This window comes from Azospirillum agricola, from assembly GCF_017876095.1.
Taxonomy (GTDB): Bacteria; Pseudomonadota; Alphaproteobacteria; order Azospirillales; family Azospirillaceae; genus Azospirillum; species Azospirillum agricola.
This window is the reverse complement of sequence record NZ_JAGINM010000013.1, coordinates 109638-206256: the sequence shown is the minus strand read 5'-3', so window position 1 is coordinate 206256 and position 96619 is coordinate 109638. Positions and strand designations below refer to the sequence as shown.

Annotated in this window: 80 protein-coding genes (1 of these 80 running past the window's edge); 36 read left to right on the top strand and 44 right to left on the bottom strand. The window is 69.9% G+C overall.

What is annotated here, in order from left to right:
• Positions 1–5549 (bottom strand): GLUG motif-containing protein (locus tag J2847_RS20260; RefSeq protein ID WP_209780639.1); only part of this gene is annotated, 5549 nt, incomplete at its 3' end.
• Between the two features lie 583 nt (positions 5550–6132).
• Here J2847_RS20260 and J2847_RS20255 point away from each other — a divergent pair.
• Together J2847_RS20255 and J2847_RS20250 are read left to right on the top strand one after the other, a co-directional pair.
• Positions 6133–6825 carry a response regulator gene (locus J2847_RS20255; protein WP_209780638.1) on the top strand — a complete coding sequence of 231 codons (693 nt, stop codon included), beginning with the start codon at positions 6133–6135 and terminating at the stop codon, positions 6823–6825.
• A gap of 4 nt (positions 6826–6829) precedes the next feature.
• Positions 6830–8722, top strand: a complete 1893-nt coding sequence (locus J2847_RS20250) for a sensor histidine kinase (RefSeq protein ID WP_209780637.1) — start codon at positions 6830–6832, stop codon at positions 8720–8722.
• Positions 8723–8946: 224 nt separating this feature from the next.
• On the opposite strand, the gene J2847_RS20245 is transcribed toward J2847_RS20250, so the two are convergent.
• The 4 genes from J2847_RS20245 to J2847_RS20230 all read right to left on the bottom strand — a co-directional run bounded on the left by J2847_RS20245 (position 8947) and on the right by J2847_RS20230 (position 12354).
• Positions 8947–9333 (bottom strand): GcrA family cell cycle regulator, encoded by a 387-nt coding sequence (locus J2847_RS20245; protein WP_209780636.1) that lies wholly within the window; start codon positions 9331–9333, stop codon positions 8947–8949.
• A 166-nt stretch (positions 9334–9499) separates the two neighbouring features.
• The gene (locus J2847_RS20240; RefSeq protein WP_209780635.1) at positions 9500–10315 is read right to left on the bottom strand and encodes an anti-sigma factor family protein; all 816 of its coding nucleotides are present in this window, start codon (positions 10313–10315) and stop codon (positions 9500–9502) included.
• Positions 10315–10866 carry an RNA polymerase sigma factor gene (locus J2847_RS20235; protein ID WP_085557393.1) on the bottom strand — a complete coding sequence of 184 codons (552 nt, stop codon included), beginning with the start codon at positions 10864–10866 and terminating at the stop codon, positions 10315–10317. The genes J2847_RS20240 and J2847_RS20235 overlap by 1 nt, the downstream gene beginning before the upstream one ends.
• A gap of 45 nt (positions 10867–10911) precedes the next feature.
• Entirely contained in the window at positions 10912–12354 is a 1443-nt protein-coding gene (locus J2847_RS20230; protein ID WP_209780634.1) for an NADP-dependent isocitrate dehydrogenase, read from the bottom strand.
• Positions 12355–12657: 303 nt separating this feature from the next.
• Here J2847_RS20230 and J2847_RS20225 point away from each other — a divergent pair, with 303 nt between their 5' ends.
• The 3 genes from J2847_RS20225 to J2847_RS20215 all read left to right on the top strand — a co-directional run bounded on the left by J2847_RS20225 (position 12658) and on the right by J2847_RS20215 (position 18011).
• The gene (locus tag J2847_RS20225) at positions 12658–14883 is read left to right on the top strand and encodes an SLC26A/SulP transporter family protein (protein ID WP_209780633.1); all 2226 of its coding nucleotides are present in this window, start codon (positions 12658–12660) and stop codon (positions 14881–14883) included.
• Positions 14884–14984: 101 nt separating this feature from the next.
• Positions 14985–16922, top strand: coding sequence for an O-linked N-acetylglucosamine transferase, SPINDLY family protein (locus J2847_RS20220; RefSeq protein ID WP_209780632.1), 1938 nt, complete (start codon positions 14985–14987; stop codon positions 16920–16922).
• Between the two features lie 291 nt (positions 16923–17213).
• Positions 17214–18011 carry a DUF2189 domain-containing protein gene (locus J2847_RS20215; protein ID WP_233474653.1) on the top strand — a complete coding sequence of 266 codons (798 nt, stop codon included), beginning with the start codon at positions 17214–17216 and terminating at the stop codon, positions 18009–18011.
• A gap of 40 nt (positions 18012–18051) precedes the next feature.
• Here the strand turns inward: J2847_RS20215 and ntrX are convergent, their stop codons facing one another.
• From ntrX to J2847_RS20185, 6 genes are all read right to left on the bottom strand, one after another.
• On the bottom strand, positions 18052–19452 hold the full coding sequence (ntrX, locus tag J2847_RS20210) for a nitrogen assimilation response regulator NtrX (protein WP_209780631.1): 1401 nt from the start codon (positions 19450–19452) through the stop codon (positions 18052–18054).
• On the bottom strand, positions 19442–21760 hold the full coding sequence (locus J2847_RS20205) for a sensor histidine kinase NtrY-like (RefSeq protein ID WP_209780630.1): 2319 nt from the start codon (positions 21758–21760) through the stop codon (positions 19442–19444). The genes ntrX and J2847_RS20205 overlap by 11 nt, the downstream gene beginning before the upstream one ends.
• Before the next feature lie 227 nt (positions 21761–21987).
• The gene (gene ntrC, locus J2847_RS20200; protein WP_209780629.1) at positions 21988–23433 is read right to left on the bottom strand and encodes a nitrogen regulation protein NR(I); all 1446 of its coding nucleotides are present in this window, start codon (positions 23431–23433) and stop codon (positions 21988–21990) included.
• Positions 23433–24614 (bottom strand): two-component system sensor histidine kinase NtrB, encoded by a 1182-nt coding sequence (locus J2847_RS20195; RefSeq protein ID WP_209780628.1) that lies wholly within the window; start codon positions 24612–24614, stop codon positions 23433–23435. The genes ntrC and J2847_RS20195 overlap by 1 nt, the downstream gene beginning before the upstream one ends.
• The gene (gene dusB, locus J2847_RS20190) at positions 24614–25600 is read right to left on the bottom strand and encodes a tRNA dihydrouridine synthase DusB (protein ID WP_209780627.1); all 987 of its coding nucleotides are present in this window, start codon (positions 25598–25600) and stop codon (positions 24614–24616) included. Before dusB ends, J2847_RS20195 begins: the two co-directional genes overlap by 1 nt.
• A gap of 162 nt (positions 25601–25762) precedes the next feature.
• Positions 25763–26593, bottom strand: coding sequence for a cytochrome C assembly family protein (locus tag J2847_RS20185; protein ID WP_085557395.1), 831 nt, complete (start codon positions 26591–26593; stop codon positions 25763–25765).
• A gap of 198 nt (positions 26594–26791) precedes the next feature.
• Here J2847_RS20185 and J2847_RS20180 point away from each other — a divergent pair, with 198 nt between their 5' ends.
• The 8 genes from J2847_RS20180 (at position 26792) to J2847_RS20145 (ending at position 36044) form a co-directional block, all read left to right on the top strand.
• Positions 26792–27964, top strand: a complete 1173-nt coding sequence (locus J2847_RS20180; protein WP_209780626.1) for a bifunctional 2-C-methyl-D-erythritol 4-phosphate cytidylyltransferase/2-C-methyl-D-erythritol 2,4-cyclodiphosphate synthase — start codon at positions 26792–26794, stop codon at positions 27962–27964.
• 58 nt (positions 27965–28022) lie between these two features.
• The gene (locus J2847_RS20175) at positions 28023–28526 is read left to right on the top strand and encodes a CinA family protein (protein WP_209780625.1); all 504 of its coding nucleotides are present in this window, start codon (positions 28023–28025) and stop codon (positions 28524–28526) included.
• Between the two features lie 35 nt (positions 28527–28561).
• On the top strand, positions 28562–28750 hold the full coding sequence (locus J2847_RS20170) for a 4-oxalocrotonate tautomerase (protein ID WP_209780624.1): 189 nt from the start codon (positions 28562–28564) through the stop codon (positions 28748–28750).
• 282 nt (positions 28751–29032) lie between these two features.
• Positions 29033–31873 (top strand): isoleucine--tRNA ligase, encoded by a 2841-nt coding sequence (gene ileS, locus J2847_RS20165; RefSeq protein ID WP_209780623.1) that lies wholly within the window; start codon positions 29033–29035, stop codon positions 31871–31873.
• Between the two features lie 148 nt (positions 31874–32021).
• Entirely contained in the window at positions 32022–32525 is a 504-nt protein-coding gene (gene lspA, locus J2847_RS20160; RefSeq protein ID WP_209780622.1) for a signal peptidase II, read from the top strand.
• A gap of 80 nt (positions 32526–32605) precedes the next feature.
• The gene (locus tag J2847_RS20155) at positions 32606–33202 is read left to right on the top strand and encodes a DUF3035 domain-containing protein (RefSeq protein WP_209780621.1); all 597 of its coding nucleotides are present in this window, start codon (positions 32606–32608) and stop codon (positions 33200–33202) included.
• Positions 33203–33303: 101 nt separating this feature from the next.
• Positions 33304–34686, top strand: coding sequence for a M16 family metallopeptidase (locus J2847_RS20150; protein WP_209780620.1), 1383 nt, complete (start codon positions 33304–33306; stop codon positions 34684–34686).
• Between the two features lie 2 nt (positions 34687–34688).
• Positions 34689–36044, top strand: coding sequence for a M16 family metallopeptidase (locus J2847_RS20145; RefSeq protein WP_209780619.1), 1356 nt, complete (start codon positions 34689–34691; stop codon positions 36042–36044).
• A 24-nt stretch (positions 36045–36068) separates the two neighbouring features.
• Here the strand turns inward: J2847_RS20145 and J2847_RS20140 are convergent, their stop codons facing one another.
• Positions 36069–36254: a hypothetical protein gene (locus J2847_RS20140; protein ID WP_209780618.1), complete on the bottom strand. Its 186-nt coding sequence runs from the start codon at positions 36252–36254 to the stop codon at positions 36069–36071.
• 170 nt (positions 36255–36424) lie between these two features.
• Between J2847_RS20140 and pgi the strand changes: the two genes are divergently transcribed.
• Positions 36425–38077 (top strand): glucose-6-phosphate isomerase, encoded by a 1653-nt coding sequence (gene pgi, locus J2847_RS20135; protein ID WP_209780617.1) that lies wholly within the window; start codon positions 36425–36427, stop codon positions 38075–38077.
• A 153-nt stretch (positions 38078–38230) separates the two neighbouring features.
• Positions 38231–38506 carry a hypothetical protein gene (locus tag J2847_RS20130; RefSeq protein WP_233474652.1) on the top strand — a complete coding sequence of 92 codons (276 nt, stop codon included), beginning with the start codon at positions 38231–38233 and terminating at the stop codon, positions 38504–38506.
• Between the two features lie 131 nt (positions 38507–38637).
• On the opposite strand, the gene J2847_RS20125 is transcribed toward J2847_RS20130, so the two are convergent.
• From J2847_RS20125 to J2847_RS20110, 4 genes are all read right to left on the bottom strand, one after another.
• Positions 38638–39834 (bottom strand): acetate/propionate family kinase, encoded by a 1197-nt coding sequence (locus tag J2847_RS20125; protein ID WP_209780616.1) that lies wholly within the window; start codon positions 39832–39834, stop codon positions 38638–38640.
• Positions 39835–39848: 14 nt separating this feature from the next.
• Positions 39849–41237, bottom strand: a complete 1389-nt coding sequence (locus tag J2847_RS20120) for a bifunctional enoyl-CoA hydratase/phosphate acetyltransferase (protein ID WP_209780657.1) — start codon at positions 41235–41237, stop codon at positions 39849–39851.
• A gap of 499 nt (positions 41238–41736) precedes the next feature.
• The gene (locus J2847_RS20115) at positions 41737–43893 is read right to left on the bottom strand and encodes a sensor histidine kinase (protein WP_325169451.1); all 2157 of its coding nucleotides are present in this window, start codon (positions 43891–43893) and stop codon (positions 41737–41739) included.
• A 306-nt stretch (positions 43894–44199) separates the two neighbouring features.
• Positions 44200–45606 (bottom strand): hybrid sensor histidine kinase/response regulator, encoded by a 1407-nt coding sequence (locus tag J2847_RS20110; RefSeq protein WP_325169450.1) that lies wholly within the window; start codon positions 45604–45606, stop codon positions 44200–44202.
• Between the two features lie 227 nt (positions 45607–45833).
• Between J2847_RS20110 and J2847_RS20105 the strand changes: the two genes are divergently transcribed.
• The 3 genes from J2847_RS20105 (at position 45834) to J2847_RS20095 (ending at position 49103) form a co-directional block, all read left to right on the top strand.
• Positions 45834–47552, top strand: a complete 1719-nt coding sequence (locus J2847_RS20105) for a sensor histidine kinase (protein ID WP_233474651.1) — start codon at positions 45834–45836, stop codon at positions 47550–47552.
• A gap of 101 nt (positions 47553–47653) precedes the next feature.
• A complete protein-coding gene (locus tag J2847_RS20100) occupies positions 47654–48169 on the top strand; it encodes an MmcB family DNA repair protein (protein ID WP_209780613.1) in 516 nt (171 codons plus the stop codon).
• A gap of 163 nt (positions 48170–48332) precedes the next feature.
• Positions 48333–49103, top strand: coding sequence for a response regulator (locus J2847_RS20095; RefSeq protein WP_233474650.1), 771 nt, complete (start codon positions 48333–48335; stop codon positions 49101–49103).
• Positions 49104–49116: 13 nt separating this feature from the next.
• Here the strand turns inward: J2847_RS20095 and J2847_RS20090 are convergent, their stop codons facing one another.
• A complete protein-coding gene (locus tag J2847_RS20090) occupies positions 49117–50376 on the bottom strand; it encodes a D-alanyl-D-alanine carboxypeptidase (protein ID WP_233474649.1) in 1260 nt (419 codons plus the stop codon).
• A gap of 339 nt (positions 50377–50715) precedes the next feature.
• Between J2847_RS20090 and J2847_RS20085 the strand changes: the two genes are divergently transcribed.
• The gene (locus J2847_RS20085) at positions 50716–51531 is read left to right on the top strand and encodes a hypothetical protein (protein ID WP_233474648.1); all 816 of its coding nucleotides are present in this window, start codon (positions 50716–50718) and stop codon (positions 51529–51531) included.
• Between the two features lie 9 nt (positions 51532–51540).
• On the opposite strand, the gene J2847_RS20080 is transcribed toward J2847_RS20085, so the two are convergent.
• Positions 51541–52296 carry a peptidase gene (locus J2847_RS20080; protein ID WP_209780611.1) on the bottom strand — a complete coding sequence of 252 codons (756 nt, stop codon included), beginning with the start codon at positions 52294–52296 and terminating at the stop codon, positions 51541–51543.
• 400 nt (positions 52297–52696) lie between these two features.
• Here J2847_RS20080 and J2847_RS20075 point away from each other — a divergent pair, with 400 nt between their 5' ends.
• The 5 genes from J2847_RS20075 to J2847_RS20055 all read left to right on the top strand — a co-directional run bounded on the left by J2847_RS20075 (position 52697) and on the right by J2847_RS20055 (position 57965).
• Positions 52697–53209, top strand: a complete 513-nt coding sequence (locus J2847_RS20075) for a phasin family protein (protein WP_209780610.1) — start codon at positions 52697–52699, stop codon at positions 53207–53209.
• 334 nt (positions 53210–53543) lie between these two features.
• Entirely contained in the window at positions 53544–54020 is a 477-nt protein-coding gene (locus J2847_RS20070; RefSeq protein ID WP_085554720.1) for a phasin family protein, read from the top strand.
• Between the two features lie 300 nt (positions 54021–54320).
• Complete coding sequence (gene clpS, locus J2847_RS20065; RefSeq protein WP_085554721.1) at positions 54321–54647, top strand: ATP-dependent Clp protease adapter ClpS; 327 nt, start codon at positions 54321–54323, stop codon at positions 54645–54647.
• 8 nt (positions 54648–54655) lie between these two features.
• On the top strand, positions 54656–56974 hold the full coding sequence (clpA, locus tag J2847_RS20060) for an ATP-dependent Clp protease ATP-binding subunit ClpA (RefSeq protein ID WP_209780609.1): 2319 nt from the start codon (positions 54656–54658) through the stop codon (positions 56972–56974).
• Between the two features lie 148 nt (positions 56975–57122).
• Positions 57123–57965, top strand: a complete 843-nt coding sequence (locus tag J2847_RS20055) for an NAD kinase (RefSeq protein WP_209780608.1) — start codon at positions 57123–57125, stop codon at positions 57963–57965.
• 45 nt (positions 57966–58010) lie between these two features.
• Here the strand turns inward: J2847_RS20055 and J2847_RS20050 are convergent, their stop codons facing one another.
• A complete protein-coding gene (locus tag J2847_RS20050) occupies positions 58011–59168 on the bottom strand; it encodes a pyridoxal phosphate-dependent aminotransferase (protein ID WP_209780607.1) in 1158 nt (385 codons plus the stop codon).
• 44 nt (positions 59169–59212) lie between these two features.
• A complete protein-coding gene (locus J2847_RS20045) occupies positions 59213–60616 on the bottom strand; it encodes a gamma-glutamyltransferase (RefSeq protein WP_233474647.1) in 1404 nt (467 codons plus the stop codon).
• Between J2847_RS20045 and J2847_RS20040 the strand changes: the two genes are divergently transcribed.
• The 4 genes from J2847_RS20040 to J2847_RS20025 all read left to right on the top strand — a co-directional run bounded on the left by J2847_RS20040 (position 60579) and on the right by J2847_RS20025 (position 65097).
• Positions 60579–61952: a M48 family metalloprotease gene (locus J2847_RS20040; RefSeq protein ID WP_325169449.1), complete on the top strand. Its 1374-nt coding sequence runs from the start codon at positions 60579–60581 to the stop codon at positions 61950–61952. The two genes, J2847_RS20045 and J2847_RS20040, sit on opposite strands and share 38 nt — an antisense overlap.
• A 105-nt stretch (positions 61953–62057) precedes the next feature.
• The gene (locus J2847_RS20035; RefSeq protein WP_209780605.1) at positions 62058–62813 is read left to right on the top strand and encodes a DsbA family protein; all 756 of its coding nucleotides are present in this window, start codon (positions 62058–62060) and stop codon (positions 62811–62813) included.
• Between the two features lie 15 nt (positions 62814–62828).
• Positions 62829–63455 carry an HAD family hydrolase gene (locus J2847_RS20030; RefSeq protein ID WP_209780604.1) on the top strand — a complete coding sequence of 209 codons (627 nt, stop codon included), beginning with the start codon at positions 62829–62831 and terminating at the stop codon, positions 63453–63455.
• A gap of 106 nt (positions 63456–63561) precedes the next feature.
• Positions 63562–65097: an MDR family MFS transporter gene (locus J2847_RS20025; RefSeq protein ID WP_209780603.1), complete on the top strand. Its 1536-nt coding sequence runs from the start codon at positions 63562–63564 to the stop codon at positions 65095–65097.
• Positions 65098–65109: 12 nt separating this feature from the next.
• On the opposite strand, the gene J2847_RS20020 is transcribed toward J2847_RS20025, so the two are convergent.
• Together J2847_RS20020 and J2847_RS20015 are read right to left on the bottom strand one after the other, a co-directional pair.
• The gene (locus J2847_RS20020; protein WP_209780602.1) at positions 65110–66138 is read right to left on the bottom strand and encodes an AI-2E family transporter; all 1029 of its coding nucleotides are present in this window, start codon (positions 66136–66138) and stop codon (positions 65110–65112) included.
• Between the two features lie 214 nt (positions 66139–66352).
• On the bottom strand, positions 66353–66715 hold the full coding sequence (locus J2847_RS20015; protein WP_085554729.1) for a hypothetical protein: 363 nt from the start codon (positions 66713–66715) through the stop codon (positions 66353–66355).
• Between the two features lie 129 nt (positions 66716–66844).
• Between J2847_RS20015 and J2847_RS20010 the strand changes: the two genes are divergently transcribed.
• A complete protein-coding gene (locus J2847_RS20010) occupies positions 66845–67105 on the top strand; it encodes a hypothetical protein (RefSeq protein ID WP_143268333.1) in 261 nt (86 codons plus the stop codon).
• Positions 67106–67138: 33 nt separating this feature from the next.
• On the opposite strand, the gene J2847_RS20005 is transcribed toward J2847_RS20010, so the two are convergent.
• From J2847_RS20005 to rpsM, 5 genes are all read right to left on the bottom strand, one after another.
• A complete protein-coding gene (locus J2847_RS20005) occupies positions 67139–67717 on the bottom strand; it encodes a YqaA family protein (protein WP_209780601.1) in 579 nt (192 codons plus the stop codon).
• Between the two features lie 132 nt (positions 67718–67849).
• Positions 67850–68284: a 50S ribosomal protein L17 gene (rplQ, locus tag J2847_RS20000; protein WP_085554732.1), complete on the bottom strand. Its 435-nt coding sequence runs from the start codon at positions 68282–68284 to the stop codon at positions 67850–67852.
• Between the two features lie 157 nt (positions 68285–68441).
• Entirely contained in the window at positions 68442–69458 is a 1017-nt protein-coding gene (locus J2847_RS19995; protein WP_085554733.1) for a DNA-directed RNA polymerase subunit alpha, read from the bottom strand.
• Positions 69459–69597: 139 nt separating this feature from the next.
• On the bottom strand, positions 69598–69996 hold the full coding sequence (gene rpsK / locus J2847_RS19990; protein WP_012974490.1) for a 30S ribosomal protein S11: 399 nt from the start codon (positions 69994–69996) through the stop codon (positions 69598–69600).
• An 18-nt stretch (positions 69997–70014) separates the two neighbouring features.
• On the bottom strand, positions 70015–70383 hold the full coding sequence (gene rpsM, locus J2847_RS19985) for a 30S ribosomal protein S13 (protein ID WP_085554734.1): 369 nt from the start codon (positions 70381–70383) through the stop codon (positions 70015–70017).
• Positions 70384–70785: 402 nt separating this feature from the next.
• On the opposite strand from rpsM, the gene pyk reads away from it, so the two are divergent.
• Positions 70786–72282: a pyruvate kinase gene (gene pyk / locus J2847_RS19980; protein ID WP_209780600.1), complete on the top strand. Its 1497-nt coding sequence runs from the start codon at positions 70786–70788 to the stop codon at positions 72280–72282.
• A 73-nt stretch (positions 72283–72355) separates the two neighbouring features.
• On the opposite strand, the gene J2847_RS19975 is transcribed toward pyk, so the two are convergent.
• From J2847_RS19975 to J2847_RS19955, 5 genes are all read right to left on the bottom strand, one after another.
• Positions 72356–73771, bottom strand: coding sequence for a hypothetical protein (locus tag J2847_RS19975; protein ID WP_209780599.1), 1416 nt, complete (start codon positions 73769–73771; stop codon positions 72356–72358).
• Between the two features lie 88 nt (positions 73772–73859).
• A complete protein-coding gene (locus J2847_RS19970; protein ID WP_325169452.1) occupies positions 73860–74387 on the bottom strand; it encodes a tetratricopeptide repeat protein in 528 nt (175 codons plus the stop codon).
• 266 nt (positions 74388–74653) lie between these two features.
• The gene (gene fusA, locus J2847_RS19965; RefSeq protein ID WP_209780597.1) at positions 74654–76795 is read right to left on the bottom strand and encodes an elongation factor G; all 2142 of its coding nucleotides are present in this window, start codon (positions 76793–76795) and stop codon (positions 74654–74656) included.
• A 230-nt stretch (positions 76796–77025) separates the two neighbouring features.
• A complete protein-coding gene (locus J2847_RS19960) occupies positions 77026–77373 on the bottom strand; it encodes a RidA family protein (protein WP_209780596.1) in 348 nt (115 codons plus the stop codon).
• A 90-nt stretch (positions 77374–77463) separates the two neighbouring features.
• Positions 77464–78204, bottom strand: a complete 741-nt coding sequence (locus J2847_RS19955; RefSeq protein ID WP_233474645.1) for a trypsin-like serine peptidase — start codon at positions 78202–78204, stop codon at positions 77464–77466.
• Positions 78205–78277: 73 nt separating this feature from the next.
• On the opposite strand from J2847_RS19955, the gene J2847_RS19950 reads away from it, so the two are divergent.
• Positions 78278–80539 carry a DNA topoisomerase gene (locus tag J2847_RS19950; protein WP_209780595.1) on the top strand — a complete coding sequence of 754 codons (2262 nt, stop codon included), beginning with the start codon at positions 78278–78280 and terminating at the stop codon, positions 80537–80539.
• Positions 80540–80666: 127 nt separating this feature from the next.
• Here the strand turns inward: J2847_RS19950 and J2847_RS19945 are convergent, their stop codons facing one another.
• Positions 80667–81560, bottom strand: coding sequence for a branched-chain amino acid aminotransferase (locus J2847_RS19945; RefSeq protein ID WP_209780594.1), 894 nt, complete (start codon positions 81558–81560; stop codon positions 80667–80669).
• A gap of 202 nt (positions 81561–81762) precedes the next feature.
• On the opposite strand from J2847_RS19945, the gene J2847_RS19940 reads away from it, so the two are divergent.
• Positions 81763–82272 carry a MarR family winged helix-turn-helix transcriptional regulator gene (locus tag J2847_RS19940; RefSeq protein WP_085554743.1) on the top strand — a complete coding sequence of 170 codons (510 nt, stop codon included), beginning with the start codon at positions 81763–81765 and terminating at the stop codon, positions 82270–82272.
• A gap of 24 nt (positions 82273–82296) precedes the next feature.
• Here J2847_RS19940 and J2847_RS19935 read toward each other — a convergent pair whose 3' ends face one another.
• A complete protein-coding gene (locus J2847_RS19935) occupies positions 82297–82548 on the bottom strand; it encodes a hypothetical protein (protein ID WP_209780593.1) in 252 nt (83 codons plus the stop codon).
• A gap of 118 nt (positions 82549–82666) precedes the next feature.
• Between J2847_RS19935 and J2847_RS19930 the strand changes: the two genes are divergently transcribed.
• Positions 82667–83368: a response regulator gene (locus tag J2847_RS19930; RefSeq protein WP_085554744.1), complete on the top strand. Its 702-nt coding sequence runs from the start codon at positions 82667–82669 to the stop codon at positions 83366–83368.
• Positions 83365–84759 carry an ATP-binding protein gene (locus J2847_RS19925; RefSeq protein WP_209780592.1) on the top strand — a complete coding sequence of 465 codons (1395 nt, stop codon included), beginning with the start codon at positions 83365–83367 and terminating at the stop codon, positions 84757–84759. Before J2847_RS19930 ends, J2847_RS19925 begins: the two co-directional genes overlap by 4 nt.
• A gap of 13 nt (positions 84760–84772) precedes the next feature.
• Here J2847_RS19925 and J2847_RS19920 read toward each other — a convergent pair whose 3' ends face one another.
• The 10 genes from J2847_RS19920 to J2847_RS19875 form a co-directional block, all read right to left on the bottom strand.
• Positions 84773–85450, bottom strand: a complete 678-nt coding sequence (locus J2847_RS19920) for a class I SAM-dependent methyltransferase (RefSeq protein WP_325169448.1) — start codon at positions 85448–85450, stop codon at positions 84773–84775.
• 60 nt (positions 85451–85510) lie between these two features.
• Entirely contained in the window at positions 85511–87460 is a 1950-nt protein-coding gene (locus J2847_RS19915) for a methyl-accepting chemotaxis protein (protein WP_325169447.1), read from the bottom strand.
• Between the two features lie 234 nt (positions 87461–87694).
• On the bottom strand, positions 87695–88030 hold the full coding sequence (locus J2847_RS19910; RefSeq protein ID WP_209780589.1) for a tRNA-binding protein: 336 nt from the start codon (positions 88028–88030) through the stop codon (positions 87695–87697).
• Between the two features lie 122 nt (positions 88031–88152).
• On the bottom strand, positions 88153–88590 hold the full coding sequence (locus J2847_RS19905) for a phasin family protein (protein WP_085554748.1): 438 nt from the start codon (positions 88588–88590) through the stop codon (positions 88153–88155).
• Positions 88591–88732: 142 nt separating this feature from the next.
• Entirely contained in the window at positions 88733–89407 is a 675-nt protein-coding gene (locus J2847_RS19900; RefSeq protein ID WP_209780588.1) for a TetR/AcrR family transcriptional regulator, read from the bottom strand.
• A 61-nt stretch (positions 89408–89468) separates the two neighbouring features.
• Entirely contained in the window at positions 89469–89987 is a 519-nt protein-coding gene (locus J2847_RS19895) for a YbaK/EbsC family protein (RefSeq protein WP_209780587.1), read from the bottom strand.
• Complete coding sequence (gene proC, locus J2847_RS19890) at positions 89984–90826, bottom strand: pyrroline-5-carboxylate reductase (RefSeq protein ID WP_209780586.1); 843 nt, start codon at positions 90824–90826, stop codon at positions 89984–89986. The genes J2847_RS19895 and proC overlap by 4 nt, the downstream gene beginning before the upstream one ends.
• A gap of 5 nt (positions 90827–90831) precedes the next feature.
• Positions 90832–91335: a type III secretion system chaperone family protein gene (locus J2847_RS19885; RefSeq protein WP_209780585.1), complete on the bottom strand. Its 504-nt coding sequence runs from the start codon at positions 91333–91335 to the stop codon at positions 90832–90834.
• A gap of 225 nt (positions 91336–91560) precedes the next feature.
• Complete coding sequence (locus J2847_RS19880) at positions 91561–91911, bottom strand: accessory factor UbiK family protein (RefSeq protein ID WP_085554753.1); 351 nt, start codon at positions 91909–91911, stop codon at positions 91561–91563.
• Between the two features lie 131 nt (positions 91912–92042).
• On the bottom strand, positions 92043–95330 hold the full coding sequence (locus tag J2847_RS19875) for an AsmA family protein (protein ID WP_209780584.1): 3288 nt from the start codon (positions 95328–95330) through the stop codon (positions 92043–92045).
• A 277-nt stretch (positions 95331–95607) separates the two neighbouring features.
• Between J2847_RS19875 and J2847_RS19870 the strand changes: the two genes are divergently transcribed.
• Both J2847_RS19870 and J2847_RS19865 read left to right on the top strand, forming a co-directional pair.
• The gene (locus J2847_RS19870; protein WP_085554754.1) at positions 95608–95790 is read left to right on the top strand and encodes a DUF4169 family protein; all 183 of its coding nucleotides are present in this window, start codon (positions 95608–95610) and stop codon (positions 95788–95790) included.
• Between the two features lie 201 nt (positions 95791–95991).
• A protein-coding gene (locus J2847_RS19865; protein WP_209780583.1) for a DUF2189 domain-containing protein crosses the window boundary here: on the top strand, positions 95992–96619 show its 5' portion. 179 nt of this gene lie beyond the right edge of the window; the window shows 628 of its 807 coding nt (coding positions 1–628); the start codon lies at positions 95992–95994; its stop codon lies off the right edge, out of view.

Below are 96619 nucleotides of genomic sequence, written 5' to 3'. Positions count from 1 at the left end.
AGCGCGGCGGGATCGACCGTCAGCGTGCCGCCCGCATAGGTGATGGTGTAGTTCGACAGCCCGCTGCCCTGGGCCGAGGAAGCCGCGATGGCGTAACTGCCGACCCCGGCGGTTGCCTCCATGCCGCTGCCGGTCAGCGTCACCCCGGTCACGCTGTCGCCGTTTTTCAGGCCGGTCGCGGTGAAGCCGCCCAGCGTGGCGGTGTCGCCATAGGTCTTGCGGACCGCGTCGGCGGCGACGGTCAGCGCGGCGGGATCGACCGTCAGCGTGCCGCCCGCATAGGTGATGGTGTAGTTCGACAGCCCGCTGCCCTGGGCCGAGGAAGCCGCGATGGCGTAGCTGCCGACCTCGGCGGTTGCCGCCGTGCCGGTGCTGGCCAGCGTCACCCCGGTCACGCTGTCGCCGTTCTTCAGGCCGGACGCGGTGAAGCCGCCCAGCGTGGCGCTGTCGCCGTAGGTCTTGCGCGCGGCGTCGGCGCTGACGGTCAGCGCCGCCGGGGTCACGGTCTGCGCGACGTTGCCGTAATAGAACACCCGGTAGTCGGTTCCTTTGGCGCTGGTGACCGTGGTGTTCGCCGTGGCCAGGCCGGTGGTGGCCGGTGTCGCCGAAACGGCGGCCGCCGGATCGACCGCGACCGTCCCGCCGGTCAATGACACGCTGTCGCCAGCCTTGCCGAAGACATAGGTGGTGGGGCTGATTTGCCCGGACACTCCCGTAACCGTGCCCGAGTTGCTGCCGTAGACCGACGTCACCGACAGTTCCTTGACTCGAAGGACCGGCGCCATGGAGTAGAGGACCGGGTAATAGCCGCTGCTCGACGGCGCCCAGGTCGTTTCGAAGTCCCAGTCGCTCGCCCCCGTCATGAAGGAGGCCGTGTTCTGGAACTCCGCCGTCGTCAGGCCGGTCACCCCTGTGAGCGTGGCTTGGGAGCCGGCGTGCGCACCCATCCCGGCCGTCGTGCTGTCGAAGTAGGACGAGGAGATGGTGCCGCCGGCGAAAAAGCCGGCGAACCCGCCCACCATCGACGATCCCGACACGGCTTTCGTCGTGTAGGACTGGGTGATGAGGCCGGTGTTCAGGCCGACGAGGCCGCCGACCGACATGTTGCCGGATACGGCGCCGCCTGTTGCGTAGGAGAAGGCGATCGCGCCCGAGTTGTCGGCGACGAGGCCGCCGGTGTCCGTGCCGATGCTTCCCGACACGGCTCCCGTCGCGTAGGACAGGTTGATGGCGCCGGAATTCTTGCCGACGAGGCCGCCGACCGTGCTTCGTCCCGTCACGTCTCCCGTCGCGTAGGACAGGGTGATGGTGCCGGTGTTTTCGCCGACCAGACCACCGATCTGGTCGCCGCCGACCGTGGGTTGCGACACCGTCGCCGTAACGTAGGATCGGGTGATGGTGCCGGTGTTCTTGCCGACGAGACCGCCCAGGGAAGACCCCTGGACGCTCCCGGTGACGTGGGCGTTGGTGATGGAACCGCCGTTCTCGCCGGCAAGGCCACCGACGATATAGCCGGCCCCGGTGAGGGCGATGTCGGTCAGGCCGAGGTTGCTGACGCTGCCGGCGGCACCGATGACGCCGAACAGCCCCTGGTTCGTCCCGGAATAATCTTCCGGCTTGATCGCCAGCCCCCGGACGACATGGCCCTGGCCGTCCAGCGAGCCGGTGAACGGCGTCGAACTGTTCCCGACCGGCACGAACCCGTGCTTGACCCCGCTGCCGCTCCACAAACCGGCGGCGGTGCCGCCCGCGGTCTCGCCGGCATCGACGTCGACGGCCAGCGTGTAGGCGGCGGCCAGATCGAGCTGCATCAATTGAAGCTGATGGGCGTTGTGGATGCTGGTGGCGTGCTCCGAGCGCAGGAAGGGCCGGGTCTGACCGTCGACGAGATACCAGCGGTTGCTCAGGTCGAAATTGCCGTACGTCGCCGCGCTGAACGCGTCGGCCGTGTCGATGCCGGTGACGTTGTTGCTGGCGCCGTTGCCGGTCCCGCTTCCATCGGCCTGCCCCGTGGTGCCCTTGTCCCAATAGCTGGCGTTGATGCTGCCCTCGGCGTTCCGCCCGGCCAGGCCACCCGCCTTGCAGTCGCTGGCGGTGCAGGTGCCGGCCAGGGTGACCTGTCCCGTCGCGTAGGCGTTGGTGATGGTGCCGTAGTAATTGTCGCCGACCAGACCGCCGACGAAATGCTCGCCGTCGCTGGCGTCGATGGCGCCGGTGACCGATCCGGTCGCGTAGACGCTGGTGACGGTGGCGTCCTCGACCCCGCCGAGCAGACCGCCGGCCTTGTTGTCCGTCGCCGTGACGGCGCCGGTGGCATAGCTCTCCGAAAGCGCTCCCGATCCGCCCCGCAGGGCGCCGATCAGCCCCCCGACGGTCGCCGTCCCGCTCACCGATCCGGTCGCGTAGGCTTTGGTCACCCTGTCGTTTTCGGTGTCGCCGATCAGGCCGCCGACGCCGCTGGCGCCACTGACCGCCCCGGTGGCGTGAACGGTTTCGAAGGTTCCGTTCTGGGACTTGCCGACAAGACCGCCGACATTGTCGCCGGCGCCGGTCACGCTTCCCGTGGCATGGGATTCCGTGACGGTGCCGTAGTTGGCGCCGGCCAGCCCCCCGACGTTGCTGCCGGCGCCGGTCACGCTTCCCGTGGCGTAGGACTGCGAGACGGTGATGGTGGTGTGGCCGACGAGGCCGCCGATGTCATCGCCGGATCCCGACACGCCGCCGGTGGCGTGGGATTGGCTGACCGTCTCCTGGTTCCAGCCGACGAGGCCGCCGACATAGCGGCTTCCCGACACCGTCCCGGTGGCGTAGGACTGGGTGACGGTGGCCGAGTTGAAGCCGACGAGGCCGCCGACATTGTCGGTTCCGGTCACGCCTCCCGTGGCGTGGGACTCCGTCACGGTGCCGCTCTGGTGCCAGCCGACCAGGCCGCCGACATGCTCGGTTCCCGTCACGGCTCCCGTGGCGTAGGACTGCGAGACGTTGGAGGTGAGGTAATTGTCGCCGACGAGGCCGCCGACCTTGGTGGTTCCGCTCACGCTTCCCGTGGCGTAGGAGTCCGTGATGTTGGAGACGTTCCAGCCGACGAGGCCGCCGACGCTCTCGCCGGTTCCGGTCACGCTTCCCGTGGCATGGGACTGCGTGACGGTGCCCTCGTTCCAGCCGGAGAGGCCGCCGACATGCACGGCTCCCGACACGGTTCCCGTGGCGTAGGAGCCAGAAACGGTGCCGTTATGGTAGCCGAGCAGGCCGCCGATGCGCTCGTCGGTTCCCGTGATGCTTCCCGTGGCATGGGACTGGGTGACGGTGCCCTGGCTCCAGCCGACGAGGCCGCCCACGCCCTTCACTCCCGACACGCTTGACGTGGCGCGGGACTGGGCGATGGCGGAGACCGCGGCGGCGGAGCCGATCAGGCCGCCGACCCGCTCGGTTCCCGTGACGCTTCCCCCCGTGGCGGAGGCGTTCGTCACGGTGCCGACGGTGGCACCGGCAACCGCGCCGACCCTGGTCTTGCCGGTCACCGCAGGGTTGACCACGCCGAAATCGCGCAGGAGGCTGCCGGTGCCCAGCGTGCCGAACAGGCCGACGTAATCGGTGGTGGGGGCGGTGATCGTCAGGTTGGAGACGCTGTTGCCCAGGCCGGCGAAGATTCCGGTGAAGGTGCCGGACACCAGGGCCGCGCTGTAGGTGGTTCCCGCCGCATCCAGGCTTCTCGCCAGCGCGTAGCGCCCGGAAAGCCCGGTGGTCTCGATGGCGTCGAGCGCCGCCATGTCCTGGATGAGCGTGTAGCTGTCGAGCGCTCCCGCCTCGCCGATCCGCAGCGTGGCGTTGGCTCCCGCCAGCGTGACCGAGCCGGCGCTGCCGATGTTGTACCCCTTGCCGGCGCCGTGCTGGAGGACCAGACCCGCCGCCGCCCCGGTGGCGGCGAGCGGGGCGTTGACGGCGATGTCGCCGTCGGCGGCCAGCGTCAGCACGGTGTCGGCCGACCACGACACCGGCGCCGCCACGGTGATGTCGCCGGCCTGGCTGCCGCCCGCCCCGGTGGACACCGTGACGTTGGCCGACGCCAGGGCGGCCGTCAGGGTGGAGGCGTTCAGCACGCTGTCGTTGCCGCCGGCGGACAGGCCCGAGAGGTTGCTGTCCGTCCCGGCCGAGATCGTCAGGTTGTAGGGGTCGAGCAGCAGCGTCCCGGTCCGTCCCGCCGCCGCGGTCAGGTCCGCGCTGCCGTGGTAGGACAGCGTCGCCTTGCCCGACACCTCGGCGTTGCCGCCGTTGCCGGTCCCCCGCGCCGTGATCGCGCCGAGAAACTCCGTGCGCTCGTCCGACCACACCACCACGCTGCCGCCGTCGCCGGCCGTGCCGGTGGCGGCGGTCCCGCTGGCGTCGAGCCGCGCCCCGGCGGCGACGGTGGTCGTTCTGGCGTTCGCGACCGTCTCCTTCAGCGTCTTGCGGGCCGCGTCCCTGCCGCCCTGGTAGTCGCCGCCGACCACGATCGCCCCGCCACGGCTGCCGGAGACGTCCACCGTGGCCGTGCCGGTCAGCGTCACCGCCGTGCCGGTCACAGCCACCGTGCCGCCCTTGCCCGCCGCCCTCTTTCCGCCCGCGCTTCCTCCTCCGGCGCTTTTCCGTCCGGCGCCCTGGTTCCCGACGCCCAGATTCCCGGCGCCGCTGGCCGACAGCGTGCCGGTGACCGTGGCCTTGCCGCCGGAGACCCGGATGTCGCCGCCCTCGACCGTGCCGTTGTCCCCCTTCCGGGTCGCGGCGATGGTGCCACCCGCTTCGACGGTGCCGCCGTCGCCGGCGGTCAGGAAGATGCGCCCCCCCGTGCTGGCGGTGCCGGTGGCGGCGATCACGCCGCCGGTGTTCCCGGCCAGCGCGTAGACGTTGCCGCCATTGGCGCGGATCTCCGCCGCGGCCGCGGCGATCCGACCGGAGGTCCTGGCCGCGGTGTCGGCCCCGCCGACCTTGACCTGGAACTTGCCGCCCTCGACCGCGCCGTCCCTCACCAGCACCTCGTACCCGGCGGCAAGGCCCACCGTGCCGTTGGGAGCGGTGAGGGTGCCGCTGTTGGAGACCTCCCGCGCGATCAGCGCCACGTCGCCGCCCAGCGAACCGATCGACCCGGCGTTGGTCACCGCCGCCTTGGAGGTGCCGGAGAAGCTCTTGTCCCCGCCCTTCAGGAACGCCGCGTCGGGAACGTCGAGGGTGGAGGCGGTGAAGGAGCCGCCGGTGAGCACCTTCCCGCCCGGCCCCACCGCCACACCGGCCGGGTTGACCAGATAGACCGACCCGGTGGCGGTCAGCGAGCCGTCGATGCGCGAGGGGATGTTGCCGGTGACGCGGTTCAACGTCGCGCCGCCGCCGTTGTTGATGGAGACGCTGTTCCCCGCCCCAATGGAGAAGCTGTTCCAGTTGATGACCGCGTTCCGGGAGGCCTGGTCGATGATGACGCTGGTGCCCGACGGAGTGGCGATGGACACCGCCCCGGCGGCGACCGACGGGCCGGCCGGCAGCGTCTGCGCCGCCGCCGGGGCAATGGCGCTCTCCATCAGGGCGACGCTGGTGATCAGCGCAAGCGACAGTCGGGCCAGGGATCGGGCGGCCGGGGATGATCCGGCCAGGAATGATCCGGCCAGGAGCGAGCCGGAAGGCCGGGACGCCGGGTGGCAGGAAACCCGCGGCGGAGTTCGCCAGGGAGTCCCTCCGGGGACGGCGTCACGAGGCGCCGCCTTCGGGACACCGGCAGTCTTGGCAAGACCCGTCATCGCGCTCACAACGCCCCCTGTCGTTCCGCCTTGCGGCGCTCCGGCGACGCCTGCATGTCCGGCTCGGCTGTCCCACCGATGCAGGCGGCCAGGAAGGATTGCGGCGCGTCGCTTTGGAATACCTGTGTATCACCGGACGATACGGGGCCCCCCGATGGGGTGGCACCCCATGTTCATGGGGGACGGGGTATCCCAGGGTCGCCGCCCCGGCCCTCCCATGAATATGGGAGAGGGCCGGGACGGCCCCCGATAAGGGGTTGTTGGTCCGCAACGCGCCCATTATCGTCGGCTGGCACCTTCACTCCACGCATGAGGGCGGCGGCGGCGGCCGGTCCGCGCCATGCCGTTCGAGGATCGCAGGGAATCCATGTCATCGCGCCCGGCCGACGAACCGCTTTCCGGTTCACGCCACGTCACGGTCGTCCTGGTGGAGGACGACCCGCCGACGCGCGATCACCTCGCGGAGACCCTGGCCGCCTGCGACGGCATCCGGCTCCTGGCCTCCGCCGGCACGCTGCAAGCCGCGCGTGACGCCTGCGAACGCTTCCTTCCCACGGTCCTGATCACCGACCTGCAATTGCCGGACGGCCACGGCGCCGACCTGATCCGCGAGGTCCGCCACCGGTATCCGGCCACCGAGATCATGGTGATCTCGGTTCTGGGCGACGAGAGCAGCGTGGTGACGGCGATCCGCGCCGGGGCGTCGGGCTACATCCTCAAGGATTCCGAGCCGGTGGACATGGTGGAGGCGGTCCATGGCCTGATCGAGGGGCGCTCCCCCATCTCGGCCTCCATCGCCCGCTACATCATCAGGCGGGTGCAGGACGGCTCGTTCGGCGAGGACCGCAAGCCGGCGCCGCTGCTGACCCCGCGCGAGACCGACATCCTGTGGGGCATCGCCAAGGGCTTCACCTACAACGACATCGCCGACCGGCTGGGCCTGTCGCGGCAGACCGTGCCCTCCTACATCAAGAACATCTACCGCAAGCTGGAGGTGAATTCGCGCTCGGAGGCGGTCTTCGAGGCGATCGAGCGCAAGCTGATCCGGCTTGGAGAGTGAAAGCGTGGCCGCCGGCTTCATCGAGGCCACCGGGGGCGGTGGACGACCGCTCCTGCTCCGCCGCCTGCTCATCGGCCTGTTCTATCTGACCATTCTCGTGGTGGGTGTCGGCTCGCCGCAGCTCACCCTGTCGCCGCCCGAGGGCGGCATCGACATCGACCGCGCCATGTTCCGGCCGCTGGAAGCCCTCGACCGTCCGGCCGATGTCGCGGAAACCGCCGTGTCCCTGCCCCACAGCTTCCGGGTGCCCGGCGCCGGCCGGTTCGGCGGGGGACTCTACCGGCTGGAGTTCGATCATTCCCCGGACAGCGCCGAACCATGGTCCGTGCTGATTCCGAACTATTCCGGCCGCATTCTGGTGCGGGTCAACGGCGCCCTGCTGTACGACAGCGATTGGACGCATTCGGGGAAGATCGCCACCCTGATATGGCCGGACATCATCGCGATCCCGGCGCCGCTGTTGCGGGCCGGCGCCAACAGCGTAGAAATCCGCGCGGTGATGCTGTTCGGCCGGAAGAACTATCTCGGCGGCATCCATGCCGGACCTGACAGCCTGCTGCGGCCGGTCTACCAGCAGCATCGCTTTCTTCTGGTCATGCTGCCGCAACTGCTGTTCGCCTGGCAGTTCGCCTTCAGCGTGATGCTCCTGATCGTCTGGGGGGTCCGCCGCTCCGAACGGTCCTACATTCTGTATGCCGGCATCCTGTTCTTCAACTCGATGAGCAATCTCGTCGTCATCGTGCCGGAGTCTCTGGTCTCTCCGCTGGTCATGCCGCTTTCGAACCTGACCTTCTCCTGGGTGACGGCGCTGCTGGTGCCGTTCGCCTTCTGCTTCGTCAACCACCGGCCGCCACGGGCCAGCATCCTGTTCGCGGCGCTGCCGATTGGAGTCACCGCCGCCTTTCTGCTCCTGCCTCCCGGAATCTTCCACGTTCTGAACTGGTACGTCGCCGTGCCGGTAGCCGTGACCTTGTCCTGCTGCGCCCTTGGCGTGCTCTTCTACGCGGCTTTCCGGCAGGGCAACGACGGCGCCCACATCATCCTGGGCGCCACGCTGCTGACTTTGCTGATGATCCTCCATGAGGTGCCGATCCTCTACGGCGCCGAGGGCAAGCGGCTGTTCATCAACCCGTTCTCCATCCCCGTGTTCATGCTTCTGAGCGTGGTCAGCACCATCCTGATGTGGCGCTTCGCGGCGGCGCTGAACGCGGTGGACCAGTTCAACGGCAAGCTGCGCCGGGAGATCGCCGACGCGGAGAGGGCGCTGCGCACCAGCCTGGCCCGCGAGCAGGCCCAGGAAAGGGCCATCGCGCTCGAAGCCGAACGCTCGCGCCTGACCCGCGACCTCCACGACGGCCTCGCCGGCCAGCTGGTGTCGATGGTGGCGCTCAGCCGCCGCGCGGACGCCGAGGTCGGCGACTTCGGCACCGCGGCCCGCAAGGCGCTGGTCGACCTGCGTCTGGTCATCGCCTCGATGGCCGAGGTCGGCGACGATCCCGGCATGATGCTGGCGAACTTCCGGGACCACATCCAACCCCAGCTCCGCGCGCTCGGCATCGCCCTGGACTGGCAGATGCACACCCTGCCGGAGGGGGCCGGATGGTCGTCCTCGACCGCGCTGGAGCTGTTCCGCCTGCTCCAGGAGGCGACGATGAACGCCGCCAGGCATTCGGGGGCCGATCAGGTGAGGATCGAGATCCGGCCGACCGACGACGGGGTGCGCGTGGTGGTCTCCGACGAGGGATGCGGCGGCGCGTCCGACCGCCCCGGCGGCTACGGCCTTGCCAACATGCGGCGGCGGGCGCGGACCATCGGCGCCCGGCTTGCCATCGTCTCCGGTCCGGACGGCACCCGCATCGTTCTGGAGCTGTCCAGACAGACAGCCGGGCAGCCATAGAGCGGCAGGAAAGCGGCAGGCCATCCTCTCCGCCGAAGCCTGTCGTCGCGCGACAGCCGCAAGGCCGCACAAGCCCGGGCGAAGTCGATCCGTTCACCAGGGCGATCGGGGCGATCCGGCCGTGGCCCGACAACGGGTTCCCGTGCCACGCCCAGGAAACGAAAAGGCCCGCCTCTCCCCCGAGAGGCGGGCCATTTGCCCGTGAACCTGACAGGAAAGCCGAATCAGGCGGCGCCGACGTTGCGGTCGCGCTCGCGCTCGCGCTCGTCCTCGCGCTTCTTGCTGCTGCCGGTCGGCTGGTAGGCCAGGGCGGCGTGCTCCGCGCAATAGGGCAGCCCGGCCAGCGAGGGCTTGCCGCAGAAATGGAAATCCTGGTGCTTGGGGTCGCCCACCGGCCATTTGCACATGCGCTCGGTCAGCGCCAGGATGGTGGCGCCCCGGGTCGGCTTCTTCTTGATCGGCGAAGGCCGGCCCGACAGGCCAAGGCGGTGCGCCTTGCCGATCACGGCGTTGCGGCTGATGTCCCCCAGACTGTCGGCAATCTCGCTCGCGCTCAACCCCTGGGACCACAAATCCTTGAGACGCTGGATACGCTCGTCCGTCCAACTCATCCCCGAGTACTCCCGATCCGGTAGTGCCTGCCGTTGGGTCACGGTCTGACGCCGTTTTCCATAAGCCGCAACATTTTGTGCCAGCCGGGGAGGAACCTACCAGATGAATGCCGCAAACGATAGGGGGTCGCGGCAACATTCCTGTGCATAAGTCGGGGGGTGCCCCCTAGGAGTTCAGGGCACCATACACTTCCTCGGCGATGCCGGAAAGGGTAGCCCGATCGATATCGCCCGTTATCGCCAGCGCCAGACCGTTGTCACGCCAGTAGAGCGCCTGCAACCCGCCATCCTTGGCGAAGCGGAAGGCGGTGCCCCCGGCGTTGGGGGTCGGGCGGATGTAGAGGGTGATGCGGCGACCGGCCGCATCCTCGTACATGAAGAGCGCGACCGGCCCGTCGGAATCCGCCAGCAGGCGCCCGCCCATCAGCTCGTAGCCGCCCTGCGTCACTTTCGGGCAACGCATGGTCCTGCCGATCCGCTTGGACAGCCAGTTGATCAGATGCGCCTCCTGGTCGACGCCGACCTCGACCGGGTGGCGGACCTCGACGGTGAAGACGCGATGGGCGGCGACGGCGTCGGTGACGAAGGCGGCGCCCAGCGGATCGCCGCCGCGCCCGCCGGCACGGTCGCGCACCACCCAGCCGGTGGCCCCGCCGGCGACGAAGACCAGCAGCGAGGCCGCCAGCGCCGCCGCCCACATCCGGCCCCGCCCGGCGGAACCCCATCCGGCAAAGCGGGACGCCGCCTTCCCGCGCGCCGCGAAGGGCGGGCGCAGCGTGTCCGGCACCGGCTGGTCGATCAGCGGGCCGAAGCTCCGCATCATCAGGGTGCGCTGGTCACGATAGCGCTCGACGCGCCGCGCTTCCTCCGGATGGTCGGCGAGATGGCGTTCGACGGCGGCGTGGCGCTCCTCCGGCAGTTCGCCGTCGAGCCAGGCGTGCAGATCGGCCTCGGTCACGGGATTGATGGGGCCGCTCGTCATCACTTGATCCTCCTCACCGTCTGCTCGATTCCACCGTCGAGCAGCACCCTCAAACGCTCGCGGGCCCGCGCCAGCCGGGACATCACCGTGCCGATGGGCAGTTCCAGCACCTCGGCCACCTCGCGGTAGGACAGCCCCTCCATCCCGGTCAGCAGCAGGACCGTGCGGTGCTCGTCGGTCAACTGTCCGAAGGCGCGAACGAAGTCGCGCACCGCCCCGCGGTCGGCCGGCGGGGCGCTGAGGGCGAGGTCGTCGGCCAGATCCTCGACCGGCACCTCCGGCCCGCGCCGGCGCCGGCCGCGCAGCCCCGAAATGTGCAGGTTGTGCAGGATCGTCATCAGCCAGCCGCCGAGCCGCGACGGGTCGCGCAGCGCGTGGCGGTTGGCCAGCGCCTTCTCCACGCAATCCTGCACGAGGTCGTCGGCGTCGTGCCGGTTGCCGACGAGGGCGGTGGCGTATCGCCGCAGCCGGGGCACATGCGCGGCGATGGCGCGGTCGTCGATCTCGGGGGGGCTCATGTCCGGTCCATCGGGGGCGGTCTCACCGTTCATGACGCCCTCCCCCATCCGGTTATTCCCTCGGCCCCCGGCCCGGACTCAGCCGGGCGTCGAGAAACCGGCCTTGCCGTCGAAATTGCAGAGATTCTCGGTCTGGGTGAAGTCGATGCCGGCGTCGGCCAGCCGGCCGAGCAGCTCGACGATGGCGGCGTGCTTGACCGGCCCATGGGTTGCCTGGAAGCGGCAGCGCCAATGGTCGGTGCAGAAGACGTCGAGGTTGCCGTCCGGCCACACCCGCTGCGAGCGGTTGGAGATGCTGACCAGCGTCAGCGCCTCGGTCGAGAGCGGCCCGACCAGATCGGCCAGATCGTTCGGCACCCCGCCCGACCATTGCAGGAAGACGTCGACTCCGACCAGCTCCTTGACCGCGACGCGGCGCGGCGACAGGCGGTTGACGCCGTCATAGGCCGGTCGCGCCGTGGTGTAGCCGACGGTCGGCATGGTGACCGGCATCTGGCCCAGCCGCTCGACCACCGCGTCGGCGAAGGCGCGGGTGCCGACGCGCACCCGGCCGATGCCGCGGGCGAAGATGTCGGCGGTGTGGATGCCGTCCTCGATCGTCTTCAGCCACGCGTTGTGGATGCGCGCGGCGATGTCGCCCTGCCCGATGTGGACCAGCATCATCACCCCCGCCATCAGCAGGCCCGACGGGTTGGCGATGCCCTGCCCGGCGATCATCGGGGCCGAGCCGTGGATCGCCTCGAACATGGCGCAGGTCTCGCCGATGTTGGCGGAGCCGGCCAGCCCGACCGAGCCGGTGATCTGCGCCGCGATGTCCGAGACGATGTCGCCGTAGAGGTTGAGCGTGACGATGACGTCGAAGCGCTCCGGCTGGTCGGCGAGGCGGGCGGCGCCGATGTCGACGATCAGATGGTCGGCCTTGATCTCCGGATATTCGGCGGCGAGCTCGTAGAAGATCTTCAGGAACAGCCCGTCCGTCATCTTCATGACGTTGTCCTTGACGAAGGCCGTCACCTTCTGCCGGTGGTTGGAACGGGCGTAGTCGAAGGCGTAGCGGACGATGCGCTCGGACCCCGGCCGGGAGATCAGCTTGACCGACTGGATCACGTCGTCGGTCTGGCGGTGCTCGATGCCGGCGTAAAGGTCCTCCTCGTTCTCGCGGATGATCACCACGTCCATGCGCGGGTGGCGCGTGCGGACATAGGGGTGGTAGGCGACGCAGGGCCGGACGTTGGCGAACAGCCCCAGCGTGGTGCGCGCGGTGACGTTCAGCGACTTGTTGCCATGGCCCTGCGGCGTGGTGATCGGCCCCTTCAGGAAGACGCGGGTGCGGCGGATCGACCCCCAGCCGGCGGCGTCCAGCCCGCCGGCATGGCCGCGCCGGTAGACGGCCTCGCCGGCCGGCACCTCCTCCACCTTCAGCCGCGCGCCGGCCGCGTTCATCACATGGAGCACCGCGTCCGTGATCTCGGGGCCGATGCCGTCGCCGCGTGCGACCGTGATGGGGGTGATATCGCGCATGCACTCGCTCCGAAGGGACGCGCGACCGTAGACGGAAAACGGGGTGATTTTCAATGGGGGGAGGTGGCGCACCCCTGCCCCGGTCCGGCCCGGCCCCACGGCCCCGGTCCCGCCGCCCGGCCCGATCCGGGCATGACGGCCCCGCGACGCCGCGGCAACCGTGCAAGCCGCTGTTTTGGCTTGCGCCCGGAACCGTGCTTGCGGTCATTGTGACGCATGGGGCAACCACCAGCGGCTGTCCTGGGAACAACCATTGGGAACGGCCGCCGCCATCCGGCGGAACGCCGCACGACACCGGACAGCATGCCCGACACCAGCACGACAGAACAGCAACGGCGCGGCGGCCGCGCCATCCTGGCCTCCGGAATGATCGGCCTGGTCGCGGGCATCGACAATCTCGGGAACGGGCTGGCGATCGCGGCCCTGCTGTTTTCCGGCCCGCTCGCCTCCGGCCTGGGCATGGGCGTCGGCGCCGTGCTGCTCAGCGCCGCCATCCTGGCGCTGCTGGTCGGCCTGCGCAGCACGCAGCCCGACACCGTCGCCCTGGTCCAGGAAACCAGCGTCGCCGTTCTGGCCGCGACCATCGCGGCGATGGCCGCCGACATGCCGGACGCCCCCGCCGACGTCCGGGTGGCGACCGCCCTGGCGATCCTGGGAACCAGCACCCTGGTCACCGGCGCCCTGTTCTGGCTGGTCGGCCGGCTGCGGCTGGGCACGCTCGTCCGCTTCTTCCCCTACCCGGTCGTCGCCGGCTTCCTCGCCGGGTCGGGCTGGCTGCTGGTGGAGGGCGCGCTCGCCATGCTGACGAGGGTCCACGCGCCGCTCGCCACCCCGCGACTTCTGGCCGATCCGACGATCCTGGCCAAGCTGGTTCCGGCGGCGCTTCTCGCCGTCCTGCTGGTCGCCGCCCTGCGCCGCAGCGCCTCGCCCTTCATCCTGCCGGGCGTGCTGGTGGGGGCGGCGCTGGCCTTCCACGCGCTGACCGCCCTGCTGGGCATCACCCCCGACCAGGCTCGCGCCTGGGAATGGCTGCCGGCCGTCCCCGACGGCGCGGTGAGCCTGCCGCTGCCCACCGACATCGTCGCGGCGGCCGACTGGTCGCGGGTGCTGTCGGCCACCCCGGCGATCCTGTCGGTGGCGGTCCTCGGCCTCGTCGGCCTGCTCCTCAACAGCAGCGGCATCGAACTGGCGAGCGGCCGCGACATCGACGCCAACGCCGAACTCCGCGTCACCGGCGGCGCCAACCTGATCGCCGGGCTGTTCGCCGGCCCGTCCGGCTTCGTCGGGCTCGGCATGACGCTGCTCGCCGGCCGGCTCGGGGCCGCCGACCGCTGGGCCGGCGTCGCGACGGCCGCCGTCATCGGGCTCGGCCTGTTCTTCGCCGGCTGGCTGGTGGCGAACACCCCGGTCTTCCTCACGGCCGGGCTGATCCTGTTCCTCGGCGTCGAACTGCTTCTGGAATGGGCGGTCGCCGCGCGCAAGCGGCTGCCGCGCGGCGACTGGCTGATCGTTCTGGCGGTGCTGGCCGCCATCGCCGGGATCGGCTTCATCGAGGGCCTCCTCCTCGGGCTGGCGGTGTCGCTGGCGACCTTCGTCTACACCTACGCCCGCCTGCCGGTGGTCCGGCTGAGCACGACGGGCCGCGCGCTGCGCAGCCGGGTCGACCGTTCCCCGGCGGCGACGCACCATCTGGCCGAGGCCGGCGGAGCCGTCGAAATCCTGCAACTGCAAGGTTTCCTCTTCTTCGGCACCGCCGAGCAGATCGTCCATCGGGTCCGCCGCCGCCTGTCCGACACGGACGCGCCGCCGCTCCGCTTCCTGATCGTCGATTTCGCCCACATCAAGGGCATGGATTCGGCGGCGGCGACCGGCTTCGCCCGCATCCGCAACCTGACCGCCGGCGCGGGCGTCCGCCTCGTCCTCAGCGGCCTTCCGCCCAAGGTGGCCGCCATGCTGGCGATGGCCGCGCCGGATCTGGAGGGCGATCCGGCGCTGACCCAGGCCATCGACATCGACCACGCCCTGGAAGCCTGCGAGAACAGCCTTCTCGCGACGGCCCCCCTGCCCGCGCCCGCCCTGCCCTCGGCGAACGGCGAGCTGATCCACCATCTGGAGGAGGCCATCGGTCCGCACCCTCGGCTGACCGACGCCGCCGCGGCGCTGGACGAGCTGCGGCTGAGGCCGGAGGCGGTGCTGATCCGGGCCGGCGAGACGGCCAGCGACGTCTACATCGTCGGCCGGGGCCGCGTGAAGGTCCAGACCACCCGGCCCGATGGCCAGCGCCTGCGGCTGCGCACGATGACCGGCGGCGCCGTGGTCGGCGAGATCGCGCTGCTGCTCGGCCAGCGGCGCACCGCCGACGTGGTGGTGGACGAACCCTCGGTCATCTACCGCCTGACGGCCGCGACCCTTGCCCGGCTGGAGCGCGAGGACGCCGAGTTGGCCTTCGTCTTCCACCGCCTGCTGGCGACGACGCTGGCCGAGAAGCTGACGCGGGCCAATCTGGTGATCGAGCAGGCCCACCGCTAGGATCTCTCCTCGCTGCCGGATGGCGCCGCCCGCGAACGGCTTGCCGCCGGCCGGACGTCCTGCTACGCAGCGTCCGGTGACGATGTCGGAGCGGTCGAACCATGCACACCCCGAAGCGCCCAGCCGGGAAGCAGCCCACGCCCGCCGACCTGCGGGACGCCCAGCAGAAGCTCGACGGCGCCGTCGCCGCCGCCCAGCAGGGCCGGTTCGCCCAGGCCGCCAAGCTGTTCGATCAGGCCGCGCGGCGCGTGCCGCTGACGCCGTCGATGGCCGGTTTCGGTCGCGACCTCCAGGTCGCGATCGGCAACCAGGCCTTTGCCGAACAGCGCTTCCGCGACGCGCTCGCCGGCTTCGAGGCCGCGCGCCGCTACGACCCCGCCCATCCCGGCGTGCTGCTGAACATCGGCAACAGCCTGATGAGGATGGGCGCCTTCGAGCGCGCGGCGGCGGCCCTGGCCGACACGCTGGCCGTCCAGCCCGGCAACCCGGAGGCGCTGCGCAGCCTGTCCGCGGCCCTCTTCCAGCTCGGCGCGCTGGACCGGGCGGAACGGGCCGGCCGGATCGCCGCCGCCGTCTCTCCCGAGGCGCCGGCCGTCTGGTTCAACCAGGGCACCATCCTGAAGGGCCGGAAGCGGCTCGACGACGCCATCGCCGCCTACCGCCGGACGCTCGCGCTGGCCCCCGGCCACGCGGCGGCCGAGGTCGCGCTGATCCAGGCGAAGCAGCAGGCCTGCGACTGGTCGGGCTTCGACGACGACGCGGCATCCCTGGAGGCGATCGCCACGCGCGGCCTTCCGGTGCAGGCGGCGATGCTGCTCTCCCACAAGGTCCGGCCCCCGGCGCTGCTGGCGGCGGCGCGCGCCCACGCCGCGACGATCCCTTCCGCCCCCCCGCGCCGCAAGGCGGCCAAGCGGGCCGCCACCATCACGGTCGGCTATCTCTCCGACGATTTCCGCCAGCATCCGGTGGCCCATCTGCTGGCCGAGGTGCTGGCCCTGCACGACCGGACGCGGTTCCGGATCGTCGCCTACAGCTACGGCCCGGACGACCAGGGCGAGGAGCGGCGGCGCATCCGCGAGGGGGTGGACCGTTTCGTCGACATCGACGCCCTGCCCAGCGAGGCCGCCGCCGAGGCGATCCGCCGCGACGGCGTGGACATCCTGGTCGACCTGAAAGGCTACACCGGCCGCGCCCGGCCGGAGATCCTCGCCCTGCGCCCGGCCCCGGTGCAGGTCGGCTATCTGGGCTATCCGGGAACCATGGGGGCGGCCTGGATCGACGGCATCCTCGCCGATTCCGTGGTGCTGCCGCCCGAGCTGGAAGCCGGATTCAGCGAGGCGGTCGCCCGCCTGCCCGGCTGCTTCCTGCCGCGCGACCGGCGCAACCATGCCGGAGCCCCGCCGCCCCGCTCGGCCTGCGGCCTGCCGGACGACGCCTTCGTGCTGGCCTGCTTCAACGCCGCGCACAAGATCACCCCGGACATCTGGGGGGTGTGGATGACGCTGCTGCGCGACATTCCAGACGCGGTGCTGTGGTTGCCCCGCCCGGTCCCCGAGGCCGAGCGGAACCTGCGCGGCGCAGCGCTGGCCCATGGCGTCGCGGCGGAACGCCTGATCCTCGCCCCCTGGGTCGAACGGCTCGACGACCATCTGGCGCGGCTGCAACAGGCCGATCTGGTGCTCGACACCCTGCATTACGGGGCCCACACCACGGCCAGCGACGCGCTGTGGGTCGGCGTGCCGATGGTGAGCTGCCCGGGCGAGACCTTCCAGTCGCGGGTGGGCGCCAGCCTGCTGCACGCGGCCGGGCTGTCCGGTTTCGTCGCGGGATCGCTCGACGGCTACGCGGAGACGGTGCGCTCCTGGGCCGGACGGCGCTCCGAACTTCGCGCGCTGCGGGAGGATTTGCGGAGCCGGCGCGACGGCAACCCCGCCTTCGACATGCCGGCCTACACGCGGGCGCTGGAGGCGGCCTATCTCAGGATGCTGGAAGACTGGCAGCGCGGAGACCGGCCGACCTCCTTCACGCTTCCCGCCTGAACGGAGCCGCCGGCGGCATTCCTCGCCATGCTCGCGGTTCGTCATGCGCATTGGTCGTATACGAACGTTGTCGGATGCGGGCCGCCATCGGCGGGAGTAGGCTGGCCGGTGATCGTGGTTCGGTCCACCCCGCACCAAGCCCCGTGCCAAGGCAGCCGGCCGGACGTCACGCCGCCCCGCATCGACCGCCGGACCGAACCCTCCGCGACATCGCGTTCACTCCCCGCCGCGCCGCAGGCCGTTGCGGTGCTACGGGATGAAGGAGGTCGGACGATGACACAACGATGGTCCATGCCCCACATGCCCGGCCGGCGGCTGGCCGACATGGTGATGGTCCCCACCAACCCCGTTGTGCGCCGCATCCGCGCCCGCGACCTGCGGGACGCGCTGGCGCTGGGCTGGCGGGATTTCCTGGCGTCCCCGACGCAGCTTCTCTTCCTCGGCGTCATCTACCCGCTGGTCGGTCTGGTCGCCGGGCGGGCGGCCTTCGGCGGCGACCTGCTGCCGCTGTTCTATCCGCTGGTCGCCGGACTGGCCTTCGTCGGTCCGCTCGCCGCGGTCGGCCTCTACGAGCTGAGCCGGCGGCGCGAGCGCGGACAGCCGGTGTCCTGGCTCAACACGCTGGACGTCTTCCGCTCCCCGGCGATCTGGTCGATCGCGGCGATGGGGCTGATGATGCTGACCCTGTTCGTGCTGTGGCTGGGCGCGGCGCAGATCGTCTACGACCGGACGCTGGGCACGCTGCACCCGGCCTCGGCCGGCGATTTCGTCCGCCTGATGCTCGAAACGCCGGAAGGCTGGCGGATGATCCTGCTCGGCAACCTCGTCGGGCTGGCCTTCGCCATCGTCGCGCTGGCGCTGAGCGTCGTGTCCTTCCCGATGATGCTGGACCGTCAGGTCGACTGGATCATCGCCACGCAGACCTCGATCCGCGCGGTGATGGCCAACCCGCTGATGATGATGCTGTGGGGCGCCATCGTCGGCGCGGCGCTGGTCGTCGGCTGCCTGCCGGCCTTCGTCGGGCTCGCCGTGGTCATGCCGGTTCTGGGGCACGCGACCTGGCACCTCTACCGGCGCACGGTCGGCTAGACCGGAGGTCCGGCCGGCTTCCGGTGAGCCGGCCGCTCTCTCACTCGATGAACAGCTTGCCCTTCTCGCTGCCGTGGACGCCGAGCGACTTCAGCTTGCGGTGCAGGGCCGAGCGCTCCATGCCGACGAAGGAGGCGGTGCGCGAGATGTTGCCGCCGAAGCGGGTGACCTGCGCCAGCAGATACTCGCGCTCGAAGACCTCTCTCGCCTCGCGCAGCGGCAGCCCCATGATCTCGCCGCCCTTGTCCCACTTCAGGACGGTCGGCGTGATGGCGCCGATCTCCGGCGGCAGGGTGTCGGCGCGGATCGGCTCCTTGGGGTCGCCCTGCGCCATGATCAGCAGCCAGTCGACCACGTTGCGGAGCTGGCGCACGTTGCCCGGCCAGTCGTAGGCCTGGAGCGCCGCCATGGCGTCCTCGCCGAACTCGCGGACCGGCAGGCCCGACGCCTCGGCGGAGCGCTGCATGAAGTGGCGGGCCAGCAGCGGGATGTCCTCGCGCCGCTCGGCCAGCGACGGCACGCGGATCGGCACCACCGACAGGCGGTAGAAGAGGTCCTGGCGGAAGCGCCCCTGCTCGATCTCGGCCTGGAGGTCGCGGTTGGAGGTGGCGATGACGCGGACGTCGACCTCGACCCGCGTGCCGCCGCCGACCCGCTCGAACACCTGCTCCTGGAGGGCGCGGACGATCTTGCCCTGGGTTTCCAGCGGCATGTCGGCGACCTCGTCGAGCAGCAGCGTGCCGCCGTGGGCCTGCTCGAAGGTGCCGATCTTGCGGCCCATGCCGTCGACCCCGGCCTCGGTGCCGAACAGCTCCATCTCCAGCCGCTCCGGCCGCATGGTGGCGCAGTTCAGCCCGACGAAGGGGCCGGTGTTGCGGCGCGAACGGGCGTGGATCAGCCGGGCCACGACCTCCTTGCCGGAGCCGGCCGGGCCGGTGATCAGCACGCGGCTGCCGGTGGGGGCGACCTTCTCGATGCTCTGGCGCACCTGGTTGATCGGCGAGGAGCGGCCGACCAGCTCGACGTCGCCGCCGGCGCGCAGCCGCAGCTCCTGGTTCTCGCGCTTCAGCCGTGACGCCTCGATGGCGCGCTCGACCATCAGCAGCAGCCGGTCGGCCTTGAAGGGCTTCTCGATGAAGTCGTAGGCGCCGACCTTGATCGCCTGGACGGCGGTCTCGATGTTGCCGTGGCCGGAGATCATGATGACCGGCAGGTTGGCGTGGTCGCGCATGAGCTGTTCCAGGATCTGCAAGCCGTCGAGCCGGCTGCCCTGGAGCCAGATGTCGAGCACGACCAGGCTGGGCCGCCGCGCCGCGACCTGGGCGAACGCCTGGTCGGCGTCGGCCGCCTCGCGGGTCTTGATGCCTTCGTCGTTCAGGATGCCGGTGATCAGCATCCGGATGTCGGCTTCGTCGTCGACGACCAGAATGTCATGCGCCATGGGCTGCGTGCCTCGTCTCTTCGCCGGTCTCCGCCGGCCTGTCGTCGCGTCCGCCGGGCTCCGCCACGGCCGCAACAGGGTGCGGAATCACCAGGGTGACGCGGGCCCCGGCCGCACCGACGCGGTCCTCCAGGGTCAGCACGCCGCCATGGTCCTCCATGATCTTCTTCACGATGGCGAGCCCCAGGCCGGTGCCCTTGGCCCGCGTCGTCACGTAGGGCTCGGTCAGCCGGTCGCGCTGCTCGTCGGTCGGCAGGCCCCGGCCGTTGTCCTCGACCACCACCGTCACCTTCTCCGCGTCGCCCTCGACGGCGATGGAGACCTCGCCGGGCGGCAGGGGCGAGCCGTCGGGGGACGGGCCGCGCCCCTCGATGGCGTCGGCCGCGTTCTGCAACAGGTTGGTCAGCGCCTGCGAGATCTGCCGGCTGTCGCAGGCGACGGTCAGCGGCCCCGACGGCAGATGCGGGTCGAAGCGGATCTTCCCGGCGTGGGCGCTCGATTGCAGGAACACCGCCTGCCGGACCAGATCGTTGAGGTTGCAGGGCTTCATCACCGGCTGCGGCATGCGCGCGAAGGCCGAGAACTCGTCCACCATGCGCCGGATGTCGTCCACCTGGCGGACGATGGTGTCCGTGCACATGGTGAAGACCTCGGTGTCGCTGGTGATCTCCTTCAGGTACTTGCGGCGCAGACGCTCGGCGGAGAGCTGGATCGGCGTCAGCGGGTTCTTGATCTCGTGGGCGATGCGCCGCGCCACGTCGGCCCAGGCCGCCTTGCGCTGGGCCGAGGCCAGCTCGGTGATGTCGTCGAAGGTCACGACGTAGCCGCGCACCTCGCCGCCCCGCCCCTCGGCCGCGATGCGGACCAGCAGGGTCAGCGTCGTCTTGCCGGCGCGGCGGATCTGGATCTGGTCCTGCAACACCCGGCCCGGCCGCTTCGGCGCGTTCTCCAGCAGTTCCGCCATCTCCGGCGACAGGTCGGCCAGCGAGCGGCCGACCAGCGTGTCGGGATCCTCCACACCCAGCAGGCGGGCGGCCGACAGGTTCGGCAGGTTGATGAAGCCGTCGGCGTCGAGCCCGAGCACGCCGGCCGACACGCCCGACAGCACCGTCTCGGTGAAGCGGCGCCGCTCGTCGAGCAGCCGGTTGGTGGAGAGCAGCTCGCGCCGCTGGCCCTCGATCTCGGTGGTCATGCGGTTGAAGGCGCGCGACAGCAGGACGAACTCGTCCTCGCCCGGCGGCTCCGACACGCGGACGGTGAGGTCGCCGGCCCGCACCCGCTCGGCGGCGCCGATCAGCGCGCTGATCGGCTTGGCCAGCCGGGTGGCGAAGTTCAGACCGGCCCACACCGCCGCCAGCAGCAGCAGCATCGCCACCACCAGGAAGAGCAGCGTGAAGGTGATCTGGAGGCTGCCGCGCTGGCTTTCCAGCGCCGCGTATTCCCTCACCGCCCCCTCGGCGGACGCCATGTGCGACAGCACGCGCGGCTCGACCATGCGGCCGACATAGAGGAAGGTGTCGGTCATCCGGTCGAGGCTGACCAGGGCGCGCACGCGGTCGTCGTTCTCGCTGATGATGAGGGCGACCTCGCCGCGGCGGGCGAGGTTCACCTTCTCCTCGGGGATCGGGTCGAATTCGAGGGTGAAGGTGTAGCCGGACCGCGCCAGGATGGCCCCGGTCGTGCCGTTGAAGACGATCGCCTCCGACAGCGCGCGCAGCATCGCCTGGGTGGTGACGATCTGCTCGAAGCGCTGCGGATCGCTCGACAGGCGGGTTTCCTGCGACAGGTCGTTGGCCATCGCCAGCGCGTCGGCGCGGATGTTCTGCTGGTGCTCGTGCAGGTAGGCGCTGGCGACGGCCAGCGATTCATTGACCGCCGTGCGGACCCGGTCGCTGAACCAGCTCTGGACCCCGACATAGAAGAACAGGGTGGAGAAGACGGCCATGATGATGGCCGGCGCCACCGCCAGCAGGCTGAACACCAGGACCAGCCGGGAATGCAGCCGCGATCCCGCCAGACCGCGCCGCCGCCCGATCCAGATCATCACGATCCGCCGCGAGATCAGCACGCCCAGCGTCAGCAGCAGCGCCAGATCCAGCGTCAGCAGCAGCGTCACCGTGCGCGGGTTGGACTGGACGAAGGGGCCGCTCTCGGTCATCGCGGCGTAGGTCGCGAAGCCGGCGGCCAGCGCCGCCAGCGACAGCGCGAAGGCCAGCCGCTTCCCGAGGCCGACCCGCGACGACCAGCGGAGGAACTGCTGCCACAACGGCGTGGAGGGCGGCGTGGGGGTTTCGGTGGTTGACGACATGGTCCGGCGCAAATCTGTTGCCGGAAAGATACACTTCTGTTGCTGCACTGCCAAGCGACAACCGCTCTGCCTTTCGGACAGGCCAGCCGTCATGCCCCAAAGGGTTGGGCCTGGACGACCGGCCTGTCACAAAAATGGCACGCCTGGGGCGAGGAGTGCTCAAGCACTGACGTTGCCCCCACCCCAACCCTCCCCCGCCCAGCGGGGGAGGGTTGGGGGCCGGCGTCTCACTTGATGCCGCGCATCACCTGGATGTCGAGGTCGCGGATCTTCTTGCGCAGGGTGTTGCGGTTCAGCCCGAGGAGCTGCGCCGCCTTGATCTGGTTGCCGCGGGTCGCCGACAGGCTGAGCGAGATCAGCGGCCGCTCGATCTCGCGCAGCACGCGGTCGTAGAGGCCGTTGGAGGGCATGCCGTCCTTGTGGGCGGCGAAATAGTCCTTCAGGTGCCGCTCGACGGCCGAGGACAGGCCCTCGCTCTGCGGTTCCTCGACCGGCTGGACGGCCGGGGTGGCGTCGGCCAGCTCGGCCTCCACCACGTCGAGGCTGATGACCTCCTGCGAATAGAGCGCGGCCAGCCGGCGGACGAGATTCTCCAGCTCGCGCACGTTGCCCGGCCAGCGGTAGCGCTTGAGCCGGTCCATGGCGCCCTGGTCGATGCTCTTGGCCGGCAGTCCCTGGCTGATGCCGATGTTCAGGAAATGCCGGACCAGCAGCGGGATGTCCTCGGTCCGCTCGCGCAGCGGCGGCAGGCGGATCGGCACGACGCACAGGCGGTAGAACAGATCCTCGCGGAACAGCCCCTGGCGGATCAGCGTGCGCAGGTCGCGGTGGGTCGCCGCGATGATGCGGACGTCGGTCTTGATCGGGGTGCGGCCGCCGACCGTGGTGTACTCGCCCTCCTGCAACACGCGCAGCAGGCGGGTCTGCGCGTCGAGCGGCATGTCGCCGATCTCGTCGAGGAACAGGGTGCCGCCCTGCGCCTGCTCGAAACGGCCGGTCGAACGGTTGGTGGCGCCGGTGAAGGCGCCCTTCTCGTGACCGAACAGCTCGGACTCGATCAGCTCGCGCGGGATGGCCGCCATGTTGATGGCGACGAAGCCGCCGTTGCGGCGCTTGCCGTAATCGTGCAGCGCGCGGGCCACCAGCTCCTTGCCGGTGCCCGACTCGCCGGTGATCATCACCGTCAGGTCGGTGCCCATCAGGCGGGCGAGCACGCGGTAGATTTCCTGCATCGCCGGCGAGCGGCCGATCAAGGGAAGCTGCTCGTCCCCGTCGGCGTCGCCGTTCGCCACCGGGGCCGGCGGCGTGTTCGAGTTCAGCGCCCGTTCGACGACCGACACCAGCTCCTTCAGGTCGAAGGGCTTGGGCAGATACTCGAAGGCGCCGCGCTCGGCCGCCTTGACGGCGGTGATCAGCGTGTTCTGCGCGCTCATCACGATGACGCGCATCTCGGGGCGCAGCTTCTTGATGCGCGGGATCAGGTCCAACCCGTTCTCGTCGGGCATCACCACGTCGGTGATGACCAGATCGCCCTGCCCGTCCGCCACCCAGCGCCACAGCGTGGCGGCGTTGCCGGTGGTGCGGACCTCGTGGCCGAGGCGGGCGAGCGCCTGGGTAAGCACGGTGCGGATGGCGCGGTCGTCATCCGCGATCAGAATGGTCGCCGCAGTCATCAACGCCCCCCCCGAACGCCCCGAACCCGCGAGACGGCCTGGGAAATCTGCGATTCATCATACATGGGCAGCGACACCTTGAAGACGGTCCGGCGCGGCTGGCTGTCGAACTCGATGGTTCCGCCATGATCGCCGATGAGTTTCGCCACCAATGCAAGACCAAGGCCAGTCCCGTTGACTTTGCTGGTCACGAAAGGATCGAACAGGTTCGACTGCAAGTCTTCCGGAATCCCGTCGCCGTTATCCTGAACCGAGACCTGGAGCGGCAGATGCAGCCGGGTGTCGCCACCCGGAAGCGCCATGCGGACACCGTGCTGGTAGGCGGTGGTCAGCGTGATCTCGCCGCCCGTTTCCGGGGCAGCCTCTGCCGCATTTTTAATCAGATTCAGAAAAACCTGCACAAGTTGGTCGCGATTGCCGTAAACCGGAGGCAGGGACGGGTCGTAACGCTCGACAAAGCGTATTTTTCGGGCAAAACCGCTCTGGGCGATGGTGCGCACATGCTCCAGCACCGTGTGGATGTTGACGGCGGTCCGTTCCAGCGGGCGCTCGTCGGAGAACACCTCCATCCGGTTGACCAGCGCCACGATGCGGTCGGCCTCGTCGCAGATCAGCCGGGTCAGCACGCGGTCCTGGTCGTGGGCGTTCTCCTCCAGGAGCTGGGCGGCGCCACGGATGCCCGACAGCGGATTCTTCACCTCGTGCGCCAGCATCGCCGCCATCGCGGTGACCGAGCGGGCGGCGTGGCGGTGGGTCAGCGAGTTGTCGATCTTCCGCGCGATGGAACGCTCGTGCACCGTCACCAGCACATGGTCCGGCGGGTCGCCCATCGCCGCCACCTGCACCGTCACGTGATGCGGGCCGATGCGGGGCGTGTCGATGACGACGCCTTCCTGCGAGACCCGGCGGCTGCCGCGCCGCACCTGCTCGATCAGCCCCATGACCGGGCTGTCGGGCGGCAGCAGCTCCGCCAGGGCCATGCCCTCCAGGACGCTGGCCGACAGGTCGAAGAACTCCTGCGCCTCCAGATTGACGAAGCGGACCTCGCCCTCCCCGTCCACCACCAGGACCGGATCGGGCAGCCCGTTCAGCACGACGGACGCGTCGATCTTCCCCGGACGCGCCCCGCCGGCGCGGGGACGGCGGCGCGGCGCGGATGCTGCGGTCGGCACGGAATCCATCAAGCGGCCATCCTTTCGATTGCCGGGTCGTAGAAAGCGCGGATGTGGCGGCGCACCGCCTCGGGGTCCGACAGGCGGTTGACCTCCTGGCGGAACTCGTTCGAGCCGCGCAGGCCGGTCGAATACCAGGAGACGTGCTTGCGGGCGACGCGCAGGCCGCCCTCGGCGCCGTAATGGACCAGCATCGCCTCGAAATGCTCCAGCAGCGTATCGCGCTGCTCCTCCAGCGACGGGTCGGGCAGCCGCTCGCCGGTGGCGAGGTGGCGCATGACCTGCGCCGGGAACCAGGGGCGTCCATAGGCGCCGCGCCCGATCATCACGCCGTCGGCGCCGGATTCGGCCAGCGCGCGGTCGACGTCCTCCAGCGTCGTGATGTCGCCGTTGACGACCAGCGGGATCGACACGGCCTCCTTCACCTTGCGGACGAAGCTCCAGTCGGCGGAACCGGTGTAGAACTGCTCGCGGGTGCGGCCGTGGACCGTCACCATCCTGATGCCGCACTCCTGCGCGATGCGCGCCAGCGCCGGGGCGTTGCGGTTGGTTTCGTCCCAGCCGGTGCGCATCTTCAGCGTCACCGGGATGGACACCGCCTTGACGGTGGCCTCCAGGATGCGCGCGGCGTGGATCTCGTCGCGCATCAGGGCGGAGCCGGCGTGGCCGTTCACCACCTTCTTGACCGGGCAGCCGAAATTGATGTCGACCAGGGCGGCGCCGCGGTCCTCGTTCAGCTTGGCGGCCTCGGCCATCACCTCGGGCTCGCAGCCGGCGAGCTGGACGGCCATCGGGAACTCCTCCGGCTCCGTCTGGACCATGCGCAGGGTCTGCCGGTTCTCGCGGACCATCGCGGTGCTGGCGACCATCTCCGACACGACGAGGCCGCAGCCGGCGCGCTTGACCAGACGGCGGAAGGGAAGATCGGTGACGCCCGACATCGGCGCCAGGATCACGGGACCGGCGAGCGCAATCGGGCCGATGTGTATGGTCATTCGTACCTGCCGCACCTGCCCGCGGGATGGGCAAACAATCGAATTGCCGAGATTTTGTGCAGACTAGCACAAGGACGCGCCAGTGTGCAAGCGCGAAGGCCCGATCGCCCCTCCGCCGGCCCCTTCCGCACCCTTCCGCGTTCTTGCCCGCCCGGCAGGCGATCAGGTCCAGGCCGGTTGCCCGACCAGGATGTTGGAAACGAACTTCACGCCCGGATAGGCGAGCGTGAGCAGAAGATAGGCAATCAGAACCATGCGCGCGGCGGTGCGCCCGCGCATGCCGGTGCGGAACTGGGCGATCAGCAGCGCGCCGACCACCGCGAAGGTCGCCAGCGACAGCATGGTCTTGTGGTCGATGCGGAGCGCCGTCCCCTGCTCGAAATACAGCACGGCCATGCCGGTCGCCAGACCGGCGCCCAGCACCACCTCCGACGCCACCAGCAGCCCGACCTGGAGCCGCTCGCTCTCCGCCACCGGCGGCAGGAAGCGGGTCAGCGGCGTCGGGCGCTTGGCCTTCAGCGACCGTTCCTGGAGGAAGGCGGCGAGCGAGGCGACGGCGCTGAGCGTCAGCAGGGCGTAGGTGAAGACCGAGATGGCGATGTGCAGATCGATCCAGATGCCCGGCGCGCCGCCGCGCAGGACCGGCGCCGGCTTGTCCTCGGTCAGCGTCGCCAGCGCGCCGACCGCCAGCAGATAGGGAAAGAGCAGCGGCGACAGCCGCCACGCGCTGCGGTGCAGGGCGCTGAAGCCGACGAACAGCGCCATGCTGGCGGCGACCGTCACCCACAGCGCCGTCGAGAAGCCGGTCTGCCACTGCCCGGCCACCTGCGTCACCGCCCACAGGCCGGGACCGGCGGCGGCCAGCAGCAGCGCCCCCCAGAAGGCCGGCGTCCGCCCCTCGCCCCCCTGCCCGCCGGCGCGGCGGTAGGGATAGACCGAGGCCGGCACCAGCGTGAGCAGCGCCGTGAGGCTCAAGAGAAGATTCTGCGACATGAGGGCGATCATACTCCCGTTGTCCGCCGCCACCGACCGGCTTGCCCGACCCTGCGCGTCACGCTGGCTCATCCACGGCGCCGCCCGGCCACGGGGCGTGGCGGGCGGGTCGCGGGTCTTGGCGGAACCACGGCGACAGGCTAGGCTCCGCCGCGTTCCCGTCAAGTGTCCTCGACGCATGGATATACGGTTCTCACCATGACCCTCTGCATCGCCCTGATCGTCGCCGGCGGCACCGGCCAGCGTTTCGGGGCCGAACGCCCCAAGCAATATCTCGACCTCGCCGGGAAACCCATCCTGCGCCGCACGGTGGAGGCCTTTCTGTCGCACCCGCGGGTGTCCTCGGTCCAGGTCGTCATCGATCCGGCCCGGCGCGACCTGTACGACGCGGCCGTCGCCGGGCTCGGCCTGCCGGAACCGGTGTCCGGCGGCGCCACGCGGCAGGACTCGGTGCGCAACGGTCTGGAGGCGCTGGCGGCGGCGCAAGGCGGCTGCTACGCCGTGCTGATCCACGACGCCGCCCGCCCGCTGGTCGACGCCGACACCATCGCGGCGGTGATCGCGGCGCTGGAGCACGCCCCCGGCGCCATCGCCGCCGTTCCGCTGGCCGACACGCTGAAGCGCGGCGCCGACGGAACGGTGGCCGGAACGGTGGACCGCGACGGGCTGTGGCGGGCGCAGACCCCGCAGGGCTTCCGCTTCGCCGACATCCTGGCCGCCCACCGGGACGCCGCCGGCCTGTCGCTGACGGACGACGCGGCGGTGGCCGAGCGGGCCGGGCTGGCGGTGGCGCTGGTGCCCGCCAAGGAGGAGAATTTCAAGGTGACGACCCCCGACGACCTGACCCGCGCCGCGCGAGTCCTGACGGCTTCCCAGGGCGCCCCCTTGGGCGACGTCCGCACCGGGACCGGCTTCGACGTCCACCGCTTCACCGACGGCGACTTCGTCACGCTGTGCGGGCTGCGGGTGCCGCACACGCAGGGCTTGGAGGGGCATTCGGACGCCGACGTCGGGCTGCACGCCCTGACCGACGCCATCCTCGGCGCGCTCGCCGCCGGCGACATCGGCAGCCATTTCCCGCCGAGCGACCCGCAATGGCGCGGCGCCGACAGCGCCAAGTTCCTGCGCCACGCCGCCGACCTCGTGGCGGCGCGCGGCGGCGTCATCGCCCACACCGACATCACCATCATCTGCGAGCGCCCGAAGGTCGGCCCGCACCGCGCGGCGATGGCCGCCCGCGTCGCCGAAATCCTGGGGATCGCGCCCGACCGGGTCAGCGTCAAGGCGACGACGACGGAACGGCTCGGCTTCACCGGCCGGGGCGAGGGCATCGCCGCCCAGGCGGCCGCCACCATCCGCCTTCCGGGCTGAGCCAAGTCCAGGCTACAGTGCGGGGGCGCACACGAGACGTTCCGGGAGTGCCTTGCCGATGTTTCCCGACACCATCCGCGACCTCGCCGCCCAGACGCTGGCCGAGTACGGGCTTGCCGGCTACCTGCTGGCGACGGCGGAATCCTGCACCGGCGGCCTGATCGCCGGGGCGCTGACCGAAATCGCCGGCTCCTCCAAGGTCGTCGACCGCGGCTTCGTCACCTACAGCAACATCGCCAAGACCGAGATGCTGCGGGTGCCGGCCAGCCTGCTGCACGCCCACGGCGCGGTCAGCCCGGAAGTGGCGGTGGCGATGGCGGTCGGCGCGCTCGCCATGTCGCGGGCCGACGTGACGGTCGCCGTCACCGGCGTCGCCGGGCCGGGCGGCGGGTCGGCCGAAAAGCCGGTCGGCCGCGTCTACATCGCCACCGCCGTGCGCGGCGGCGACGCCCGCGCCAAGGAATACACCTTCCCCGGCGACCGCGAGGCGGTGCGCCTGGCCACCGTCCAGGCGGCGCTGGAACGGCTGCGCGTCGCCCGCCCGGTCCACAGCCTGCGCTGACCGTCCCAACCGCCAACGAATCCGGAGGAAACCCGATGCCGACCATCAACATCCAGCTCTTCGAGGGGCGGACGCCCGAACAGAAGCGCGAATACGCCAAGGCGCTGACCGAGGCCACCGTGAAGGTGCTCGGCTGCCCGCCCTCGGCGGTGGACATCATCTTTCAGGACGTGAAGAAGAGCGACTGGGCCAGCGGCGGCGTGCTGTGGTCCGACGCCACCTGACCAAGCGCATGGCGCCGACCGGCGGGGCCGCCCGCCGAGCGCCGGCAGGCGCTCCGCCCTTTCCGGGAACGGGAAGGGGTTGAGACTGCGTGAGCCCGTCTTGACCGCACCGCACACGCCGCTAATATCCCGCGCCATGGACGTCTCTCTGCGGATCCTTGCGCTTCGCGCGCGAATTACCGGCCCGGCTCTCTGAGGAGGGCCGGGATCGAGACCCTATCGTGCGTCGGGGGGCCGGTTGCGCCGCCCGATGGTGACGCCTTTTCCCCCCAGGGATCCGACATGACCCGCGACTACAAATCGACCGTCTTCCTGCCCCGCACCGACTTCCCCATGCGCGGCGGCCTGCCGACCAGGGAGCCCGAGCTGCTGAAGCGCTGGGCCGAGATGGACCTGTTCGGCAAGCTGCGCGCCGGCGCCAAGGGCCGCAGGAAGTTCGTCCTGCACGACGGCCCGCCCTACGCCAACGGCAACATCCACATCGGTCACGCGGTCAACAAGATCCTCAAGGACGTCATCGTCCGCACCCGCCAGATGCAGGGCTTCGACGCCGACTACGTCCCCGGCTGGGACTGCCACGGCCTGCCCATCGAGTGGAAGATCGAGGAGAAGTACCGCAAGGCCGGCAAGAACAAGGATGACGTGCCGATCATCCAGTTCCGCGCCGAATGCCGCCAGTTCGCCGAGGAGTGGGTCGGCATCCAGGCCGGCGAGTTCCGCCGGCTCGGCGTCGAGGGCGACTGGAAACAGCCCTACGCCACCATGACCTTCCCGGCGGAAGCCCAGATCGTCCGCGAGATCCACAAGTTCGCGGCCAACGGCGGCCTCTACAAGGGCGCCAAGCCGGTGATGTGGTCGGTGGTCGAGAAGACCGCGCTGGCCGACGCCGAGATCGAGTACCACGACCACACCTCGACCACCGTCTTCGCCCGCTTCGCGGTGTGGGGCTCGTCGGCGCCGGAGATCGACGAGGCCAGCATCGTCATCTGGACGACCACCCCCTGGACCCTGCCGGCCAACCGGGCCATCGCCTATGGCGAGGAGATCGAGTACGCCACCTACAAGGTCCTGGCCGTCGCCGAGGGCAGCAAGGGCGTGGTCGGCGAGCGGCTCGTGATGGCGACCGCGCTGGCCGAATCGGTCTTCACGGAGGCCGGCATCACCGAGTGGCGCCAGTTGCACCGCTTCCCCGGTTCGCGGCTGGCCGGCACCTTCTGCCACCATCCGCTGACCCGCAAGGGCTACGACTTCAAGGTGCCGATGCTGCCCGGCGGCTTCGTCACCACCGACGCCGGCACCGGCTTCGTCCACATCGCCCCCAGCCACGGCGAGGACGACTTCCATCTCGGCCAGGCCCACGGCATCGAGGTGCCGCAGACGGTCGGCGAGGACGGGCGCTACTACGCCCACGTCCCGCTCTTCGCCGGTCTGGCGGTCTACACCGACCAGGGCAAGCCCGGCCCGGCCAACAAGGCGGTGATCGCCGAGTTCGAGGAAAGCGGCTCGCTGCTCGCCAGCAACCGCATCAAGCACAGCTACCCGCATTCCTGGCGCTCCAAGGCGCCGCTGATCTTCCGCACCACGCCGCAATGGTTCATCTCGATGGAGACGAACGACCTGCGCAAGACGGCGTTGCAGGCGATCTCCGACACCCGCTGGGTGCCCGAGCAGGGCGAGAACCGCATCCGCTCGATGATCGAGACCCGGCCCGACTGGTGCATCAGCCGCCAGCGCGCCTGGGGCGTGCCGATCGCGCTGTTCGTCCGCAAGGAGGACGGTGCCATCCTGCGCGACCCGGACGTCTTCGCCCGCATCGCCGACATCTTCGAGCGCGAGGGCGCCGACGCCTGGTTCGCCCGCGATCCCCAGGACTTCCTCGGCAACGGCTACCGCGCCGACGAGTTCGAGCAGGTCAAGGACATCGTCGACGTCTGGTTCGAGTCCGGCTCCTCCCACGCCTTCGTGCTGGAGCAGCGGCTGGAGGAGCTGGCCTGGCCGGCCGACCTCTATCTGGAGGGCTCCGACCAGCACCGCGGCTGGTTCCACTCATCGCTGCTGGAAAGCTGCGGCACGCGCGGCCGGGCGCCCTACAACGCGGTGCTGACCCACGGCTTCGTGCTCGACGAGCAGGGCCGCAAGATGTCGAAGTCGCTGGGCAACGTCGTCGCCCCGCAGGAGATCTGCGACCAGTACGGCGCCGACATCCTGCGCCTGTGGATCATCAACTCCGACTATTCGGAGGATCTGCGGATCGGCAAGGAGATCATCAAGACCCAGGCCGACCTCTACCGCCGCCTGCGCAACACGCTGCGCTACCTGCTGGGCGCGCTCGCCGACTACAGCCCGGCCGAGCGGATCGAGGCGGCGCGGATGCCGGAACTGGAGCGCTGGGTCCTGCACCGGCTGGCCGAGCTGGACGCCACGGTCCGCGAGAAGATCGAGGCCTACGACTTCCACGCCCTGTTCGTGGCGCTGCACAATTTCTGCGCGGTGGAGCTGTCGGCCTTCTACTTCGACGTCCGCAAGGACAGCCTCTACTGCGACGCGCCCGATTCGGTGCGCCGCCGGTCGGTGCGGACGGTGATGGAGCACCTGTTCTCGGCGCTGACCGCGTGGCTGGCCCCCATCCTCTGCTTCACGGCGGAAGAGGCGTGGCTGGCCCGTCCGGAAGGGCTGACGGGCTCGGGCTGGGACGAGGAAAGCGTGCATCTGCGCGGCTTCCCGGCCATCCCGGCCGAATGGCGCGACGACGATCTCGCCGCCAAGTGGGAGGCGGTGCGCAACGTCCGCCGCGTCGTCACCGGTGCCTTGGAGCTGGAACGGGCCAACAAGAAGATCGGCTCGTCCCTGCAAGCCAACCCGGCGGTGTATGTCGACGCGGCGACCAGGGCGCTGCTGGCCGACGTCGATTTCCAGGACGTCTGCATCACCTCGGCGATCACCGTCGTCGAGGGGAGGGCGCCGGACGGGGCCTTCACCCTGCCCGACGTGGCGAACATCGCGGTCGCCCCGGCGCTGGCCGAGGGCGAGAAGTGCGAGCGCTGCTGGAAGGTCCTGCCGGAGGTCTCCACCGTCGCCGCCCACCCGACGCTGTGCGTCCGCTGCTCCGACGCGGTGGAATGATCCGGTCCTCCGCATCCGCGCGTCTATCCCCTCTCCCCCCCGGGGAGAGGGTTAGGGTGAGGGGGTTCGGCTTGCCGGACGCCTCTCGCCGCGCATCCCCCTCACCCCGCCCCTCTCCCCGGGGGGGAGAGGGAGGAGGAGACGCGCCATGAACGCCTTCACGACCGCCACCCCCCGTTCCTACACCCTGTTCGGGCTGATCGTCGCCATCGCCGTGGTGGCGCTCGACCAGTTGACGAAATGGTGGATCCTCGACGTGGTGATGCAGCCCGTGCCGCACGTCATCGAGGTGACCTCCTTCTTCAACCTCGTGCTGGTGTGGAACTACGGCGTCAGCTTCGGCACCTTCGCCAGCGGGGCGTCCTACATGCCCTATGTGCTGAGCGGGATCGCCGCCGTCATCACCGTCAGCCTCGTGATCTGGCTGCGGCAGGCGGAACGGCGGCTGGTGGCGCTGGGCATCGGCTTCATCATCGGCGGCGCCGTCGGCAACGTGGTGGACCGGCTGCGCTTCGGCGCGGTGGCGGATTTCCTCGATTTCCACGTCGGCTCGTGGCATTTCTGGGCCTTCAACGTCGCCGACAGCGGCATCAGCGTCGGCGTCGTCCTGCTGCTGATCGACAGTCTGGTCGCCGGCCGCGAAAAGTCGTAAGAAATCCCCGACCGAAAGCGCTATAAGGGGGCGGGCTCTCTCCCCGGCCGCGGCCAGTTGACTGACGACGGAATCCGAACGTGACCAGCATCTCTTCCGCCTTCTCCCCTTCCCGGACCCTGCGCCCCCTGCTCGGGCTGGCGCTCGCGGCGCTGGCGCTCGCCGGCTGCTCGGATGTCCGCCGGTCCATCGGGCTCGACCGGCAGAGCCCGGACGAGTTCTCCGTCGTCTCCCGCGCGCCGCTGACGCTGCCGCCCAGCATGCAGGCCAACCTGCCCAAGCCGCGCCCCGGCGCGGCGCGGCCGCAGGACTCCACCCCGACCCAGGTCGCCGCCGGCGCCGTCTTCGGCGGCTCCTCGCGCGGCCGTGGAACCCCGGCCACGGGCGGTTCGGCCGGCGAGAGCGCGCTGGTCGCCCAGGCCAGCGCGCGGGACGGCATCGACCCGAACATCCGCAACAAGGTCGACCAGGAGACCACCCAGCTCATCGTCGCCGACAAGAGCTGGATCGACAGCCTGCTGTTCTGGCAGAGCCAGGAGCAGCCCTTCTCCATCGTCGACCCGAAGCAGGAGCAGCAGCGCCTGCGCGAGGCCCAGGCCCAGGGCCGCTCGGTGGACGGCACCACCACCCCGACCATCGAGCGCAAGCGCAAGGCGCCGCTGGAAGGCTTGTTCTAAGCCGGCCGCCACACCAGTTTCCGGGGGCGCCTTCCAGATGGAAGGCGCCCCTTTCGATTCGGGCCCTTCCTTCCGGCCCGTCCTTCATTCGGGGAGCCTCCATGCCCGCCGCCCTGTCCGCCCGCCGCGTCCTCGCGTCGGGTCTGCTCGCCCTGACGGTCACGCTGCTGCCGCCGGCCTTCGCCCCCCCGGCCCAGGCCGCCGAGAAGGGGGTGTTCTTCCCGGAAAGCTTCACGCTGGCCAACGGCATGCAGGTGGTGGTCATCCCCAACCGCCGCGTGCCGGTCGTGACCCACATGGTCTGGTACAAGGTGGGGGCCGCCGACGAGGATCGCGGCGTCTCGGGCATCGCCCATTTCCTCGAACACCTGATGTTCAAGGGCACCGACGAGGTTCCGGCCGGCGCCTTCAGCCGCATCGTCGCCAAGAATGGCGGGCGCGACAACGCCTTCACCTCCTACGACTACACGGCCTACCACCAGAACGTCGCGCGCGACCGGCTGGAGCTGGTGATGCGGATGGAGGCCGACCGCATGTCGAACCTCAAGCTGACCGACGCGGTGGTCTATCCCGAGCGCGACGTCATCATCGAGGAGCGCCGCCAGCGGGTGGAGAACGAGCCGGCCGACCGCATCGGCGAGCAGATCAACGCCACCCTGTTCGTCCACCACCCCTACGGCACCCCGGTGATCGGCTGGCCGCAGGAGATGGCGAACCTGACCCGCGAGGAGGCCGAGCGCTTCTACAAGACGTGGTACGCGCCCAACAACGCCATCCTCGTGGTGTCGGGCGACGTCTCGGCCGAGGAGCTGAAGCCGCTGGCCGAGAAGTATTACGGCGCCATCCCCGCCCGCCCGGTGCCGGAACGCCACCGCGTCACCGAGCCGCCGATCTCCGCCGAGCGCCGCGTCACGCTGCGCGACGCCGAGGTGCGGCAGCCGTCGGTGCGGCGGATCTGGATCGCCCCCTCCTACCGGCTCGACCCCGAGCAGCAGGCCTACCCGCTCCAGGTGCTGAGCGAGATCATGAGCGGCGGCCCGACATCGCGCCTCTACCGCAGCCTCGTGGTGGAGCAGAAGATCGCGACCTCGGCCTGGCTCGGCTACAACCCGGACGCCTGGGACATGGGCACGCTGAGCGCCGGCGCCACCCCGGCCGCCGGGGTCGAGATGGACAAGCTGGAAGCCGCGCTGTGGGCGGAGCTGCGCAAGGCCGCCGAGGGCGGGGTGACGGAGGAGGAGGTCGCCACCGCCCGCAAGCGGATGCTGGCCGAGGCGGCCTATGCCCGCGACAGCCTGACCGGCCCGGCGCAGACGCTGGGCGCGGCGCTCGCCACCGGCCAGAGCCTGGACGACGTGGAGAGCTGGCCGGTGCGCATCGACGCCGTGACCGCCGCCCAGGTGAACGCCGCCGCGAAGGCGGTGCTGGGCAAGACCAACCACGTCACCGGCCTGCTGCTGCCGCTCCAGGGAAAGGACAGCTGAGGATGAACGCGCTTTACCGGACTTCGCTCGTCGCCGCCACGGCGCTGGTCCTCACCGTGCTCTCCGCCGCCCCCTCCGCCTGGGCCATCGACATCAAGCGCGTCGTCAGTCCCGGCGGGATCGAGGCGTGGCTGGTCGAGGACCACAAGGTTCCGGTCATCGCCCTGGAATGGGCCTTCGAGGGCGCCGGCGGCACCGACCCGCAGGGCAAGGAGGGGCTCGCCAACCTCGCCTCCCACACGCTCGACGAGGGCGCCGGCCCGTATGATTCGCAGGCCTTCCAGACACGGCTCCAGGACAGCGCCGTCTCGCTCGGCTACAGCGCCGGACGCGACGCCTTCAGCGGCTCGCTGCGCACGCTCAGCGACCGCCGCGACGAGGCCTTCGACCTGGCCCGCCTGTCGCTGGCCGAGCCGCGCTTCGACGCCGAGGCGATCGAACGGATGCGGGCGGCCGTGCTCTCCAGCCTGAAGCGCGACCTCGCCGACCCCAACTATGTCGGCCGCCGGCTGTTCTACAGCACCGCCTTCCCCGACCACCCCTATGGCGGCGAGATCCGCGGCACGCTCGACAGCCTGCCGCGCATCACCGCCGACGACCTGCGCGGCTTCGTGAAGAGCCAGTTCGGCCGCGACCGGCTGGTCGTGGCGGCGGCCGGCGACATCGCCCCGGACGATCTGGCCAAGGCGCTCGACCGCATCTTCGGCGGGCTGCCGGCCAAGACCAGCGTCGCGACGATTCCGGACGTCGCGCCGAAAGGGCTGGGCGAGACCATCCTGGCGCCGCGCCCGACCGCGCAGACCGTCATGCTGATGGGCCAGCCGGGGGTGAAGCGCGACGATCCCGACTGGTACGCCGCCAGCGTGATGAACTATGTGCTGGGCGGCGGCGGCTTCGGCTCGCGGCTGATGGAGGAGGTGCGCGAGAAGCGCGGCCTCAGCTATGGCGTCTACAGCTACCTGATCCCGATGGACCACACGGCGCTGGTCATGGCCGGCGGTTCCACCGTCAACGCCAAGGCCGGGCAGGCGCTCGACATCATCCGCCAGGAATGGGCGCGCATGGCCAAGGACGGGCTGACCGACGAGGAACTGGCCGACGCCAAGACCTACCTCACCGGCTCCTTCCCGCTGCAACTCGGCTCGACACAGTCGATCGCCCGCATCCTGTTGCAGGTCCAGCGCGACCGGCTGGGCATCGAGTATCTCGACCAGCGCGACCGCTACATCAACGCGGTGACGCAGGACGACATCCGCCGCGTCGCCAAGCGGCTGCTCGACCCCGCCACTCTGTTGACCGTGCTGGTCGGCCGGCCGGAGGGCGTCACCCCGACGAAGACGCTGGAAGGCGGGAGCTGATCCCGCCCTCCGCGCTCCGCTCCCTTACGCGAGATCCGGCTGGCTGCCGGGAAAGCGCGGGTCGCCCGGCTCGACCGGGCGGCCCGGCACCTTGCCGGGGATGATGCCGATCTGGTCGGGACGGTCGTCGCGCTCGCGCTGCTCCTCGCGCTCCTCCGGCGTGGGAACCGGCGGGACGTCGCCGACCGTATCGCTGGGCTTGTCCGACATGACGTGTCTCCTTTGCATGGTCAGACCAGCAACAGCCCGCCCCTGGACAAGTTGCCTAGCCCATCGGTGGGCCGGGTCTCGCGCGTTTTGGCGCGTGGCCGCCCATGGCGGTCGGTGCTAGGCTTCGCGCGCCGCGTCAAAGGACCATCGCGCAAGGAGTCCAAAGCATCATGACCGCGCTCACCCGTTCGCCCGCCTGGGCGGCGCTCGCCCAGCACCGCCGCGAGTTCGGCGACACCCACATGCGCGACCTGTTCGCCGCCGATCCCGGCCGCTTCGACGCCTTCAGCCTGGAGGCCGCCGGGCTGTTCCTCGACTATTCGAAGAACCGCGCCACCAAGGACACGCTCGGCCTGCTGCTGGACCTCGCCCGGCAGCAGGACGTCGAGGGCTGGCGCGACCGCATGTTCGCCGGCGAGCCGATCAACCTCACCGAGAAGCGCGCCGTCCTGCACACCGCGCTGCGCAACCGCTCCGACCGGCCGGTCCGGGTCGACGGGCGCGACGTGATGCCGGACGTCCGCGCCGTGCTGGAGCGCATGGACGCCTTCGCCACGGCGGTGCGCGACGGGACGTGGACCGGCTACACCGGCCAACCGATCACCGACGTGGTGAACATCGGCATCGGCGGCTCCGACCTCGGCCCGGTGATGGTGACGGAGGCGCTGAAGCCCTTCGCCCACCCGCATGTGGCGCTGCACTTCGTCTCCAACGTCGACGGCACCCATCTGGCCGAGACGCTGAAGTGGCTCGACCCCGACACCACCCTGTTCGTCATCGCCTCCAAGACCTTCACGACGCAGGAGACGCTGACCAACGCCCATTCGGCCCGCCGCTGGTTCCTGGAGAGCGCCAAGGACGAGGCGCACGTCGCCAGGCATTTCGTCGCCGTCTCGACCAACGAGGCGGAGGTGGTGAAGTTCGGCATCGACCCGGCCAACATGTTCGGCTTCTGGGACTGGGTCGGCGGCCGTTACTCGCTGTGGTCGGCCATCGGCCTGCCGATCGCCATCGCCATCGGACCGGAGCGCTTCGCCGAGCTGCTGGACGGCGCCCACGCGATGGACGAGCATTTCCGCACCGCGCCGCTGGAGCGCAACATGCCGGCGCTGCTCGGGCTGCTCGGCGTCTGGTACCGGAATTTCTGGGACGCCTCGTCCTACGCGGTGCTGCCCTACGACCAGTATCTGCACCGCTTCGCCGCCTATCTCCAGCAGCTCGACATGGAGAGCAACGGCAAGTCGGTGACGCGCGGCGGCGAGCCGGTCGACCACGACACCGGCCCGGTGCTGTTCGGCGAGCCCGGCACCAACGGCCAGCACGCCTTCTACCAGCTCATCCACCAGGGGACCTCGCTGATTCCCTGCGACTTCATCGCGGCGGCGGCCAGCCACAACCCGATCGGGGCGGAGGCCGGGGCGCACCACCGCATCCTGCTGTCCAACGTCTTCGCCCAGGCCGAGGCGCTGATGCGCGGCAAGACCGCCGACGAGGTCCGCGCCGAGATGGCGAAATCCGGCAAGGCCCCGAAGGAGGTCGAGGCGCTGGTTCCCCACCGCGTCTTCCCCGGCAACCGGCCGTCCAACACCATCCTGGTCAGGAGCCTGACCCCGGCGGCGCTGGGCGCGCTGATCGCGCTCTACGAGCACAAGGTCTTCGTCCAGGGCATCGTCTGGGACATCAACAGCTTCGACCAGTGGGGCGTCGAGCTGGGCAAGCAGCTCGCCGGCGCCATCCTGCCGGAGCTGACGGACGGCCCGAGGGAGGGCGCGCACGACAGCTCGACCACCGGCCTTATGGCGTGGTGGCGGGCCAACCGGTAAAGCACCGCCCCGGCCCTCCCCGCTCAGCGGGGGAGGGCCTGGGTGGGGGCACATGCGCCAACCACACCCGGCTTGCTGGCGGAAGGAACAATTTCGATTCGCGGCGGTTGAAACGGAAAAGCCTGATGAACCACTCTTTTCCGGAGACCCGCCATGCCCATGCGATTATCCACGCGCTTCCGCATCGCAGCCCTGATTTTCGGGATGATCAACGCCGTCCTGTTCGGGGCTGGCGCCCTTGTGGTTCTGTCCACGGATCTGATGGAACAGGCCATGACCCTGCTGCCGCTGGTGGTCGTGTGCAGCTTCGTCTTCGCCGCCCCCATCGCCTGGTTCCTGGCCCCACGCCTGCGCCTGCGTTTCTGGCGCGCGCGTGAGGAGGAGCAGGCGGAGGTTCGGCGGGCGTCGATGTCCCGGCGGGCTTGGTGACTGGTGTCTCGTCATGGCCGGGCTTGTCCCGGCCATCCACGAGCGCGCTTGGGATGTGCGCGTGGATGGCCGGCTCAAGGCCGGGCATGACGGAAACGTGAAGAGACGCGCTTGTCTTCCGCGCCCTGCCCCTACCGCGCCAGCGCGTTGCGGGTGTGCAGCGCGATCATCCGTTCCTCGTCGGTCGGGATGACGTAGACCGGGATGCGGCTGTCGGCGGTCGAGATCTTCACCGCGTTGGCCGTGTTTGCCGCCTCGTCGATCTTCACGCCGAGCCACGCCAGCTTGTCGCCGACCCGCGCCCGCACCGGGGACGAGCGCTCCCCGATGCCGGCCGTGAAGACCAGCGCGTCGATGCCGCCCATCGAGGAGGCCAGACCGCCGGTCTCCTTGGCGATGCGGAAGCAGAACAGCTCCACCGCCTCCTCGGCGTGCGGATCGGCGCTTTCCAGCAGGGCGCGCATGTCGTTCGACACGCCCGACACGCCGAGCAGCCCCGACTTGTTGTAGAGCAGCTTCTCGATCGCCCCGGCGTCGAGACCCTTCTCGCGCATCAGATAGATCAGCACGCCGGGATCGATGGCGCCGCAGCGGGTGCCCATCGGCAGCCCGTCGAGCGCGGTGAAGCCCATCGTGCTGTCGACGCTGCGTCCGGCGTGGATCGCGCACATGCTGGCGCCGCTGCCGAGATGGGCGACGACGACCCGGCCGTCGGCCAGCTCCGGCGCGATCTCCGGCAGGCGGCGGGCGATGTACTCGTAGCTCAGCCCGTGGAAGCCGTAGCGGCGCACGCCCTCGTCCGTCAGCTCGCGCGGGATGGCGAACATGCCGGCCTGCCAGGGCTGGCCCCGGTGGAAGGCGGTGTCGAAGCAGGCGACCTGCGGCAGCTCCGGATGCGCCTCGGCCAGCGCGCGGATGGCGGCGAGGTTGTGCGGCTGGTGCAGCGGGGCCAGCGGGACCAACCCCTCCAGCTCCTCCAGCACGGCCGGAGTGATAAGCACCGGGGCGGCGTGGCGGACGCCGCCGTGGACCACGCGGTGGCCGGCGGCGATCAGCGTCGCCCCCTCCAGCCGCTCCTCGATCCAGTCGAGCAGGTGGCGCAGCAGCGCCGTGCGGTCGGACGCCTCGCCGGCCTGCCAGGCCTTGGAGACGAGCGGCCGGCGCCCGGCATCCTTGGCCTCGAAGACCGGGGCGGTGCCGATGCCGGAGATCTGGCCATTGACGGCGACCGCCGGGTCGCCCTGCCCGCTGTCGCGGAACAGCGTGAACTTCAGGCTCGACGAGCCGGCGTTGATGACGAGGATGGCCTTGCTGTTCGAAGCGCTCATGGCCCGCCCTCCCCTCACTCGGCGGCCGGGGCGGCGCCACGGCGGCGCGCGGCGGCCGACAGCACCGCTACGGCGCAGGAGGCGAGACGGGTGCGCACGTTGTCGGCGCGGCTGGTCAGGATGATCGGCACGCGGGCGCCGAGCACGATGCCGGCGGCGTCGGCGTGGGCCAGGAAGGAGAGCTGCTTGGCCAGCATGTTGCCGGCCTCCAGGTCGGGAACCAGCAGGATGTCGGCCTTGCCCGACACGTCCGACGTGATGCCCTTGGTGATCGCCGCCTCGCGGCTGATCGCGTTGTCGAAGGCCAGCGGGCCGTCGAGGATGCCGCCGGTGATCTGGCCGCGGTCGGCCATCTTGCACAGCGCCGCCGCCTCCAGCGTCGAGGCGATCTTCGGGTTCACCGTCTCGACCGCCGACAGGATGGCGACGCGCGGCACGTCCACGCCCAGGACCTTGGCCAGATCGATGGCGTTCTGGACGATGTGGACCTTGTCCTCCAGCGTCGGGTAGATGTTGATCGCCGCGTCGGTGATCAGCAGCGGCCGCGGGTAGGTCGGCACGTTCATCACGAAGACGTGGCTCAGGCGGCGGCCGGTGCGCAGGCCGGTCTCCTTGCGGACGACCTCGCCCATCAGCTCGTCGGTGTGCAGCGAGCCCTTCATCACCGCCTCGACCTCGCCGGTGCGGGCCAGACGGACTCCGGTCTCGGCCGAGGCGTGGCTGTGCGCCGCGTCGACGATGCGGAAGCGGGCGATGTTCAGGCCGTAGGTCTCGGCCAGCGAGCGGATCTTGGATTCCGGCCCGACCAGCACCGGGTCGATCAGGTTGGCCTCGGCGGCCTCGACGGCGCCGCGCAGCGAGCTTTCGTCGCAGGGATGCACGACGGCGGTCGGCACCGGCGGCAGCGCCTCGCACTTCTTCAGCATCAGCTCGTGGCCGTCATGCCGGATGACCTGCACCTGCGGCAGCTCGGCGGCGGCCAGCACCACCTTCTCGGTCGGGGCGACGACCTCGGCCGTGCCGGAGATGATGGTCCTGGCATCCTGGTTGGTGACGACGCAGTCGAACAGCACCGTCTTGCGCGCCTCGTCCTTCGACGCGGCGGTCACGGTCACGGTCACGACGTCGCCCAGCAGGACGCGGTGGTGGAAGCGCAGATCCTGGCCGGCATAGACCGTCCCCGGCCCCGGCAGCAGCGTGCCCAGCACCGCCGAGACCAGCGAGGCGGACCACATGCTGTGGCCGACCACCAGATGGTCGGCGGCGTAGTTCTCGTCCAGGTGGGAGGGGTTCAGGTCACCGGACACCGTGGCGAACAGCTCGATGTCGGACATGGTCAGGCGGCGCGACAGGCTGGCCTGCTGACCGATGCGGATTTCGTCGAACGTGATGTTTTCGATCATGGTGCTGCCGTTGTTGCCGTTCTGCGCGGTGCCGCTGCGGCCGTACAGGTCGGACGCGAAGGCGGCGGTGGCGGTGTCCATCTCAAGCTCCTCACAAGGATCGCGGCGCCGGAGCCCTGGTTTCCCGGTCCGGTTCTGGGCCGTGTCCTCCCGATTCCGGTTCCTTCGCTCACGGGAAGGCCGGAACCTTTCTTCGTTCATTCCTTCACACCCGAAGCAAAAACGACCCAAAAGGCGCTCAAGCATTGCCGCGGGTGCGACGGCAAAGCTCTTCGGGCGCCAGAAATACCGCGGTGCACGCCGCACCCCAATGACCTATGTCAAAAGACTGCACTAAGCTCTTGTTACAATGAGGTTACTGGGTTCTTTTCGGAACAGTGAGCGTGTGCAGCATAGCGGAAACTTGCACGTCCGGACTCAAGAAATCTCCGGCGGCAGCGGCATTGCCACGATTTTGCGGCGCGTCACGGACAATCGGCGGACGCCCCGGACTCCGGCTTCAGACCATCGACTCCACCTGGAGGACGAGCGGCACGCTGACGGCGAACACCGTGCCGCGCCCGATGCGGGACCGCACCGTCACCGGGTGGTCGAGAATCTGCGCGGTGCGGCGAACGATGGACAGCCCCAGCCCCAGCCCGCCGGCGCTGTCGCGCTGGTCGGTGCCGCAGCGGTAGAAATCCTCGAAGATGGCGGTCATCTGGTCGTCGGGAATTCCGGGGCCGGTGTCCCACACCTCGACCAGCAGCCGGTCGCCGCGCCGCCGGCAGCCCATCAGGATGCGCCCCTGCTCGGTGTAGCGGAGCGCGTTGACCAGCAGGTTGCGCAGCATCCGCTCCAGCAGGATCGGGTCGCTGCGCACCCGCGCCGAGGAGGGCACCATGCGCAGGCTCAGGCCACGGTCCAGCGCCTGGTCGGCGATCTCCGTCGCCAGCCGGGAGGTGATGTCGTGGATGTCGAACTCGACCACCCGCGGGGTGACGTTGCCCATCTCCAGCGCCGAGGTGTCGAGCAGGGCCGAGAGCAGCGCGTTGCCGGCGGCCAGCGCCTCCCCCAGCTTGGCGCCGATCTCCCGTTGCTGGGGCGTGGTCAGCTTGCTGAGCAGGATGTGGTGGAACAGGCTCATCGCCTGGAAGGGCTGGCGCAGGTCGTGGCTCGCCGCCGCGAGGAAGCGGGACTTCGCCTGGTTCGCCCTTTCCGCCTCGGCCTGGGCGTCGGCCATGGCCTGGCGGATGTCCGCCGCCTCCGTCACGTCGATGGCCGCGCAGATGACGCCGGAGACCTCGCCCGTCTCGTCGCGCATCGGCTCGACGCTGAGGTCGAAGACGTGCCGGTGTCCGTGGACGGTCACCTGGACCTCCCGCCGCGCCCCGACGCCGGTGTCGAGGACCGGCCGCTTGATGCCGTCGAGCAGCGCGCCCAGTTCCGGCCCGTAGAGGTCGGCGTGGCTACGGCCGATGGAATCCTCCGGCGGGTGGGTGGCCTGCGGGCTGTAGACCCATTGGTAACGCAGGTTGCGGTCCTGGCTGAACAGCGCCACCCGCGAGTGACGGAGCGCGAGGCGGAAGCGCTCCTCGCTCTCGCGCAGCGCGCGCGACATGGCGGCGCGGGCGCGGGCCTCCTCCTGCAACAGGCGCTTGGAACGCGCCTCCCACCGGAGATAGGCGGCCAGACCGGCGGTGGCCAGCAGCCCGGCGATCAGCGCCATCCAGGCGAGCCGGTCGCGCGGATCGGCCAGCGGCGACGGATGCGGCACCAGCACAAGCCGCCAGGATTCGGAGCCGAAGCCAACCCGGCGCTCGATCGCCGGGGTTCCGGCCAGCTCCGCTTCCGGCAGGGCATGAAACGCCTCGCCGGGCTCCCGCCCCCCCGCCTGGACCGCCAGGATGCGCGGGCCTCGGGTGGTCCGCTCGTCGACGAGATAGGCATCGCCGGCGCTCAGCCCGACATGCGCGGCGGCCTCCCGCAGCAGGTGATCCAGGCGGAAGGTCGCCCAGAGAAAGCCGATGAGCGCGCCGCAACGGTCGCCCCCCTCCTCCGGCCGGCCCTCCAGGGTCTGGGCGGCCGGGGAATCGGTGCCGCGCGCATAGACCGGCAGGACGAGAGCGGTGGTGTCGGCCGGATGGTCGTCGCCAGGATTTGCCTGTTCGGCGGGCCGCTCGCCGGCGGATGGCTCATCGGCGGACGGCTCACCGGCGGACGGCCCGTTGGTCACAACCAGCGATCCCGACCGGCAGGCTTGTGCCAACAGTTCCGCGCGATCGGGCTCCGCCGCGATGTCGAGCCCGATCAGGCGGTCGCCGAACTGGCGCGGCTGGACCAGCGCCGTGACGAACAGGTCGCGGCCCGTCACGGCGGTTCCGCCCGCCGGGACCCGGCGCGCCCAGGCCACGGCGCCCAGACTGGGATACAGGGGAAGCAGCGGCTCGGCCGCCATGGCGAAGCCGTCCGGTGTCATCGCCGCCGGACCGGCCAATGGTCCGCTCAGCGCCCGCAGCAGCAGCGCGTGACGGTCGAGCCGTTCCTTGAACGCGTCATGGAGTTGTGCCGCCTGACTCTCGACCAGAGCACGTTCGACGGCACGCGAGGTCTCGCGGATCTGGACGAAGGCCGCCAGCGACACCAGGACACCGGCAATCACCAACGCCGGCACCACCAGCGCGCCTCCCTCAGCCCACCCCGCCATTGGTGCCATGCCGCCCCCGCACCCCGTCGTCACGTCCCCACCCCTGGGGATGACCGCGACGAAGCTGCCCAGAACGACTATAGCAAACCCAAAGCAAACTTACTCAGTTGAAAACACTTTCTTCCTCCGAAAGAGAGTGGAACGTTCCAAAATCAGCCAGAAAAGCAACGAACCCCGAAGAACATCTTCAATGTCAATGTCGATATCTGTCGGATCTCACGTCGCAATGTTACAGGGAAGACATTTAAGATCTGGAGGAAAAGCCCGGCCGGAGATTTACGTTATCATGGTCTCGCGAGCCAAGAGGCGCGAAACGGCGGCGCGAAGCGCGAGCGGGGCAATCGGCTTGTGCAGCAGGGGATAACCGGACAGGCGCGCCTCCCTCAGCCGCTTGGGATCGGTGTCGCCGGTCAGGATCATCCCCGGCACCGGCTGGCCGAGCGCCTGGACGATCTGGCGGATGGCGACGATGCCGTTCGCCGTTCCCTTCAACCGCAGGTCGGAGATGATCAGGTCGGGCGCCTGCGGCGCGGTCCCGAGCCGGTCGAGGGCGCTGTCGCAGGATTCGGCGGCGAGCACGGTGCATCCCCACTGGCCCAGCAGCGCCTCCAGGGCGGCGAGCACCATCGGATCGTCCTCGATCACCAGGACGCGGGTCCGGTCGAGGTCGGACGTGTCCGCGTCCATCCGGGGCGCCGGGCTGAAACTCCGCCCCACCCCCTCCCCGTCGGCGGCGCGGGGCACGGTGACGCTGAAGAGCGTGCCCCGCTTCTCGATGGACCGCACCTCCAGCGACAGGCCCAGCTTGCGGGCCAGCCCGCGCGCCAGGGTCAGGCCGAGGCCGAGCGCGCCATGCCCGTAGCCGCCCGGCCCGGCCAGTTCGGTGCGCAGGGCGTCGAGCTGGCGGGGCGCCAGCCCGCGTCCGGTGTCCCACACCTCGATGCGCAGGAAATCGCCGCGCGGCCGGCAACCGACCACCACCCGCCCCTGCGGCGTGTGGCGCAGCGCGTTGGCGACCAGCCCGTGCAACAGCCGCTCCAGCAACGAGCCGTCGGTGCGGACGACGCCCGAGCAGGGCATGACCGTGAAGCGCACCCCGCGCTCGGCGAAGCGAGGCGCCACGTCGAGCGCCAGCCGCATCAGCACGCCGTTGATCGCGTGGGGCCGGATGTCGGGTTCGATCAGCCCGGCCTCCAGCCGCGCCAGATCGAAATGCCCATCGACCATGCCGCGCATCGATTCCACCGCCTGCGCCATCGACCGCAGCAGATCGCGCGAGGCGCGATCCGCCGCCACCCGGCCGTCGAGCGTCCCGATCAGCAGCGACAAGGCGGCGAGCGGCTGCCGCAGATCGTGGCTCGCCGCGGCGAACAGCCGGCCCGACAGGTCGCCGGACGGCGGGGAAGCCGTCTGGCCGCCCCCCTGGCCGACCATGCGCAGGAAACCGCCGTCGGCCAGCGGACGGTCGACACACGCCAAGCCCTCGAACAGGGGGTCCAGATCCGCCAGCGCGGCGCCCGCAGCCAGACGGCCGCCGGCGCCCGGAAGCGCCGCGATGCCCGGCGTCCAGTTCCGCAGCCGGCCGGCGGCGTCGAACACCAGGGAATGGCCGGCGCCCGCCGGCCTGTTCGAGGCTTCCCCGCCGGCTTGGCCGGCATCGTTCTGGCTGCCGCTCTCGGTCACGGTCGCACCCTGTCCTTCTGCCGCCGAGTACTGAACAGTAGGAGTCGCCCAAGCCCCTGAGAAGCCATCCATTCGTTAGACCGGGCACAAAGGGGCGCCATTCCTGGCCTCCGGGATGCATACTATTTTATTAAATTATCCGGCAATCGCCTTTCCGTCAAAACCCTGTCGCAATTCGACAAATATTCGTACGCCTGCGCGAAACCCGCCTTTATCGATTCTTAGGAATGCTGCGCAACCATTCCCGGATGGATATTGGCGCGCAGGCATGGCTGAGGGGGCACCCTTCCGGCAACCGGGGCACCGGGAGCGGGATCGCCGACGCTCCGCCGCTTCTCGACTTGGCTTCCCTGTCGTCGCCCCTGCCGGCCGCGCTGCTCGCCCTGCTGCCCGACGCCGTCGCCGCCTTCGCGGCACTTCGCGACCCCGATGGGACGATCGCCGATTTCGAATGGCAAGCCGCCAACCCGGCGGCGGAATCCCTGTTCGGACAGGGGCCGCTCGCCGGCCTGCGTCTGCGCGCCGACGGGATGGACAACCACTGTCCGGGACTGTTCGCCGCGCTCGCCGCCGCGCTGGACGGGCCGCTGACCCGGACGCTCGACGCCTGCGCCGGTGCCCATCCCAGCGCCCATGCCGGTCCCGGCGCCGGAAAGGGCGACGGGCGGAACGCCCCGCCGCGCACCCGCTGGCGGCTGTCCGCCTCGCCCTTTCCCGGCGGGGTCTGCGCCACGCTGGCCGACCTCGGCCCCGGCGCCCCGTCGATGGCGGAAGCGCTGGCGGCGGCGCTGGAGCACAGCGCGGAAAGCTTCGCGCTGTTCGACTCCGCCGACCGTCTGGTCCACGCCACCAGCCGGCTGAAGCGCTTCCTGCCGGAACTGGCGGACCTGCTGGTTCCCGGCGTGCCGTTCGAGGCGCTGGTGCGCCGCGCCGCCCGGACCGACGCCGACCTGCCGTCCGACGCGGAGCGGGAACTGTGGGTCGAGGCCCGGCTGGCCCACCACCGCCGTTCGGACAAGCCCTTCACCCTGCGGGCGCGGGACGGGCGCTGCCTGCTGGTCAGCGAGCACGCGGTGCCGGACGACGGCGTCCTGGTGATCTACGCCGACGTCACGCCGATGAAGCGGAACGAGGAAAGCATCCGCATCCGCGAGGCCGAGGCCCGCGCCGCCCACCGCGAGGCCGAGCGGGCCAGCCGCGCCAAGAGCGAGTTCCTCGCCCAGATGAGCCACGAGCTGCGCACGCCGCTGAACGCCGTCCTGGGCTTCGCCGAGCTTCTGATGACGGAAACCTTCGGTCCGCTCGGCAACCCGCGCTATCTCAGCTACGCCACCGACATCCACGACAGCGGCACCCATCTGCTGGCGCTGATCAACGACATCCTCGACCTGTCGCGCATCGAGGCCGGACGGCTGCAATTGTCGGACGAGGGGGTGGACCTGCCCTTCGTGACCGCCCAGGTCCTGACGATGCTGCGCAAGACGGCGGCGGACAAGCGCATCGCGCTGACCACCGACATCGCCGGCGATCTGCCGATGCTGCTGGGCGACGCGCGGGCAACCCGCCAGATGCTGCTCAACCTGCTGTCCAACGCGGTGAAATTCACGCCGGATGGCGGGCAGGTGATGATGACGGCGGCGCTGATGCCGGACGGCGGCATCGGCGTCATGGTGGCCGACACCGGCGTCGGGATCGCCGCCGCCGATCTGTCCCGCGTGCTGGAGCCGTTCGAGCGCGCCGACGCCACCATCGCCCGCAACGTCGGCGAGGGCACCGGCCTCGGCCTGCCGATCGTCAAGCGCCTGATCGAGCTGCATGGCGGCCGGCTGGAGATGGCCAGCGAGCCGGGCGTCGGAACCTCGGCCGTGCTGACCTTCCCGGCGGCGCGCAGCCTGCCCCGCAGGCTGTGCCCGCCCCTGCCGGTCGCGGCACGCCCGGCCGGCTGACGCGTCACCGGCTGGCGCGCTCCATTTTTGCCCCTTGGCGGGACCGGCGGAAGCGGGCATTCTGCCGCGATGTTCCTGAACCGTTCCGGCAATCCCCACCCATGACCGACCTTGCGACCGGGATCGGCGCGACCGGGATCGGCGCGACCGGAATCGACGACGACGCCGGCTCGCCCGCCGGCGGCGCGGTGCCCATCTTCCGGGGCGTGCGCCGGGCGCTCGCCCAGCGCGGATTCGCCAGCCTGACCGAGTTCCGCCTCGCCTGCGGGCGGCGCGCCGACGTGCTGGCGATGGACGAATCCGGCACCGTCGTCATCGTCGAGGTGAAGAGCGGGGTGCCCGACTTCCGCTCCGACCAGAAATGGCCGGAATACCGGGAATGGTGCGACGCCTTCTATTTCGCGGTGGACGACGCCTTCCCGACCGAACTGATCCCCGAGGAGTGCGGCCTGATGGTCGCCGACGCCTATGGCGCCGAGGTGCTGCGCGAGGCGCCGCTCCTGAAGCTGGCCCCCGCCCGCCGCAAGACCCTGATCCTGCGCGCCGCCCTGGCCGGAGCCGGCCGGCTGCACCGCATCGAGGACCCGATGTTCGTCCAGGCGCCGCCCATCGTCTGAACGCCCATCGTCTGAACGCCATCGCCCGAAGGCTCATCGCGCCGCCTTCGCCATGTGTGAGCGTGCGCAGCATCCGTCCGATGCGCGCGGCGCGCGAAACGGCTAGACTGACGGCTCTGGTCCTGCCGGCTCCGGTTCCGGCGGCCCCGAAGACGGAGCGAGCATGCAAGCGAACGCAGCGACGGCCCTCCCTTCCCTGCGCATCCTGCTGGCGGAGGACGAGGTGGTGAACCGCATGGCGGCCACCGCCCTGCTGCGCCGGGCCGGCCACGCGGTGGTCGTGGTGGAGGACGGGCCGGCGGCCCTGTCGGCCGCGACCGACGGGACGGTCTTCGACCTCGTCCTGATGGATCTCCGCCTTCCCGGCCTCGACGGCGACGAGGTGGTGCGGCAACTGCGGGCCCGGCCGGCGGCCGCCGCGGCGGCGCCCCCGCGCATCCTGATGCTGACCGCCAGCGCCGCGCCGGACGGGCTGGAGCGCTGCCGGAGCTGCGGGGCCGACGGTGTCCTGACCAAGCCTCTGCGACTCGACGCCCTGGAGGCCGCCCTGCGCGACGGCACGGCGGACTCCCCCGCTCCGCAGGCCGGCGGCGGCGCGTTCGACGAAAGCGCCATCGGCCAGATGCGCGACCTGCTGCCCGCCGACCGCGTCGCCCTTCTGATCGGACGGACGGCGGCGACCCTGCGGGACTACCGCGTCAGCCTGGACGCCGCCTGGGCCACGGGCGACCGTGCGGCGGCCAGCATGATGGCGCACAAGCTGGCGGGGGTGTCGGGACAATATGGCTGCGTCGCCCTGCGCCGGGCCGCGCAGGCGTTGGAAGCGGCGGTGGAGCGCGGGGACGACCCAGCGGCGCTCGACGCGGCGTTGCGGACGCTCGACTCGGCCTACGGCCCGGCCCTGGCCTATCTGGACGCGCAGGCCGGCCGATAAGGGCGATGCCCGGTTACGACTTGTCGTTGGGCGAGACCGCGACGCAGCGGTGGCCGCTCTTGGTCAGCGTGGCGCAGGCCTGCCGCGCCGTCTTCTCGTCCAGACCGACCATGCGGGCGCGGTAGAGGGTGTCCTTGCCGTTCTTGACCTCGACCACCGCGTTGCGGGCGCCGCGCAGCAGGAACGGCGCCTGCTTGGAGGCCTGGGCCAGCGCCTTCTGGCCGGCGGCCCGCGTGGAGAAGGCACCGACCTGGATGCCCCACTTGTCGCCGCTCTTGCCCGCCCCGGAGGCGGCCGGGGCGACGGGCGCCGCCGACGGCGCGGAGGCCTTCTGCACCGCCGCCGCCGCCTTGCGGACCGGCAGCTTGCCCTTCACCACGGGTTCGTCGTCGTCGTCCCCCTCGGCCTCGGGCTGGCTCCTGGGACGCTCGACGCTGGCGATCTGCGGTCCGTCCTCGCGCCCGCGGTTGGGCTTGCCGAAGGCCTGGTCGAGCAACGCTTCCATCCGGTTGTCGCGCGACACCGCCGACTTGCCGCCCATCACCACCCCGACCAGCCGGCGCCCGTCGCGGGCGGCCGAGGCGGCGAGGTTGAAGCCCGAGGCGATCGTGTAGCCGGTCTTGATGCCGTCCATGCCCTCGTAACGGGACATCAGACGGTTGTGGTTGGGCTGCGGCCGGCCGCCATAGACGAAGCTGCGGCGGCTGAAATAGGGGTAGTATTTCGGGTGGTCGTCCAGCATCGCGCGCGACAGGATCGAGAAGTCGCGGGCGGTGGTCACCTGCTCCATGTTCGGCAGGCCGGACGCGTTGCGGAACACGGTGCGGCGCATGCCCAGCTCGCGCGCCTTGCGGGTCATCATCTCGGCGAAGCGGGTCTCGGTGCCGCCCAGCGCCTCGGCCAGCACGACGGCGGCGTCGTTGGCCGACTTGGTGACGAGGCCGAGGATGGCCGTCTCCACCCGCAGCGTCGAACCCGCGCGCAGGCCCAGCTTGGTCGGCGACATGCTCTCCGCCCAGGACGACACCGGCAGCGCCTGGTCCAGCGTCAGCCGCCCGTCGTCCAGCGCGTCGAAGGTCAGGTAGAGCGTCATCATCTTGGTCAGCGACGCCGGGTGGGTGATGGCGTCGGCGTCCTGCTCGTGCAGGACCTCGCCGGTGCGGGCGTCGACGACGATCGACGCCGCCTTGGCGGCCAACGCCTCCGTCGAGGTCAGCGCAGACGCCAGCAGGGTCCCCGAAAGAGCGGCGACGGCGAACAGGGTCCGCGTCAAACGCCTCGCGCTCCGCTCCCCCTCCGTCTCCACCGCACGAAAAGCGAATGGAAACAGTCCGGTACGAACGGTGCTGCGCGTTACTGTCATGATGGCCCCGCCAAAGGCTAATATTTGCCGCTTGGTTCAATGGTAAATTCGTGCCAAATCAGTGTCTAGCAGGAATTCGTTAATTTCTTGCTTTGGCTTTTCGGCCGGTCTGTGACCAAAATGGGGGGAGGACCCGGCCAGACGGGCTAAGCCTGGACCGGCGGAGCCCGGCCGGCGTTCCCGTTCCGGCGCCGCGGGACGACGCCGGCCGATCACGTATCAGACGCCGCTCAGGTGAGGCAAGAGACGATGAGCCGCACGCACAGCCGCTTCCGCCGCCATGGCCTCCCCGGCGTCCTCACCCGCCTCCCCGCCGGTCCGGCGGCCGCCCTGCTGGCCGGCGCGCTGGCGCTGGCCGGCTGCGCCGCCGTCGGCCCGGCCGACAACCCGGTCGCCCGCAAGCTGACCTGGTTCAGCTACCTGAACGGCGACGATCTGCGGGTCGCCTGCGGCAAGCCCGGCGCCGACCGTTTCCGCATGGTGTTCAACGCCGACTACAACCGGCACGTCCGCACCTACGACATCACCGGCGACCCGGCCGAGGACGGCGGCGGCGCCAAGGTCGAGGCCCGCGTGATCGAGGCGACCGACCTCGCCCGGCTGACGCCGCTCGATCCGCTGTCCGCCGCGCGCGGCCACACGGCGACGGTGCGGTTGAACCCGGACCAGTTCGCCAGCTTCATCGGCCGGCTGCGCGACACCGGCGCCTTCGATCCGCCGCCGGACGGGCTGCGCCTGTCCTCGAACGGGATCTACTGGCTGATCAACGGCTGCCGGGGCGGGCAATGGTTCTTCTCCGCCCATCCCTACCCGTCGGGCCGCTTCACGGACGTGCGCTTCCTGGAGCCGATGCGGGCGCTGGACGGCACCGGCATCCCCTCCCTGCCCCCGTTGCCCGCCCTGCCGAGCCCGGCGGACGCGCCGCGCGGCCTGCCCCCCGCCGGGGAGCGGGCGGAGGGCGGCGTCCATTTCGAGGTGGAGGTGGCCGACGGCGGCCTCGTCGGGCCGACCCGCCCCTTCGGGGCCTGGCTCGACGGGCCGCTCGCCAACCTGTTCAGACGCTGAGGCCGCCGGTCAGACCTTTTCCTCGCCGTGCACGCGCAGGACATCGGGGACCAGCGTCTCGACCCAGGGGCCGTCCGGCATGCGGCGGGCCAGTTCGGTGATGTTGCGGTTCCACCACTGGCGCTGCTCGCCGAGATCGTCGTAGTCGTAGTTCGACTGGCGCCAGGTCCGCTGCTCGGCGTGGTAGGACACCATGTCGATGGGGAAGCCGACGTCGTTGGTCGAGAAGCGCGTGCTGTCGAAGGACAGGTAGGCCAGCTTCAGCGCCGTCTGCATGTCGGTGTTGTAGGACAGCGCGCGGTCGAGGATCGGCTTGCCGTAGGCGGTGGCGCCGATCGACAGGTAGGGCGTGCGCTCGTCCACCTCGATCCAGTTGCCCTCCGGATAGACCAGGAACATGTAGGGCTCGCGGTCCTCGGCGAGCTGCCCGCCGATGATGGCGTGCAGGTTGAAATGCAGCTTGGACGCCTCCAGCGACTCCCGGTCCTCGGCCGCGACCTGCCGCAGGCAGGCGGTGAAGGCCGACACCGCGTCGAGCATGGTCGGGTAGCATTCGCCCCGGCGCTTGCCCATGTCGCGGCGCAGATAGGCCAGAGTCTTGTCGCGCACGCTGCGCAGGCCGGAGTTCATGATGAAGAAGCGGTCGCCGCCGCTGCCCATCATCGTCACCTTGCGGGCCGACGAGAGCTGGGAACCGCTGGTGATGCGGCCGTCCGACAGGCCGATGAGCCCGTCGCGTGTCTTGATGCCGAGGCAGTAGGTCATGGGAGCGTCCCGGTTGAGCGGCCTGGGTGGAGGATTCTGTCTTTAGGATGCGGCGCTTCGACGCGCCGCTTCTGACCATTGGCCGAAGCGCGTTTTGCGCATGGCGACGCTACACTTGTCGCATATCCGGTAAAGCCTTCGTTAAGGAATAAAGGCAGGGCGACCCGGAGGACGGGGGGTTTCCCGCGCGACGGGAATTGTGCATCGCATCCAAGCGCCCCTTGACTCCCGCCGCCTGCTCGCATAGTTTGCTCATATTGCAGTGCAGCATTTCCTGGGCCTCACGTTGGTTCAGGGATTTGAAAAACCGCTGCCGGCAGGCTTCGCGACCCGCTTCCTGCGGCCGGAGCCACACCCCGGAACCGCGGGGCCGGCATCAGCCCAGGAAGGAACGCGCGTCATGACCAAGTTTTCGCCGAAGTCCATCGAGACCGTCACCGCCCAGGCCAAGGAGCAGTACGAGGGCTTCGTGAAGGCCGGGCAGGAGCAGACCGTCAAGCAGTTCGAGCAGACCGCCACGGTCGCCAAGGAGCAGTTCGACAAGGCCGCCAGCCAGTTGCTGAAGAGCTACGAGGACATCCAGGCCGCCAACAAGGCGACCGTCGCCGCCCTGGTCGAGAGCGGGAGCATCGCCGCCAAGGGCGCCGAGGATCTGAGCCGCGAGTTCGTCGCCTACAGCCAGTCGGCGCTCGACAAGTCGATCACCACCGGCAAGGCCCTGCTGACCGCCAAGAGCCTGCAAGAGGTGGTCGAGCTGCAAAACAGCTTCTTCAAGTCCAGCTTCGATTCGCTGGTCGCCGAGGCCAGCCGCATCCAGGAACTGTCGGTGAAGGTCACCAACGAGGCGCTGGCCCCGTTGAACGCCCGCGTGACCGCCACCGTCGAGACCCTCTCCAAGCCGCTCGCCGCCTGACATCCTGGCAGGTGACTGGCAGCGCCCGAGCGGCCCGCAAGGCCCGGCGACCATCCCCATGGTCGCCGGGCCTTGTCCGTTCGAGTCATCCCTTCCGCGTGCGGGAGGGGCACCCGGAAGAGGCGCCCACTCGCCTTTAGATTTTTGTGCAGCGCAAAAAATTCTCTTTGACAAGCACCGGCCACCTGCCTTAATAATAGGCTATGTTGCATTGCAGCATATCTCGGGCGCCCGCCCTCAACCGGGGTCCGAGGGACTCAACCCACTCCGCGCCCGGTTGCCGCATCGTCGGGGCCGCGCGGTTGACCCCTGAGAGAGCGCGAGGAGCATAGCCATGTCCGACAAGTTCGCCGCCGCCACCAAGACCATCGAAGACGCCGTCTCGACCGCCAAGCAGAATCTGGAAGGCCTCGTCAAGGCCCAGCAGGAGCAGGTCGAGAAGGCCTCGGCCAAGATCCTGAAGAGCTACGACGATCTGTCCACCCTGACCAAGGGCAACGTCGACGCCGTCGTGAAGTCCGGCACCATCGTCGCCAAGGGCGCCGAGGAGGCCGGCAAGCAGGTCGCCGCCTTCACCCAGTCCTCGCTGGAGAAGAGCGTGTCGACCGGCAAGGCCCTGCTGGCCGTCAAGACCATCCAGGAACTGGTCGAGTTGCAGAACGCCTACGCCAAGGCCAGCTTCGACGCCTTCGTCGCCGAGACCACCAAGCTCCAGGAGCTGTCGGTCAAGATCGCCAACGAGGCGCTGGCGCCGCTGAGCGAGCGTGTCAACCTGACGGTCGGCACCCTCTCCAAGCCGGCCGCCGCCTGAACGTCGTCCGCGAAGCTTCCGTTCGGGAACAGCCCGGCAGCCCTCACGGGTTGCCGGGTTTTTTCTTTTCCACCCAACCGCGCATGCACCGCCTGCGGCACCCGCACAAGGGATTAGGGCTTCCGGCAATTGTGCGCCGCCCCTCTCCGTTGTCTCCTATTCGGAGGTACGACGGGGATCGCCGCTTCGAAGGAGGCTCTCCCAAATGGAGAGCATCCGCAAACGGCCCCTTCCCTCGGCGCCCGGATTGCCCATATCATCCTTATAGACAGTGCATCGCGATGACATTTGATTGAGACCATGGCCGATTCCGACAAGCACGGCAACGAGGGCACCAACAGCGGCGTGGTCATCAAGACCAAGCCGAAGACCAAGAAGCCGTCGATGTACAAGGTCTTGATGCTGAACGACGACTACACTCCGATGGAGTTCGTCGTTCTGGTACTCGAACGCTTCTTCAGCAAATCGCGGGAGGAAGCGACCATGATCATGCTGCATGTACACCGGCGGGGTGTGGGGTTGTGCGGCGTGTTCACCTACGAGGTGGCGGAGACGAAAGTCACGCAGGTGATGGACTTCGCGCGCCAGCACCAGCACCCGCTGCAATGCACGCTAGAGAAGGATTAGACCCACACATGCTGTCGCGTAACCTGGAACAGACGCTGCACAGAGCCCTGGCCCACGCGAACGAGCGCAGGCATGAATACGCGACGCTCGAACATCTGCTTCTCGCGTTGACCGAAGACTCCGATGCTACCGCCGTCTTGCGCGCCTGCGGGATCGATTTGGACCGCCTGCGCGCCGAACTGTCGGATTACCTCGACAACGAACTTGCGAACCTTATCACGAACAGGCCCGATGATGCCAAGCCGACGGCTGGTTTCCAGCGGGTGCTGCAACGTGCGGCCATCCACGTCCAGTCGTCGGGGCGTGAGGAGGTGACGGGAGCAAATGTGCTCGTCGCCCTGTTCTCTGAACGCGAGAGCCACGCGGTCTACTTCCTGCAAGAGCAGGAGATGACCCGGTTCGACGCGGTGAACTACATCTCACACGGAATCGCGAAGGCTCCGGGCCGCTCGGAAACAAAGCGTGTCTCGGGCGCTGACGACGAGGCGGCGGCGGAGAAGGTCGTGAAAAAAGGCAGTGAGGCACTCGAGGCTTATTGCGTAAACCTGAACAAGAAGGCCGCCGGCGGGAAGATCGATCCGCTGATCGGGCGGGAGCAGGAGGTCGAGCGGACCATCCAGATCCTGTGCCGGCGCTCGAAGAACAACCCGCTCTACGTCGGCGATCCCGGTGTCGGCAAGACCGCCATCGCCGAGGGGCTGGCCCGCCGCATCGTCCAGAGCGAGGTGCCGGAGGTTCTGCGCAACGCCACCATCTTCGCGCTCGACATGGGCTCGCTGCTGGCCGGCACGCGCTACCGCGGCGACTTCGAGGAACGGCTGAAGGCCGTCGTCTCCGAGCTTGAGGCGACCGAGGGCGCGGTCCTGTTCATCGACGAGATCCACACGGTGATCGGCGCCGGCGCCACCTCGGGCGGCGCCATGGACGCCTCGAACCTGCTGAAGCCGGCGCTTGCCTCGGGCTCGCTGCGCTGCATCGGCTCGACCACCTACAAGGAATACCGCAGCTACTTCGAGAAGGACCGCGCGCTGGTCCGCCGCTTCCAGAAGATCGACGTCAACGAGCCGTCGGTCGAGGACGCGATCAAGATTCTCCAGGGCCTCAAGCCCTATTACGAGAAGCATCACAAGGTCAGCTACACCAACGACGCCATCCGCTCGGCGGTGGAGCTGTCGGCCAAGTACATCGGCGACCGCAAGCTGCCCGACAAGGCGATCGACATCATCGACGAGGTCGGCGCCGCGCAGATGCTGCTGCCGGAGAACAAGCGCCGCAAGAAGATCGGCGTCAAGGACGTGGAGGCGGTGGTCGCCAAGATCGCCCGCATCCCGCCGAAGTCGGTCAGCCGCGACGACAAGGAGACGCTGCTCAACCTTGAACGCGACCTGAAGACCATGGTCTTCGGCCAGAACAAGGCGATCGACAATCTGGTCTCGGCGATCAAGCTGGCGAGAGCCGGCCTGCGCGAGCCGGAGAAGCCGATCGGCAACTACCTGTTCACCGGCCCGACCGGCGTCGGCAAGACCGAGGTGGCCCGCCAGCTCGCCATGACGCTCGGCATCGAGCTGACCCGCTTCGACATGTCGGAGTACATGGAGCGGCACACGGTGTCGCGCCTGATCGGCGCCCCGCCGGGCTATGTCGGCTTCGACCAGGGCGGCATGCTGACCGACGCCATCGACCAGCACCCGCACTGCGTGCTGCTGCTCGACGAGATCGAGAAGGCCCACCCGGATCTGTTCAACATCCTGTTGCAGATCATGGACCATGGGAAGCTGACCGACCACAACGGCAAGATCGTCGACTTCCGCAACGTCATCCTGATCATGACGTCGAACGCCGGCGCGTCGGACATGGCGAAGCCCGCCATCGGCTTCGAGCGCGAGCGCCGGGTCGGCGAGGACGTCGAGGCGGTGGAGAAGCTGTTCACGCCGGAGTTCCGCAACCGGCTGGACGCGATCATCCCCTTCGCCCCGCTGACGCAGGAGGTCATCAACCGCGTCGTCGACAAGTTCATCATGCAGATGGAAGCGCAGTTGGAAGACCGCGGCGTGTCCATCGAACTGAACGACGAAGCGCGCGAGTGGCTGGGCAAGAAGGGTTACGACCCGCTCTACGGCGCCCGTCCGCTCGGCCGGGTGATCCAGGAGTACCTGAAGAAGCCGCTGGCCGAGGAGCTTCTGTTCGGCAAGCTCAGCAAGGGCGGCCTCGTCAAGGTCACGGTGCAGGACGACAAGCCGCACTTCGAGTACGCCGAGGGCAACCGTCCCAAGCGGACCTCGGGCGACGACGACGAGGAAGGGTTGGTCAACGAGATGGCCGAGTAAGTCCGGCCGGATCGCCAAGCTGACGAAAAGGGGGCCCTTGTGGCCCCCTTTTTCTTTGCCCGGCAAGCTGTCCGGACTGGTGTCTTTCGCACCGCACACCGGATGAGCGGCGTTTCCCCCTCCCATCCACCTGCGCTATGGTCGCGGCATGACCGACCCGACCCTGCCCCTCGCCGTCGATACGCCCGCCGCCCCGGCCGCGTTTCCCACGGCCGACGCCCTGCGCATCGCCTTCGCCTGCGCGGACACCGAGGAGGCTCGGACCGCGCGCAACCGGCTGGTCCACCGCTATGGCAACGCGCCGCTGGCCGAGGCCGACGCCATCGTCGCGCTGGGGGGCGACGGCTTCCTGCTGGAGACCCTGCACCGGGCGCTCGCGCTCAACCGGACGCAGCCGGTCCCGGTCTATGGGATGAATCGCGGCTCGGTCGGCTTCCTGCTGAACGCCTACCGCGAGGACGATCTGGCGGAGCGGGTCGCCGCGTCGCAGCATGTGCAACTCCACCCGCTGCGCATGGTCGCCACCCGCGTGAACGGCGAGCGGGTCGAGGCGCTGGGAATCAACGAGGTGTCGCTGCTGCGCGAGACGCGGCAGGCCGCCAAGCTGCGCATCACGGTGGACGGGGTGGTCCGGCTGCCGGAACTGATCTGCGACGGCGCCCTGGTGGCGACCCCGGCCGGCAGCACCGCCTACAACCTGTCGGCGCACGGTCCCATCGTGCCGATGGGGGCCGGGGTGCTGGCGCTGACGCCGATCAGCGCCTTCCGCCCCCGGCGCTGGCGCGGCGCGCTGCTGCCGCACACCGCGACGATCACCTTCGACATCCACGAGGAAGGCAAGCGCCCGGTCAGCGCCGTCGCCGACTTCACCGAGGTGCGCGAGGTCCTGCGGGTGGAGGTCAAGGAGTGCCGCGAGGTGTCCCTGACCCTGCTGTTCGACCAGGAACTGAACTTCGAGGAACGCATCCTGAAGGAGCAGTTCGCGCCGTGACGATGCCGCCCTCTCCCGGTGCGGGAGAGGGCCCATCCCCCTTCCCTACCTCCTCCAGGCGATCAGCCGCCGCGCGGCCTCGGCGATGGTCGACTCCGAACCGGCGAAGCTGAAGCGCAGGAAGCGACGGCCGCGCGCCGGGTCGAAGTCGATGCCCGGCGTGCAGGCGATCCCGGTTTCCTCCAGGATGCGCTTGGCGAAGGCCTCGCTGTCGTCGGTCATGTCCGACACGTCGGCGTAGATGTAGAAGGCGCCGTCGGCCGGAGCGAGCTTGGTGAAGCCGGCCTTGGGCAGTTCCTCCAGCAGCAGCGCGCGGTTGCGGGCGTAGCGGGCGATGTGGCCCTCCAGCTCCTCGGTGCTGTCGAAGGCCGCCACCGCCGACACCTGGCTCAGCGTCGGCGCCGAGATGAACAGATTCTGCGCCAGACACTCGACCGAGCGGATCAGGTCGTCCGGCACCACCATCCAGCCGAGCCGCCAGCCGGTCATCGAGAAGTATTTCGAGAAGCTGTTGACCACCAGCGCCTGCTCGTTCACCTCGGCGGCGGTGACCGCGTCGGTGCCGTAGGTCAGGCCGTGGTAGATCTCGTCCGACACCATGCGCACGCCGTTGGCCTTGCACCAGTCGGACAGCGCGGTCAGTTCCTTGCGGCTCAGCATCGTGCCGGTCGGGTTGGCCGGGCTGGCGACGATCAGCCCCTGCACCGGGCGGTCGAGCCGCTCCAGCAGCTCCACCGTCGGCTGGAAGCGGTGCTCCGGCCCGGTCGGCAGTTCGACCGGCTCGACGCCGATGGCGGTCAGGGTGTGGCGGTAGGCCGGGTAGCTCGGCGAGGCCATCGCCACCCGGTCGCCCGGATCGAAGGCGGCGAGGAAGCCGAGCTGGAACGCCCCCGAGGACCCGGTGGTCACCACCACCCGCCCCTCCGGCACGGCGACTCCGTAACGATCCTTGTACCACTTGGCGATGGCCGCGCGCAGCGGCGGGATGCCCAGCGCGCCGGTGTAGCCCAGCGGATCGGCGCCGACCACGGCGGTCGCCGCCGCCTCCACCACGCGGCGCGGCGCGCCGGTGGAGGGCTGGCCGACCTCCATGTGCAGGACCTCCAGCCCGGCGGCTTCCCGCTCGGCGGCGGCGCGCATCACCTCCATCACGAAGAAGGGGGGAATGGCGCCGCGCTTGGACACTTTCGGCTGTTTGCTCATGATGCTCTGTCTTTTGAAGCTGTGTTGGGACGGGCGTCGAGCCCTCACTCGCGCGGGCGTTCGGTTTCCACCGTCACCGCCAGACCGCCGCCGCGCGGGTCGGTCGCCGGCTGGCAGGCGCGCAGGCCTGTCTCGGTCGACACCTGGCAGGCGACGAAATTCACCCGGCCGGGGCCGGACACCGGGATGGATTCGGCGGTCTGCCACTCCAGCGCCGCCGGCATGGCGACCGACAGCAGGGCCGCCGGGCCGGCCGCCGGGCCGTCGTTGCCGGCCGCCTCCCCCACCCCGGCGAACAGGGTGCGGCCGACGATGGCGTTGGTCACCAGACCCGGCGCGCCGAAGCCGCCGCTCGTCACCGCCTGCGCTCCCAGCAGGCCGGTGCCGGGAATGCCGCGCCCGGTGCCGAAGGGCGCGCCCTGGGTCAGCGCGCAGGCGATGCCGTTCTGGTCCTGGTCGATCACCATCAGGCCGGCACCGGGAACGGCGCTGCCGCTGCCGGTGGCGCCCAGCGCCGTCGCGACGCGGGCGGCGCGCTGGGCCGGCGGCAGATCGGCCGCGGCGTTCCACGCCTGGACCAGCGCCGCGCCCGACTCGGGAAGGTCGGTGTCGGCGAACTGCATCGACACGATGCCGAGCGGCACCGACCGCGTTCCGGCCACGCGCGGCTGGTAGGCGCGCAGGGCCGCCGGGTCGAGCCCGAGCCCCTGGGCGACCGTCGCCGCCAGCGGGCCGCCGTAGAAGGCGCCGACGCCGTTGCGGCGGATGACCGACAGCGTGCCGGCCAGCTCCGGCTGGCTGATCGCCGTTCCCACCGCCGGGACCGCGCCGTTGGGAAGGAAGCGGCGGCGCATCTCCGAATCGGCCGGCAAGCGGCTGCCGAACGCGCCCAGATCCTGCACCAGCGCACGGCTGACACCGGGCGAGAACTGCGCGAGCTGCTCCGCCGGGGCCACCAGCTGTTCCCAGCGCTGGACGCCCAGCGACGCCTGCACGATGTAGAGGCCGCGCAGCAGGCCGGGCATCGCCGCTCCGCCGGTGCCGGCGGCACGCGGCAGGAAATCGACGGTCCGCGCCTCCTTCTTCGCGGCGTCGAAGGTCACGCAGACGCCGCCGCCGGTCAGCCCGACGCGCGACGGCAGGCTGGCCGCCAGCGCCAGCCCCATGGCGGCGGCGGCGTCGCCGGCCCGTCCGCCCTGCGCCAGCACCTCGCGCCCGATGGAGGCCGCGCGCGGTTCGGAGGCGGCGGCGAAACTCTGGATCAGGGCGTCGGTCTTGAACTTGGTGTTGACGCAGCCCGGCAGCAGTGATGCTGCTATGGCAATCGCGCCCCACCGTCGCCAGATTCGTTGGCGAGACTGCCGGCGCGGACGCGCGGGGGTCCGTTCAGAAGAGCCGGAGGTCGTCACGGTGCGCAAGCCCAGCAGGCTGGTTTCGGTCGTCGCCATCGTTTCCGTGTTGGTCGTGTCGCTGGTGTGGGGAGCGCCGCCGGCGGCGGCGCAGCGCCGGTCGGAGATGCAGATTCTCAGCGACGCCGAGACGGAACATATCATCCGCAAGATGGCCCGGCCAATCTTCCAGGCCGCCGGGATCGACCCCGACGCGGTGTCCATCCTGCTGGTCAACGATCCCTCCCTGAACGCCTTCGTCGCCGGCGGCCAGAACATCTTCCTGCACACCGGCCTGATCCAGAGCATCGACGACGTCGGCCAGCTGCTGGGCGTCATCGCCCACGAGACCGGCCACATCTCCGGCGGCCATCTGGTGCGCGGCGCCGACGCGATGGAGAACGCCTTCCTGTCCTCGCTGATCGGCATGGGACTCGGCATCGTCGGCGGCGTCGCCTCGCGCAACGCCGGGGCCGGGGCCGCCGGCGTCATGCTGGGCCAGCATCTGGCCGAACGCAACCTGCTGTCCTTCTCGCGCAGCCAGGAGGCGTCGGCCGACCAGGCCGGCCTGTCCTTCCTGGAACAGTCGGGCATGTCGGCGAACGGCATGCTGACCTTCCTGGAAAAGCTGGGGGTCGGCGAGCCGCTGCTGAACGACCGCGACGCCGGCTACCGCCTGACCCACCCGCTGACCCGCGAGCGCGTCGAGGCGGTGCGCGCCTTCGTCGAGCGCTCCCGCTACGCCAGAACGCCGACCCCGGCCACGATGAACGACGATTTCCGCCGCATCCAGGCCAAGCTGAACGGCTATCTCGACCCGGCCGGAACGCTGCGGCGCTACAAGGCCGACGACCGCTCGGTGGTGGCCCGCTACGGCCGCGCCTACGCCTATTTCCGCCAGGGCGACGTGAAGCAGGCGGGTCCGCTGGTCGATGGGCTGATCGCCGAGGATCCGCGCAACCCCTACCTGCACGAGATGAAGGGCGACCTGATGTTGCAGACCGGCCGCGCGCCGGAAGCGGTGGCGCCCTACCGCAAGGCGATCGAGCTGGCGGGGGTGGAGGCCGGGACGATCCGCGTCTCCCTCGCCCACTCCCTGCTGGAGCAGCACGACCCCCGGCTGGCCGACGAGGCGCTGAAGAACCTACAGATCGCCTCCAAGTCCCAGGCGCAGTCGGCCTTCCTGTGGCGGCTGACCGCGCAGGCCTGGAGCATGAAGAACAACCCCGGCATGCTGGCCTACGCGACGGCGGAGGAGGCCCTGGCGCGCGGCGACCTGCCGATGGCCAAGGCCAACGCGGAGCGCGCGGAAAAGCTGCTGCCCGCCGGCTCGCCCGGCTGGCTGCGCGCCCAGGACATCCGTGGGCAGACCGGCGGCCGGGACAAGCCGAACTGACCCACCCGGTCCCGTCACCCGCCCAGCCGCGTCCGATAGGGGCTTGTCCCGCCCCGATTGTCGGTCCAGTGTGACAGCCTTCCCGTTCTCCGGAGACCCTTCACCATGCCGCTGTTCCGTTCCGCCCTGCTCGCCCTGCCCGTCATGGCGATGGCCTTCTCGCCCGCGGCGATGGCGCAATCGCAGCCGGCGGCCATGGACGACGCCCAGCGCACCGCCATCGAGACCGTGGTGCGCGACTATCTGATGAAGAATCCGGAGATCATCCTCCAGGCCGTCGAGGCGCTCCAGCAGCGCGAGAAGCTGGCCGAAGCCGAGCGCGCCAAGAAGGCGCTGGCCGACAACCAGAAGGCTCTGACCCGCAACCCCGCCGATCCGGTCGCCGGCAACCCGCAGGGCGACGTCACGGTGGTCGAGTTCTTCGACTACCAGTGCGGCTACTGCAAGGCGGTGCAGGCCGACACCGAGCGCCTGATCAAGGACGACCCCAAGCTGCGCTTCGTCTTCAAGGAACTGCCGATCCTCGGGCCGGCGTCGGTGATCGCCTCGAAGGCGGCGCTGGCGGCGCGCGCGCAGGGCAAGTACCTGGAGTTCCACAACGCGCTGATGGCCCAGCGCGGCCAGCTCGACGAGGACGTCGTCCTGCGCCTCGCCAAGTCGGTCGGGCTCGACACCGACCGGCTGAAGAAGGACATGGAGAGCCGCGAGGTCCTGTCGGTCATCGCCGCCAACCAGGCCCTGGCCGAGCAGCTCGGCATCCGCGGCACGCCGGGCTTCGTCTTCGGCGACGAGCTGGTGCCCGGCGCCATCAAGCTCGACGACATGAAGCGTCTGGTCGCCGCCGCGCGCGCCAAGAGCTGAGGGGCTGACCGTTCCATGACCGAAACCACCCCCGCCACCCCCTCGATCGTCGTCTTCGACATCGGGCAGGTGCTGATCGAATGGGATCCCCGCCACCTCTACCGCGAGCTGTTCGACGGGTACGAGGATCTGATGGAGGATTTCCTCGACACCGTCTGCACCCCGGCCTGGAACCTGGAGCAGGACCGTGGCCGCCCCTGGGCCGACGCGGTCGCCCTGCTGACCGCCGAGCGTCCCGACTGCGCCGAGCTGATCCGCGCCTACGACGAGCAGTGGGAGCGCATGGTCCCCGGCCCGATCCCCGGCACGCCGGAGATCCTGGCGGCGCTGAAGGACCGCGGCGTGCCGGTCTACGCCATCACCAACTTCTCGGCCGACAAGTTCGTGCTGGCCTGCCGGCGCTTCGACTTCCTCAACGGCTTCGACGGGATCATCGTTTCGGGCACGGAACGCCTCGTCAAACCGGATCCGGCGATCTTCCGGCTGCTGCTGGACCGTTACGGACTCGACGCGAAGGAGTGCTTCTTCATCGACGACAGCGCGGCGAATGTCGAAACCGCCCGCGCGGTCGGCATGACGGCGCATCACTTCGCCGGCGCCGAGGCCCTGCGCCGCGATCTGGAGGGCTTCGGGCTGCTCTGAGCCATGGCTGGACGAAGACGGGACGGGGCGTTTCGCGCTTGCCTGGAAACGCCCCGCGTCTATGGTGGGGCCGCTTCCGGAACCGCAAGACCGAAACGCCGACGCCATGCCCGACACCGCCCCGCCCGTCTTCACCCACCGGGAAATCCTGCGCATCTTCAGCGGGGTGGCGCTCGCCATGCTGATGGCGGCGATGGACCAGACCATCGTCGCCACCGCCCTGCCGACCATGGCCGGCCAGTTCGGCGGGCTCGACCTGCTGCCCTGGGTGGTCACCGCCTATCTGCTGGCCTCGACCGCGACGACGCCGATCTACGGCAAGCTCTCGGACCTCTACGGCCGCAAGCGGGTGCTGCAAACCGCCATCCTGCTGTTCCTGGCCGGCTCGGTGCTGTGCGCGGCGGCGCAGAGCATGACCCAGATGATCGTCTTCCGCGGGCTCCAGGGGCTCGGCGGCGGCGGGCTGATGTCGCTGGCCTTCACCATCATCGGCGACGTCGTCGCCCCGCGCGAGCGCGGACGCTACCAGGGGCTGATCGGCGGAGTCTTCGCGCTGGCCAGTGTCGCCGGGCCGCTGATCGGCGGGGTCTTCACCGAAACCATCGGCTGGCACTGGATCTTCCTGATCAACCTGCCGCTGGGGGCGGCGGCGCTGGTGATGACCCACCGGGCGCTGGATCGCCTGCCGGCCGGACGCACCAGGCCGACCATCGACATCGCCGGGGCGGCGCTGCTGGCCGGGGCGGTGACCAGCCTGCTGGTGGTGGCAACGCGCGGCGGCAGCCCCGGCATGGGCTGGACCTCGCCGCTGTGCCTGGGTCTGGCGGCGCTGGGCGGGGCACTGCTGATCCTCTTCCTGTGGCACGAGCGGCGGACCGAGGAGCCGATCCTGCCGCTGCACCTGTTCCGCCTGCCGGTGGTCGCGGTCGCCAACCCGGTGGTCGCCGTGTCGGCGATGGTGCTGTTCGCCGGCATCGTCTTCCTGCCGCTGCACCTGCAACTGGTGCGCGACGCCAGCGCCACCGCGTCCGGCCTGCTGCTGCTGCCGCTGGTGCTCGGGATGACGCTGGGCGCCGTCGGCGGCGGACGGCTGATCGCCAGGACCGGGCGCTACAAGGTGTTTCCGCTGGTCGGGCTGCCGCTGGCCGGCGCGATGTATCTGCTGCTGGCGCTGATGCCGGGGATCGCCGCCGACGGGCTGTGGTCGATCCTGACCCTGGTGCCGCTCGGCATGGGTCTGGGGCTGGTCATGCCGGTGATGACCGTCGCGGTGCAGAACGCGGTGGCCCAGCGCGACCTGGGGGCGGCGACCGCCTCGGTCGGTTTCTTCCGCTCGCTCGGCGGGTCGATCGGCGTCGCGGTGTTCGGCGCGGTCTTCCACGCCGCCGTGTCGGACCGGCTGGAGGGCGCCGGCCTGTCCGGGCGCGCGGTGCTGGAGCATGGAGCCGCCGCCTTGAACGGCCTGCCGGAGACGGCGCGGGCCGGGGTGGTGGCGACGCTGGAGCAGGGCTTCTCCGCGCTGTTCCTGCTGGCCGCCGCGCTGGCGGTGGTGTCCTTCGCGCTGACGCTGTTCCTGAAGGAGCTGCCGCTGCGCTCCGCCGCCAGGCCGGGGGCGAAGGCCCCACGGACCGAAGCCGCCTGAGCCCGGGCCGCGTCAGCTCTTGTCCGGGTCGGGGAAGTGGCGCTCCTCGCCCAGCTTGTCCTCGATGTAGAGCATGTTGACCAGAACAAGCGCGACGACGGCCAGCGGCGTCGCCAGGAACATGCCCATCAGCCCGAACAGCACGCCTCCGGCGGCGATGGCGCCGATGGTGACGACCGGCGGCAGATCGACCACGCTCTTCTGAAGCAGCGGCGTGATCAGGTTCCCTTCCACCTGCTGGATCACCAGATAGAGACCGGCGACCCACAACGCGTCGTTCGGCGACTGGGCGAAGGCGATCAGGATCGCCGGCACCGCCGCCAGGAAGGGGCCGACCAGCGGCACGAACTCCAGCAACCCGGCCACCATGCCGAGCGCCGGCGCCGCCGGGATGCCGAGCAGCCACAGGCCGAGCGTCGTCATGGCGCCGACCGAGGCCATCGCAGCCAACTGCCCGATCAGCCATTTCCACAGCGCGTCGCCGGTGACGTCCAGCACCTCGCGGGCACGGTCGTGGCCGCGCGGCGGCACCAGCAGGACCACGCCCCGCCGGTAGACTCCCGGCGAGGCCGCCAGATAGATCGCCGCGAACAGCACGACGATGGCGTCGCCGACGACATAGGCAAGGCCGGTGGCGAGGCTCTGCAAGCGGCTCATCCACGGCCATTGCTTGCCCTGCTCGGCGATCTGGTCGTGGACGGGCGCCGGCAGCTGCTTCACGGCGTTGGTGATCTGGTCGCGAAGCTGGTCGACCTGCGCCGCGACCGACTGGCCGAGCAGCCAGACGCCGCCGCCGACCAGCGCCACCAGCAGCACCAGCACGAGGGCCAGCCCCCAGCCTTGCGACAGGCCGGTGAAGCGCGTCACCAGCCCGGCCAGACGTTGGAGCAGGATGGCGAACAGCACGCCGGTGAAGATCAGCAGCAGCGCGTCGGAGATCCGCCAGAGGAACAGGGCCAGGGCGGCGACCCCGGCGACGATCAGGACCTTCCAGGTGAAGACCGCCAACTCCCCTCGCCCCGCGCGGGCCGTCCCGTCCATCCCTCGTCCTCCGACCCGTGAGACCGGAAAGGCAACGCGGCGGAACGCGAAGGGTTGCGTGGGAGACGGCTAGGCCGTCAGCGGTACTCCGAACTTCGGAATGGCAAGCGCGATTCCGTGTCCCATATCAGGATGGACGCCAAGGAGTCATTCTCGCTGATGTCGCCTTCAAGCCCGCCGCAAGGCGGGCTTTTTTTTGGATCAACGCCCGGGTTCAGCGCGCGGCGTTGCAGCGCTGGAAGCACTGACGGAGCTGATAGCCGCAATTGTCCGACGGGGTGAAGGGGGTGCCGGCGTCCGGGCGCTCCAGACCGCTCTGGGTGCGGGCCGCGACCGAATCCATGCAGACATTGTGGCTGCGCTCGCACTGCTGGCGGCAGGAGCCGCCGTCGCTGGCGTCGCCGTCCAGGCGCAGGGACTGGTCGTCCGGCGCCGGGGTGCTGCGCGGCAGCGTCTGGGTCTGCTGGACGGGCGCCGCCGTCGACGCGGCGCGCGGCTGCGGACGGTCGGCGCAGGCCGACAGGGCGATCAGCGCGAGGACGGCCAGCGGGGCGAAGATGCGGTTCGAGCGGAACATTGAGGCGACAGCTCCTATTGTTCTTGTTACGAAGAGGCCGCCCGGCATGGCGGATTGCCACACCCACTGGACCATCCCCGGTTCGGTCCCCACTATGCCGGGAACTCGTGTGAGAAGGAAATGATCCAAATGACATCGAACACCGGGCCTAAAGGCTCCCGCCGCACGCCCCGGCTGCTGTTCGCCGGATTGCTGGTCGTCGGTCTGCTGATGCTGGTCGCCCGCACCGTGGCGCGCCCCGACGTCGGCTTCGGCGAGATGGTCTTCCCGGCGCTGGGCGGCTTGGCCATCGCCGCCGCCATCGTCGTCATCGTGCGCCGCGACCGCAGCGAGCGCGACGCCCTGCCGCCCCAGGAGCGCGGCCGGCAGGACCAGGGGATGCCGCGCTGAGCGTGGCATCCGCCTTCCCCGACGGCCGACCCCTCAGACGAACTTGAAGCTGAGCAGCCCGCCGACCACGACGACCAGCAGCACGGTCGTCACCAGCATCAGGCGCTTCTCGATGATCTCCTGCACCTGCGGGCCGTAGAAATGCAGCAGGATCGCGATCATGTAGAATCGCGAGAAGCGCGCGACGATCGAACAGAGGATGAAGATCGTCAGGTCGAGATGGGCGAAGCCGGCGGTGATCGTCAGCAGCTTGTAGGGGATCGGGGTGACGCCCTTGAGGATCAGGAACCAGGGGCCGAACTCGGCGAACATGTCCTGGAAGCGGTGGAACGACTCCTGCGCGTTGTAGAAGTCGATGATCAGCCGGCCGACGCTCTCGAACAGATAGAAGCCCAGCGCGTAGCCGAGAATGCCGCCGAGCAGCGAGGCGAGCGCGCAGACGTTGGTGTAGAACCACAGCTTCTTCGGCTTCGCCAGGCACATCGGCACCAGCATGACGTCCGGCGGCAGCGGAAAGAAGGAGCTTTCCGCGAAGGACACGGCCGACATCCACCACACCGCGTCGTCGCGCGCCGACAGGCGCTGGATCCGGTTGTAAAGAGAACGCAACATTCCGTCTGCCACATATGAGAAAACCCTTCCTCCGGGGGCAAACCCGAAGGAAGGGTCGGACGATCACCTATATCGGTCGCCGCTCCATGCGGAACAACGACGGAGCCGTGCCTTTTGCAAGGCGCAACCCATTTACTCCTGGCCTTCGGCCTCGTCGCCCTCGGCGGCGGCGTCCTGCGTCGGGCCCGAGTTCTGGCCCTTGGCGGTGACGTCGCGCTCGACCAGCTCGATCACCGCCATGTCGGCGGCGTCGCCGTAGCGGAAGCCGGCCTTGAGGACGCGGCTGTAGCCACCCTGGCGGTCCTTGTAGCGGTCGGCCAGGACGGTGAACAGCTTGGTGACCATCTCGTTGTCGCGCAGCTGCGCGTAGGCGAGACGGCGGTTGGCCAGGCCACCCTTCTTGCCCAGCGTGATGAGCTTGTCCACGATCGGACGCAGCTCCTTGGCCTTCGGCAGGGTGGTGGTGATCTGCTCGTGCTTGATCACCGCGTTCGCCATGTTCGAGAACATGGCCTTGCGGTGGCTGCTGGTCTTGCTGAGCTTACGTCCCGAAACGCCGTGACGCATGGCGGTCCTCCTTCATGGCATGGCCCCCCTCGGGGAGCCGATCGTGAACCCCGCCGCCCAGACATCGAGCTGGTACGGCTACAGGGGCGGGCCGGATGGCCCTGGGAAACCACCCCTCCCCGGACGGGCCGGGAAGGGATGAAGCAGAAAACGAGACTTAGTACGGCTCTTCCAGACGCTTGGCCAGTTCCTCGATGTTCTCGGGCGGCCAGTTCGGGATTTCCATGCCGAGGTGCAGCCCCATCTGGGACAGCACTTCCTTGATCTCGTTCAGCGACTTGCGGCCGAAGTTCGGGGTGCGGAGCATTTCCGCCTCCGTCTTCTGCACCAGATCGCCGATGTAGACGATGTTGTCGTTCTTGAGGCAGTTGGCCGAACGCACCGACAGTTCCAGCTCGTCCACCTTGCGGAGCAGGTTCTTGTTGAACGGAACCTCCTCGTGCTTCTCCTCGGAGACGGCGTGCGTCGGCTCCTCGAAGTTGATGAAGAGCTGCAACTGGTCCTGGAGGATGCGGGCGGCGAGCGCCACCGCGTCGTCCGGCTTCACCGAGCCGTTCGACTCGACGACCATGGTCAGGCGGTCATAGTCGGTGACCTGCCCGACGCGGGCGTTGTCGACCTTGTAGGACACCTTGCGGACCGGCGAGAACAGCGCGTCGACCGGGATCAGGCCGATGGGGGCGTCCTCGGGACGGTTCTGGCTGGCCGGGACGTAGCCCTTGCCGGTCTCGACCGTCAGTTCCATGTTCAGCCGCGCGCCGTTGTCCAGCGTGCAGATGACCAGCTCCGGATCCATGATCTGGATGTCGGCGCCGGTCTCGATCATGCCGGCCTTGACCTCGCCGGGACCCTCGGCGCGCAGGCGCATGCGCTTCGGCCCGTCGCCGCCCATGCGCAGGCCCATCGTCTTGATGTTCAGGACGATGTCGGTCACGTCCTCGCGGACGCCGGGGATGGAGGAGAACTCGTGCAGCACGCCGTCGATGTGGATCGACGTGACGGCGGCACCCTGCAACGACGAGAGCAGAATGCGGCGCAGCGCGTTGCCCAGGGTCAGGCCGAAACCGCGCTCCAGCGGCTCGGCGACCACGGTCGCAATGCGGTCGGCGTCGTCGCCGGGCTGGATCTCCAGCTTGTTCGGCTTAATCAGTTCCTGCCAGTTCTTCTGAAGCACGGATCGACCTCAAGATGCCATCGGGTGAACACGAACCCGCGGGGACCGGCCGTTCCCATGCTGAGAGGGCCGCGATGGCGGCGGCCCCCTGCCCCGGAACGGTCGATCCCCGCGGGTGCGGAGACTTAGGAACGCTGTATCAGACGCGGCGCTTCTTCGGCGGGCGGACACCGTTGTGGGGGATCGGCGTGACGTCGCGAATCGAGGTGATCTGGAAGCCGATCGACTGGAGGGCGCGCAGGGCGGACTCACGCCCCGAACCCGGACCCTTCACTTCGACTTCCAGGGTCTTCATGCCGTGTTCCTGAGCCTTGCGGCCGGCGTCTTCGGCAGCCACCTGGGCGGCGTAGGGCGTCGACTTGCGCGAACCCTTGAAGCCCATGGTGCCCGACGACGACCAGGCAATCGTGTTGCCCTGCGCGTCGGTGATGGTGATCATCGTGTTGTTGAACGAGGCGTTCACATGCGCGACGCCAGCGGTGATGTTCTTACGCTCACGACGACGCAGACGCTGCGAGGCGGCGGACGGCTTGGCCATGGAAGGTAATCCTCTGTCTTACTTCTTCTTGCCGGCGATCGGCTTGGCCGGACCCTTGCGGGTACGGGCATTGGTGTGGGTGCGCTGGCCGCGGACCGGCAGGCCCTTGCGGTGACGCAGGCCGCGGTAGCAGCCCAGGTCCATCAGACGCTTGATGTTCATCGCGACTTCGCGACGCAGGTCGCCCTCGACGCGGTAGTCGGCGTCGATCGTCTCGCGGATCTTCAGGACTTCGTCGTCCGTCAGCTGGTTCACGCGGCGCTCGGCCGGGATCTCCAGCTTCGCGCAGATTTCCTTGGCCTTGAAGGGGCCGATGCCATGGATGTAGGTCAACCCGATCTCCACGCGCTTCTGCGCGGGGATGTTGACGCCAGCAATACGCGCCACGCCTGCTCTCCTCGATTCCCGTCGACGGCCCGGCTAGGCCGTCGATGATTCACGCGCCCCGATGCAGATCCCCCTGACACCGGGACGCAAAACGTCGTTCGTACCCGGAAAGGGGCACGAGAGGGTGCGACTATAGAAAAAGCCCGGAACTTGTCAAGTCCGAATACCGGCAGCCGGGCCTCTCCGTCGCGGGGACAGCCGTAAACGACCGGGCCGGAGAACGCAAGCCCGACTCGCCGGGCCAGTCGCCACCAAATCCCAAAGCAAATCCCGAAGCAGACCCTTGATCGCGTGCTGATGTTGGGCAACAACCACGGCAACGGATTGTTCGAACCAACGGACAGCCACGGCGCACCAGTCTCTGCCCATCAACGCCCACTCAACCTGTGAAGGCTTGCATTCATGACAACGACTGGCACGACAACGACCGGAGCGGCGCCGACCGGTTCCCCCGACACCACCCTGCCCTCCGGTCCGATCCGCCGCTCCCGCCTCACCAAGATCGTCGCCACCCTCGGGCCCTCGACCACCACGCCGGAGGTCATCGCCAAGCTCTTCGAGGCCGGCGTCGACGTCTTCCGCCTGAATTTCAGCCACGGCACCCACGAGGACCACGGCGCGCGCCTGAAGGTGCTGCGCGAGATGGAGGCGCGCACCGGCCGCCCCATCGCCGTCATGGCCGACCTCCAGGGGCCCAAGCTGCGCGTCGCCACCTTCGCCAACGGCCCGGTCGCGCTGACGCCCGGCCAGCGCTTCCGCCTGGACCTGTCGAAGGAGCCCGGCGACACCAGCCGGGTCGGCATGTTCCACCCGGAGATCTTCGCGGCGCTGACCCCCGGCACCGACCTGCTGCTCGACGACGGCCGCGTGCGGCTGCGCGTCGAGTCCTGCGGCCCCGACCATGCCGAGACGACGGTCGTCTCCGGCACCCGGCTGTCCGACCGCAAGGGCGTCAACGTGCCCGGCGTGGTGCTGCCGCTGTCGCCGCTGACCAGGAAGGACCGCGAGGATCTGGTCTTCGCGCTGGACATCGGCGTCGACTGGGTGGCGCTCAGCTTCGTGCAGCGGCCGGAGGACGTCGCCGAGGCGCGCAAGCTGATCGCCGGCCGCGCCGCCTTGATGTCGAAGCTGGAGAAGCCGCAGGCGATCGCCCATCTCGACGAGATCATCGAGCTGTCGGACGGCATCATGGTGGCGCGCGGCGACCTCGGAGTCGAGCTGCCGGCCGAGGACGTCCCCACCCTGCAAAAGCGCATCGTCCGCGAGTCGCGCCGCGCCGGCAAGCCGGTGATCGTCGCCACCCAGATGCTGGAGTCGATGGTCGGCGCCCCCGCCCCGACCCGCGCCGAGGCGTCGGACGTGGCGACCGCCGTCTATGACGGGGCCGACGCGGTGATGCTGTCGGCGGAGACCGCCTCGGGCGACTACCCGATCGAGGCGGTGTCGATCATGGACCGCATCGCGCGGCGGGTGGAGCACGACCCGCTCTACCGCACCATCATGGACGCCCAGCATTTCGACCCGCAGCAGACCGCCGCCGACGCCATCACCGCGGCGGCCCGGCAGGTCGCCCACACCATCCAGGCGGCGGCCATCGTCACCTACACCACCTCGGGTTCGACCACGCTGCGCGCCGCCCGCGAGCGGCCGGAGCAGCCCATCCTCTGCCTGACCTCGCAGCTGGAGACGGCGCGCCGCCTGCAACTGGTGTTCGGCGTCCATTCCGTCCACACCTCCGACGTGGCCAACTTCTCGGAGATGGTGCAGAAGGCGACGCGGGCCGCCCACAAGGACGGGCTGGCCATCGAGGGGCAGCGGCTGGTCATCACCGCCGGCGTGCCCTTCGGCACTCCCGGAAACACCAACATCCTGCGCATCGCCTGGGTCGAGGCGGAGTAACCCCCTCCACCCTTTCCGGCCCCCTTCCCCACCGCCCGCCACGCCGACCACCGGCGGGGCGGGCGGTGGCGTTTCAGCCCTCCACCAGTTCCGGCACCGGCTTGCCCGCCATGGCCGCCTTGCCGGCGGCCGGCGTCGGACCGGAGTCGGCCGTCGGGACCGGTGCGGGCGCTTCGTCCGCCACCGCCGGACGCGGGGCGTGGGCATGCGCGCCATCCGGCGGCAGGCCGGCGCGCATCCGCTGGACATGCGGGAGGTCGAAGCTCAGCTTCAGCTCGACGTTGCGCCAGATCTGGCGCAGCCGTTGGACGTGCAGATCCTCGCCGATCGCCCCGACCACCGACTCGAGAGTGTCGAGCGTGATGCCGCGGTCCGCCAGGATCACCGTCTTGCCGTCGGTCCTCGGCGTGTTCAGGGCCGCCACCAGACGGGGCCGCGACTCCGGCCGTTGCATGAAGCGCTCGATGTCGAAGATCGTGCGGACGTTGATGACGCGGAGCGCCTCGATCTGGTCGAGGTCGAGCGCCAGCATCAGCTGCGCCTGCGCCACCCAGTCCATCGTCTCGTAGATGCCATAGGGGGTTTCGACAAACAGCAGGATCGGATTCGCGGTGGCGAGGTTCTGGACGTCCTCGATCTCGAACTCGGCGAGCCGGAACCTGATCGCCGGCCCGATGCCCAGAACCATGTCGATCGGGTGTTCGCGCATGAAGGCCTGGGCGCGCGGATCGGTCCGCCGGATCTGAAGCTGCGGCACACGGCTCAACAGGGTTTGCAGACCGAGCCGGGGAAAGAAGCCGACCAGGAAGGCGACGATCAGGTCCGGCATCCGGTCGGTCAGGGAGGTCGCCGGCGTCGCCTGGGTCAGGTCCATGTAGCCATGGTGCAGCGTCACCGAGGTGACGCAGGCGAGCAGGATGTGCGTTGTCACCCGCAGGAAGGAAATCGGCGACAGATCGTAGTTGGAGATGCGGCGGACCAGATAATCGATCGACCAGATGTAGGCGCCGAGAAAGGTGAAGGTCAGCACCGCCATCGTCTGGAGCTGGTAATCCATCATGGCGATCATGCTGGCCTGATCGCTGACGGTGGCCAGCTTCATGCCGCTGAACAGGGGCTGGTACTGCTCCAGCCGCTCCCTGGTCACCAGAAGCCCGCTGGACGCCACGAAGCCGCTGAAGGTCACCATGATGAAGACCGTCACCGGCAGCAGGTAGGCCCGCCATTCCGAAGGCTGCCGCCCTTCCATGTGATGGGGCAGCGCCCGGTACTTGTAGGCTGCGAACTCGAAGGACGGGATCAGCGTGTCGGCGCCATGGCCGTCGATGCGGAACACCGCCTCCAGATCGGTGATGATCTTCTGGCGCACGCTCTTGATGTTGCTGCGGCCGATGAAGATCGTCAGCGGCAGGATGAAGGACAGCCCCAACAGCCCCAGCGTGCTGAGAACCCGCAGCTCACCAACCAGATCGACGAGCATCCGCAACATACCACCACTCCCGGACAGTCAATCCGGACAGTGATACGCCTTTCGAGGGTTCGGCGGGAGGGGATGCTTGCAGAAAAACTGGGGAAAGTCAGAGGGGCAAGCCCAATCTCTGGCTGCGAATCGCGTTCGCCTGCTGGCGGACATGGACCAGATGGGGGTTCAGGGCCAGCGCGGCGTCGAAGGCGCGCAGCGCAGGCTCGGGTTGATTCAGCGCGAGATAGACGAGGCCAAGACCGGCGAGCGCCCCGAAATGCCGAGGCTCCAGCATCAGCGCATGGCGCAAGTCGCCGACCGCCGCCGCGTAGTCGCCCAGCATGTAATGGGCGTTGGCCCGCTTGTTCCATCCCTCGGCGTAGGTCGGATCCATCGCGACCACCCGGTCGAACGCGGCCAGGGCCGAGCCATAATCGTCGTCGTTCAGGCTGAAGACACCGGTCCGCATGACACGGATCATCTCGGCGTCGGGATGCTCCAGCCAGAAATCCCAGATGTGCTCCTCGACCGACTCGGCGTAGGACTCATCGGACGTTGCGTGCAAGGCCTGGAACAGGGCGTCCAGCCGCAGATTCCCCTGACCCGCTCCCGCCGGCGCCCCGACGGTCAGCAGCAAAAGCACTGTCAAGGAAAAGAAGCGACGGAAGATCATGCTCCAAATTTGGGCACGGTTTCGACGCTTCGCCAACTTCTTTTTGGTTGCGGAACGTTACGAATTTCGACGAAACGGGCGAGGAAGCGGCTTAAATCCGCCGTCATATGACAATCGTGACACAACTCTTGCGGTGAATGACCAAACCGACAGGCGGCGGCAACACACCGCACAAAAGGCAACGGCCGGCGGATCGCTCCGCCGGCCGCAGCCCTACAACCAACAGCGAAGAGAGATCAGGCGGCCTTGTTGCGGCCGGCCACGATTTCGTCGGTGACGTTGCGCGGCACCGGCTCGTAGTGGCTGAACTCCATCGAGTAGGACGCACGGCCCGAGGTCATGCCGCGCAGCTGGCCGATGTAGCCGAACATCTCGTTCAGGGGCACGTTGGCCTCGACGGCGATGTTCGAGCCACGCTCCAGCTGGCCCAGCACGGTGCCGCGGCGGCGGTTCACGTCGCCGATCACGTCGCCGAGATAGTCGTCCGGCGTCACGATCTCGACCTTCATCACCGGCTCCAGCAGGATCGGGCCGGCCTTCGGCAGGGCCTCGCGGAAGCAGGCCTTGGCGGCGATTTCGAACGTCAGGGCGTTCGAGTCGACGTCGTGGTACTTGCCGTCCACCAGGCGGGCGCGGAAGTCCACAGTCGGGTAGCCGGCGAGCACGCCGTCTTCCTTCTGCATCTCCAGGCCCTTCTTGACCGACGGGACGTATTCGCGGGGAACGGTGCCGCCGACGGTCTCGTCGAGGAACTCGAAGCCCTCGCCACGCTCGCGCGGCTCGAAGATGATCTTCACTTCGGCGAACTGGCCCGAACCGCCGGTCTGCTTCTTGTGGGTGTAGGTGTATTCGACCGGCTTGGTGATCGCCTCGCGGTAGGCGACCTGGGGCTTGCCCATGTTGCCTTCCACGTTGAACTCCGTGCGCAGGCGGTCGAGCGTCACCTCGAGGTGCAGCTCGCCCATGCCGCGCAGGATGGTCTGGCCGGTTTCACGGTCGGTCTCCAGGCGGAGCGACGGATCGGCGCGGACCATCTTGCCGAGCGCGATGGAGAACTTCTCCTGCTCGCCCTTGGTCTTCGGCTCGACCGAGACGCTGATGACGGGGTCCGGGAAGCGCATGCGCTCCAGGATCACCGGCGCGGCGGCGTCGCACAGCGTGTCGCCGGTCTCGGTCTCCTGAAGGGAGACGAGCGCGATGATGTCGCCGGCGCGGGCTTCCTCGATCGGGTTGGCGTCCTTCGCGTACATCTCGACCATGCGGCCGATCTTCTCGCGCTTGCCGCGGGTCGAGTTGAGGATCGACATGCCCTTGGTCAGCACGCCCGAATAGACGCGGACGAAGGTCATCGAGCCGTAGGTGTCGTTCAGCACCTTGAAGGCCAGCGCCGAGAAGGGCGCGTCGTCGGAGCTCAGACGCTCGCCGTTCGGGTTGCCGTCCTCGTCCACCGTCTTGATGGCCTCGACGTCGGTCGGGGCCGGCAGCAGGTCGACGACCGCGTCCAGAACCTGGCAGACGCCCTTGTTCTTGTAGGACGAGCCGCACAGCACCGGGGTGAAGGCGCTGGTGATGGTGCCCTTGCGCAGGCAGGCGCGCAGCACCGCCGGCGACGGCTCCTCACCCGACTCCAGGTAGGCTTCCATCGCCGCGTCGTCCTGCTCGAGCGCGGTGTCGACCAGCTCGGCGCGCAGCTGTGGGATCAGGGCGATGTTGTCGAGGTCTTCCTTGACGGTCAGGTTGAGCTTGCTGGCGAGATCGTCGGTGATCTCCCAGATCTCCCACTTGGCGTCCTTGTCGTCGGAGAACCAGACATAGGCCTTCATCTCGACCAGATCGACCATGCCGCGGAAGTTGTCCTCCGAGCCGAGCGGGACCTGGATGCAGACCGGACGCGCGTTCAGGCGGGTCTTGATCATGCCGACGCAACGCTGGAAGTTCGCGCCCGAACGGTCCATCTTGTTGACGTAGCAGATGCGCGGCACGTTGTAGTTGTCGGCCAGACGCCAGTTGGTCTCCGACTGCGGCTCCACGCCGGCGACGCCGTCGAACACCACGACCGCGCCGTCGAGCACGCGCAGCGAACGGTTCACCTCGATGGTGAAGTCGACGTGGCCGGGGGTGTCGATGACGTTGATCTTCTTCTCGCGCCAGAAGGTCGAAACGGCGGCCGACTGGATGGTGATGCCGCGCTTCTGCTCCTGCTCCATGTAGTCGGTCGTCGTCGACGTCTTGAGATCCTTCGTCTCGTGGACGTCGATGATCGTGTGCTTGCGACCGGTGTAGTACAGGATGCGCTCGGTCGTCGTCGTCTTACCGGCGTCGACGTGGGCGATGATGCCGATGTTGCGGATATCGGAAAGTGGCGTTTGGCGCGGCATGTTGCAGTTCCATTGCAGGTACGCGACAACCGAAGCGCGACCCACGGGGGTCGACCGCTCCGGCGGCAGAGGTTGGTCGGGGTTTTACGGGCGATCCGTTAAGGCGTCATTAACATTCTGTAAACCGGCGGACGAAACCCGCCGGATTATCGAAGAGCGAGGCCCTCACGCGTGTTCGGGCCACGCCGGCACACCCCAACCGGGCTGCCGGGTTGCCCCGTTTCCGCCACTTACTTAGCGGCGGTGACCTGAATTTCAACGAGATACTGCGGCGCGGCCAGCCTGGCTTCGACCGTGGCGCGCGCCGGCGGGTTGGCCGCGTCCACCCAGGCTTCCCAGGCCTTGTTCATCGCGCCGAAGGAGGCGATGTCGACCAGGTAGATGGTGGCCGCGAGCAGCTTGCTCTTGTCCGAACCGGCCTCGGCCAGCAGGGCGTCGATCTGGGCCAGGATCTGGCTGGTCTGCTGCTCGACATCCGGGGTCGGCTGGTCGGCGACCTGACCGGCGAGATAGACCGTGTCCTTGTGGACGACCATCTGGCTCATGCGCGGTCCGGTGTGGAAGCGCTGAATCGACATGACGAAAAGACTCCGGGTTCCGGGACTAAGACGCGCGTACCTCTATGCCATTCCCGCGCCCGCGCGAAGAAAAAAATGCGGGAGCACCGCTCAGGGCTGCCCCGCACTGGCCTGCGGGCGCAAAACCGTCATGAAACGGGCGGCGGGCACCGCGAAATTGCGGCGTTCCGGCCCGCGCCCGGCGGCCACCCCGACCCCGGCGACCGACCAGCCGGCGCCGTCGCGCGCCAGCAGCGGGCCGCCGCTGGTTCCGCGCGTCGCGTCGCAGTCGTGGACGAGCAATCCCGAGCCGGCGCCCAGGATGCGGCAATCGCGGTCGGCCATCAGGATCTGCGCCCGATCCTGGCTGTAGCCGCCGAGCATCACCGGCGTTCCGGCGGCTGGCGGCCGCGGCGACACCGGCAGGGGCGGCGTGCCGGCCGGAGCCGCCTCCGCCAGCGTCAGCAGCGCCCAGTCGGCGGCGATGTCGGGCCGGCCGGCGGCCGGGTCGTAGGCCGGATCGGTGGCGATGGCCGACACCGTGACGTGCCGGCTGTATTCGCCGCGCGCGTAGCCGAACAGCACATGCAGGGAGGATTCCGGAAAGAAGCGGCGTGTCCGCCCGTTGAACAGGCAGTGGGCCGCCGTCAGCACACGGTTCGGCGCCACCAGCGCGCCGGTGCAGCGCCCGCCCAGGTTGGTCTGCACGCGGACGAGGCTGCGCCACGGCGCCTCCTCCAGCGGAACCGGCGCGCGCCGGTCGTCGCTGCCCACGCCGGGAAGCAGCGGGCGCTCGGCCAGCGCGCGGCTTGGCGGCAGAAGCAGGGGCAGCGCCGCCAACGATGCGAACAAAAGCGGAAAAAACCCGTTCGCCCGCCGCCCATGTTCTTGATCCGTTTTCACGAAACCCGTATCCTCCCTACCCATGGCGACCCTGATCATCACCGAGAAATCCAGCCAGGCGAAGGATTTGCGCGCGGCGCTTGGCGACCGCTACGGCCGCATCCTGCCGGCGGAGGGCCATCTCCTGCGGCTGGCCGAGCCGGACGAGGTCGATCCCGCCTGGAAGCGCTGGTCGCCGACGCTGCTGAAGCCGGACGGACTCTACCCGACCAAGCCGGACGGCGGTGGAAACAAATCGGCGAAGTTCGAGGCGATCAAGGCGGCCCTGCGGGCCTGCGACCAGGTGATCCTGGCGACCGACTGCGACCGCGAGGGGCAGTTGATCGGCCAGGAGATCCTGGAGCATGTCGGCTATCGCGGCCGCGTCCAGCGCGCGCTGTTCACCGCGCAGGATCCCAAGACCCTGCGCGATGCCTTCGCCAAGCTGAAGCCGAACGCCGAGCTGCGCCCGCTCTACGAGGCGGCGGTCGCCCGCCAGCAGGCCGACCAGATCTTCAACCTGTCGCTGACCCGCACCGCGACCAAGACCCTGCTGGCGCCCGGCACGCGCGGCGTCATCGGCATCGGCCGGGTGAAGACCCCGACCCTGTCCATCGTCTGCCTGCGCGAGCTGGAGATCCGCAACTTCAAGCCGGAGGATTATTTCGAGGTGGTGGCGACGGCCACCGCAGCCGAGGGGAGCTTCCGGATGCGCCACGCCCCGGCGCCGAAGGACCGCATCAAGGACCGCGCGCGGGCCGAGGCCATCGCCAAGGCGGCCGACCGGCATCGCGGACCGCTGTCGGTGACGGTCGAGGAGAAGCGGCAGGCCCCGCCGAAGCTCTACGACCTGCCGGCCTTGCAGAAGACCTGCGGCCAGCGCTGGGGCTGGACCGCCGACCGCACCCTGTCGGTGGCCCAGGAGCTCTACGACGGCGACGGCAAGAAGCTGATCACCTACCCGCGCGCCGAGGCCCGCTACCTGTCGGAGAACCAGATCGGCGACGTCCCGGCCATCGTCGGCGCGCTGACCCGGCTGCGCGGCTTCGCGCATCTGGACATCGCCCGGCCGGTGATCCGCAAGGGCAAGTCCGGCCATTTCTGCGACCGCGCGCTGGAAGGCGTGTCGCACCACGCGGTGATTCCCAACGTCAACGTGCTCGACGACCTGGAATCGCGGCTGGCCCGCCTGACCGACGACGAGAAGCGGCTGTTCGCGCTGATCTGCCGCTCCTACCTCGCCGCCGTCATGCCGGACTACGAGTACCGCCAGACCACCATTCTCATGGATGTGCCGGTGGACGCCAAGCCGGTGCCCTTCCGCGCCGTCGGCCGCATCCCGCTGAAGCTCGGCTGGAAGGCCGCCTTCGGATCGGCGGACGGCGACGAGAAGGCGGGAAAGCCGGAGGAGGAGGCCGAGCAGACCCTGCCGCCGCTGACCGACGGCGAGCCGGCGACCCTGTCCGACCCGAAGGTCGAGGCCAAGCGGACCCAGGCACCGCCCCGCTACAACGAGGGCACGCTGGTCGACGCCATGCAGAACGCGTGGCGCTTCGTCGAGGATCCGGCGCTGCGCGACCGGCTGAAGGAGGCCAAGGGCATCGGCACCCCGGCGACCCGCGCCGAGGTCATCAAGGGCCTGCGCAGGCAGAACCTGCTGGACGCCGACGGCAAATGGCTGATGCCGACCCCGGCCGGGCTGCAACTGTTCGAGACTCTGCGCGGCGCCGCTCCCGCCCTGGTCGATCCCGGCACCACCGCCCTGTGGGAGATGAAGCTGGACGAGGTCGTCACCGGCCGTGCCGACTTCCGCGCGGTGATCGACGCCATCGCCGGCGAGGCCGACCGCCTGATCGGCGTGCTGGTCGGCGGCGGCGGGCGCGGCGGTCTGGTCGATCTCGGCCTGCCCGCGCCGAAGGCAACCCGCTTCACCAAGCGCCGCACGGGGGCTGCGACCGGTGCGGGGACAGGCACGCGTCGCCGGACGCGGACGACCGCCGCCACTGTGTCCACCACCGCTGTCGATGCGGGCACGGCCGCCGTGCCGAAGCCACGCCGCACGCGCAAGGCGAAGGCCGCTCCGGCCGAGGCCGCGCCGATGGCGGCGGCCCCGGCGATGGCTCCGGCGGCCCCGGCGGCATCGGCAATGAACGATGCTTCGGGAAAGCCCAAGCGCCGGGAACCGACCGAGAAAATGGTCGCCTTCGCCCGCAGCCTCGCCGAACGCAAGGGGATCCCCCTGCCCGGCTCCTGCGTGCAGGACTTCGACCGGTGCCGGCAGTTCCTCGACCAGCACGCGCGCTGAGACGGCAACCGGAGACACGGATGAACACGGATTTCCGTTCGGCCGGAAAACATCCGCGTCCATCCGTGAGCAGGCGCAGCCTGCATCCGTGTTCATCCGTGTCGATCGAACGCTTTCGGCAAACCGCTCACGCCGCCGCCTTGGCCGCCGTTCCCCGCACCAACGCGTCGTAGTCGGCGATCAGCGCGGCGCAGACCGGACCCGGCTTGAAGCGGTGCTCGCCGATCTCGCCGACCGGAGTCACCTCGGCGGCCGTGCCGGTCAGGAAGACCTCCTGCGCCTTGGTCAGATCCTCAGGCGGAATGTGGCGCTCCACCACGGTCAGGCCGCGCGCCTTGGCGAGGTCGATCACCGTGCGGCGGGTGATGCCGTCGAGGAAGCAGTCGGCGATCGGCGTGTGCAGCGCCCCGTCGATCACCAGGAACAGGTTGGCGCCGGTCGCCTCGGCGAGATAACCGCGATGGTCCAGCATGAGGGCGTCCTGGTAGCCCTTCGCCTCGGCGTCGTGCTTCGACAGGGTGCCGATCATGTAGAGGCCGGCGGCCTTCGAGGCGGTGGGGGCGCTGTCGGGGGACGGGCGGCGCCACGGCGCCCAGCACAGGCGGATGCCGGCCATCTTCGCCTCCGGGCTGAAATAGCTCGGCCACGGCCACACCGCGATGGCGAGATGGATGCGGCTGTCCTGCGCCGACACCCCCATCACCTCGCTGCCGCGCCACGCCACCGGCCGGACATAGGCGTCGGCAAGGCCCGACGCCTCCACCGTCTGGCGGGTCGCCGCGTCGATCTCGGCCACCGACCAGGGGATCTCGAAGCCGAGGATGCGGGCCGACGCCGCCAGCCGCTCGCTATGCTCGGTCAGCTTGAAGACGGTGCCGTTGTAGACGCGCTCGCCCTCGAACACGCTGCTGGCGTAATGAAGGCCGTGGGTCAGCACATGGATGCGGGCGTCGCGCCACGGCACCAGGGCGCCGTCGAACCAGATGAAGCCGTCGCGGTCGTCGAAAGGCAGAAGGGACATGGTCGATTCCTCGTCGTTTCCGGATCGTCTCCGGCGTGGTTTCTCGGTCCGGCGTCCGGGCACGCGCCCCCCTTTGGCAAAAGCCCGACTGCACGTGCGGCAAAGGGTTGCCGCTCATGAGCTTGCTCTTGTGTCCAGGCGCAGGATTGTTTATGTCTGAGTTGCTGACCTATTTATAACGAATCGAACCAACCGCGTCAACATGGCTGACCTAAAAGCAGGCGTGAATCAGCTCTTCCTCCGCGAGGAGGAGCTTCGCACGGGCATGGAGCTGCTGTTCTACGCCTACCGGGAATTCACCGCCGAGCCGGACGAGATCCTGGCCGAGATCGGATTCGGCCGGGCGCACCACCGCGTGATCTATTTCGTCGGGCGCTATCCCAAGATCACCGTGTCGGAGCTGCTGGCGATCCTGAAGATCACCAAGCAGAGCCTGTCGCGCGTGCTGGGCGAACTGGTCCGCCAGGGCTTCATCGACCAGCAGACCGGAGCGCGCGACCGCCGCCAGCGTCTGCTGGAGCTGACCGGCAAGGGCGTGGAGCTGGAGCGGCAATTGTCGGAAACCCAGCGCCAGCGCATCGCGCGCGCCTACCGCATGGCGGGGGCCGAGGCGGTGGAGGGGTTCCGCAAGGTGATGATGGGGATGCTGGACGACGAGGACCGGGCGAAGTTCACTCCCCCCGCACCGGCCCGCCTCGCCACGAAACGCTGACGCGGTCCGCGTCAGTCCGGAACCTCAGTCGGCGCCCGAATCGCCGCCGACCGCAACGGGCTGGGAGGCCGCGGCGGCCGGGGCGCCCGGTTGAACGCCCGCCGGGACGCCCGTCTTGCCGTCCCCGGCGGGGCGGCGGCGGAAGGTGCCCTTTCGATACACCACATTGTCCGAGGAACCCGGCGCGCACTGCATGATCTTGCCACCCTTCGCCAGGAATTCGCGGGTCATCGCGTCCAGGTCCTGACGGTCGGCGGACCTGTTGTCATCGGCCATTTGATCGCTCCTGTGATCCCAGGGTTCACAGTGTAACACGGAAATGCGTCAAAACCGTCAACGCGCATCGTTGCCGGTCCGCTATACGCCGGATGGGCGACCGCGCTATAGTCGCCCCATGACGGAAGACCAGCCCCACATCCTGGTCGTCGACGACGACACCCGCCTGCGCGAGCTTCTGCGCAAGTATCTGGCCGGCAACGGCTTCATGGTCAGCACGGCGCGCGACGCGGCCGACGCGCGGGCGCAGCTCGGCGGGCTGGCCTTCGACCTGCTGGTGCTCGACATCATGATGCCCGGCGAGTCGGGACTCGAGCTGACCGAATCGCTGCGGCGGACGCGCGACCTGCCGATCCTGCTGCTGACCGCCCGCGACGAGCCGGACGACCGCATCGCCGGCTTGGAGGCCGGGGCCGACGACTATCTCGCCAAGCCCTTCAACCCGCGCGAGCTGCTGCTGCGCATCAACTCGATCCTGCGCCGGCAGGCCGCCCGGCCGCCGGAGCCCGCCGCCACCCCGGCTCCGCCGGTGCGGCTGGGTCCCCTGCTCTACCTGCCCGACCGCGACGAGCTGCGCGCCGGCGACGAGGTCGTCCGCCTGACCACGGCGGAGGCCAGCCTGCTGCGCATCCTCGCCACCTCGCCCGGCGTCACCTTCAGCCGCGAGGAGCTGACGGAGCGCAGCAAGGTCGCCGGCAACGCCCGCACCGTCGACGTCCAGGTCACCCGCCTGCGCCGCAAGATCGAGGCCGACCCGCGCGAGCCGCGCTACCTGCACACCGTGCGCGGCGAAGGGTACGTGCTGAGGCCCGACCCGTGACCGCCGCCGCCGGCCCGGATCGCGCGTCCGGCGCCGCGGCGCGGCGCGACCGCCGGGGCCGCGGCGGCCTGTGGCTGAAGCGCTTCCTGCCGCGCACGCTGTTCGGCCGCTCGCTGCTGATCATCGTCACCCCGGTGATCCTGGCCCAGGCGGTGGCGACCTGGATCTTCTACGACCGGCACTGGGACACGGTGACCAACCGTCTGGCCTTCGCGGTGGCCGGCGACATCGCCACCGTCATCGCCCAGCTTGAGCACGACCCGAGCGAGGAGGGGCGCAACTGGGCGCTGGCGACCACCGCCCGCACCACCGACCTGATCGTCACGCTGGAACCCGGCAAGATCCTGCCGGACGAGCGCCCGGTCCTGCGCGGCCTGCTGCAACGCACGCTGGGCAAGGCGATGGACGAGCGGGTCGCCCGCCCCTTCGCGATCAACGCGGAGGTCGCCCATGAATGGTACGAGATCCGCGTCCAGATGGCCGACGGCGTGCTGTCGGTGATGTCGCCGGAACGCCGCCTGTTCACGCCGACCAGCTACATCTTCATCCTGTGGATGGTCGGGTCGGCCATCGTGCTGTTCGCCGTGGCGATCCTGTTCATGCGCAACCAGATCCGCCCGATCAAGCGGCTGGCCGCCGCCGCCGATTCGCTCGGCAAGGGGCGCGACGTCACCAACTTCAAGATGGAGGGCGCCACCGAGGTGCGGCAGGCCGCCTCCGCCTTCCTGCTGATGCGCGAGCGCATCCAGCGCCAGATCACCCAGCGCACCGAGATGCTGGCCGGCGTCAGCCACGATCTGCGCACGCCGCTGACCCGCATGAAGCTGGCGCTCGACATGCTCGGCGCCATGGCGGAGGGCTGCGAGGCCGAGATCGAGGAGCTGATGACCGACGTCGCCGAGATGGAGGCGATGATCGAGGGCTATCTCGCCTTCGCGCGCGGCGAGGGGACGGAGGCGGTGCAGCCGACCGACCTGTCCCGTCTGCTGAACGAGGCGGCGGCGGGAGCCCGGCGCCAGGGGACCGAGGTGTCGCTGTCGCTCGACGGGCCGATCACCCTGCCGCTGCGCCCGAACGCGATGCGGCGCTGCATCGACAACCTGCTGGTGAACGCCGGCCGCCACGCCGGGTCCGCCTGGGTGCGCGCCGCGCAGCGCGGCGGCACGGTGGAGATCGTCATCGACGACGACGGCCCCGGCATCCCCGCCGCCATGCGCGAGGACGTGTTCAAGCCCTTCTTCCGCATCGACCGCTCGCGCAACCTCGACACCGGCGGCTCCGGCCTCGGCCTGACCATCGCCCGCGACGTCGCCCGCGGCCATGGCGGCGACATCACGCTCGACGACAGCCCCTATGGCGGGCTGCGGGCGCTCGTCCGTCTGCCGCTGTAGGCGGGTTCGCGGCTCAGGCCGGACGGACGCCGGTGTAGACCACGAAGCTCCAGCTCTTGAAGACGCAGTCGACCTCGGCGAAGCCGGCCTCGTCCAGCCAGCGGAGCTGGTCGGCGAGCGGCGCCATGCGGTCGAAGGCCTGGCGGCGGCGGGCGGCGGCGAAATCGGCCTCGTTGACGCCGCCGGCATGAACCTGACGGACCCAGGTGGCGTCGTACCGCGCGTCGAGCGCCGGGGTCGGCCCCTGCGCCTGGTCGGCGTTGACGAAGCGACCGCCCGGCGCCAGCGCCGCGAAGGCGCGGCCGAACAGCGCCCGCTTGGCCGGGTGCTCCAGATGATGGATGGACAGGGCCGACACCACCGCGTCGTACGGTCCGCCGAGGTCGCCGGCCCCGTAATCGGCCACCCGGAAATCGACGTTGCCGTCGCCCGCGAATCGCTGGCGGGCGACGGACAGCATGTCCTCCGCGACGTCGAGCAGGGTCAGGACCGCCGCCGGAAAGCGCCGCCGGATCGCGGCGGCGAGCAGCCCGGTTCCCGCGCCGAGATCGAGGATCCGCAGCGGCCGCCCGTCCGGCTCGCCCAGCAGATCGACGGCGGTGCCGTAGAAATCGTCGAAACAGGGAATCAGCACGCGCCGGACGCCGTCATAGCGTTCGGCGGCGCTGTTGAAGGAGTCGCGGATGCTCACATTGCCCTCCCCGATGTCCAAGGCCCGGCCGGATCGTCCTCGCCGGGTCGGGCGCCGTTCTCAGGCGACGATCCGGCGGTCCCTCATGCCGCGTTCGAACCGGTCGAACCGGCCGTCGAACGCGGTCTGGTCGATCGCCTCCATGCGGAAGCGCACCCGCAGGACGTCCTCCTCGCGGTAGGACTCGACGAAGGGCAAGGGGATGCCCAGCTCGTCGAACAGCAGCGTCCCGCGCGGCCCCAGCCCCTCGGCCCCCGCAAGCGCCGCGCCATGGCGCGAGATGTCGAGAAGCCGCACCGTCACGCGGGCTCCCCCTTCCCCCTCGACCGTACAGGGCGCCTCGACACGGTAGCGCGGCAGATGGCGGCGGTCCACGTCCTCAGTCGCGGTGCGCACGGCGCGGACCAGCACATGCATCAGCTCGTCGATGCTGTGGGCGACGCCGGACGCGCCGGCCCGCAGCTCGGCCGCGTGCTCCCCGGTGGTCGCCGCCTCGCGCGAGACCTCGTGGATGCGCAGCGACACGTCGGTGGCGGCGGTGGCGGTCTGGTTGACGTTGCGGGAGATTTCCTGGGTGGCCGCCGCCTGTTCCTCCACCGCCGCCGCCACGGTGCTGGAGATCGAATCGATCTCGCCGATGGTGTGGCTGATGGCGCGGACCTCGGCGACGCTCCGCTCGGTGACCGACTGGATCTCCGCGATCAGGCGGGAGATTTCCTCGGTCGAGCGGGCGGTCTGGTTGGCGAGGTTCTTCACCTCGTTGGCGACCACGGCAAAGCCCTTGCCAGCCTCGCCGGCGCGGGCCGCCTCGATGGTGGCGTTGAGCGCCAGCAGGTTGGTCTGCGCGGCGATGCCCTGGATCAGCCCGGCGACGTCGCCGATCCGTCCGACCGCCGAGGACAGCGACTCGATGGTGCCTTCCGTGCGCCGCCCGGCCTCGACGGCGGAGCGGGTGACGCTGGCCGCCTGCTCGACCTGCGAGCCGATCTCGCCGATCGAGGCGGCGAGCTGTTCGGCGGCCGACGCCACCGCCTGGGCGTTGCTCAGCGCCTGCTCGGCGGCGGCGGCGACGTTCTGGGCGTTGGCGCCGACCAGCCCCGCCGACACCGCCATCCCCTCGGCGTTGTGGTCCATCGCCTGGGTGCGCGCGGCCACCAGCTCGACCGCCTCGCGGCTCTCATGCTCGACCGTGTCGGCCATGCTCTGGAGCGCGCGGCGCTTCTGCGCCTCGCCCTCGATGCGCTGGATCTCCTGGTCGGCGCGCAGCCGCTCGGCCTCGGCCATGCCGTTGCGGAAGACCACGACCGAGCGCGCCATCACGCCGATCTCGTCGAGCCGCTCCGTGCCGGCGATGGGGGTGGCGAGGTCGCCGGTCGACAGCCCGTCCATCGCGCGGGTCAACTGGCCGACCGGCCGCAGCAGCCGGCGCAGCACCAGATAGCCGGGAACCGCCAGCACCAGCGCGCAGATCACCACCAGCAGGGCGGCGAAGCGCATGCTGTCGTTGAAGGTGGCGAAGACCAGGCTCTTCTGGATGCCGACATAGAGGATGCCGATGGTCTTGCCGCCGCGATCCTTGATCGGGTCGTAGGCGGCGTAATACTCCTCGCCGAGGATGGTCACCATGCCGCGGTAGCCGGTGCCCCGGCCGAGCACGGAATCATGGGCCGGGCCGGGCGCCAGCACCGTGCCGACCGCGCGCGAGCCGTCCGGCTTCAGCACGTTCGTGGCGATTCGCCGGTCGCCCTGGAAGATGGTGGCGGTGCCGCCGGTGATGCGCTTGATCCGGTCGACGATGGCGTTGTTGTCGTTCAGCGTCGTGGCGCCAAGCTTCAGAACCCCGTCGGCGACGGTGAAGTCCTGGCCGCCTTCCTGAAGGGCGCTCCAGGCGATGTCCATGCTGAGACGCTGCATGTCGACCGCCTGCCGTTCCAGGTCGCGGGCGATGACCTGGGCGATGGCGAACAGGATGGCGGTGCTGAGGAACAGCATGCCCGCGAGGTTCAGCACCGAGACTTTCGTCGAAATGGACAGCCCGCCGATAAACGCCCTCATTCCCGCGCCCCCGCAACCATCGATCCACAAGGTCCGGGGATGGCTCTAGCATGGAGAGCCCTTCGGGAAAAATTCCGGATTTTGATAAAATCCAGGACAAATTCCGAGCATCTCGCCGATGGCCTTGAAAAGGCTGATGTTCTCGCGACGTCTGCTTCGTTTTGCCGCTGGCGCCTTGCGGTCGGGCGCTCAGTAGAGCTGGCCGCCGTTCGGCACGGTCCGCTCCGGACCGACCAGGACCACCGCCCCCTCCGCGTCCGGCACGCCGAGGCACAGGACCTCGCTGGTGAAGGGGCCGATCCGCTTGGGCGGAAAATTGACCACGGCCAGGATCTGGCGGCCGACCAGCGCGTCGGGCGCGTAATGGGTCGTGATCTGCGCCGAACTGCGCTTGGTGCCGATGGCGCCGCCGAAATCGACGGTCAGCTTGTAGGCCGGCTTGCGCGCCTCGGGAAAGGGATCGACGGCGGTGATGGTGCCGACCCGGATGTCCAGCTTCGCGAAATCGTCGTAACCGATGGTCATGATCGCCTGCCCACCCCGATTGATGCCGGGTGGCACGGTAGCGCGAAAGCCCCCGCCCCGAAACGCGAAAAGGGCCGCCCGGCGGGCGGCCCTTCCACGGCGATCGGCGCGCGACCGTCGCCTTACTTGGCGGCGGTCTTGGCGATCAGGGCCTTGACCTCTTCCAGGCTCTCCGACACGCGCTTGGACAGCACGTCGGCGGCCTCGGTGTTCGACTTGGCGACCAGCTCCGACAGCTCGCGGACGTTGGCCAGCGACTTCTCGAAGGCGACCTTCACCAGTTCGGCCTGCTTGGCGGCCTTCTCCTCCGGCGAACCGGCGGCGATGACCTCGTTCACATAGCCGCTGGTCTCCTCCAGCGAGGAACGGACGATCTCGGCCTGACGGCGCAGCACGGCCTGGAAGCCCTCGATGGCGAGCTGGTTGGCGGCGGTGATCGCCTCGATGTTCTTGCGCTGGCTGGCAAGGATCGAGTCGACGTCCACACCCGGCACCTTGAAGTCGGCCAGGGTCTTGGACAGGTCGAATTCGAGGAAGGGGTTACCGCTCAACTTGGCCATGTTTCTCATCCCCGCTTTTGGCGTTCGGCATGCTGCGACGCAACATTTCTGGAAGCCGACTATGCAGAGTGCCAAAAAGTTAGTCAACGAGCTTTTGCGCCGCAGCATAACCCCTCGGCATGGCGCATCCGGCCATCCGCCCTTAACCGTTTGGGACGGCGGAAGGTTCCGCTGAGCGGGATGACGTCCCGGTCCAGCGGCAGAATGTCGCGGCGCAGCCCTCCGCCCGCCGCAACCCGGCGTCGAGCGCGGCCATGGTGCGCGACAGGTCGGCGCTGTCGTCGTCGAGAAACACCCGCACCACCCGCAGATCCACAACCCCGAGCCCGGCGACCAGCGCGCCGCCGCCGCGCCGGTCGGGGTCGATCCCGGCGGCGCGCAGCATCCAGGCCATCGACCGCCCGAAGGCGCAGCTGAAGGCGAGCGCGGTCACCGGCTCTCCCGGCAGGTCGCGCACCACCGCGCGCAACCCCTCGCGGAACGGCAGCAGGGCGTCGAAGCGGCGCATCATCACGTCGAACAGCCGGTCGCGCGCGCTTTCCGCCGGATCCGGCGGAGCATCGGCGGCCAGCACCGCGGCGTCGGCCACCCGCGACACGGCGGCCAGCAGGTCGGCCCGCCCCCGGTAGCGGTGATGGAAGCGGGACAGCGGCACACCGGCCGCCCGCGCCACCTCCAGCAGCCCGACGCGGTTCCAGCCCTTCTCGACGGCCAGCCGCATCGCCGCGGCCGCGACCGACCGGTCGAGCGCGCCGTCGTCGGGTTCGCCGCCTTGCCCATTCCGGTTGAACGGAGCGCTGTTGGACGTGTCTGACATCGCACCCACCCTCGCGGTTGATCGCCACCTTCCAACAAGGTGGGGCGCGGCGGGCGGTTCGTCACCCTTTGCGGACGGTCTCCACCCGGCCGCCGGTCATCGAGACCAGATCGGCGGGGGTCAGACGGAACACCGCGTTGGGGGTGCCGGCGGCGGCCCAGATCACGTCGAGCGCCATCAGGTCGGCGTCGATCAGCACCAGGGGCGGCACCGCGTGGCCGACCGGCGGGACGCCGCCGATGGCGTAGCCGGTGGAGTCGCGGACGAAGTCGGGATCGGCCCGCTCGATCTTCTCGCCGATCAGCCGGCCGACCGCCTTCTCGTCGACCCGGTTGGCGCCGCTGGCGACGACCAGCACCGGCCGGCCGCTGTCCTTGGCGCGGAAGATCAGGGATTTGGCGATCTGCGCCACGGCGCAGCCGACGGCGGCGGCGGCGTCCTCCGAGGTGCGGGTGCTGCCCTCATGCTCGACCACACGGTGGCCGAGCCCGGCGGCGTCCAGCAGATCCTGGACACGGCGGGCGGACGGGCTGAGATCGCCAGCCCCCGCCCCCGCCTCCTCGTCGGGGCTCCTCGTCAACCGGCCAGTTCCTTCGACCGCCGGGTGGCGGCGGCGACGGCGGCGGTCATCACCGGCTGGAGGCCGTCCCCGGCCATCAGCACGTCGAGCGCCGCCTGGGTGGTGCCGTTCGGGCTGGTCACCGCCTTGCGCAGGTCGGCGGCGCTCTGCGGCGAGCGGTTGAGCAGTTCGCCCGCGCCCGACACGGTGGCGCGCGCCAGCGTCATCGCCAGATCGGCCGGCAGCCCGCTCGCCTCGCCGGCCTTGGCCATCGCCTCGACCAGCAGGAAGACGTAGGCCGGGCCGCTGCCCGACACCGCCGTGACCGGATCGAGCAACGCCTCGTCCCCGACCCAGGCGACATCGCCGACGGCGCGCAGCAGCGAGTCGCACAGCGCGGTCTGGGCGGCGGTGGCCCGCGCGTTCGGCACCGCCACCGTCATGCCGCGCCCGATGGCGGCCGGCGTGTTGGGCATGGAGCGGACGACGGCCGCCTCCCCGCCCAGCGCCGATTCGAAATAGGCGATGGTCTTGCCGGCGGCGACCGAGAGGAAGACCGTCGCGGGACGGGCCAGCGCGCGGTAGGCGGGCAGCGCCGCGTCCATCACCTGCGGCTTGACCGCCAGCACGACGACGTCGGGGACGAAGCCGGCCGGCAGAGCCTCCGGCCCGGTCGCGGCGGACACCGCCGGGTTGCCGGCCAGCGACTCCGGCAGGCCGGCCGTGTCGACCACCACGACGCGCGAGGCGACGCCGGAGGCGAGCCAGCCGTCCAGCATGGCGCCGCCCATCTTGCCGCAGCCGACCAGCAGCAGGCTGGCGCCGCTTCCGGAAACACCCCCGTTCCCTGCCCCGGCCATCGCGCTCACGCCTCGCCCATGGTGTCGAGGATGGCGGCGGACACCGCCTCCTGCGCCGACTTGCCGCCCCAGATCACGAACTGGAAGGCGGGGTAGAAGCGCTCGCACTCCGACAGGGCGATCTCCACCAGATCCTCGAGCTGCTCGACGGCGGCGCCGCGGGCACCGCGCAGCAGCATGGTCTGGCGGAACATCGGCGTGTGCTCCTCCGAACAGACGTCGAAATGGCCCAGCCACATGCGGCCATTGACCTCGGCCAGAAGTTCGGCGACGGCGGCGCGGCGGGCGGCCTGCACCTTCATGTCGAACTGGCAGGAGAACTGCATCGCGCTGACGTCGGGCTGCCAGACGAAATAGAGGCGGTAGTCGCACCAGCGCCCGCCGATCTCGACGACCAGCTCGTCCTCGCTGGCGCGTTCGAACGGCCATTCGTTGGCGGTGACGATCTCCTCGACGACGTCGAGCGGATTGTGGGCGGAAGCGGTGGTTTCGACGGCGACAGCCGACATGTTCAGCGTCCTCCTGTGAAGGCGCGGCGGGCGGTACCGTATACCCGGAAAGACCGACTACCGGAACCGGGCCCCGAGATGATGGGGTGACTGGCCCAGAGGACACAACTCCTGGAACGGTGCCAAAGCCGTCGGGCCTTCGCAACCGATTTCAGGTGAGACCGCGATGACGGTTTTGTGGCCGGAACTCGTTTGGCCGGAGCGCGTGGCCGGACCGGGCACCGTTCAGGCGGTGGTTCCGGCCGACGCGCCCGGATCCTCGATCACGGCCGGAGCGCCCGCTGGCGGCACCACGGCCGGAGCGTGGGCGACCGGCACGGCCGCCATCAGCGACGCGACGGTGGCCTCCAGCGTGGCGAGCCGTTCGGCCATCGCCTCCTGCTCCGCGCGGGCCTTGGCGGCCATGGCGCGGACGGCCTCATGCTCCTCGCGGCCGACCACGTCCATGCGCGACAGCACGCGTTCGAGCTGGGCGCGCAGTTGGCCCTCGGCCTCCTCGCGCAAGGACGAAAAGGCGCCGAGCGCGCCGCCCGCGACACGGGCCAGATCGTCCAGAATTTTGTTGTCCACCTGCATCGCTCAAACTTCCCGTTACCGTTTGTACATTATGGCGGCCGGACCGGCCGACTTCAACGCCCTTGGCCGTTTTCCTCCGCACCGCAGCGCGCAGCCGTGCCATGCGGCGCCCCGCAAGCGGCCCGGCGGCTCTAGGGTTTGGCGGCGCGGGCGAAATGCTCCTGGACCGCCTGCATGTCCAGGCTCTGGGTCGGCGCCGCCGCCGGGCCGGCGACCCGCAGGGTCAGCGGCGGCAGCGGCGGAGTCGCCTTCACCTTCACGGTCAGCCCGAAATCCACCCGCTCCTCCGGCAGCGACCACTGGCCGCTCAGCAGCCCCTCCCCCGCCGCCGACGACAGGCGGGTGTCCTCGGTGCGGACGATCCCGTGATCGATGACGAAGCGGCCATCGAGCCGGTCGATGCGGGTTTCGCCGCCTTGCAGGCTGCCGGCGACGGCGCCCAGCACCTCCTGCGGGCGGTCGATGCGGGCAAGCCGGTCGCGCAGGGCCGCGAGATCCAGGCCACGCAGCGTCCCGCCGGCGGCGGCGACGCGCCCGCGCCCGGCCAGCCCGCGCAGCAGCGTCGCGCGATCCGTCCCGCTGCTGGTCAGCGTCAGGCTGAGATCGACGGTGCCGCCGGCCAGCGCCACGCCGCTGCCCGCCGCGACCTCCGACAGCGCCGCCTTGACCACGGTGAGGTCGGCCTCGACCGACGGCGCGCGTCCGGCCGTCTCGACGACGCGGCCGCTCAGCCCGATCTGCCCGCCCAGCCATTCGCCGTCGAGCTGCTCGAGCGTCAGGACTCCGCCGGTCAGCCCGGCGCGCAGGGCCGGCTGGTCGATGCGCAGGCCGCCGGCCGTCAGCGACGTCGCGGTCAGCGCCAGCCGCCCGTCGAGGCTGCGCAGCCAGGCGGTCCCCCCGCTTCCGCCGACCGGCGCCGCCAGCGCGGCGGAGGCGCCGCCCTGCGCCGGGGGCGGCCCCGACCCCGGCTCGCCACCCGCCGGATCAGCCGCCAGGGGAGCGGCGAGCAGCCGGTCGATGTCGAGATCGCCGGTCTGGATCTCCGCGTCCAGACGCGGACGGGCCTCGCCCAGGACGGCGGAGAGCTTGCCGCGCAGCGCCGTCCCGGCGACGATGCCCTGGAGGTTGCCCAGGGTCGGCGCCTGGGCCGTCCCGCCCAGCTCGCCGTAGAGGTCGAGCGGGCCGTAGGCGCGCACCAGCGGGCGGTCGGCGAACAGCGCGGCGATCCGGCCGAGCTCGGGATGGCTCACCCGCAGCTTGACGTCGGCGGCCGGCGTCTTGTCGAGCGCCAGCAGGGCGCCGCCGGCCTCCAGCGTGCCGCCGGCCATGCCGGCGGTCAGCTCCAGCGCCAGCCGGCCGGCGTCGCCGGCCAGCCGCGCCTTGGCGGTGACGGCGCCCAGCCGCTCCGGCACCGGCACGCCGGCCGGCCAGGGAAAGGCGCTCGGCAGCCCGCCGAGGTTGGCGGCGTCGGCCGACAGGGCGATGTTCACCCCGCGCAGTGGCGACAGCCCGGCGATCTGGCCGTCGATCCGCCCCTTCAGCCCGACGAGGTCGTCGATCCGCGCCTCGCGGATGGTCAGCGCCCCGCCGGCGGCGGTGGCGTCGAGATGGATGCCCTGCACCGGCAGCCCGTGCAGCGTGATCTGTCCGATGGTGAGGTCGAGATTCGCGTCGGCCATGCCGAGCAGCCGCTGCGGCGTCAGGGTCGCCCGCGCGGCGGACAGGGTGGCGGCCGACGACGCCGCCGGACCGGGCGTGGTGGCGGTGGCTGGGGCGGTGGCTGGGGCGGTGGCTGGGGCGGGATCCGCCGACGGCAGATAGGCGTCGAGGTTGAGCCGGTCGAGTTCCAGGCGCGCCCCGAAGGCCGGGCGTCCACGGTCGACGTAGGCGATGGCTCCCGACAGGCGGCTGCTGTCCACCCGCAGATCCAGCCCGGACAGCTCGAAGCGGTCGGCGTGCCCCTGGATGCGCCCGGCGATCGAGGCGCGCCGCAGCCGGCCGGCGGCAACGCCCTGCACGTCCAGCCTCATCCAGTCGAGCAGCGCCCGCAGATTGTCGGCGTTGGCCTCCATCCGGAGATCGACGGTCGGCTGCCCGCCGGGCGTCGTCACCTCGCCGGCCGCCACGAAGTCGGACCCGCCGGGCAACAGGGCGCTGATGCGGTCGATGTTCAGCCGCCCGTTGCCCAGGCTGGCCTCCAGCCGCCCCTGGCGCACGACGCCGCCGTTGTAGGTCAGCCCGTCGACCGCCAGATCGAGCTTCCCCTCGATCCCGGCCGGAAGGGCGAAGGCCGGCAGCATCGGGGACGGGGCCGCCGGCTGGGCGGAACCTGCGGCGCGGCCGTTTCCGCTGGACGGCGCCGTGGCCGCCGCGCCACGCCCCGTGCCGGTGCCGGTGCCGGACGCCTTCGCCAGCCAGGAATCGAGATCCAGCCGGTTGATCGCCAGCGTCAGCTCGGTGCGCGCCGGGTCTCCCGCCCGCAGCGTCGCCGTGCCGGTCGCGCGGGTGTCGCCGAGCTGCGCCTCCACATTGCTGAAGGTGGCGAGGCTGGTCCCCGCCTCCACGGCCGCGCGCAGGCTGAAGGGCTGGGCCAGCGCCGTCGGCGCCTTGGCATCGAACAGCTTGGCGAGGTCGCCGCCCTCGGCCCGCAGATCGCCCTGGGCACGCAGCGCGCCGCTGCCGTTCGGGTTGCCGCTGCCGCCGGACAGGATGCCGGCGAAGCGCAGGGTGGAATCGGTGCCGGGCAGCGACAGCGCGGCGCGCACCGGCACGGCGGCGCCGTCGGTGAAGCGGCCGGCGGTGCCCTCGCCGTGCAGCGGGAGGCCGCGCAGGCGGAAGTCGCCCTGGAACTGGAAGGGGCCGGCCAGGCTGCCGGCGACGATCCGGGCGCTCACCGCCTCCAGCGTCTCCACCCGGCCGGAACGGTCGTCGCGGTACAGGATGGTGCCGCCCTCGACCGACACGCGGTCGAAGCTGACCGCCGACGCCAGGCCGTCGGCCGACGGCAGCGAGGAGGAGCCGGCCGCCGGGCCGCCGGACAGGTCCCAGTTGACGCGGCCGTCCTTCAGCACCTCGACGACGAAGGTCGGCTCGACCAGGGTGATGCTCTCGACCTGGATGCGGCCGGTCAGCAGCGGGCCGAGCGCCACCCGCGCGTCCAGCTTCTTCAGCCGCGCCATGTCGGGTTCGGCGGCGCCGGGCGGGTTGGCGAGCCGGGCATCGCGCACGGTCAGCGCCGGCGAAGGCAGCAGCGTCAGGCCGATGTCGCCGCGCAGCTCGACCTTGCGGCCGGTCGCCGCCGACACCCGTTCGGCGATGGCTCCCTTGTAGGCGTTCCAGTCGATCAGGTTCGGCGCCACCAGAACGGCACCGGCCAGCGCCGCCAGTCCGGCCAGTGCAGCGATCACAATCTTCTTCACCGCGTGTCCGCCTTCCCTGCGGCCGGCCGTGCCGCCGGCCATGCCCCGTCATCCATCGAACCGGCCCCGAACCGGCCCGCCTGCCGAACACAGCGCCGGGCCGGGCCCGGCCTTCTCCCCCGAACCGCCCTTCGCTAAGCTAGCGCCCGCAGAGAAAACAAGCAATTTGGGCGATCCCACGGCCAAATGACGGCCGGTCCGAAATTTTCCCCACCCCGGCGCTTCCGCCGACGCCAGAATGCCCCTTTCCCCCCGCACCGCAGACGGAGACCGAGCCATGGGCGACGTCGTCAACCTCAACCGCTTCCGCAAGACCCGCGCGCGCGCCGAGCGCGCCAAGGAGGCCGACGCGAATCGGATCCGATTCGGCCGCACCAAGACCGAGAAGGAACGCGACCGCAAGGAAGCCGAGCGCTCCACTCAGACTTTGGATGGAAAGAAGCTTGACGATCCGGCATAGGCGATTCCGCAGCGGGTTCCGGCGAGGCCTCCACCAAAGGCGATGAAAAAACCAAGCTGAGCGGTCGGAATAACCTCCATTTTTCTGTGACTATTCGCAGAACCAACAATTCGCCATTGCGACAGTCGCCCGGCTCGTGTGAGGATCGATCCGTGAGCGCCATCGGGCGCACCGTCTGGCATCTGGGGGAGGACCGGCATCATGGTCGACATGACGTCGTTTCGCGGTTCGTCGCAGCCCACACAATCCGCCGCCTATCTGCCACCCATCCGCGCGGTCGGCACCGACCGGCCCTGGCTGTGGCTGTCCGCCGCATGGCGCGACATGATGGCCGCCCCCTTCATCAGCTTCGGCTACGGGGCGCTGGCGGTGGTTTCCAGCTTCCTCGTCGTCGCCGGGCTGTCGATGCTGGACATGGCCTATCTGATCCTGCCGATGGCCGCCGGCTTCATGCTGCTCGGGCCGCTCTTCGCGGTCGGCCTCTATGAGACCAGCCGGCTGCTGGAGCTGGGCGAGCGGCCGACGCTCGGCAAGGTGCTCGCCGCCTACCAGCGCAACGGGATGCAGATCGCCGGGATCGGGCTGGTGCTGATGCTGGCGCTGCTGGCCTGGATCCGCGTCGCCTTCCTGATCTTCGCGCTGTTCTTCTCCGCCTCGCCGCCGGCCTTCGACCAGCTGGTCGACCGCATCTTCTTCTCGGCCGAGACGATCCCGTTCCTGCTGACCGGCACCATCGTCGGCGCGGTCATCGCCGCCGGCGTCTTCTCGATCGCCGTGGTCTCGATCCCGCTGCTGCTCGACCGCGACACCGACGTGTTCACCGCGATGG

What these genes read in the sequence shown, in the direction of transcription:
- J2847_RS20255 (WP_209780638.1), top strand. Translation starts at nt 6,133, where the DNA reads ATGTCATCGCGCCCGGCCGACGAACCGCTTTCCGGTTCACGCCACGTC.
- J2847_RS20245 (WP_209780636.1), bottom strand. Translation starts at nt 9,333, where the DNA reads ATGAGTTGGACGGACGAGCGTATCCAGCGTCTCAAGGATTTGTGGTCC.
- J2847_RS20240 (WP_209780635.1), bottom strand. Translation starts at nt 10,315, where the DNA reads ATGACGAGCGGCCCCATCAATCCCGTGACCGAGGCCGATCTGCACGCC.
- J2847_RS20235 (WP_085557393.1), bottom strand. Translation starts at nt 10,866, where the DNA reads ATGAACGGTGAGACCGCCCCCGATGGACCGGACATGAGCCCCCCCGAG.
- J2847_RS20230 (WP_209780634.1), bottom strand. Translation starts at nt 12,354, where the DNA reads ATGCGCGATATCACCCCCATCACGGTCGCACGCGGCGACGGCATCGGC.
- J2847_RS20225 (WP_209780633.1), top strand. Translation starts at nt 12,658, where the DNA reads ATGCCCGACACCAGCACGACAGAACAGCAACGGCGCGGCGGCCGCGCC.
- J2847_RS20220 (WP_209780632.1), top strand. Translation starts at nt 14,985, where the DNA reads ATGCACACCCCGAAGCGCCCAGCCGGGAAGCAGCCCACGCCCGCCGAC.
- J2847_RS20215 (WP_233474653.1), top strand. Translation starts at nt 17,214, where the DNA reads ATGCCCCACATGCCCGGCCGGCGGCTGGCCGACATGGTGATGGTCCCC.
- ntrX (WP_209780631.1), bottom strand. Translation starts at nt 19,452, where the DNA reads ATGGCGCATGACATTCTGGTCGTCGACGACGAAGCCGACATCCGGATG.
- J2847_RS20205 (WP_209780630.1), bottom strand. Translation starts at nt 21,760, where the DNA reads ATGTCGTCAACCACCGAAACCCCCACGCCGCCCTCCACGCCGTTGTGG.
- ntrC (WP_209780629.1), bottom strand. Translation starts at nt 23,433, where the DNA reads ATGACTGCGGCGACCATTCTGATCGCGGATGACGACCGCGCCATCCGC.
- J2847_RS20195 (WP_209780628.1), bottom strand. Translation starts at nt 24,614, where the DNA reads ATGGATTCCGTGCCGACCGCAGCATCCGCGCCGCGCCGCCGTCCCCGC.
- dusB (WP_209780627.1), bottom strand. Translation starts at nt 25,600, where the DNA reads ATGACCATACACATCGGCCCGATTGCGCTCGCCGGTCCCGTGATCCTG.
- J2847_RS20185 (WP_085557395.1), bottom strand. Translation starts at nt 26,593, where the DNA reads ATGTCGCAGAATCTTCTCTTGAGCCTCACGGCGCTGCTCACGCTGGTG.
- J2847_RS20180 (WP_209780626.1), top strand. Translation starts at nt 26,792, where the DNA reads ATGACCCTCTGCATCGCCCTGATCGTCGCCGGCGGCACCGGCCAGCGT.
- J2847_RS20175 (WP_209780625.1), top strand. Translation starts at nt 28,023, where the DNA reads ATGTTTCCCGACACCATCCGCGACCTCGCCGCCCAGACGCTGGCCGAG.
- J2847_RS20170 (WP_209780624.1), top strand. Translation starts at nt 28,562, where the DNA reads ATGCCGACCATCAACATCCAGCTCTTCGAGGGGCGGACGCCCGAACAG.
- ileS (WP_209780623.1), top strand. Translation starts at nt 29,033, where the DNA reads ATGACCCGCGACTACAAATCGACCGTCTTCCTGCCCCGCACCGACTTC.
- lspA (WP_209780622.1), top strand. Translation starts at nt 32,022, where the DNA reads ATGAACGCCTTCACGACCGCCACCCCCCGTTCCTACACCCTGTTCGGG.
- J2847_RS20150 (WP_209780620.1), top strand. Translation starts at nt 33,304, where the DNA reads ATGCCCGCCGCCCTGTCCGCCCGCCGCGTCCTCGCGTCGGGTCTGCTC.
- J2847_RS20145 (WP_209780619.1), top strand. Translation starts at nt 34,689, where the DNA reads ATGAACGCGCTTTACCGGACTTCGCTCGTCGCCGCCACGGCGCTGGTC.
- J2847_RS20140 (WP_209780618.1), bottom strand. Translation starts at nt 36,254, where the DNA reads ATGTCGGACAAGCCCAGCGATACGGTCGGCGACGTCCCGCCGGTTCCC.
- pgi (WP_209780617.1), top strand. Translation starts at nt 36,425, where the DNA reads ATGACCGCGCTCACCCGTTCGCCCGCCTGGGCGGCGCTCGCCCAGCAC.
- J2847_RS20130 (WP_233474652.1), top strand. Translation starts at nt 38,231, where the DNA reads ATGCCCATGCGATTATCCACGCGCTTCCGCATCGCAGCCCTGATTTTC.
- J2847_RS20125 (WP_209780616.1), bottom strand. Translation starts at nt 39,834, where the DNA reads ATGAGCGCTTCGAACAGCAAGGCCATCCTCGTCATCAACGCCGGCTCG.
- J2847_RS20120 (WP_209780657.1), bottom strand. Translation starts at nt 41,237, where the DNA reads ATGATCGAAAACATCACGTTCGACGAAATCCGCATCGGTCAGCAGGCC.
- J2847_RS20105 (WP_233474651.1), top strand. Translation starts at nt 45,834, where the DNA reads ATGCTGCGCAACCATTCCCGGATGGATATTGGCGCGCAGGCATGGCTG.
- J2847_RS20100 (WP_209780613.1), top strand. Translation starts at nt 47,654, where the DNA reads ATGACCGACCTTGCGACCGGGATCGGCGCGACCGGGATCGGCGCGACC.
- J2847_RS20095 (WP_233474650.1), top strand. Translation starts at nt 48,333, where the DNA reads ATGCAAGCGAACGCAGCGACGGCCCTCCCTTCCCTGCGCATCCTGCTG.
- J2847_RS20085 (WP_233474648.1), top strand. Translation starts at nt 50,716, where the DNA reads ATGAGCCGCACGCACAGCCGCTTCCGCCGCCATGGCCTCCCCGGCGTC.
- J2847_RS20080 (WP_209780611.1), bottom strand. Translation starts at nt 52,296, where the DNA reads ATGACCTACTGCCTCGGCATCAAGACACGCGACGGGCTCATCGGCCTG.
- J2847_RS20075 (WP_209780610.1), top strand. Translation starts at nt 52,697, where the DNA reads ATGACCAAGTTTTCGCCGAAGTCCATCGAGACCGTCACCGCCCAGGCC.
- J2847_RS20070 (WP_085554720.1), top strand. Translation starts at nt 53,544, where the DNA reads ATGTCCGACAAGTTCGCCGCCGCCACCAAGACCATCGAAGACGCCGTC.
- clpS (WP_085554721.1), top strand. Translation starts at nt 54,321, where the DNA reads ATGGCCGATTCCGACAAGCACGGCAACGAGGGCACCAACAGCGGCGTG.
- clpA (WP_209780609.1), top strand. Translation starts at nt 54,656, where the DNA reads ATGCTGTCGCGTAACCTGGAACAGACGCTGCACAGAGCCCTGGCCCAC.
- J2847_RS20055 (WP_209780608.1), top strand. Translation starts at nt 57,123, where the DNA reads ATGACCGACCCGACCCTGCCCCTCGCCGTCGATACGCCCGCCGCCCCG.
- J2847_RS20050 (WP_209780607.1), bottom strand. Translation starts at nt 59,168, where the DNA reads ATGAGCAAACAGCCGAAAGTGTCCAAGCGCGGCGCCATTCCCCCCTTC.
- J2847_RS20045 (WP_233474647.1), bottom strand. Translation starts at nt 60,616, where the DNA reads ATGGCGACGACCGAAACCAGCCTGCTGGGCTTGCGCACCGTGACGACC.
- J2847_RS20035 (WP_209780605.1), top strand. Translation starts at nt 62,058, where the DNA reads ATGCCGCTGTTCCGTTCCGCCCTGCTCGCCCTGCCCGTCATGGCGATG.
- J2847_RS20030 (WP_209780604.1), top strand. Translation starts at nt 62,829, where the DNA reads ATGACCGAAACCACCCCCGCCACCCCCTCGATCGTCGTCTTCGACATC.
- J2847_RS20025 (WP_209780603.1), top strand. Translation starts at nt 63,562, where the DNA reads ATGCCCGACACCGCCCCGCCCGTCTTCACCCACCGGGAAATCCTGCGC.
- J2847_RS20020 (WP_209780602.1), bottom strand. Translation starts at nt 66,138, where the DNA reads ATGGACGGGACGGCCCGCGCGGGGCGAGGGGAGTTGGCGGTCTTCACC.
- J2847_RS20015 (WP_085554729.1), bottom strand. Translation starts at nt 66,715, where the DNA reads ATGTTCCGCTCGAACCGCATCTTCGCCCCGCTGGCCGTCCTCGCGCTG.
- J2847_RS20010 (WP_143268333.1), top strand. Translation starts at nt 66,845, where the DNA reads ATGACATCGAACACCGGGCCTAAAGGCTCCCGCCGCACGCCCCGGCTG.
- J2847_RS20005 (WP_209780601.1), bottom strand. Translation starts at nt 67,717, where the DNA reads ATGTTGCGTTCTCTTTACAACCGGATCCAGCGCCTGTCGGCGCGCGAC.
- rplQ (WP_085554732.1), bottom strand. Translation starts at nt 68,284, where the DNA reads ATGCGTCACGGCGTTTCGGGACGTAAGCTCAGCAAGACCAGCAGCCAC.
- rpsK (WP_012974490.1), bottom strand. Translation starts at nt 69,996, where the DNA reads ATGGCCAAGCCGTCCGCCGCCTCGCAGCGTCTGCGTCGTCGTGAGCGT.
- pyk (WP_209780600.1), top strand. Translation starts at nt 70,786, where the DNA reads ATGACAACGACTGGCACGACAACGACCGGAGCGGCGCCGACCGGTTCC.
- J2847_RS19975 (WP_209780599.1), bottom strand. Translation starts at nt 73,771, where the DNA reads ATGTTGCGGATGCTCGTCGATCTGGTTGGTGAGCTGCGGGTTCTCAGC.
- fusA (WP_209780597.1), bottom strand. Translation starts at nt 76,795, where the DNA reads ATGCCGCGCCAAACGCCACTTTCCGATATCCGCAACATCGGCATCATC.
- J2847_RS19960 (WP_209780596.1), bottom strand. Translation starts at nt 77,373, where the DNA reads ATGTCGATTCAGCGCTTCCACACCGGACCGCGCATGAGCCAGATGGTC.
- J2847_RS19950 (WP_209780595.1), top strand. Translation starts at nt 78,278, where the DNA reads ATGGCGACCCTGATCATCACCGAGAAATCCAGCCAGGCGAAGGATTTG.
- J2847_RS19945 (WP_209780594.1), bottom strand. Translation starts at nt 81,560, where the DNA reads ATGTCCCTTCTGCCTTTCGACGACCGCGACGGCTTCATCTGGTTCGAC.
- J2847_RS19940 (WP_085554743.1), top strand. Translation starts at nt 81,763, where the DNA reads ATGGCTGACCTAAAAGCAGGCGTGAATCAGCTCTTCCTCCGCGAGGAG.
- J2847_RS19935 (WP_209780593.1), bottom strand. Translation starts at nt 82,548, where the DNA reads ATGGCCGATGACAACAGGTCCGCCGACCGTCAGGACCTGGACGCGATG.
- J2847_RS19930 (WP_085554744.1), top strand. Translation starts at nt 82,667, where the DNA reads ATGACGGAAGACCAGCCCCACATCCTGGTCGTCGACGACGACACCCGC.
- J2847_RS19910 (WP_209780589.1), bottom strand. Translation starts at nt 88,030, where the DNA reads ATGACCATCGGTTACGACGATTTCGCGAAGCTGGACATCCGGGTCGGC.
- J2847_RS19905 (WP_085554748.1), bottom strand. Translation starts at nt 88,590, where the DNA reads ATGGCCAAGTTGAGCGGTAACCCCTTCCTCGAATTCGACCTGTCCAAG.
- J2847_RS19900 (WP_209780588.1), bottom strand. Translation starts at nt 89,407, where the DNA reads ATGTCAGACACGTCCAACAGCGCTCCGTTCAACCGGAATGGGCAAGGC.
- proC (WP_209780586.1), bottom strand. Translation starts at nt 90,826, where the DNA reads ATGGCCGGGGCAGGGAACGGGGGTGTTTCCGGAAGCGGCGCCAGCCTG.
- J2847_RS19885 (WP_209780585.1), bottom strand. Translation starts at nt 91,335, where the DNA reads ATGTCGGCTGTCGCCGTCGAAACCACCGCTTCCGCCCACAATCCGCTC.
- J2847_RS19880 (WP_085554753.1), bottom strand. Translation starts at nt 91,911, where the DNA reads ATGCAGGTGGACAACAAAATTCTGGACGATCTGGCCCGTGTCGCGGGC.
- J2847_RS19870 (WP_085554754.1), top strand. Translation starts at nt 95,608, where the DNA reads ATGGGCGACGTCGTCAACCTCAACCGCTTCCGCAAGACCCGCGCGCGC.